Source organism: Buchnera aphidicola (Muscaphis stroyani) (assembly GCF_005080865.1).
GTDB classification, from domain to species: Bacteria; Pseudomonadota; Gammaproteobacteria; order Enterobacterales; family Enterobacteriaceae; genus Buchnera; species Buchnera aphidicola_AG.
Window position 1 is genome coordinate 57,672 of sequence record NZ_CP034861.1, and the last position, 115,343, is coordinate 173,014.

The 115,343-nt window shown below is 25.7% G+C and carries 103 protein-coding genes, 4 tRNA genes, 1 other RNA gene and 2 pseudogenes (2 of these 110 cut by a window edge); 76 read left to right on the forward strand and 34 right to left on the reverse strand.

Features of this window, described 5'->3' with window-relative positions; translation table 11 throughout:
* A protein-coding gene (gene tsaD / locus D9V75_RS00260; RefSeq protein ID WP_158343143.1) for a tRNA (adenosine(37)-N6)-threonylcarbamoyltransferase complex transferase subunit TsaD crosses the window boundary here: on the forward strand, window positions 1-517 show its 3' portion. It extends 497 nt beyond the left edge of the window; only the last 517 of its 1,014 coding nucleotides appear in the window; its start codon lies off the left edge, out of view; its stop codon occupies window positions 515-517.
* A 40-nt stretch (window positions 518-557) separates the two neighbouring features.
* On the opposite strand, the gene ribB is transcribed toward tsaD, so the two are convergent.
* Window positions 558-1,193, reverse strand: coding sequence for a 3,4-dihydroxy-2-butanone-4-phosphate synthase (gene ribB, locus D9V75_RS00265; RefSeq protein WP_158343145.1), 636 nt, complete (start codon window positions 1,191-1,193; stop codon window positions 558-560).
* Between the two features lie 279 nt (window positions 1,194-1,472).
* Window positions 1,473-2,435, reverse strand: coding sequence for a D-glycero-beta-D-manno-heptose-7-phosphate kinase (gene rfaE1, locus D9V75_RS00270; RefSeq protein ID WP_158343147.1), 963 nt, complete (start codon window positions 2,433-2,435; stop codon window positions 1,473-1,475).
* 194 nt (window positions 2,436-2,629) lie between these two features.
* On the opposite strand from rfaE1, the gene D9V75_RS00275 reads away from it, so the two are divergent.
* Window positions 2,630-3,877, forward strand: a complete 1,248-nt coding sequence (locus D9V75_RS00275; RefSeq protein ID WP_158343149.1) for a tRNA CCA-pyrophosphorylase — start codon at window positions 2,630-2,632, stop codon at window positions 3,875-3,877.
* 52 nt (window positions 3,878-3,929) lie between these two features.
* On the opposite strand, the pseudogene D9V75_RS03065 reads toward D9V75_RS00275, so the two are convergent.
* From D9V75_RS03065 to cysK, 5 genes and pseudogenes are all read right to left on the reverse strand, one after another.
* Window positions 3,930-4,705: pseudogene (locus D9V75_RS03065) on the reverse strand (undecaprenyl-diphosphate phosphatase).
* Between the two features lie 71 nt (window positions 4,706-4,776).
* Window positions 4,777-5,280 (reverse strand): PTS glucose transporter subunit IIA, encoded by a 504-nt coding sequence (gene crr, locus D9V75_RS00285; RefSeq protein ID WP_158343151.1) that lies wholly within the window; start codon window positions 5,278-5,280, stop codon window positions 4,777-4,779.
* 26 nt (window positions 5,281-5,306) lie between these two features.
* Window positions 5,307-7,040 (reverse strand): phosphoenolpyruvate-protein phosphotransferase PtsI, encoded by a 1,734-nt coding sequence (ptsI, locus tag D9V75_RS00290; protein ID WP_158343154.1) that lies wholly within the window; start codon window positions 7,038-7,040, stop codon window positions 5,307-5,309.
* A gap of 141 nt (window positions 7,041-7,181) precedes the next feature.
* Complete coding sequence (locus D9V75_RS00295) at window positions 7,182-7,439, reverse strand: HPr family phosphocarrier protein (protein WP_158343156.1); 258 nt, start codon at window positions 7,437-7,439, stop codon at window positions 7,182-7,184.
* 169 nt (window positions 7,440-7,608) lie between these two features.
* A complete protein-coding gene (cysK, locus tag D9V75_RS00300; protein ID WP_158343158.1) occupies window positions 7,609-8,550 on the reverse strand; it encodes a cysteine synthase A in 942 nt (313 codons plus the stop codon).
* 237 nt (window positions 8,551-8,787) lie between these two features.
* Between cysK and ligA the strand changes: the two genes are divergently transcribed.
* Window positions 8,788-10,800, forward strand: coding sequence for an NAD-dependent DNA ligase LigA (gene ligA / locus D9V75_RS00305; protein WP_158343160.1), 2,013 nt, complete (start codon window positions 8,788-8,790; stop codon window positions 10,798-10,800).
* A 20-nt stretch (window positions 10,801-10,820) separates the two neighbouring features.
* Here ligA and D9V75_RS00310 read toward each other — a convergent pair.
* Together D9V75_RS00310 and D9V75_RS00315 are read right to left on the reverse strand one after the other, a co-directional pair.
* A tRNA-Lys gene (locus D9V75_RS00310) sits at window positions 10,821-10,893 on the reverse strand.
* A 9-nt stretch (window positions 10,894-10,902) separates the two neighbouring features.
* Window positions 10,903-10,978 (reverse strand) — tRNA-Val (locus tag D9V75_RS00315).
* Between the two features lie 195 nt (window positions 10,979-11,173).
* Here D9V75_RS00315 and gltX point away from each other — a divergent pair.
* Both gltX and D9V75_RS00325 read left to right on the forward strand, forming a co-directional pair.
* A complete protein-coding gene (gene gltX, locus D9V75_RS00320; RefSeq protein ID WP_158343161.1) occupies window positions 11,174-12,583 on the forward strand; it encodes a glutamate--tRNA ligase in 1,410 nt (469 codons plus the stop codon).
* Between the two features lie 167 nt (window positions 12,584-12,750).
* Window positions 12,751-12,823: transfer RNA gene (locus tag D9V75_RS00325), tRNA-Ala, on the forward strand.
* Window positions 12,824-12,999: 176 nt separating this feature from the next.
* Here D9V75_RS00325 and fliE read toward each other — a convergent pair.
* Window positions 13,000-13,305, reverse strand: coding sequence for a flagellar hook-basal body complex protein FliE (fliE, locus tag D9V75_RS00330; RefSeq protein ID WP_158343163.1), 306 nt, complete (start codon window positions 13,303-13,305; stop codon window positions 13,000-13,002).
* 207 nt (window positions 13,306-13,512) lie between these two features.
* Here fliE and fliF point away from each other — a divergent pair, with 207 nt between their 5' ends.
* From fliF to fliR, 10 genes are all read left to right on the forward strand, one after another.
* Window positions 13,513-15,177: a flagellar basal-body MS-ring/collar protein FliF gene (gene fliF / locus D9V75_RS00335; protein WP_158343165.1), complete on the forward strand. Its 1,665-nt coding sequence runs from the start codon at window positions 13,513-13,515 to the stop codon at window positions 15,175-15,177.
* On the forward strand, window positions 15,174-16,166 hold the full coding sequence (fliG, locus tag D9V75_RS00340; protein ID WP_158343167.1) for a flagellar motor switch protein FliG: 993 nt from the start codon (window positions 15,174-15,176) through the stop codon (window positions 16,164-16,166). Before fliF ends, fliG begins: the two co-directional genes overlap by 4 nt.
* A complete protein-coding gene (locus tag D9V75_RS00345; protein ID WP_158343170.1) occupies window positions 16,159-16,794 on the forward strand; it encodes a flagellar assembly protein FliH in 636 nt (211 codons plus the stop codon). Before fliG ends, D9V75_RS00345 begins: the two co-directional genes overlap by 8 nt.
* Entirely contained in the window at window positions 16,749-18,155 is a 1,407-nt protein-coding gene (locus D9V75_RS00350; RefSeq protein ID WP_187306303.1) for a FliI/YscN family ATPase, read from the forward strand. Before D9V75_RS00345 ends, D9V75_RS00350 begins: the two co-directional genes overlap by 46 nt.
* Window positions 18,156-18,186: 31 nt before the next feature.
* Window positions 18,187-18,639, forward strand: a complete 453-nt coding sequence (locus tag D9V75_RS00355) for a flagellar export protein FliJ (protein WP_158343172.1) — start codon at window positions 18,187-18,189, stop codon at window positions 18,637-18,639.
* Complete coding sequence (locus D9V75_RS00360) at window positions 18,639-19,796, forward strand: flagellar hook-length control protein FliK (protein ID WP_158343174.1); 1,158 nt, start codon at window positions 18,639-18,641, stop codon at window positions 19,794-19,796. Before D9V75_RS00355 ends, D9V75_RS00360 begins: the two co-directional genes overlap by 1 nt.
* A gap of 107 nt (window positions 19,797-19,903) precedes the next feature.
* Window positions 19,904-21,253 (forward strand): FliM/FliN family flagellar motor switch protein, encoded by a 1,350-nt coding sequence (locus tag D9V75_RS00365; RefSeq protein ID WP_158343176.1) that lies wholly within the window; start codon window positions 19,904-19,906, stop codon window positions 21,251-21,253.
* Window positions 21,254-21,264: 11 nt separating this feature from the next.
* A complete protein-coding gene (gene fliP, locus D9V75_RS00370) occupies window positions 21,265-22,407 on the forward strand; it encodes a flagellar type III secretion system pore protein FliP (protein WP_158343178.1) in 1,143 nt (380 codons plus the stop codon).
* 67 nt (window positions 22,408-22,474) lie between these two features.
* Window positions 22,475-22,744: a flagellar biosynthesis protein FliQ gene (gene fliQ, locus D9V75_RS00375; RefSeq protein ID WP_158343179.1), complete on the forward strand. Its 270-nt coding sequence runs from the start codon at window positions 22,475-22,477 to the stop codon at window positions 22,742-22,744.
* Window positions 22,744-23,529 (forward strand): flagellar biosynthetic protein FliR, encoded by a 786-nt coding sequence (gene fliR / locus D9V75_RS00380; protein WP_158343181.1) that lies wholly within the window; start codon window positions 22,744-22,746, stop codon window positions 23,527-23,529. The genes fliQ and fliR overlap by 1 nt, the downstream gene beginning before the upstream one ends.
* Window positions 23,530-23,625: 96 nt before the next feature.
* Here fliR and rpmG read toward each other — a convergent pair whose 3' ends face one another.
* Window positions 23,626-23,793 (reverse strand): 50S ribosomal protein L33, encoded by a 168-nt coding sequence (gene rpmG / locus D9V75_RS00385; RefSeq protein WP_158343183.1) that lies wholly within the window; start codon window positions 23,791-23,793, stop codon window positions 23,626-23,628.
* Window positions 23,794-23,797: 4 nt separating this feature from the next.
* Window positions 23,798-24,034 (reverse strand): 50S ribosomal protein L28, encoded by a 237-nt coding sequence (rpmB, locus tag D9V75_RS00390; RefSeq protein ID WP_158343185.1) that lies wholly within the window; start codon window positions 24,032-24,034, stop codon window positions 23,798-23,800.
* A 227-nt stretch (window positions 24,035-24,261) separates the two neighbouring features.
* Between rpmB and D9V75_RS00395 the strand changes: the two genes are divergently transcribed.
* Window positions 24,262-27,189 carry a translocation/assembly module TamB gene (locus D9V75_RS00395; RefSeq protein ID WP_158343187.1) on the forward strand — a complete coding sequence of 976 codons (2,928 nt, stop codon included), beginning with the start codon at window positions 24,262-24,264 and terminating at the stop codon, window positions 27,187-27,189.
* Window positions 27,190-27,209: 20 nt separating this feature from the next.
* On the opposite strand, the gene ppa is transcribed toward D9V75_RS00395, so the two are convergent.
* Window positions 27,210-27,737: an inorganic diphosphatase gene (gene ppa, locus D9V75_RS00400; protein ID WP_158343189.1), complete on the reverse strand. Its 528-nt coding sequence runs from the start codon at window positions 27,735-27,737 to the stop codon at window positions 27,210-27,212.
* A gap of 234 nt (window positions 27,738-27,971) precedes the next feature.
* Between ppa and pmbA the strand changes: the two genes are divergently transcribed.
* Window positions 27,972-29,309 carry a metalloprotease PmbA gene (gene pmbA / locus D9V75_RS00405; RefSeq protein WP_158343190.1) on the forward strand — a complete coding sequence of 446 codons (1,338 nt, stop codon included), beginning with the start codon at window positions 27,972-27,974 and terminating at the stop codon, window positions 29,307-29,309.
* Between the two features lie 122 nt (window positions 29,310-29,431).
* On the opposite strand, the gene rnpB is transcribed toward pmbA, so the two are convergent.
* Window positions 29,432-29,809: RNase P RNA component class A (rnpB, locus tag D9V75_RS00410), an RNA gene on the reverse strand.
* 32 nt (window positions 29,810-29,841) lie between these two features.
* The gene (rsmI, locus tag D9V75_RS00415) at window positions 29,842-30,690 is read right to left on the reverse strand and encodes a 16S rRNA (cytidine(1402)-2'-O)-methyltransferase (protein WP_158343193.1); all 849 of its coding nucleotides are present in this window, start codon (window positions 30,688-30,690) and stop codon (window positions 29,842-29,844) included.
* 153 nt (window positions 30,691-30,843) lie between these two features.
* Between rsmI and D9V75_RS00420 the strand changes: the two genes are divergently transcribed.
* The 4 genes from D9V75_RS00420 (at window position 30,844) to dapE (ending at window position 36,415) form a co-directional block, all read left to right on the forward strand.
* The gene (locus D9V75_RS00420; RefSeq protein ID WP_158343195.1) at window positions 30,844-32,067 is read left to right on the forward strand and encodes a beta-ketoacyl synthase N-terminal-like domain-containing protein; all 1,224 of its coding nucleotides are present in this window, start codon (window positions 30,844-30,846) and stop codon (window positions 32,065-32,067) included.
* Between the two features lie 120 nt (window positions 32,068-32,187).
* Window positions 32,188-33,138 (forward strand): transaldolase, encoded by a 951-nt coding sequence (tal, locus tag D9V75_RS00425; protein WP_158343197.1) that lies wholly within the window; start codon window positions 32,188-32,190, stop codon window positions 33,136-33,138.
* Window positions 33,139-33,192: 54 nt separating this feature from the next.
* Window positions 33,193-35,190, forward strand: coding sequence for a transketolase (gene tkt, locus D9V75_RS00430; RefSeq protein WP_158343200.1), 1,998 nt, complete (start codon window positions 33,193-33,195; stop codon window positions 35,188-35,190).
* 97 nt (window positions 35,191-35,287) lie between these two features.
* Window positions 35,288-36,415, forward strand: a complete 1,128-nt coding sequence (dapE, locus tag D9V75_RS00435) for a succinyl-diaminopimelate desuccinylase (RefSeq protein ID WP_158343203.1) — start codon at window positions 35,288-35,290, stop codon at window positions 36,413-36,415.
* A gap of 351 nt (window positions 36,416-36,766) precedes the next feature.
* On the opposite strand, the gene dapA is transcribed toward dapE, so the two are convergent.
* Together dapA and aroC are read right to left on the reverse strand one after the other, a co-directional pair.
* On the reverse strand, window positions 36,767-37,651 hold the full coding sequence (gene dapA / locus D9V75_RS00440; protein ID WP_158343205.1) for a 4-hydroxy-tetrahydrodipicolinate synthase: 885 nt from the start codon (window positions 37,649-37,651) through the stop codon (window positions 36,767-36,769).
* A 209-nt stretch (window positions 37,652-37,860) separates the two neighbouring features.
* A complete protein-coding gene (aroC, locus tag D9V75_RS00445; protein WP_158343208.1) occupies window positions 37,861-38,931 on the reverse strand; it encodes a chorismate synthase in 1,071 nt (356 codons plus the stop codon).
* A 257-nt stretch (window positions 38,932-39,188) separates the two neighbouring features.
* Here aroC and smrB point away from each other — a divergent pair, with 257 nt between their 5' ends.
* The 12 genes from smrB to metG all read left to right on the forward strand — a co-directional run bounded on the left by smrB (window position 39,189) and on the right by metG (window position 51,118).
* Window positions 39,189-39,722, forward strand: a complete 534-nt coding sequence (gene smrB / locus D9V75_RS00450) for an endonuclease SmrB (RefSeq protein WP_158343210.1) — start codon at window positions 39,189-39,191, stop codon at window positions 39,720-39,722.
* Between the two features lie 232 nt (window positions 39,723-39,954).
* The gene (gene hisG, locus D9V75_RS00455; RefSeq protein ID WP_158343212.1) at window positions 39,955-40,854 is read left to right on the forward strand and encodes an ATP phosphoribosyltransferase; all 900 of its coding nucleotides are present in this window, start codon (window positions 39,955-39,957) and stop codon (window positions 40,852-40,854) included.
* A 9-nt stretch (window positions 40,855-40,863) separates the two neighbouring features.
* A complete protein-coding gene (gene hisD / locus D9V75_RS00460; RefSeq protein WP_261979443.1) occupies window positions 40,864-42,168 on the forward strand; it encodes a histidinol dehydrogenase in 1,305 nt (434 codons plus the stop codon).
* Window positions 42,168-43,232, forward strand: a complete 1,065-nt coding sequence (hisC, locus tag D9V75_RS00465) for a histidinol-phosphate transaminase (RefSeq protein ID WP_410051786.1) — start codon at window positions 42,168-42,170, stop codon at window positions 43,230-43,232. Before hisD ends, hisC begins: the two co-directional genes overlap by 1 nt.
* Window positions 43,233-43,262: 30 nt before the next feature.
* Window positions 43,263-44,330, forward strand: coding sequence for a bifunctional histidinol-phosphatase/imidazoleglycerol-phosphate dehydratase HisB (gene hisB, locus D9V75_RS00470; protein WP_158343218.1), 1,068 nt, complete (start codon window positions 43,263-43,265; stop codon window positions 44,328-44,330).
* The gene (hisH, locus tag D9V75_RS00475; protein ID WP_158343220.1) at window positions 44,330-44,920 is read left to right on the forward strand and encodes an imidazole glycerol phosphate synthase subunit HisH; all 591 of its coding nucleotides are present in this window, start codon (window positions 44,330-44,332) and stop codon (window positions 44,918-44,920) included. Before hisB ends, hisH begins: the two co-directional genes overlap by 1 nt.
* A 4-nt stretch (window positions 44,921-44,924) precedes the next feature.
* The gene (hisA, locus tag D9V75_RS00480; protein ID WP_158343222.1) at window positions 44,925-45,662 is read left to right on the forward strand and encodes a 1-(5-phosphoribosyl)-5-[(5-phosphoribosylamino)methylideneamino]imidazole-4-carboxamide isomerase; all 738 of its coding nucleotides are present in this window, start codon (window positions 44,925-44,927) and stop codon (window positions 45,660-45,662) included.
* Complete coding sequence (gene hisF / locus D9V75_RS00485; protein ID WP_158343224.1) at window positions 45,644-46,420, forward strand: imidazole glycerol phosphate synthase subunit HisF; 777 nt, start codon at window positions 45,644-45,646, stop codon at window positions 46,418-46,420. The genes hisA and hisF overlap by 19 nt, the downstream gene beginning before the upstream one ends.
* Window positions 46,414-47,028: a bifunctional phosphoribosyl-AMP cyclohydrolase/phosphoribosyl-ATP diphosphatase HisIE gene (gene hisIE / locus D9V75_RS00490; RefSeq protein WP_158343226.1), complete on the forward strand. Its 615-nt coding sequence runs from the start codon at window positions 46,414-46,416 to the stop codon at window positions 47,026-47,028. Before hisF ends, hisIE begins: the two co-directional genes overlap by 7 nt.
* A gap of 148 nt (window positions 47,029-47,176) precedes the next feature.
* Window positions 47,177-48,604, forward strand: coding sequence for an NADP-dependent phosphogluconate dehydrogenase (gene gndA, locus D9V75_RS00495; RefSeq protein WP_158343228.1), 1,428 nt, complete (start codon window positions 47,177-47,179; stop codon window positions 48,602-48,604).
* A 160-nt stretch (window positions 48,605-48,764) separates the two neighbouring features.
* Window positions 48,765-49,346 carry a dCTP deaminase gene (dcd, locus tag D9V75_RS00500; protein ID WP_158343229.1) on the forward strand — a complete coding sequence of 194 codons (582 nt, stop codon included), beginning with the start codon at window positions 48,765-48,767 and terminating at the stop codon, window positions 49,344-49,346.
* 125 nt (window positions 49,347-49,471) lie between these two features.
* Entirely contained in the window at window positions 49,472-51,118 is a 1,647-nt protein-coding gene (gene metG, locus D9V75_RS00505) for a methionine--tRNA ligase (protein WP_158343231.1), read from the forward strand.
* Window positions 51,119-51,183: 65 nt separating this feature from the next.
* Here metG and tilS read toward each other — a convergent pair whose 3' ends face one another.
* Together tilS and D9V75_RS00515 are read right to left on the reverse strand one after the other, a co-directional pair.
* Window positions 51,184-52,479, reverse strand: a complete 1,296-nt coding sequence (tilS, locus tag D9V75_RS00510; RefSeq protein ID WP_158343233.1) for a tRNA lysidine(34) synthetase TilS — start codon at window positions 52,477-52,479, stop codon at window positions 51,184-51,186.
* A gap of 81 nt (window positions 52,480-52,560) precedes the next feature.
* Window positions 52,561-52,634: transfer RNA gene (locus D9V75_RS00515), tRNA-Val, on the reverse strand.
* 111 nt (window positions 52,635-52,745) lie between these two features.
* Here D9V75_RS00515 and D9V75_RS00520 point away from each other — a divergent pair.
* The 11 genes and pseudogenes from D9V75_RS00520 to tyrS all read left to right on the forward strand — a co-directional run bounded on the left by D9V75_RS00520 (window position 52,746) and on the right by tyrS (window position 62,934).
* The gene (locus D9V75_RS00520) at window positions 52,746-53,363 is read left to right on the forward strand and encodes a riboflavin synthase subunit alpha (RefSeq protein WP_158343235.1); all 618 of its coding nucleotides are present in this window, start codon (window positions 52,746-52,748) and stop codon (window positions 53,361-53,363) included.
* Window positions 53,364-53,440: 77 nt separating this feature from the next.
* Window positions 53,441-54,021: pseudogene (gene rsxA, locus D9V75_RS00525) on the forward strand (electron transport complex subunit RsxA).
* 11 nt (window positions 54,022-54,032) lie between these two features.
* Complete coding sequence (locus tag D9V75_RS00530) at window positions 54,033-54,527, forward strand: RnfABCDGE type electron transport complex subunit B (RefSeq protein ID WP_158344038.1); 495 nt, start codon at window positions 54,033-54,035, stop codon at window positions 54,525-54,527.
* Between the two features lie 81 nt (window positions 54,528-54,608).
* Window positions 54,609-56,180: an electron transport complex subunit RsxC gene (rsxC, locus tag D9V75_RS00535; protein WP_222836967.1), complete on the forward strand. Its 1,572-nt coding sequence runs from the start codon at window positions 54,609-54,611 to the stop codon at window positions 56,178-56,180.
* A gap of 28 nt (window positions 56,181-56,208) precedes the next feature.
* On the forward strand, window positions 56,209-57,249 hold the full coding sequence (rsxD, locus tag D9V75_RS00540; RefSeq protein ID WP_158343239.1) for an electron transport complex subunit RsxD: 1,041 nt from the start codon (window positions 56,209-56,211) through the stop codon (window positions 57,247-57,249).
* Window positions 57,230-57,847, forward strand: a complete 618-nt coding sequence (gene rsxG / locus D9V75_RS00545) for an electron transport complex subunit RsxG (protein ID WP_158343241.1) — start codon at window positions 57,230-57,232, stop codon at window positions 57,845-57,847. Before rsxD ends, rsxG begins: the two co-directional genes overlap by 20 nt.
* A gap of 31 nt (window positions 57,848-57,878) precedes the next feature.
* Window positions 57,879-58,562 (forward strand): electron transport complex subunit E, encoded by a 684-nt coding sequence (locus D9V75_RS00550; protein ID WP_158343243.1) that lies wholly within the window; start codon window positions 57,879-57,881, stop codon window positions 58,560-58,562.
* Window positions 58,563-58,569: 7 nt separating this feature from the next.
* Window positions 58,570-59,211 (forward strand): endonuclease III, encoded by a 642-nt coding sequence (gene nth / locus D9V75_RS00555; RefSeq protein ID WP_158343245.1) that lies wholly within the window; start codon window positions 58,570-58,572, stop codon window positions 59,209-59,211.
* A gap of 46 nt (window positions 59,212-59,257) precedes the next feature.
* Complete coding sequence (locus tag D9V75_RS00560; RefSeq protein WP_261979431.1) at window positions 59,258-60,958, forward strand: DEAD/DEAH box helicase; 1,701 nt, start codon at window positions 59,258-59,260, stop codon at window positions 60,956-60,958.
* 173 nt (window positions 60,959-61,131) lie between these two features.
* On the forward strand, window positions 61,132-61,440 hold the full coding sequence (locus tag D9V75_RS03025; protein ID WP_261979432.1) for a hypothetical protein: 309 nt from the start codon (window positions 61,132-61,134) through the stop codon (window positions 61,438-61,440).
* A gap of 210 nt (window positions 61,441-61,650) precedes the next feature.
* Complete coding sequence (tyrS, locus tag D9V75_RS00565) at window positions 61,651-62,934, forward strand: tyrosine--tRNA ligase (RefSeq protein ID WP_158343247.1); 1,284 nt, start codon at window positions 61,651-61,653, stop codon at window positions 62,932-62,934.
* Here tyrS and D9V75_RS00570 read toward each other — a convergent pair.
* Window positions 62,921-63,316 carry a HesB/IscA family protein gene (locus D9V75_RS00570; RefSeq protein WP_158343249.1) on the reverse strand — a complete coding sequence of 132 codons (396 nt, stop codon included), beginning with the start codon at window positions 63,314-63,316 and terminating at the stop codon, window positions 62,921-62,923. The two genes, tyrS and D9V75_RS00570, sit on opposite strands and share 14 nt — an antisense overlap.
* 233 nt (window positions 63,317-63,549) lie before the next feature.
* Between D9V75_RS00570 and ydiK the strand changes: the two genes are divergently transcribed.
* From ydiK to yajC, 12 genes are all read left to right on the forward strand, one after another.
* Complete coding sequence (gene ydiK, locus D9V75_RS00575) at window positions 63,550-64,626, forward strand: AI-2E family transporter YdiK (RefSeq protein ID WP_158343250.1); 1,077 nt, start codon at window positions 63,550-63,552, stop codon at window positions 64,624-64,626.
* 376 nt (window positions 64,627-65,002) lie between these two features.
* Window positions 65,003-66,049 carry a 3-deoxy-7-phosphoheptulonate synthase gene (locus D9V75_RS00580; protein WP_158343253.1) on the forward strand — a complete coding sequence of 349 codons (1,047 nt, stop codon included), beginning with the start codon at window positions 65,003-65,005 and terminating at the stop codon, window positions 66,047-66,049.
* A gap of 177 nt (window positions 66,050-66,226) precedes the next feature.
* Window positions 66,227-68,152 (forward strand): threonine--tRNA ligase, encoded by a 1,926-nt coding sequence (gene thrS / locus D9V75_RS00585; protein WP_158343255.1) that lies wholly within the window; start codon window positions 66,227-66,229, stop codon window positions 68,150-68,152.
* A gap of 3 nt (window positions 68,153-68,155) precedes the next feature.
* Entirely contained in the window at window positions 68,156-68,695 is a 540-nt protein-coding gene (infC, locus tag D9V75_RS00590; protein WP_158343257.1) for a translation initiation factor IF-3, read from the forward strand.
* 72 nt (window positions 68,696-68,767) lie between these two features.
* Window positions 68,768-68,965: a 50S ribosomal protein L35 gene (gene rpmI, locus D9V75_RS00595; RefSeq protein ID WP_158343259.1), complete on the forward strand. Its 198-nt coding sequence runs from the start codon at window positions 68,768-68,770 to the stop codon at window positions 68,963-68,965.
* Between the two features lie 41 nt (window positions 68,966-69,006).
* Window positions 69,007-69,363 carry a 50S ribosomal protein L20 gene (rplT, locus tag D9V75_RS00600; protein ID WP_158343261.1) on the forward strand — a complete coding sequence of 119 codons (357 nt, stop codon included), beginning with the start codon at window positions 69,007-69,009 and terminating at the stop codon, window positions 69,361-69,363.
* A 184-nt stretch (window positions 69,364-69,547) separates the two neighbouring features.
* Window positions 69,548-70,537 (forward strand): phenylalanine--tRNA ligase subunit alpha, encoded by a 990-nt coding sequence (gene pheS / locus D9V75_RS00605; protein WP_158343263.1) that lies wholly within the window; start codon window positions 69,548-69,550, stop codon window positions 70,535-70,537.
* 9 nt (window positions 70,538-70,546) lie between these two features.
* Window positions 70,547-72,937, forward strand: coding sequence for a phenylalanine--tRNA ligase subunit beta (gene pheT / locus D9V75_RS00610; protein ID WP_158343265.1), 2,391 nt, complete (start codon window positions 70,547-70,549; stop codon window positions 72,935-72,937).
* A 4-nt stretch (window positions 72,938-72,941) separates the two neighbouring features.
* Window positions 72,942-73,244 (forward strand): integration host factor subunit alpha, encoded by a 303-nt coding sequence (locus tag D9V75_RS00615; RefSeq protein WP_158343267.1) that lies wholly within the window; start codon window positions 72,942-72,944, stop codon window positions 73,242-73,244.
* 602 nt (window positions 73,245-73,846) lie between these two features.
* Window positions 73,847-73,978: an S-adenosylmethionine:tRNA ribosyltransferase-isomerase gene (locus D9V75_RS03075; protein WP_158344040.1), complete on the forward strand. Its 132-nt coding sequence runs from the start codon at window positions 73,847-73,849 to the stop codon at window positions 73,976-73,978.
* Window positions 73,979-74,113: 135 nt separating this feature from the next.
* Window positions 74,114-75,220 carry a tRNA guanosine(34) transglycosylase Tgt gene (gene tgt, locus D9V75_RS00625; protein WP_158343269.1) on the forward strand — a complete coding sequence of 369 codons (1,107 nt, stop codon included), beginning with the start codon at window positions 74,114-74,116 and terminating at the stop codon, window positions 75,218-75,220.
* A gap of 26 nt (window positions 75,221-75,246) precedes the next feature.
* The gene (gene yajC, locus D9V75_RS00630; RefSeq protein WP_158343271.1) at window positions 75,247-75,582 is read left to right on the forward strand and encodes a preprotein translocase subunit YajC; all 336 of its coding nucleotides are present in this window, start codon (window positions 75,247-75,249) and stop codon (window positions 75,580-75,582) included.
* A gap of 129 nt (window positions 75,583-75,711) precedes the next feature.
* On the opposite strand, the gene glyS is transcribed toward yajC, so the two are convergent.
* Together glyS and glyQ are read right to left on the reverse strand one after the other, a co-directional pair.
* Window positions 75,712-77,805, reverse strand: coding sequence for a glycine--tRNA ligase subunit beta (glyS, locus tag D9V75_RS00635; protein WP_158343273.1), 2,094 nt, complete (start codon window positions 77,803-77,805; stop codon window positions 75,712-75,714).
* Window positions 77,799-78,695: a glycine--tRNA ligase subunit alpha gene (gene glyQ / locus D9V75_RS00640; RefSeq protein ID WP_158343274.1), complete on the reverse strand. Its 897-nt coding sequence runs from the start codon at window positions 78,693-78,695 to the stop codon at window positions 77,799-77,801. The genes glyS and glyQ overlap by 7 nt, the downstream gene beginning before the upstream one ends.
* A gap of 820 nt (window positions 78,696-79,515) precedes the next feature.
* On the opposite strand from glyQ, the gene nfo reads away from it, so the two are divergent.
* Together nfo and rplY are read left to right on the forward strand one after the other, a co-directional pair.
* Complete coding sequence (nfo, locus tag D9V75_RS00645; protein ID WP_158343276.1) at window positions 79,516-80,355, forward strand: deoxyribonuclease IV; 840 nt, start codon at window positions 79,516-79,518, stop codon at window positions 80,353-80,355.
* 46 nt (window positions 80,356-80,401) lie between these two features.
* Window positions 80,402-80,686, forward strand: a complete 285-nt coding sequence (rplY, locus tag D9V75_RS00650; protein ID WP_158343278.1) for a 50S ribosomal protein L25 — start codon at window positions 80,402-80,404, stop codon at window positions 80,684-80,686.
* On the opposite strand, the gene D9V75_RS00655 is transcribed toward rplY, so the two are convergent.
* A complete protein-coding gene (locus D9V75_RS00655; protein ID WP_158343280.1) occupies window positions 80,675-81,442 on the reverse strand; it encodes a DedA family protein in 768 nt (255 codons plus the stop codon). The two genes, rplY and D9V75_RS00655, sit on opposite strands and share 12 nt — an antisense overlap.
* A gap of 244 nt (window positions 81,443-81,686) precedes the next feature.
* On the opposite strand from D9V75_RS00655, the gene D9V75_RS00660 reads away from it, so the two are divergent.
* From D9V75_RS00660 to D9V75_RS00670, 3 genes are read left to right on the forward strand one after another with little or no spacing between them, the layout of a single operon-like run.
* Window positions 81,687-82,970, forward strand: a complete 1,284-nt coding sequence (locus D9V75_RS00660; protein ID WP_158343282.1) for a peptidylprolyl isomerase — start codon at window positions 81,687-81,689, stop codon at window positions 82,968-82,970.
* Between the two features lie 53 nt (window positions 82,971-83,023).
* Window positions 83,024-83,836 (forward strand): 16S rRNA (adenine(1518)-N(6)/adenine(1519)-N(6))-dimethyltransferase RsmA, encoded by an 813-nt coding sequence (gene rsmA, locus D9V75_RS00665; RefSeq protein WP_158343284.1) that lies wholly within the window; start codon window positions 83,024-83,026, stop codon window positions 83,834-83,836.
* A 54-nt stretch (window positions 83,837-83,890) separates the two neighbouring features.
* Entirely contained in the window at window positions 83,891-84,718 is an 828-nt protein-coding gene (locus D9V75_RS00670; protein ID WP_158343286.1) for a symmetrical bis(5'-nucleosyl)-tetraphosphatase, read from the forward strand.
* 28 nt (window positions 84,719-84,746) lie between these two features.
* Here D9V75_RS00670 and folA read toward each other — a convergent pair whose 3' ends face one another.
* From folA to ribF, 9 genes are all read right to left on the reverse strand, one after another.
* On the reverse strand, window positions 84,747-85,229 hold the full coding sequence (gene folA / locus D9V75_RS00675) for a type 3 dihydrofolate reductase (RefSeq protein ID WP_158343287.1): 483 nt from the start codon (window positions 85,227-85,229) through the stop codon (window positions 84,747-84,749).
* A 65-nt stretch (window positions 85,230-85,294) separates the two neighbouring features.
* On the reverse strand, window positions 85,295-88,534 hold the full coding sequence (carB, locus tag D9V75_RS00680) for a carbamoyl-phosphate synthase large subunit (RefSeq protein WP_158343289.1): 3,240 nt from the start codon (window positions 88,532-88,534) through the stop codon (window positions 85,295-85,297).
* Window positions 88,535-88,550: 16 nt separating this feature from the next.
* Window positions 88,551-89,699: a glutamine-hydrolyzing carbamoyl-phosphate synthase small subunit gene (carA, locus tag D9V75_RS00685; RefSeq protein ID WP_158343291.1), complete on the reverse strand. Its 1,149-nt coding sequence runs from the start codon at window positions 89,697-89,699 to the stop codon at window positions 88,551-88,553.
* Window positions 89,659-89,784 (reverse strand): hypothetical protein, encoded by a 126-nt coding sequence (locus D9V75_RS03030; RefSeq protein ID WP_261979433.1) that lies wholly within the window; start codon window positions 89,782-89,784, stop codon window positions 89,659-89,661. Before D9V75_RS03030 ends, carA begins: the two co-directional genes overlap by 41 nt.
* 127 nt (window positions 89,785-89,911) lie before the next feature.
* Window positions 89,912-90,721 carry a 4-hydroxy-tetrahydrodipicolinate reductase gene (gene dapB / locus D9V75_RS00690; RefSeq protein WP_158343293.1) on the reverse strand — a complete coding sequence of 270 codons (810 nt, stop codon included), beginning with the start codon at window positions 90,719-90,721 and terminating at the stop codon, window positions 89,912-89,914.
* Window positions 90,722-90,740: 19 nt separating this feature from the next.
* On the reverse strand, window positions 90,741-91,682 hold the full coding sequence (gene ispH / locus D9V75_RS00695; RefSeq protein WP_158343295.1) for a 4-hydroxy-3-methylbut-2-enyl diphosphate reductase: 942 nt from the start codon (window positions 91,680-91,682) through the stop codon (window positions 90,741-90,743).
* A gap of 80 nt (window positions 91,683-91,762) precedes the next feature.
* Complete coding sequence (gene lspA / locus D9V75_RS00700; RefSeq protein ID WP_158343296.1) at window positions 91,763-92,236, reverse strand: signal peptidase II; 474 nt, start codon at window positions 92,234-92,236, stop codon at window positions 91,763-91,765.
* Entirely contained in the window at window positions 92,236-95,064 is a 2,829-nt protein-coding gene (ileS, locus tag D9V75_RS00705) for an isoleucine--tRNA ligase (RefSeq protein ID WP_158343298.1), read from the reverse strand. The genes lspA and ileS overlap by 1 nt, the downstream gene beginning before the upstream one ends.
* A gap of 11 nt (window positions 95,065-95,075) precedes the next feature.
* Window positions 95,076-96,020 (reverse strand): bifunctional riboflavin kinase/FAD synthetase, encoded by a 945-nt coding sequence (gene ribF, locus D9V75_RS00710; protein ID WP_158343301.1) that lies wholly within the window; start codon window positions 96,018-96,020, stop codon window positions 95,076-95,078.
* Between the two features lie 197 nt (window positions 96,021-96,217).
* On the opposite strand from ribF, the gene rpsT reads away from it, so the two are divergent.
* Window positions 96,218-96,487 (forward strand): 30S ribosomal protein S20, encoded by a 270-nt coding sequence (rpsT, locus tag D9V75_RS00715; RefSeq protein ID WP_158343303.1) that lies wholly within the window; start codon window positions 96,218-96,220, stop codon window positions 96,485-96,487.
* A 67-nt stretch (window positions 96,488-96,554) separates the two neighbouring features.
* Here rpsT and dnaJ read toward each other — a convergent pair whose 3' ends face one another.
* Window positions 96,555-97,691, reverse strand: a complete 1,137-nt coding sequence (dnaJ, locus tag D9V75_RS00720; protein ID WP_158343305.1) for a molecular chaperone DnaJ — start codon at window positions 97,689-97,691, stop codon at window positions 96,555-96,557.
* Window positions 97,692-97,807: 116 nt separating this feature from the next.
* Entirely contained in the window at window positions 97,808-99,721 is a 1,914-nt protein-coding gene (gene dnaK, locus D9V75_RS00725; RefSeq protein ID WP_158343307.1) for a molecular chaperone DnaK, read from the reverse strand.
* Between the two features lie 450 nt (window positions 99,722-100,171).
* Between dnaK and ndhC the strand changes: the two genes are divergently transcribed.
* From ndhC to folC, 14 genes are all read left to right on the forward strand, one after another.
* Complete coding sequence (ndhC, locus tag D9V75_RS00730; RefSeq protein ID WP_158343310.1) at window positions 100,172-100,540, forward strand: NADH-quinone oxidoreductase subunit A; 369 nt, start codon at window positions 100,172-100,174, stop codon at window positions 100,538-100,540.
* Window positions 100,541-100,610: 70 nt separating this feature from the next.
* Complete coding sequence (locus D9V75_RS00735; RefSeq protein WP_158343312.1) at window positions 100,611-101,273, forward strand: NuoB/complex I 20 kDa subunit family protein; 663 nt, start codon at window positions 100,611-100,613, stop codon at window positions 101,271-101,273.
* A gap of 128 nt (window positions 101,274-101,401) precedes the next feature.
* Window positions 101,402-103,201 (forward strand): NADH-quinone oxidoreductase subunit C/D, encoded by a 1,800-nt coding sequence (gene nuoC / locus D9V75_RS00740; RefSeq protein ID WP_158343314.1) that lies wholly within the window; start codon window positions 101,402-101,404, stop codon window positions 103,199-103,201.
* Window positions 103,202-103,203: 2 nt separating this feature from the next.
* Window positions 103,204-103,707, forward strand: a complete 504-nt coding sequence (nuoE, locus tag D9V75_RS00745) for an NADH-quinone oxidoreductase subunit NuoE (RefSeq protein ID WP_261979434.1) — start codon at window positions 103,204-103,206, stop codon at window positions 103,705-103,707.
* Entirely contained in the window at window positions 103,704-105,041 is a 1,338-nt protein-coding gene (gene nuoF, locus D9V75_RS00750; protein WP_158343315.1) for an NADH-quinone oxidoreductase subunit NuoF, read from the forward strand. The genes nuoE and nuoF overlap by 4 nt, the downstream gene beginning before the upstream one ends.
* A gap of 86 nt (window positions 105,042-105,127) precedes the next feature.
* Window positions 105,128-107,860, forward strand: a complete 2,733-nt coding sequence (gene nuoG, locus D9V75_RS00755; protein ID WP_158343317.1) for an NADH-quinone oxidoreductase subunit NuoG — start codon at window positions 105,128-105,130, stop codon at window positions 107,858-107,860.
* Window positions 107,857-108,834, forward strand: a complete 978-nt coding sequence (gene nuoH, locus D9V75_RS00760; protein ID WP_158343319.1) for an NADH-quinone oxidoreductase subunit NuoH — start codon at window positions 107,857-107,859, stop codon at window positions 108,832-108,834. Before nuoG ends, nuoH begins: the two co-directional genes overlap by 4 nt.
* A gap of 12 nt (window positions 108,835-108,846) precedes the next feature.
* On the forward strand, window positions 108,847-109,392 hold the full coding sequence (gene nuoI, locus D9V75_RS00765; RefSeq protein ID WP_158343321.1) for an NADH-quinone oxidoreductase subunit NuoI: 546 nt from the start codon (window positions 108,847-108,849) through the stop codon (window positions 109,390-109,392).
* A 9-nt stretch (window positions 109,393-109,401) separates the two neighbouring features.
* A complete protein-coding gene (gene nuoJ, locus D9V75_RS00770) occupies window positions 109,402-109,887 on the forward strand; it encodes an NADH-quinone oxidoreductase subunit J (RefSeq protein WP_158343323.1) in 486 nt (161 codons plus the stop codon).
* A 48-nt stretch (window positions 109,888-109,935) separates the two neighbouring features.
* Complete coding sequence (gene nuoK, locus D9V75_RS00775) at window positions 109,936-110,238, forward strand: NADH-quinone oxidoreductase subunit NuoK (RefSeq protein WP_158343325.1); 303 nt, start codon at window positions 109,936-109,938, stop codon at window positions 110,236-110,238.
* On the forward strand, window positions 110,235-112,076 hold the full coding sequence (gene nuoL / locus D9V75_RS00780; protein WP_158343327.1) for an NADH-quinone oxidoreductase subunit L: 1,842 nt from the start codon (window positions 110,235-110,237) through the stop codon (window positions 112,074-112,076). The genes nuoK and nuoL overlap by 4 nt, the downstream gene beginning before the upstream one ends.
* A 79-nt stretch (window positions 112,077-112,155) precedes the next feature.
* Entirely contained in the window at window positions 112,156-113,670 is a 1,515-nt protein-coding gene (nuoM, locus tag D9V75_RS00785) for an NADH-quinone oxidoreductase subunit M (protein ID WP_158343329.1), read from the forward strand.
* Between the two features lie 6 nt (window positions 113,671-113,676).
* Window positions 113,677-115,146 carry an NADH-quinone oxidoreductase subunit N gene (locus D9V75_RS00790; RefSeq protein ID WP_158343331.1) on the forward strand — a complete coding sequence of 490 codons (1,470 nt, stop codon included), beginning with the start codon at window positions 113,677-113,679 and terminating at the stop codon, window positions 115,144-115,146.
* A 109-nt stretch (window positions 115,147-115,255) separates the two neighbouring features.
* Window positions 115,256-115,343, forward strand: the 5' portion of a protein-coding gene (gene folC, locus D9V75_RS00795; RefSeq protein ID WP_261979435.1) for a bifunctional tetrahydrofolate synthase/dihydrofolate synthase. 1,127 nt of this gene lie beyond the right edge of the window; 88 of the gene's 1,215 nt are visible here — the first part of the coding sequence; its start codon is at window positions 115,256-115,258; its stop codon lies off the right edge, out of view.

Here is a 115,343-nt window from a genome sequence, read left to right on the forward strand (position 1 = left end):
TAAGACCGCAAAATTATTAGGATTAAAATACCCAGGAGGACCTAATCTTTCTCGTTTAGCTTGTAGAGGATTGAGAAACAAATTTCATTTTCCTCGACCTATGATAAACCATGCAAGCTTAAATTTTAGCTTTTCAGGATTGAAAACTCATGCTGCAAAAATTATTAATAATAATTTTTTAAATATCCAAGATAAAGCAAACATTGCTAGAGCTTTTGAAGATGCAGTGATTGATATTTTACTAATTAAAACTAAAAAAGCATTGCAGAAAAAAAAATGGAAACGTTTAGTGATAGCGGGTGGAGTGAGTGCTAACATGGTTTTAAGAAAAAATGCAGAAATAATGATGAAAAATTTTTTTAATGGAGAAGTATTTTATGCTCATCCAAAATTTTGCACTGATAATGGAGCAATGATTGCATATTTAGGTTTGTTACGCAATAAAGAATCCAAAATATGTCAATCAGAAATATTAGTTAAACCAAATTGGTCTATTACTAAAGTAAGTCAAATATAATTAATTATTTTTTTTATTAAACATAGTTTAATTATTTATTTTATTGATTTTTAATATATAAGATAAGATCTTTAACAGTCACAACTGTCATTTGATAATGTTTGGAAAATTCTATGATTTCAGGTGTTCGAGACATAGATCCATCTCTATTAGTTAATTCACAAATTATTCCTAATGGCTTAAATCCAGCAAGGGAAACAATTTCAATAGCAGCTTCAGTATGTCCTGCTCTAGATAAAATGCCTCCTGTATGAGCTCTTAGAGGAAATACATGTCCTGGTCTGTTTAAATCACTTGGCTTAGCATGATCTGATGCTGCTGCTTGGATAGTAGTTAATCTATCTTGAGCTGAAACTCCAGTAGAAATTCCACTAGAAGCCTCTATAGTTACCGTAAATCCTGTTCGATACGCGCTAGTATTTTTTTTGACCATCATAGGCAAATCTAATTGTTTTCTTTTTGATTCAGTTATACAAAGACAGACAATACCGCTTCCATAACGAATAGTTAAAGCCATTTGTTTGACTGTCATGTTGCATGAAAAAACAAGATCACCTTCGTTTTCACGTTTTTCGTCATCTAAAATAATAATTCCTTTTCCAGACTGCAAGGCTGATATTGCTTTTTCAATTCTTTCTCTAGAAGTTCCAAATTGAGATAGTAGTTTTTGATTCATTCTGAAAACCTCAAAAAAAATAAATTAATTAAATCGAAAATTTATAAGTTTAATATTTTAAAAAATTGTTCAAAATAATATCTGTTTTTAATTACATCTTAAAAAAAATAAAAGACTGAATTTTAGCGTAAAAAGATTTTTAGATAAAAAATTTTTATATCTAAATATTAATTTTTATATTTAGATATAAAACTATTTATCATAAATTTTTTTTAAAAGAAATTAATATTATAAAATTATTAAAGTATATTAATTTACATCATGTAAAAAATAAATATTTTAAATTTTTTTTCGAGATTGATAATATAAGGCTTCGTTTAGTTCATTTATAGAAAGCGTTTTAGTCCCTATTTTTTGAACAACTATAGAAGCTCCTACATTTGCATAAAAACACGACTCCTCTAAAGAAAGTCCTTGAGCTAAAGAAGCTGCTATTACTGAAATCACAGTGTCTCCTGCGCCAGTAACGTCATGTGCTATATTTGATGTAGCTGGAAAATGTATCGGTTTTTTGTTTGGTTGAAATAAATTCATTCCGTGTTCTGATCGAGTGACTAATAATGCAGATAAATTCAACTGAAGCATTAACTCTGTTCCTTTTTTTAACAGTTGCTTTTCTTCTTTACACGTTCCTACTATTTTTTCAAATTCGGATAAATTAGGGGTAATTAAACTCGCTCCAGAGTATTTTGTAAAATCCATTCCTTTAGGATCTATGAGTATAGGAACTGACATTTTCTTTGCCAATGAGATAATTTTTTTAATATCAACTAAAGTTCCTTTGTCATAATCAGAAAGTATTAAAACTTTAAAAAATGATAATGAGCGTAATATTTTTTCATATAATATGTTATTGCATTGAAAAAAGTACTTTTCTTGAAAATCTAAACGCATTAGTGGTTTTTTTTTTGATAAAACTCTAATTTTTGTAATAGTTTTATTATTTTTAACAATAATTAAGTCAGAAAAAATATTTGAATGATTTAATAGTTTTTTTAACATTAATCCTTCATAATCCATTCCAATACATCCAATAATTTTAGAAAAAGCACCTATATCCGCTATATTTTTAGCAACATTTGCAGCTCCTCCGGGTTGTTCTTTTGTTTTTTTAATAGGCATAATAGGTTCAGATTTTTTAGATAAAATATGATAATTTTTGCCATACCAATAGCAATCTAAAATAACGTCACCAACAACAAGAACTGATGCGTTTTTAAAATTAATTATTTTTTTTTTCATAAATCTCTCTATTAAACTTAAATTATTTTGATTATTTTAATAATTATACTATTTATTCGAAAATTAAAAAATGATCTTTTTATATTAAAAATATTATAATTTTTATATTATATAAAACATTATTACAGGATTTTACTATTAAACAATATAAATTACTTTTATTTAACAAAATTTATTTTTTATGAGAATATTTAATGAAAATATATCTAGTAGGAGGAGCTGTACGAGATTCTTTGCTTAATTTACCATTTCAAGATAAAGACTGGGTAGTAGTTGGAGGGACAAAAAAAATGTTATTAGACAAAAATTTTCAACAAGTAGGAAAAGATTTTCCAGTTTTTTTGCATCCAAAAACGCACGAAGAATACGCACTAGCAAGAACGGACAGAAAGAATGGAGTAGGTTATTTTGGTTTTAATACGATTTCTAACAAAGATATCACCTTAGAAGAAGATTTAATTAGAAGAGATTTAACAATTAACGCAATTGCTCAAGACGAAAATGGTAATTATATTGATCCTTTTCAAGGAATAAAAGATATTAAATATCGTTTATTACGACATGTTTCAGAGTCTTTTATAGAGGATCCGCTTCGTATTTTAAGAACAGCGAGATTTGCTGCTTCTTTAGCTCATTTAGGTTTTTGTGTTGCTAAAGAAACAATAGAGCTGATGAAAATCATGGTAAAAAAAAAGGAATTATCATATTTAACTTCAAATAGAATATGGAATGAAACAAAGAAAGCTTTAAAAACTTTTCATCCTCATGTTTATTTTCAAATTTTGAATGACTGTAAAGCTTTAAAGTTTATATTTCCAGAAATACATTATTTTTGTAAAAAAAATTTTTTTTTGAATTTCAACAGTTTACATCGAAAGAATAGAAAAAACCCTATAATGGGATTATCTAAAATTTCTTCATTAAATAAAGACGTAAGTATACGTTTTTCTTATTTATGTCAATTTGTGTCTAGCTCTTATATTGACAAAAATTTTTTTAATTCCATGACAATATTTCATGATTCTCACTCAGCTTATATTGTAAAAAAATTATGTCAACGTCTTAATGTACCTTCTAACATAAGAGATATAGCAGTTTTGAGCGCTGGATTTTATAATTTTTTAAGTACTATACATTATCAATCTTCTAAAAATATTGTTATTTTATTATTGCGAATCGATGCTTGGAGAAAACCAGATCGTGTAAATGTTTTATCGTTTTTAAGTAATTTTAATTCAAAAAGTTTATTTCAATCTCATAAGTTGTATTTAAATTCTCATTCTTTTTTAAAAATAGCTTTTTCCATTATTCAAAATATTTCTATTCAATCAATTCTAAATAAAGGATTTAAAGGATATGAAATCAAAAAAGAACTTAATCGTTTAAGAGTTAAAAAATTAGATTTATGGCGTTCTAAATACACTGTAAAATATAATTTTTAATTAAATTAGACAAATATTTTTTTTAAAAAATAATATTATAAATCATTAAATTCTAATTTAACAATTTAAAATAAATTAATCCAGATATAAGAAAACGATAAAATCCAAACCATATTAGTGAAATTTTCTCAGTTACATTTAATATTTTATTTATAAAAAAAATAGAAATAAGCAACGACATAAAAAAGCCAATAAACAAAGTTGAAAAATTAAGTATTTCTAAATTTTTAGTGTTATTAAAAATTTCAAAAAAAGACGCTCCCATTAATAACGGAACGGAACTGATAAATGAAAATTCTATTGCAACTTTGCGTGTAAATCCTAATAGCACTCCAGTAGCAATAGTCACTCCAGATCTTGAGCAACCAGGGTATAAAGATAAAGCTTGAACACATCCAATAATTATTGATTGAATAAAATTTATATCATATATTTTGAATATTTTATGTTTTTTTGGTTTAAATATTTCAGCAATAATTAAAAATAAACCGCCTAATATTAATGAGTACATAATGTTGACAGGATGATAAAAAGACTTGATTTTTCTGTAAAAAAAAAACCTAAAAGTATTGTAGGAAAAATAGTAATTAAAACATATCCATGTTGGATATATGTCATTTTTTTAAATTTTTTATAAAAAAATAGAAATATTCCTATAGAAGATCCGAGTTGAACAAAAATTTCTATTATATTCGTATATTTATTTTCGATATTTAACCAATTATTAATGATAATCATATGTGCTGTAGATGAAATTGGAAAAAATTCTATGATTCCTCCCACTAATCCAATAAATGCAATATAAATACTACTAATTGGATAATACATTTTTTCTCCTTTTTTATTAATTTGTTTTCTTAGAAAAACGGTACTAAAATAGCACCGTTTTCAATTAACAATTAATTGTACAAAGACATAATAATTGTTTTTCCTTCAGTAATTATGCCCGATGATTTTTTAATTTTCTTAAAATTTTCTATATTAGAAATTATTACTGGAGTTAATATAGATGGAGCATTTTTTTTTATAAAATTCAAATCAAAGCTAATAATATCTTCTCCTATTTTAACTTTTTGTTTATTTTTTGCTATTTTTTTAAATCCTTTTCCTTTTAGTTTGACTGTATCAATTCCAAAGTGTACGAATAATTCCACTTCATCTTCTGAAATAATTGAAAAAGCATGCATGCTATCTAATATTTTATTAATAGTTCCATTAACTGGTGAAACTATTTTATTTCCTGACGGTTGAATAGCTATTCCATCACCTACAATTTTTTGAGAAAAAACAACATCTGGTACATCTTCTAAATTTACTATACAACCTGATATAGGGGCAAATATTTCTATCTTTTTAGAAAAATTAGATGTTTTTTCCTTAAAAAAATTAGAAAAGATGCTCATTTTTTTCTCCTAAATGATATTTTTATTTAACTTCTGTTAATTGCCTGACTTTTCATGAATTTCTCTATTAAATTTAGTATTTCTTTTTCAGTAGGTAAAGTTAAAGCTTCTTTAGCTAATTCTTGAGCATCTTTGAATGATATGCTTCGAATAATTTTTTTAATTTTAGGTATACTAATAGAACTCATACTAAACTCGTCTAATCCCATCCCCAGCAATAAAACGGTAGCTCGTTCGTCTGCCGCAAGTTCTCCGCACATTCCAGTCCATTTTTTATGTACATGGGAAACATTGATAACTTTCTGAATTAGATTTAAAACAGACGGATGCATTGGTTTGTATAATTTTGAAATTAAATCATTTCCCCTGTCTACAGCTAAAGTATATTGTGTTAAATCATTGGTTCCGATGCTAAAAAAATCAACTTCTTTTATTAAATAGTGAGATATAATTGCTGAAGAAGGTGTTTCTATCATTATTCCAATTTTAATTTTTTCATCAAATTTTATATTGTTATGATTTAATTGTGATTTGAGATGTTCAATTTCAATTTTTAATAGTCTGATTTCTTCAACTGATATAATCATTGGAAATAAAATACATATTTTACCAAAAGCAGATGCTCTAAGAATCGCTTTTAATTGTGTATGCAGCATTTCCTTTCTGTCCATTAAAATTCTTATAGCTCGCCATCCAAGAAAAGGATTTTCTTCTTTTGGCAAATTCATATATGGGAGATCTTTATCTCCTCCAATATCCATCGTTCTTATAATGACTTTTTTATTTTTCATTAATTCAGCAATTTTTTTATAGGCTTGAAACTGTTCGTTTTCAGTAGGAAAGTTTTTTCGACCCATAAACAAAAATTCAGTTCTATAAAGACCTATGCATTCGGCGCCATTTTTTTTTGCAGAATAAATATCTTGAACATTACCAATATTGGAACCAATTTTAATTTTTTTTCCATCAATTGTTGTAGCTTTTAAATTTTTTAAAATTTTTAATTGATTTATTTTTGATGTATATAATGTTTTTATTTTTTTCTTTTTATAGATAAGCTCTTCGGATGGATTCACTAAAATTTGATTGTTTATGCAGTCTAATATGATGAAATCATTATTTTTTACTATATTCGTAATATTTCCAGTTCCTACAATTGCTGGTATCTCCAATGATTTTGCCATGATAGAGGTATGAGATGTTTGACTTCCTAGATCTGTGATAAATCCTAAAACATTCTTAAAATTAATTTGAGCCGTTTCTGATGGAGTTAAGTCTTTTGCAATCAAAATTACTTTATGCTGAATAGAATTCAAATCGACAACATTTATTTTGAGTATATTTTTTAATAAACGACGACCAATGTCTCTTACGTCAATAGCTCTGTTTTTTAAATATTCGTCTTTTATCTTTTCTAATGCTTTAGCTTGTGATTCAATAACAAATTCCGCGGCAGCTGCTGCAGATTTATTTTTTTTTGTGATTAAAGAAACAATTTCTTGCTCTAACTCTTCATCTTCTAAAAGCATAATATGACCTTCAAAAATGCTTTCTTGTTTTTTACCAAATTTTTCTCCTGTTTTAATTTTGATTTCTGTTAGTTGTTGTATTGATTGATTTCGACTGTCAAAAAATTTTTTTATTTCTGATTCAATTTGTTCAACAGTGATTGTTTTTTTTTGAATAATAATTTTTTCTTCTTTTAATAAAAAAGCGGGACCAAAAACTATACCCGGTGATGCTAAAATACCTGAAATCATTGCATTGCCTTTAATATAAAGTTTATTTATTCAGACAAAGAAAAACATAAAATGTTAGAAAAACATTTTTTTATTTTTATATAAAAATCCGGAAGTATTATATAACCTCCGGTATTATGAAATTTATAAAAATTTTATCAATCACTCTAATTCTGTCATTATTTTTGATAAATGTTCAATTGCTTGTTTTTCGTCTTCACCTTCTGCGGATAATACGACAAGACTTCCTTTAACTAAACCCAATGTTTGGATCTTAAAAAGACTTTTTGCGTTTGCGGATTTTCCTTTATAAAGAATGGAAATTTCAGAGTTAAATTTTTTAGCTTCTTTAACAAATTGAGCTGCAGGACGAGTATGTAAACCGTGTGGAGCTGTAATTGTAATTTGATTTTGAAACATTTTAATTCCCCTAATTATTGAGAGCATGAGATATAATATATTTATATTTTATAAAAAATTTTTATAAAGTATTAAAACGTTAATAATTATTATCTTTAGATATTATTTTTTAATAAAAATACTCTTTTAAGAGCGTTTAAGCGATTAAATTTATATTTTTTCGGTTTTTTCATTCAAAAAGCTCTGTACTTAAATAGCGCTCTCCTGAAGAAGGCAGTATTACTACTATTTTTTTGTTTCTATAATTTCTGTTTTTTTGCATTTTTAATGCAGCAGCTAAAGCTGCTCCGGAAGAAATTCCGGATAATATTCCTTCTTTTTTCATTAATTGTTGAGCTGCAAATATAGATTCTTCAATAGACACTGTAACCACTAAATCAATTAATTTTAATTCTAAGTTTTTTGGAATAAAACCAGCTCCAATACCTTGAATTTTATGAGATCCTGGAACTATTTTTTTTCCTGATAACGTCTGTGTAATTACAGGTGATTCGCAAGGTTCAACAGCAACACTAATAAAATTTTTTTTATTTTTAATATTTTTAATATATCTTGTAATGCCAGTAATAGTACCGCCTGTTCCAACTCCAGATACTAATACATCTATCATTCCATTGGAATCTTTCCAGATTTCTGGTCCAGTTGTTTTTTCATGAATTTCAGGATTAGAAGGATTTTCAAATTGTTTTAATAAAAAATATTTTTTTGGATTGTGAGACACTATTTCTTCAGATTTTAGAATAGCGCCTTTCATACCACATTGACCATCTGTCAAAACTAGATTAGCCCCTAAAGCTTTTAATATTTTTTGTCTTTCAATAGACATTGTGTCAGGCATGGTAAGAGTTAATTTATAATTTCTAGCTGCTGCAACATAAGCAAGTGCAATTCCAGTATTTCCACTAGTAGCTTCTATTAATTCAATATTTTTTCTTAAATATCCTTTTTTTTCTGCATTCCATATCATGTTAGCACCAATACGACATTTTACACTAAAACTTGGATTTCTAGATTCTACTTTTACTAAAATATTTTTATTTCCTATTCTGTTTAAACAAATTAAAGGTGTATTTCCAATAGTTAGAGAATTATCTTTATATATTTTAATCATTTTTTCCTGTTTTTATTTAAAAATTTATTTGTTAAGAAACAACTGTATAGATGATTACAATTTTATTAATTACTAATAAATTATTTCTATATTGCATATTAAATTAAAAACTTTAGTTCGAAAATTATACATAAAATTATATAATACAAAATATTAATAAATACTAATATTATTAGTTCTGAAAGTTTGAGATAATTGAATTTTAATTTTTTTATTTTTTGAATGTGTAACATATTTATGAAATCTATTAAAAATAAGATAAAAAAACTACGTAAAAATATTTTAAAATACGAATATTCTTATCATACATTAAACAAATCAATTGTTTCTGATGCAGAATATGATTATCTGTTTGATAAGTTGTATAATTTAGAACGTCAAAATAAAGAACTTATTACTTCAGATTCACCTACTCAAAAAGTAGGTTCTAATTTGCTTATTCAATCAAAAAAATCAATGCATTTTTTTCCTATGTTATCTTTAGATAACGTTTTCGACTTAAATGGATATTTGAATTTTGAAAAAAGAGTTAAAAAAAATCTTAATAATATGAATCAGTCATTAGTTTTTTGTTGTGAGCTGAAAATAGACGGTATAGCGATCAGCATTATTTATGAAAATGGAGTTTTATCAAGGGCAAGCACTAGAGGAGATGGTTGCTATGGTGAAAATATTACTGATAATGCTAGAATGATTAAATCTATTCCAAAGAAATTAAAAGGATCAGATGTACCTAAAAGGTTAGAAGTTCGTGGAGAAATATTTATTTTAAAATCTAATTTTTATAATTTAAAAAAAACAAATAATTTTTCCAATCCTCGAAATGCAGCTGCAGGTATATTGCGTAAAATTAATATCAATATAAATGATCAAAGAAATTTAATGTTTTTATGTCATGGATATGGTTTTTTTGATGGATTAGAACAATTTACAAGTCATTATGAAAGATTAATGAAATGTAAATCTTGGGGTTTTCCGGTTGATGAAAATACTAAAATATGTCTAAATTATAAAGAAGTGTTTAAATTTTATCAAAAAATTGAAAGCAATCGTCATTTTTTAGATTTTCATATAGATGGAATTGTAATAAAAGTAGATTCCATTGAATTTCAAAATAAATTAGGGTCAAGCTCCAAAGCTCCCAAATGGGCTATTGCTTTTAAATTTCAGACCAAGGAGCAAATTACAATATTAAAAGATGTTAAATTTCAAGTAGGTAGAACAGGTATCATTACTCCGGTAGCATGCTTTGAACCGATTATTATTTCTGGAGTTAAAATTCAAAGATCTTCATTACATAACAAAAAAGAAATACAAAGACTTGATTTGCACATCGGGGATTCTATATTAGTTCGTAGGTCAGGTGATGTAATTCCAAAAATTATAAGTGTAATAGCAAGTAAAAGGTTAAAAAATTCAAAAAAAATTTTATTCCCTCATTTTTGCCCTATATGTAATTCAGAATTATTGGAGAATAAAAATGATAAAATCATACGTTGTCATGCAGGTTTAACATGTGACGCTCAGAAAAAAAAAGCATTGCATCATTTTTTTTCGAAACAAGCTTTGAATGCAAAAAATTTAGGATATAAGGTTATTAACCAATTAATTGCAAAGAAATATGTAGAAAATCCAGTAGATTTTTTTAACTTGACTCGTTCTAGTTTGATGAATGTAGATAAATTAGGGGAAAAAACTAGTGTCAGAATCATTGATGCTATCGAAAAATGTAAAAAAACTTCTTTTAAACGTTTTGTTTATGCTTTAGGTATACCTTGCATAGGCGAGACTATGTCTAAAAAAATTGCCGTTTCGTTTCAAACAATAGAGAGACTAATGAATTCTAATCTAAATGAATTAAGTTCAATAAATGGAATAGGAAAGATTGTTTCGAACAATATATTCAACTATTTTTCTATTCCTTCCAATCGTAAATTAATTTTAAATTTGATAAAAAAAGGGATAGTTTTTAGAAGAAGAGAAGATGCACTTTTTAAGCATAAAAATAACACGTTTTTTTTAGGAAAAAAGATTGTTTTAACTGGTATTTTTAGATTTTATTCTAGAACTGATTTAAAGCATATTCTAACAGAATTAGGAGCTAAAATCTTAAATACTATTTCTAAAAATACAGATTTATTAATTTATGGGAAAAATTTTGGATCTAAATTTTTGAAAGCAAAAAAAATGAAAATTAAAATGTTTAATGAGACAAAACTTGTTTCTTTAATAAATAAATCTAATATATAAAAGTATTTTATGAATATTTTTGGGTCGTGCAGGATTCGAACCTGCGACCAATTGATTAAAAGTCAACTGCTCTACCAACTGAGCTAACGACCCTAAATTTTTTGGTAGGTGATGACGGACTCGAACCGCCGACCTCCTCCGTGTAAAGGAGGAGCTCTACCAACTGAGCTAATCACCTTTTTATCATTGACTATATTAGTTTAAAGACAGACAAAACAGAGTCAATCTTTTTTTATTAAAAAACATTTGTTTGTTGTAATTTTAATCATTACGATCAAAGTATAATCTTTTTCGTATTAATTTTATGAAAAATTAATTCTATATATATAACTTTTTATCACATTAATAACTATGTTCATGATTTGAGGGAAAAATGACAGTAATAACTCGTTTTGCACCAAGTCCCACTGGAAATTTGCATATTGGAAGTATTCGTACTGCCTTGTATTCTTGGTTATTTGCGCGTCATTATAATGGAAAATTTCTACTGCGCATAGAAGACTCAGATGTTGAACGTTCTACATTAGAGTCTGTTCAATCCATCTTGAGTGGATTAAAATGGCTTGGACTGAATTGGGATAAGGGTCCGTACTTTCAATCTGAAAGATTAGATCGATATAAAAATGTTATTCGATTAATGTTAAATGAAGGAAAAGCTTATAAATGTTATTGCTCGTTTGAAAAAATAAAAAAAGAGCGTGAATTCCAAATTTCTAAAAATAAAAAGCCACGTTACAGTGGTACTTGTAGAAATTTAAAAAATGAAATAAGATTTAATCAAGATTATGTAGTTAGATTTAAAAATCCACTTTCAGGGAAAGTTATTTTTAGTGATCAAATTAGAGGTAGGATTAGTTTTGATAATTCTGAATTAGACGATTTAATTATCCAACGTTCAAATGGAATGCCTACTTATAATTTTTGTGTTGTAGTAGATGACTTAGACATGAATGTTACTCATGTTATTCGAGGCGAAGATCATATTAATAATACTCCTCGTCAAATTAACATTTTAAAATCTTTAGAAGCTAACATACCTATTTATGCACATGTATCTATGATACTTGACGAAACAGGAAAAAAAATTTCTAAGAGAAAAGATTCGATGAATATAATTGAATATCGTGAGAATGGATTTTTACCAGAAGCATTATTAAATTATATCCTCAGATTAGGATGGTCTTATGGAGACAAAGAAATTTTTGATTTAGTAGAGATGAAAAAATTATTTAATTTGAAATTTATTAGTAAATCTCCAAGTATCATAAACGAAAAAAAACTTTTATGGCTCAATAGGCATTATATTAACAATTTACCATTTCATTATGTATCTGAATGTTTAAAGTTTTATTTTAAAAAAAGAAATATTGATATCAAGAATGGACCTAATGTGGAGTGTATAATAGAATTATTTAAAAATAGATGCTACACATTTCAGCAAATAGTAGATTCATCTCATTATTTTTATAAAGATTTTAGTTATTTTGATAAAATAGCTGCTCACAAATATTTAGTATGCCATAACTTTTTAGTTTTAAAAGAATTGTATAAAAAAATATTTTTTCTATATCTTTGGGAAACAAAAGGACTATCTAAAGTAATTGATAAAATATCAATTAAATTTAAAATGAAAAAAAAAGAAATAAGTATGATTTTACGAGTTTCGGTTACAGGAAATGTACATTCTCCTGGGATAAGTACTGTTATGTACTTGATTGGTAGAGAAAAAACATTAATCAGAATTAATAAAGCTATCAATTATATTAAAAATGTTAATTTTTAAATTTGAATTCAAATTCAAGATCACATTTTTATTTTTAAAGTGTTTGACATAAATTAGATTTGTTAGTGTAAAATTTTTAAAAATTTAGAGGTGTTTATATTTTCATTTAAAAAATCAAAAAAAATAATATTGACAGATTTACTGCGTTTTTATATTGTAATCTTTCAGGGGCTGTAACTCAGAAGGAAGAGTGCTTGCATGGCATGCAAGATGTCGGCGGTTCGATTCCGCCCAGCTCCAAAAATTTTTATAATTTATTGATAAATAATGTTTCAAAATAATTAATTTTTAAATTTTTTTTGTATATAGATGTGATTAATAATATTAATATTTTTATATTTATTAAAAAGCTTAAAATTAATTTAATGTGCCATTTCAAATACAATCTGAAAATAGCACATTAGTAGTTATAAAAATTATACTTGTTGATTCATAATTTCTTGGTAAGCAGCAACTATTTTATTTCTTATTTGTATAGCCATTTGAATGGAAATAGAAGATTTTTGTAGATCTATCATTACATCATTAAGAGATACATTAGATTGATTTAATTCAAATTTTTGAGAATTCAATTTTGCATGATTTTGAGTGTTGCTTATGTCTTTTAATGCTTTGTTTATAAAGCTAGAAAAACTATTATTTTTTAAATTGTTTTTTTCTTTTTTATCTAAAAAATCAATGTTTGTATTATTGTTTTGATAGTTAATGCTGTTAATAAACATATCTTCCTCTGTGTAAAACAGTTGTATTTTATATTAAGATACTATCACATATTAAAAAAAGACACATGCTTTGTTAAGAATTTTTTGTATTTTTTTAAAATATCGAATAAAAATAATTCAATAATTATATTTTATTGAATAAATCAGTAAAACTACTTAATTACTGTTACTTTATAGTGAAAATTAATTTTTGGATAGGAAGATTTCATGAATATTAGTACTGAAGAAGAATTAGCAGTAAAAGAAAAGAAAAATTTTATTCATTTTCTATCTCATTTTTTTAAAAATTCGCGCATTCTAATTATTTTATTCGCGGCAGCAATTATTACTGCTATTCCTGTTTCTTTATGGATTAAATCTCCTAGTTACCAGGTTTTGTATAGTCAGTTATCTAGTGAGGATAGAAAGTCTATCATTGATCAGTTAAATCAAATGAAGGTTCCATATCATTTTTCTAAAAGTACAGATCAATTGCTAGTGCCAAAAAATAATGTTTATGATTTAAGATTACGTTTAGCAGAAAATAATCTTCCCAGAGGTGAAGGAGTCGGGTTTGAATTATTAGATAAGCAAAAATTTGGAATTAGTCAATTTAACGAACAAATAAATTATCAAAGAGCTTTAGAAGGTGAGTTGGCTCGTACTATTCAAAGAATTAAATCCATAAAAAGCGCGAGGGTGCATATAGCTTTTCAAAAAGAATCGTTATTTTTAAAAGATAAAAAACAACCATCAGCTTCTGTTGTTTTAGATTTAAAGCCAGGTACAATTTTAGATTCTAATCAAATTAATGCTATTTTGCATTTAATTTCAAGTAGCATATCTGATTTGTCAGTCAATAATATTACGATTTTAGATCAATTTGGAGAACTGCTCAATCATCCATCTCTTTCATATAATCAAGTTAATAATGCTCAATTCCAGTATTCAGAACAAATTGAATCTCTTTATAGACATAGAATTCGAAACATTTTAGAACCATTAGTAGGTGTTGGTAATGTTTATGCGCAAGTGACAGCTCAAATAGATTTTAATGATCAAGAAAAGACACAGGAAAAATATTTACCTAATTCAAATCATGAAAATCAAGCAGTAAGATCTCATCAAACTAGTGTTCATAATCAAGTTTATAAAAAAAACCAGAAAGAAAATGCATCAATTTCTGATTCTAACAAAGTTCGTAATAATCAAATTAATCAAAAAAATAGTGAAACGAATAAAAATAGTCTTGTTTTAGAAAAAAACCTACCAAAAAACAAATTTATATCTTCTAATTCTAATATTAATCAAGAAAATGTAGTGAATTACGAGTTAAATCACACTGTTTCGCATACCAAAATGAACATAGGAGAAATTAAAAGATTATCAGCAGCAGTCGTTGTGAATTTTATTAAAGACAAAAATGGAAAATTGGTTTCTTTAACAGATCAAGAAATAAATAATATTATACATTTAACTCAAGAAGCCATTGGTTATTCTAAATTTAGAGGTGATAGCGTGCATGTAGTCAATGCATCTTTTGTAAAACCTGAAGAGAAAGCTTTAGTTGCACTAGACAATAAAAATGAAAATGATTCTTTATATCATGTTTTTTTTGCTTTATCACCGTGGTTTTTGTTAATTTTATTTATCTTTTTTATTATTAAAAAATATGTTTGTTCTTCTTCAAAAAAAAATTTGTTGGACAATAATTCTATTAAAGAGATGAAATTTTCTTCTGAAGAAGATAATTTTGAAAAAAATTCATCTCAAAAAAATATTCAGAATGACTTAAATATAGATAAATTAATTCATCAAATTTGTAATATCTCTAATAAAAATCCCCGCACTATAGCGTTGATTATTCGTCAATGGATGAGTGATAAAACATGATTTTAAACGGTATTGAAAAAAGCGCATTATTATTAATGTCAATAGGATCTGATCAATCAGCAGAAATATTAAAAAATTTAACTCCTTTTGAAGTTCAAGAATTAACAAATGCAATGGTAAATATAAAACAATGTTCTTCTAAAACGTTAACAACAGTACTTCATGAATGTTATGACCTTGCTGAAAAATATAATACAATTAGTTGCAATAGCGAAGATTATCTAAATGAAATGCTCACTAAAGCACTGGGAGGTCAACAAGGACATTTGTTACTAAAAGAAACAATAGAATCTAGAAATATCCAGATATATATTGAATCTCTAAACATTATGAATTCGGAAAAAATAGCTTTTTTATTACGTGAAGAGCATTCTCAAATTATAGCTACCATACTTATTCATTTAAAAAAAAGCAAATCAGCAAGTATTTTGTCTTTATTAAGTAGACAAAAAAGAGCTGAAATTATATTAAAAATTTCAGAATTTAAAGGGATTGAAGAATCTAGTTTAATCAAGCTAACTCAAGTTATTGAAAATTTATTAAAAAGAAAAAAATTGATTTTTTCTGAAAAAGGAGGAATGAAAATTGCAGCCGGAATTTTAAACTCTATGAAAATTGAACATGAAAAAAATACTCTTCAAGAAATTAGAGTAAAAAATCAAGAGCTAGCTAATGCAATTGTTAAAGAAATGTTTTCTTTTGAAAATATAATAAATTTAGAAGATAAATATATTCAATATATTGTCAAAAATGTTGAAAAAGAAAAATTATGTATTGCATTATATAATTCTAGTCAAGTTGTTAAAAATAAATTTTTAGATAATATGTCAAAAGAAGAATCTAATAAATTTAAATTGAATTTAGAAAAAAAATCCTATGTTTCTGATGAATCTATAAAAAACGAGCAAAAATTAATATTTATAGTAATCAAACATATTTTAGATAATGGAAATACTTCATTAGAAAAATTAGGAAAATATTATGCCTGATAAAAATTTAGAAAAAAATTGGACTCGATGGCATCCAGAAAAAATAAATTTCACAGAAAAAGAAATTAAAAATAAAAATATAAAACTTAAATGCGCAGAAAAAAAAGATCATCAATTTAATAAATTAAATGATATTGATATAAATTTACTGAAAGAAGAATCTTATAATATTGGTTTTCAAAAAGGATTATTAACATGTAAAGAACAAAATAATTTATTGAATAATAAGATACACGATTTATTCATAGATTTTGAAAGTTCTTTATCTATTTTCGAAGATGCTTTAATTTCTCGTGTGTTTAAAATAATATTTAAAGTTTCAGCTTATGTTATTGGTAAAGAACCTGATATCAGAGAGTCAGTTTTATTGAAATACTTAAAAAAAGTCATTGAAAAAGAAGGAATTTTTCTCAAAAAACCACAATTGTTTATTCATCCAGATAACAAAGAATTAGTAGAAAAAATATTTAAAAAATCGTTAAATATTTATAAATGGAACTTATTTTATGATAAAAATATTGATTTAAATGGGTGTCAAGTAAGATCAGAAAGCGGTTATATAGATGCTACTATTGATTCTAGATGGAAAGAATTATGTCGTCTTATTTATTCAGAGGAATATCAATGAACTTAAGATGTTCTAGATGGCTAAAAAAATTTTCTTATTTTGAAAAACGAGTAGATGAACTTTCTAATGTTATTTTTTACGGTAGGATTGTAAGTGTTAATGGATTGATTTTAAAAGCAGTAGGTTTAAAGATTCCAATAGGCGCACGATGTTTTATTGAAAGAATTATAAATGGTCATGATATAAACATTGAAGCTGAAGTAATAGGTCTTTTGAAAAAAGAAATCATTTTATTATCTTTTGAAGATACAAATGGAGTTGTTTCAGGTGCTCGTGTATTTTCTAAGTTAGGAAGTAACACTCAATATGTTTTAAACAAAATTCCATTAGGAATGAAATTGTTAGGAAGAGTTTTAGATGGGATAGGTCATCCTTTAGATGGACGTCCTATACCTCATTTAAAATATTATTCTAAAATTTATAATCACAGTATTAATCCATTAAAAAGAAGACCTATTACTAATGTATTAGATACAGGAATAAGGTCTATTAATGGGCTTTTAACTATAGGGATAGGACAGAGAATTGGTTTGTTTTCTAGTTCTGGTGTTGGAAAAAGTATCTTACTTGGAATGATAGCAAAATATACAAAATCTGATGTCGTTGTTATAGCGTTAATTGGAGAAAGAGGAAGAGAAGTTAAGGATTTTATAGAAAATATACTAGGTTCTGAAGGAAGCTCTCGGTCTGTAATTATTGCTGCTCCAGCTGACGCTTCTCCTTTAAAGCGAGTGGAAGGAGCTTCTTATGCTACTAGCATAGCAGAATATTTTCGTTCTAAAAACAAACATGTTTTGCTTATTATGGATTCTTTAACTCGTTATGCGATGGCTCAAAGAGAAATTTCATTGGCTTTAAATGAGTTTCCAGTATCTAAAGGTTATCCTCCTTCTATATTTTCTAAAATTCCTGATTTATTAGAGCGTACGGGTAATACTTATCATGAAAACGGCTCTATTACTGCTTTTTATACCATCTTAACTGAAAGTGAAGAGGATCATCAAGATCCAGTTTCTTATCTTGCTCGTTCTATATTAGATGGTCATATTATTTTATCACGTCAATATTCGGATGCAGGTCATTATCCTGCTATCGATATAGAATCTTCTATCAGTCGAATTATGCCGGATATTGTAAACGTAAAACAATACTCACAGGCTTGTCATTTTAAAAAATTAGTCTCTGCTTATCAAAGAAATAAAGATTTAATACATGTTGGAGCTTATATTAATGGAACAAATCCCATTTTAGATCAAGCTATACGAATTTGGCCCAAAATAGAAAAGTTTTTACAGCAAGAAAAATCAGAAAAAAGTGATTATTCAACTGCTTGTAAGGAGCTGAATGAAATATTTATTTAAACATTTTTATTAAAATAATTTGAGTATAATAATGAATTATAAAAAAATTCCATTTTTAATTTTAGAAAAAATAGAAAAAAAAAATGCAGAAAAAAAAATGATTGATATGAAAAATGTAAGTTTAAATAACAAACAATGTTATCAACAATTAGAACTTTTAATAAATTATCAAAACGAATACATAAAAAAATTATTTAATAAAACTTTAGTAGGTATTTTATCTTATGAATGGAATAATTATAAAGATTTTATTTATCTATTAAATTGCATTATACAAGATCATAAAACTCAAATAAAAAAAAATGAAAAAAAAATGAAAAAAAAAATAAATAATTATTTAAAAAATCAATCTAAATTAAAAGTTTGGAGTTTGTTAAATTTTAAAAATAAACAAGTTATATTAAAACATAAAGAATTGATGGATCAAAAATTAAATAATGAATTGTCTCAGTTAAACGCTTTTCAAAAAGGGTTGTTATCCTGATGTTAAAAATTATTGGTGATTTGAGTTTTCAAAAAAAAATGTTTTCTTCTATCAAAAAGAATAATTTTTGTAATTTGTCAAGCGAAGATAACAAATCTAAATTATTTTTTAATCAATTAAAAACGTTTTTAATGAAAAAAGAGATTAAATTTAATAATATTTTTACTAAATCTAAAAAAAATAAAGATGAAGATGTTACATATTCAAATTTTTCGATTAACAATTTAATAAATATTTTAAATAAAAAAAATTTTATTTCAAATAAAAATCAAATAAATCATTTTATGTTTTCAAAAATAGAAAAAAAAAAAATAAATACTTCTAAAAAAGATGCATACAATAATATGTTAGATAATTTTAACAAGAATTTAAACAAAAAACCTAAAATAAAAAAAATAATTTTGAAAAAAAAATTATTATCTAACAAAAATAAATTTTTTCTATATAATGAATTAAAAAAAAATAAAACAATGAAAAATATAAATTTTAAAAATTTACATAATAAAATTACTATTAATAAAAAAGATACTGTAAATTTTGAAAAAAAGCACATCCAATTTAAAGAAAATAGTAAACAATTAGTTCTTTTTACTCATAATAAAAGTAAAAACAATAATTGTATTTTTTTAAAAAATTTTCATAAGTCAAATCAATTAACGCGTTATCTTAATCCATTGAATAGAGTTGAGGAACAAAGTTACAAAAGATTACACACAGATAAGTTAAATTCTTGTTTTTTTGAAAATGTCTTAGAATGGCAAAAAAAAATTACTGAAAAAATACTGCTATCGATTTCCAATAAAGATCATAAAGCAGAAATTTCTTTGAAACCAGAATCTCTTGGTTTTATACATGTTCAAATTAAAATGAAAAAAAATCAAGCAATATTAAACTTAATTTCTGATCATAATGATGTTAGAGCCATTTTAGAAAGCTCTCTTCCTTTTTTACGTGATTCTTTGAGGCAAAACGGAATTAAATTAAAAAAAGCAAATGTTTATAGTACTTTTTTAGATATGAATGAAATGTTAGAAAAAAAATATAAAAAAACAGTATATAATGATGTTCACCAAAATTTTCAATTAAATAAATTTTTTATTTTAGTAAAGAATCAAAAAAATCTTAAAAATTATGAATCAATTGATGTACATGTTTGATTTAAAAAATGAGTAAATTAACAAAAATAATTATTTTTATAATAAAAAACAAACTTTTAGATTTGTTTTCAACAACTTTTACCTGTGAAGTTTTGTGAGGTATATAAGTGGGAAAAAGCAATAATTTTCACAATAAACTAAAAAAAGTTTATTCTCGAGAAGAAAATTTAAAAAATTTTATTACACAAGAAGAAATTAACGAATTAGAAGAAATTAATTATAATTTTATCCATGAGATCATAAAAAATTTGTCTGATTTTTCTAAAGGTTTTGTAAAATTAACTTCTTATAGCATAAACATAGAATCTAATTTTTTTATAGAAAAACCACAATTCAAAATATATTCAAATTTAATAGAAACTTTTCATTTTCAAAAAAAATCTTTTATATTTTTATCTTCAAATTTTTTACCCACTTTAATAGATGTTCTATTTGGTGGAAATGGTTGCTTTCAAGAAGATGAAAAAAAAACAAAAATTACTTATACTGAATATTTAATTAATACAAAATTAATAAAAATTATATTAGAATCTTTTACTAATGCTTGCAAAAAGTTTTTTTTAATTAAAATGAAATTTATTAACACAAAGATACTCTTTCATTTAAAAGATTTTAATCACAATTCAACAAAAACAATAATTAGTCGTTTTAATTTGTATATTAATAATGTTAAAGTTTATTTTATTTTTTTAATTCCATTGTCGATAGTAAAAAAATTAAAAAATTCTACTTTTATCTCATCAAAAAAAGTTTTAAATTTAGAGGGAAATGATTTAAAAACTATATCTATTGATGATTTAGATGATGTAAAATTAGAGATTATAGTTAAATTAAATGGAATTTCTGTGTCTGAATCTCAATTATCTAACTTATCAGTTGGAAATATATTTTCAATTCAAAATCCTAATAAAATTATTGCCTTAATAGAAAAAAAACAAATATTGTTAGGATATTATAAGTCATATAATGATAAATCTGCTTTTCTTGTAAAAGAATTTATTAACGATAATTTAAATTCTATTACGACAAGGAATATTTCAATGAGTAATTTAAAAAAAAATATTGCGAAAAAAAACTTTGACAATTCTAAAAAATTGATTAATTCTAAAAAAAATATTAATCATGAAAGTTGTTATTTTAATGAAGCTTCAGTATCTGATCATAATATAAAAAACAATACTTTGTATGATTCTAAAAAAGAAATAAGTCATAAAAATATTATAGAAAATTTACCAGTAAACATTACTGTGCAATTAGGAAAATTAAAAATAAAAATTAAAGATTTCCTTAATTTATCAAAAGATAATGTATTAATTTTAGACAAATCTATACAAGAACCATTAGATGTTTTTATGAATGATTGCTTAATTGCTTCAGGTGAAATTGTATTTTTAGAAAATAAGTATGGTTTACGAATTACTGAAGTAAAAAATAATTTTAAAAAAAAATTAGTTTGAATTTAAATTTTATGAAAAATAATTTTTTTTCTCATTTAGTATTTAGCGATTTTCAAACTATATTTAATGGTACAAAATTATTTGAAATAACAAGCGCATTGTCTCAAATAATACTTTTAATACTTTTTTTAAGTTGGATATTAAAAAAAATATCTATTTTTAAAATTAAAAATATAAATTCTTCTATGAAAATTATAGACAAAATAGTGGTTGGATCAAATGAATCTATTATTATACTAAAAGTTAAAGATAAACAATTAGTTTTAGGTATTACAACTAAAAAAATTACCCATTTATGTACAATATCATCTGTTCAATCAAGAGATGAATTAGATGCAGAAAAAAAAAGTAATATTTTAGAAAAACATGCTTTTCATCATTCTTTAAAAAATTTTGATAAACTCCCCCGGAAAAAAAAAATGTTTTATCGAATTGTTTCAATTTTATTTCTATTATTATTTTGTCCGCTGGTTTATGCAGAAACGCCTCAAATAACTAGTCATATTTTAGAAGATGGAGGGCAAACTTGGTCTATTCCAGTTCAAACGTTAGTGCTTCTTACATCACTTACTTTTTTACCAGCGTTTATTTTGATGATGACTAGTTTTACAAGAATTATTATTGTTTTTGGTTTGTTACGAAATGCATTAGGAACTCCGTACGCACCTCCAAATCAAATATTAATAGGTTTAGCTCTTTTTTTAACTTTTTTTATTATGTCCCCTACTTTTGATGAAGCGTATAAAAATGCTTATATTCCATTTAGTAAAGAAAAAATAAGCATGGAAGAAGCTATAAGCAAAGGATCTGTTCCATTCAGAGAATTTATGTTGCATCAAACTCGAACATCTGATATAGAATTATTTTCAAAATTAGCAAATATTACTTCTTATTCTAATCTTCAAGAAATACCGATGAGAGTTATACTACCATCGTTTGTTACTAGTGAATTGAAAACAGCATTTCAGATTGGATTTACTATTTTTATACCCTTTTTGATTATTGACTTAGTAGTTGCTAGTGTATTAATGGCTTTAGGTATGATGATGGTCCCTCCTACAACAATTTCTTTACCTTTTAAATTAATGTTATTTGTGTTAGTTGATGGATGGCAGTTACTGATTACTTCATTAGCTCAAAGTTTTAATTCATAATGTTTTTTAAAAATTTATTTTTTTTGAATGATAGATTTTAAATTCACTGCTAAAAATAGAGATTTTTATGACTCCTGAATATGTAATGGCATTATTTTATGAGGCCATAAAAGTTACATTAATGCTTGCATCTCCGCTTCTGCTATCAGCTTTAATTAGTGGTTTAATTATTAGTATATTGCAAGCGGCAACACAAATTAATGAACAAACTCTTTCGTTTATTCCTAAATTTATTTCAGTTTTAAGTGTGATTATAATACTTGGACCTTGGATGCTAGGTACCATGATGGATTATATGCATAATTTGTTTCACAACATACCATTAATTGTAAAATAATGATAAAATTTAATACTTTACATACAATAGAATTAATTAGTTATTTTTTATGGTCTTTAACTCGAATTTTATCTTTTTTATCTACAGCTCCTATTTTTAGTGATAAATTAATAAGTAAAAAAAATAAAATAATGTTATCTATTTTCATTAGTATTTTAATAGCTCCTATGATACCTGAAATACATGTAACGTTATTATCATCTGTGGGCCTTTTAATATTAATTCACCAAATACTAATTGGTACCGCATTGGGTTTTATTACTCGATTATTGTTTGCAGCAGCTAACATGGCAGGAGAAATAATTAGTATGCAGATAGGTTTATCATTTTCAAATTTTTATAATTCTAGTAACCACATTGGAAATACGACAATTTCTCGTTTATTAAATATTTTTTTATTATTTTTTTTTCTCACTATTAATGCTCATCTTTATTTAATTTCCGTTTTGGTAGATAGTTTTTATAAAATTCCTATTGATATTCATTTTTTACATTCTAATATTTTTTTTATTTTGTCAAAATTTTCTAGTTTTATTTTTATTAATGGTGTCATGTTTGTTTTACCAATTATAATATTTTTATTATCCATCAGCATTATAATGAGTTTTTTAAATAGATTATCTCCACAAATGTCTATATTTTCTATTGGTTTTTCTTTAAGTTTGTTAATAGGAATATTCATGCTATATGCTATGATATCTATTATTTTTCCTTTATTTCAAAGTTTTTTAAATGAATTAAAAATTTTTACATCTTATTTTTTTTATCAATTTCAAATTTTGTAAACATTTTTTAAGTAAAGTATAATTTTTTAAAAAATTATACTTTAGTTTTTGATTAATAATATAAAAAATTAAAAATTAATATTTATTTTTTTAATGTTATTTAATTTTTCCTTCGTGATATAAAACGTGTTTTCGAACGACAGGATCATATTTTTTAAAAACTAATTTGTCTGGTGTATTTCGTTTGTTTTTAGTTGTAGTATAATAATGACCAGTTCCTGCAGAAGATATGAGTTTAATTTTTTCTCTATTTTTTTTAGCCATTAAATTAATTACCTTTATTTTTAGAATTTATTGAATTCAAAAATGACTCAATGCCTTTTTTATCAATACAACGCATTCCATGTACTGAAACTCTTAATTTAATAAATCTTTTTTGTGAAGGAATCCAAAAACGATGATATTGAATATTTGCTAGAAATTGTCTTTTTGTTGCATTCATTGCATGGGAACGATTATTTCCAATCATTCTCTTTTTGCTAGTTATTTGACATATACGTGACATTTTTTTTCCTGTAATTAAGATTCAATATAATATTTTTTTAAAATTATACTAAATTTTATATTTTTTAAACAATGTTTTTTGTTATTAAAAAATTTTAAAATTATTAATAATATAAAAATATCGTTTTCATTATAAACTTTAATTCAAAATGTACTATACACTATAGTTTATAATTAATTGATTTATTTTCTATTATTAATGTGCTGGTATGTAATAAGGATATTTTTATGAAAACATATCAGAGATACTTATCTAGATCTTTGATTTTATTTTTTAGCTTATTGCTTATGTTTTTGTTACTTATAGAGAGTAATATAGGATTTAAGTGGTTCTTTAATTTTACAAATTACTTTTTTTTAGGGTCAAAAGTTGAAAAAATATCAGGTAATTGGAGAGACTTTACACTACAAAATATTTATTGTAATATTTTAGGAATGTCTGTAAAAGCAAAGAAAATAAGATGCATAATAGACTATGCTTCTTTTTTTAAGATGTCTTTAATTATTAAAGAAATAGAAACAAAAGATATGCAAATTAAAATCAACGATAATCAAAACGCATATTTAAAAAAAAATATTTCTAAAGATAATTTTAAAAAATCTATTTTTTTAGGACATTCTTTAACTATTAATAAAATACATTTTGATAAAATTTTTTTTAAAACTGCAAAAAAAAATATTTTTCTGTCTGATATTTTTACTGGAATTCAATGGACAGGAAGTAATCTTGTTATTTTCCCTTCTTATATCAGTGATATTAATATAGAAAAATCTAATATTCAATCAAAAATTTTTATTCAAAATCAAAAAATTTTTAAAAAAAAAGATTTTAATTCACAAAAAATATCTAATTTTTTTCGATTTTTTTCAGAAAAAATAAAAAATTTAATTTTGTTAAATACAGATTTAAAAAATTTAATATGCGCTAATTTTAGTTTTGTTGATGATTTTAATAATAAACAAAATATTTCTGAAATAGAGATAAAAGCTCAAATAAAAAATAATACTATCAAAATAAAAAAATTTAATTCTCGTTTTCATTCAATTAAGATAAAATCTTACGGTCAAATTGTTTTAAAAAATAATTGTTCAATTTTTTCTACAATACATAGTGAAATATCAACATTAGAGCTTCATGATAAAATTTTAAATCTGTCGATTAAATCAAAATTAAATAATAAATTTAAGTTTATATTAAATGTTAATAATTTAATGCGTACAAACGTACAAGGAGTAATTTTTTTAAATCGTTTAAATTGTCCTTTTCAAGTAAAATTAAGTAGTACTCATTTTTTTCTTCCTATAGAAAAAAAAATTGGATTAAGATCAAACTCTTTTTCTGCAATTTTAAAAGGTAATATTAATAATTATTTTTTATCTTTGCAAAATATTTTATATATAAAAAATTTTCCTTCGATACTATTTAAATTAAATAGTCATGGTAATTTAAAAAATATTTTTTTAGATAAACTTATTTTTTTACCAATAAAGAATATACATTCTTCAGAAGAAAAGAATAAATTGATTTTTAATAAAAAAGAAATAAATTCTAATGATACTAAATATAATCAGATTTTAGCTAATTTAATTGGAAAATTAGATATATCAGTCACTTCAAGTGAAAAATCACATAATTTGTCTGTTCCACAAATTCGTTTTAATGGAAATATAATGAATAAAAAATTTTCTATATTAAGTTCTTTATTTTATAAAAATTTTAGTTTTTTAGACATTCCAAAAATGAACATATCTTTAGGAAAAAATAAAGCGTGGTTAAAAGGCATGTTTAATAAAAATATTTATGTTAATTCTGCCTTTTGTTTCGATCATTTGGATTATTTTTCTCCTTTTTTGAAAGGAGTGATTAAAGGAAAATTCCATTTATCAGGTTCTCGTTCTAACCCAAGACTCTATAGTTCGTTTTCAGCAAATCATGTTATTTGGAACGATTTTAACTTAAATAAGATGGAAATTTCCTCCAGAATACATAGTCATAATAAAATTTCAGGAAATTTTTTATTTGATATAAAAAAAATGAATTCTTCTTTTTTAAATATTGATTTTTTAAAAATTAGATCTTTTTGGAATGATAAAAATCAAAAATTTTATTTTTCATTGAAAAACAAAGATTGTTTTATTAATTTTGTTTTTTATGGAATTTTAAATAAAAAAACAAAATTTTGGAATGGTTTTTTTAAAAAAATTGATATTCAAACCTCTAATTTTAAATGGATTATCAAAAAAAACATTGTAATACGTAATTACAACATTAAAAAGAAAACAAATGATTATATTCAAAAAAAATTAAAAAATTCTATCAAATTATCTAATTTTTTATTAATTTTAAAAAATTTTTTTAAAAATTCTTCTCATGGTTCTATTTTAAAGTTTCATGGTCAGACATTAATTAATGCTGAATTAAAATGGTTATCAGATGTCAATTTTATTAATGGAACGTTTATTTTAGAAAGCAAAAAGTTAATATTAGAAAAAATAACAAAAGAAAAAAGTCTTATTAAAAAAATTAACTTTTTAAATTTTTCTATAAATTTAAAAGGAAATAATTTAACATCACATTGGATTTTAAAAAATTCAAATCATTTATTAGAAGAAAGTAGTTTATTGGGTTTTTTAAATATTAATGATGTTTATAATACAAAAATAATTCATGGAAAATGTTTTATCTTAAACTTTCCTGTTTCTATTATTGATTTTTTTACAGTTTATTTTCAAAACACACAAGGTGTTTTAATAGGTAATATGAATTTTTCTGGTTCTTTATATAATCCAAAGATAGTAGCTGATATTAATTTAAAAAATATTTTTATTAAAGGGCGTAACTTATTAACATATATTAGTATGTTTTTTTGTTCTTTTTTTAATTATTCAAATTATATAGATATTAATCAAGAAATCATAATAAAAAAAGGAAGTTTGTTTTTTCAATTAAGTTTAAATAGAAAAAAACAAAACGGTTTAGAATGGAGTATTTTGTTTAATAGCGATAATTTTAAAATTGAAATTTTTCCAAGAATCCAATTCACAGTCTCCTCTCAGCTTAATTTTCATTATTTTTTATCAAAATGTAGTATGAATGGGTATTTAAAATTTTTACTATTTTATTTTTATATACATGAAAATAATATAATAATTTAATTTTTAATAAATTTGTTTTCTTATTTTATCGCTCTTTTGTATGCTGAAACAATTTCTAATTTAGCATCTTTGCAATTTCCCCATCCGATTATTTTAACCCATTTTGAGTTGTCTAGTTTTTTATAGTATTTAAAAAAATGAAAGATTTGATTTTTAAGAAGTTCAGGCATATCTGATATGTCATTTATATTTTTATATTCCTGGCAAATATTTTCAACTGGAACTGCTATTATTTTTGCATCATTTCCTGATTCGTCGTTCATGTTTAATACGCCAATAGGTTTACAATTAATAATAGAGTTAGATTGTATTGGGTAAGGAGAGGGCACTAAAACATCTAATGGATCTCCATCAAGAGATAAAGTATTATTAATATATCCATAATTACATGGGTAAAACATAGGTGTAGATATAAATCTATCAACGAATAACATACCAGATTTTTTGTCTATTTCATATTTAACCGGAGATGAATTAGATGGGATTTCAATAATTACATATATATCATGTGGTATGTTTTTTCCTGCAGCAATATTTTTAAGATTCATTTTTTTTCTCTTTTATAGTTTTAGATGTTTTTATTTAATAAATTTAATCTTCTTATATTAGTAAAAATATTTTTTATAAGATAAAAAAATCAAGGTATACTAGTTTCTATTAACTGTATCATTCAAAAACAATTATAGCTAGAATTTATAAACATTAACTTATTAAAAATAAAAATTTTTAGATATTAAAAAGATTTTATGTTAAAAATATCATTAATTTAAAAAGGAGTATTTATGAAATCGAATCAAGAAATAGAAAAAGAAGAAAAGTTACTTGTTGATACTATTCAAAAAATATTAAATTTGTCTAGAGAAAAAATTTCTATTGAAGTATCGGCAAAAAAAACTATAGGTCTTAGTGTAAATATAAGAAATAGTATAATTGAAAATATAGAATTTAACAGTGATAGTTTATTATTAATGACTGTATATAATAAATTTTCTAAAGGAACTGTATCATCTAAAGATTTTAGTGAAAACGGCATTAAAAATATGTTAGATATGGCAATTAAAATTTCTAGATACTCTTCTTCTGATTATTTCTCAGGACTTCCTGAAAAAGAATTATTATGTTTAAATTCTATTGATTTAGATTTATTTCATCCTTGCGACTTTAGCGTTAAAAACGCTGTTCAGCTTTCTACTATGACAGAACGAGCAGCTTTTAAATATGATAAAAGAATTGTTAATAGCGAAGGTAGTTTTTTTGATAGCTGTGCAACTATACATATTTTTGGAAACAGCTTAGGAATTTTACAAAAATATAAATCTACTCGTTATTCAATATACAACTGTGTAATTTCCAAAGATAATCACTGTATGCAAAGAGATTTTGATTACTCAATATCTCGTAAAATAAACGATTTAAAAAAACCAGATGATGTTGGAAAAAACGCAGCTCAAAAAGCCATATCCCGAATAGGATCTAAGAAGATACGTACTATGAAAACTGCAGTTATTTTTTCTAAAGAAGTGTCTTCTTCATTTTTTTCTCATCTTGTTCATGCAATAAGTGGCGATAATATATGTCAAAGATCTACTTTTTTAATAAATGATTTAAATAAAAAAATTTTTCCTGAATGGTTAAATATTAAAGAATATCCTCATATAAAACAAGGATTAGGAAGCAGATTCTTTGATAGTGAAGGTGTGGCTACTAAAACGAAAAACATTATTAAAAATGGAGAATTAAAAACGTGGTTGTTAAACAGCTACAATGCTCGAAAAATTGGATTATTGAGCACAGGTAATTCTGGAGGTATTTCTAATTGGATTATTTCACATCGAAATGTGTCTTTTCAAGAACTTTTAAAAAATATGAATCAAGGAATTTTAGTAACAGAATTAATAGGTCAAGGAGTTGATATCATCAGTGGGCACTATTCAAGAGGAGTTTTCGGTTTTTGGGTTGATAATGGAAAAATTGAGCACCCAGTTCATGAGATTACTATATCTGGAAATTTGAGGAATATGTGGAGAAATATTGTGAGCATCAGTAATGATATTGAAAAAAGAAATAAAATTCAGTGTGGATCAATACTAATATCAGAAATGCAAATTTCTGGTAATTAATAATTAAATACTATTATATTTTTTATATCTAAATATAAAAAATAAAGGCAATAAATTTGTTATTTTTACACTATAAAATGTGATAAATTGAAATAATTTTAATAAAATTATAATTTCTTGATTTCGGAAGTTGACCTATAAGCCGGGTTCTGTTTTGAACAGTCATTTATCTAGGATAGTAATTGCTTACTAACTCAAGCAGCCTACCCAGGTTTTTTTGGTACGAGCAATACCAATTTATAACCTCTATTTGGCTTTGCTCCAGGTGGAGTTTACCGTGCCATAATTGTTACCAATTATGCGGTGCGCTTTTACCGCACCTTTTCACCCTTTCCAATATGTTTTTATTACAATAAAAAATATATTTGGTGGTTTTCTTTCTGTTGCACTAGTCATAAGCTCACGCTCTCCAGGAGTTACCTGGCACCTTGCTCTAAGGAGCCCGGACTTTCCTCTTTTTAGTTTTATAAAAACTAAACAGCGACTGTTTGGTCAACTTCAAAGTACATTATATATTTTTTTTAAAGAATTGTCATTTTTCTTGTTTTAATGCATATTGATATAAAATATTTTTTCTAATTTTATAAATTTTTGAGGTTGCTACAACCGATATTTTTAATGGAAATAGATTTCTTAAAATCTTAAAACAATTCAATATTTCTTCGGATAAAATTTCATTTTTTAGTTTTTTAAAACCATTGATAATAATTACTATTTCTCCTTTATAACGGTATTCATCTTCTCTCATCCATTTTAAAATTTTTTTGGCTTCTCCTCCGCGAATTGATTCCCATTTTTTAGTAATTTCTTTAGCTATAACTATGTGTCTATTTTGATCAATTTGATCTATTATATCTTGAATACTTTCGAGTATTCTGTGTTTTGATTCATAAAAAATTATTGTTCGAGTTTCTTTTTTTAAAGAGCGAAGTAAATCACACCTCATTTTTTTTTTTGAAGGAAGAAATCCTTCATAGCAAAAACGATTAGTTGATATTCCTGATGCACTTAGCGCTGTAATTGCAGCACAAGGGCCAGGAAGAGGTACAACTTTTATATTATAAGAATGGCATATTTTGACTAAAATATAACCAGGATCGTTAATTAACGGAGTGCCAGCATTTGAAACCAGAGCAATATTTTGACCTTTTTTTAATTTTTCAATTAAATAATTACTTTTTTTTTGTTCATTATGTTTGTTAATTAATGTTAAACTTTTTTTTATTTTAAAATTTTTTAATAAAATGCCAGTATGTTGAATACTTTCAGCAGCAATAATATCAGCATTTTTTAATGTATTTAAAGCTCGTTGGGTAATATCTGATAAGTTTCCAATTGGTGTTGGTACAATATAAAGAATGCCTGTATACAATAAATTCATCATTTATCCATTTGATTATGATTAAAGTTCAACATTTATTAGAAAAATTATTAATTTAATACTTTTTTAATTTATTTTTGATATGTTAAGTTAATATTAATATATTCGATTTTTAAAATATATAATTTTATAAATATTTTAGAGGTTTTTAAATTGAAAAGAGTAGTGATTACAGGATTTGGAATCGTTTCAAGTATAGGAAATAATAAAAAAGAAGTACTCAAATCTTTATATAACGGAATTTCTGGTATTACATTTTCTGAAGAAATGAAAAATGCAGGCATGAGAAGTCAAGTTTGGGGGAATATTTTGTTAAAAAATAAGTTTCATATTACAAATAAAGTATTTCGATTTATGAATAATGCTGCTATTTATGCGTTTTTGTCTATGAAAGAAGCAATAAAAGATTCAAATTTAAAAAATTGTCAATATCAAAAAAATTCTCGTGTTGGTTTAATTGTTGGCTCTGGATGTAGCTCTTCTAAGTCTTTTTCAAATAATTACAATTCAATAAAAAATAAAAAAAATATCTTAAAATCTACGAGTCCTTATGTTGCAATTAAATCAATGAATTCAGTAATTTCTGCATGTTTATCTACTTTATTTCAGATTTATGGAGTAAATTATTCCATTAGTTCAGCTTGCTCAACTTCTTCAAATTGCATTGGAAATGCATTTGAATTAATTAAATCAGGTGTACAAGATATTGTCTTTGCTGGTGGAGCTGAGGATATTAGTTTGGAATTAGCTTCTGAGTTTGACGCTATGAGAGCTCTTTCATCTAAATTTAACAAAACTCCTATTAAATCATCAAGAGTGTACGATGTAAACCGTGATGGTTTTGTAATATCAGGCGGCGCTGGAATATTAGTTTTAGAAGATCTAGATTGTGCTTTATCTCGATCTGCTTGCATTTATGCTGAAATAATTGGATATGCTACTACATCAGATGGTTCAGATATGATTTTACCTTCTGGAATTGGAGCAGAAAGATGCATGAAATTAGCAAAAAAAGAACAAAATGCATCAATTGATTATATAAACGTCCATGGTTCATCTACTCAAGTTGGTGATTTAGTTGAGTTAAAAGCAATTAAAAAAGTATTTTTAAATGATCTAAAACAACTAAAAATTTCAGCTACGAAGTCCATGACTGGTCATTCTTTAGGAGCTTCTGGAGTACATGAAATAATTTATACGTTGCTAATGATGAAATATAATTTTATAGCTCCAACTATTAATATTAAAAATTTAGAGCCTTATGCAAAAAAAATGAATATTATTCAAAAAACAGTTAATGTGATTATTAACACGGCTATGTCGAATAGTTTTGGTTTTGGTGGAACAAATGTTTCATTAATCATTAAAAAATATTAATATATTTATTAACATATTTAATTTTTCTAAATTTTATTTTAATTAAAATATATTTTCATGTAATAAGACATAAGCATTTTTTAATATAAATTAATGAATTGAAAAATTATGAGGATAAAAATGAATCAATTAAATGCGTTAAAAAAATTTACAACTATTGTTGCAGATACAAGTGATATAGAATCTATTCGTAAATACAAACCAGAAGATGCAACAACTAATCCATCCTTAATATTAAAAGCCGTGAATATAAAAAGTAATCAACATTTTATTGATAAAGCTGTAAAATATGCAAAACAGAAAGGAGGTTCGTATAGAAAAAAAATTATTAATGCGAGCGATAAGATTTTAGTAGATCTCGGAACAGAAATTTTAAAATATGTTCCAGGTTATATTTCTAGCGAAGTTGATGCGAGATTATCTTTTGATAAAGAAAAGTGTATTTTAAGAGCAAAAAAAATTATTAATATGTATGAAGAACAAGGTATTTCTCGTAAAAGAGTATTAATTAAATTAGCGTCTACATGGGAATCAATTAAAGCAGCAGAAGAACTTAAAAAAGAAAATATTTTTTGTAATTTAACACTTTTATTTTCTTTTGCACAGGCGCGTGCTTGTGCAGAAGCAAAAATATTTTTAATTTCTCCTTTTGTTGGAAGAATTTATGATTGGTATTTTTCTCAAAAAGAACTTTTTTCGTCTTTTTTAAAAGAAGATCCAGGAGTTTTATCTGTATCTAAAATTTTTCATTATTATAAAAAACATAATTATAAAACAATAATTATGGGAGCAAGTTTTAGAAATATTAAACAGATCTTAGATTTGGCAGGATGTGATCGACTAACTATTTCTCCTATTTTTTTAGAAGAGCTGGAATCAAGTACTGAAATAGTAGAAAGAAAACTTATTCCTTCTAATATTTTTTTTCAAACTCCAGTATCGTTTTCTGAAGAAGAATTTCGATGGGAACATAATCAAGATGCGATGGCTGTTCAGAAATTATCAGAAGGAATACGAGATTTTGGAAAAGATCAGTTATCTTTAGAAAAAATATTTTATAAAAAAATATAAATTTCTTAAATAAGTTTAATCATTTAAATTTTTTATTCATTAATTGGAAAAAATATGTGTTCACGAAAAGAATTAGCCAATGCAGTTCGTATGTTAAGTGTAGATGCAGTAGAAAAAGCACAATCAGGACATCCTGGAATGCCTATGGGTATGGCAGACATATCTGAAGTATTATGGAGAGATTTTTTAAAACACAACCCTAAAAATCCTAATTGGAGTGATCGTGATCGATTTGTTCTTTCTAATGGTCACGGATCCATGTTGTTATATAGTTTATTACATCTTACTGGATACGATTTATCAATACAAGAACTAATGAATTTTAGACAAATTAATTCTAAAACTCCAGGTCATCCAGAAGTAGGTGAAACTCCTGGTATAGAAACCACTACTGGTCCTTTAGGGCAAGGATTAGCCAATGCAGTCGGTATGGCTATTGCTGAAAAAAATTTAAGTTTTTATTTTAACAGAAAAAATTTTAAAATAGTTAATCATTATACATGGGCATTTGTTGGTGATGGTTGTTTAATGGAAGGAATCTCTCATGAGGTTTGTTCTTTAGCAGGGACTTTAAAATTAGGAAAATTAATTGTTTTTTACGACAATAACGGCATTTCGATAGATGGAGAAATTGCTAATTGGTTTACAGATGATACACCTCAACGTTTTAAATCATATCATTGGCATGTGGTAAAAGATGTTGATGGTCATGACTCTAAATCTATTATAAAAAGTATTGAAGAAGCGAAATCAATTAAAGATAAGCCTTCTATCATTATTTGTAATACTGTTATTGGTTTTGGTTCTCCTAATAAATCCGGAAGTTCTGAAGCGCATGGATCCCCTTTGGGAGAAAAAGAAATTATTTTAACACGAGAAAAATTAAAATGGAAGTATCCACCTTTTTATATACCAAGCAAGATTTATAGAAAATGGAATGCAATAGAAAAAGGTTCAAAATTTGAAGAATCTTGGAATAAAAAATTTGATTTATACCAATCTATGTATCCTAAATTAGCTTCTGAATATATTAGAAGAATGAACAATGAATTATCTCTAGATTGGTATGAAAAAAATATAAACATTATTTCAAATGCTCAAAAAAACCCAAAAAAAATTGCAAGTCGAAAAGCGTCACAAGACGCTTTAGAAAAATTTGGTCCATTGCTACCAGAATTAATAGGAGGATCGGCTGACTTGTCTCCTAGCAATTTAACTATGTGGTCAGGTAGTAATGCAATTAAAAGTAATTCGTTTGGTAACTATATTCACTATGGAGTTCGAGAATTTGGAATGAGCGCCATTGCAAACGGAATATCTAATCATGGTGGATTTATTCCATACACATCCACTTTTTTAATATTTGTTGAATATGCAAGAAATGCAGTTCGAATGGCTGCTTTAATGAATAGTAAACATATTTTTATATACACTCATGATTCTATTGGTTTAGGTGAAGATGGCCCAACTCATCAACCAGTAGAACAATTAGCTAGTTTACGAATGACTCCAAATATAGATGTTTGGAGACCTAGTGATCAAGTTGAAACACTAGTGGCTTGGAAAAATGCTATTGAGAAAAAAAATGGACCAACAGCAATTATTTTGTCACGTCAAAATTTATCTCAATTTCATAGAGAAAATTTAAAATTAAGTGATATTTCTTATGGAGCATATATATTATATGATTCAAAATCTCCGATTGATATTATTTTTATTTCTACCGGATCTGAATTAGAAGTTGCTTTTCTTGCTGCAAAAAAAATAGCTTCTTTAGGATATTCTATTCGAGTAGTTTCGATGCCTTCGACTAATGTGTTTGATAGGCAGGATGATAATTATAAAGAATTAATTTTACCATCTAGTGTTACTAAAAGAGTAGCAATTGAAGCTAGTGTAAAAGATTTTTGGTATAAATATGTAGGAATTAATGGTTTAATAATTGGAATGGAAGAATTTGGAAAATCTGCACCAGCAGATGTATTATTCAAAGAATTTGGGTTTACTGTAGAAAACATAGTAAATAAATCAAAGATTTTATTAGAATCGTAATTCTAAAAATATTTTCAAGGGGCTTTTAAAAGCCCCATTTTTTCATTAAAACGTTTATATTATGTTTAAAAATAAAGATAAAATAGGATAACCGAACATGGTTTGTGAAATTACTGAGCTAGCTAAAAAATTAATTTGCATTCCTTCCATTAGCCCAAGAGATTTAGGTTGTCAAAAAATTTTGATAAAGCGATTAAAATCCATTGGATTTCAAATCCAAGAAATTAATATATGTGATACAAAAAATTTTTGGGCTTTTAGAGGAACTGGAAAAACATTGACATTTGCAGGTCATACAGATGTAGTTTCACCAGGAGAAGAAAAAATTTGGAAGACAAGTCCTTTTGATCCTGTAATTCGAAATGGTATTCTCTTTGGAAGAGGGTCTTCAGATATGAAAGGAGCTCTAGCAGCTATGATTATTGCAGCTGAGAGATTTGTTAGTAAATTTCCAAATCATCAAGGACGTTTGTCTTTTTTAATTACTTCTGATGAAGAATCAAGCGCTGTTAATGGTACTTTAAAAGTAGTAGAGTATTTAATAAATAAAAAAGATACTATTGATTATTGTATTGTAGGAGAACCATCTAGTAGTCAAATTGTTGGTGATGTAATAAAAAATGGAAGACGTGGATCTATAACAGCTAATGTTAAAATTTACGGTGTACAAGGGCATATTGCTTATCCTAATTTAGCAGAAAATCCAATCCATAAAGGATTACCTGTTATTTTAAAAATATTATCTTTAAAATTAGATAATGGAAATTCTTTTTTTTCACCAACTAGCGTAAATTTTTCAAATATTCATGCAGGAAGTGGAAGTAGTAATATTATTCCAAGTTCTTTATTTTTTCAATTTAATTTTCGTTTTAGCACAGAAACTTCTGACAAAGAAATTAAGTTAAAAATTAAAGATATTTTAGATAAAAGCAATTTAAAGTATTCCATAGAATGGTTTCTATCAGGACAACCTTTTTTAACTAAATCTGGTTTGTTGTTAGATACTGTAATACAATCTGTTGTATATATAAATCATATTAATCCAATTATATCTACTAATGGGGGAACCTCTGATGGCAGATTTATTTCACTAATGAATGCTCAAATAGTTGAATTAGGACTACTTAATAATACCATCCATAAAGTCAATGAATGTGTCAAAATATCTGATTTAAAAGCATTAAGCCTGATTTACGAAGATGTTATGAAAAAATTACTTGTTTAAAAAATAAACATTTTTTGATGCAGAATATCATAAAGACACTCTGCATTTTAAGTGAAACATGATACAGTTTTAAACAATGATATTCTTGTGTTTCATTTTTAAATTACTTATATTTACATCAACAAATTTTTAAAATTTTTTTTATTTAATCGGCAGAATACTGTGATTTGATTGATTTAATTTTTTATTTTGGAGAGGCGTATTTATTTCATTTAGTATAATTAACATTTTTAATTCCTGATATTCATAATTTAAAACTCAATCGTTTTTTGTATTGACAACATTCAAATAAGAACCAGATGCTATTAATAAAAAAGTACACAATTAAATCAGTATTTTTAAAAAATATCTTTATATCTTTTGAAGATTGGCATATTTCATTGCTTTTTCAAGTTTTAAACAAGTAGAATTTGAAATTGGAGTTAAAGGTAATCTTAATGTATCATTTTTTATTAATCCTATTTTTTTCGCTAACCATTTTACTGGAATGGGATTAGGTTCTATAAATAAAGCTTCGTGCAATAATACAAGACGTTCATTAATAAATCTTGCTTTAATAAAATCTCCCTTTAATGCATATGAACACATTTTCGCCATTTCTTTTGCTGCTATATTCGCTGTAACTGATATAATACCTTGTCCTCCAAGTTGCATAAAATCTAATGCTGTTGCGTCATCTCCACTTATAAGTAAAAAGTTTTTTTTTGCTAATTTTTTAATTTTACTAATTCTTGATAGATCACCAGTTGCTTCTTTGATCCCTATTATATTTTCAAATTCAGATAATCTAGCTACAGTTTGAGGAAGTAAATCACAACCGGTTCGACTAGGAACGTTATAAAGAATTTGAGGCAATTTAGTGTTTTCTGAAATGGCTTTAAAATGTTGATATAATCCTTCTTGAGTAGGTTTATTATAATAAGGAGTTACAGTAAGACATCCTGAAACTCCAGATTTTTCAAATCTTTTAGTTAAGGAAATTGCTTCAGTTGTAGCATTTGCTCCTGTTCCTGCAATAACTGGAATTTTTGAGTCTGCTAACTCTAAAGTTAGCATAACAATATTTATATGTTCTTTTTGACTTAGAGTTGCTGATTCCCCAGTAGTTCCAATAGAAACAATTGCTTTTGTTTTATTTAGTATGTGATAATTAACTAGTTTTTTTAAACTAGAATGACAAATTTGACCTTTTTCATTCATTGGAGTTATTAATGCAACAATACTTCCTGTAAACATTTGTTTTCGCCTCTATAAAAAATTTATTTTATTTTTACATATATCTAAAATTAAGATAATAAATAAAAATTATAAATACTGTATTACTTTTTTATTTTTATAAAAATTTGATTTTTTGAAATTTATTTTAATAAAAATTATTTTTATTTATAAATATTTTAAGAAGTTACTGATTTTTTAGTAAAAGTAAATTTGTTAAAAATATTTTTTTAAAGATTAATTTGTCCACATTGAGCTCGAAATCTTAATATGTGATCCATTATTACAATTGCAACCATAGCTTCAGTAATTGGAACAGCACGAATTCCTACACATGGATCATGTCTTCCTTTAGTAACAATTTTTTTTATTTTGTGATTTTTGTCAATTGTATTTCCTATTTTTTTTATACTTGATGTAGGCTTAAAAGCAGCTTTTAAAACAATGTTTTCACCGTTACTAATACCTCCTAAAATTCCACCAGCATGATTAGTTAAAAATCCATTTGGAGTAATTTCATCTCGATGCTCGCTTCCCTTTTGCTTTATAGAAGAAAATCCATCTCCAATTTCTACTCCTTTTACTGCATTTATACTCATTAGTGCATGAGCTAAATCAGCATCTAGACGATCAAAAACTGGTTCTCCTAGTCCTATTGGTACGTTTTCAGCAACAATTGTAATTTCTGCTCCGATGGAATCTCCTGTTTTTTTTAAGTTTTTAATGAGATTTTCCAGATGTATAATTTTTTCTGAATCAGAGCAGAAAAAAGGATTTTTTTCTACTTCTATCCAAGATTTAAACGAACAATTAATATCTCCCATAGCTGATAAGTATGCTCGAATGATAATTTTATATTTTTCTTTTAGATATTTTTTAGCAAATCCTCCTGCTGCAACTCTCATTGCAGTTTCTCTAGCTGAGGATCTTCCTCCTCCTCGATAGTCTCTAATTCCATATTTTTTTTCATAAGTAAAATCAGCATGACCAGGTCTAAATAAGTCTTTTATATTATTATAATCTGATGAGCGCTGATCTTTGTTATTAATTATTAATCCGATACTAGTCCCTGTTGTGATACCATTAAACATTCCAGAAAGTATATGAATTTGGTCTGATTCACGACGTTGAGTAGTATATCGAGAAGCTCCAGGTCGTCTTCGATTTAAATCAAATTGCAAATCTTTGGAGCATATACTAATACCTGGAGGCATTCCGTCAATAATGCATCCTAATGATGCTCCATGTGATTCTCCAAACGTTGTTACACGAAATATATCTCCAATTGTATTTCCAGCCATTTTGTACCTTTTTTTAGAATAAATGTATAAAATTATAAAGAATAAAAAATAGAAATATTAGAATATATATGAATAAAAAAAATTTTTTAGTTTCATTTTTCAATTTTTTATTATTTTTGTATATTGAATAATGATAAATGTTTTATTTGTTGTTTTTCTAAAAACTAAATTATATAATTAATTAAAATCATCATACAAATTAAAAAATAATATTTTTAAAATATCAGATTATATTAATATTTTGGTAATAAATAATTATGAATAAAAATAGGCAATGCACTAATAATAGTGATATTTTATTCCGTAAATGGTTAGATAATACTCGTGAAATAGTACAAGATACAATATTTCATTCTAGAATTCATAAAGTTAATTCTAATACATCATTGAAACGTACTTTCTTAGAACAAGATTCTCATAGTCATTATTTTTCTAACAAAAAAAATAAGAATTTATTTAGATACGATCCTGTGTCTTACGTATGCAATAAAACTTTTATTCATGTACTAAATCGTTTAAAACAAGGAAAATATAACCCAGAAATTTTTTTAGATTTACATGGATTAACGCAGTATCAGTCACAAAAAGAACTTGCAAAACTAATGGTAGCGTGTCAGAAAGAAAGAGTTTTTTGCGTACATATTATGCATGGATATGGTGAGCATATTTTAAAAAAACAAATTCCTTTTTGGTTATCTCAACACCCAGATGTTATAGCTTTTCATCAAGCTCCTAAAATTCTTGGAAGTGGCGCTGCAATTGTAGTGATAATTAAGATTAGATCTTGTTAAAATAAGAATGAAATTGAAAATAATGTTTGTTTATTCAATAACATAAAACGTTTTTATTTTTTCATTTTTTTAAAAATTTTATAAGATTTATTTTAATAAAAATAATATCTTTATATGTTTAAAGTGTATAAAAATATTTTTTTGAAAACCCTTATTTTTGGGTTTTTTTATTTTTAAAATATATAAAATTTATAAATATATTATTTCCAGCATAAAATGTTAAGGAATAGTTATGTTTAATAGTAATCACGTTCGTATTGCAATGCAAAAAACAGGTCGATTAAGCAACGATTCTATAAAGTTACTTAAATCTTGTGGTATTAAAATAAATTTGAAACAACAAAAATTAATAGCTTTTGCCGAAAATATGCCGATTGATGTTATGCTTGTTCGTGATGATGACATCCCCGGATTAATAATGGACGGAGTAGTAGATTTAGGAATAGTTGGAGAAAATGTTCTTGAAGAAGAATTGTTAAATAGGATGTCACAAAAATCTGATAGTGACTATATTACTCTGAAACGTCTTGATTTTGGAATTTGTAAATTATCTTTAGCTGTACCTTATGATGCTAATTATTTTGGTATCACATATTTTAAAAATCTTAGAATTGCTACTTCTTATCCTTATTTGTTAAAAAAATATTTAGATAAAAAAAATATTTCTTTTAAAACATGCATGTTAAATGGTTCAGTAGAAGTTGCTCCCCGAGCTGGTTTGTCCGATGCAATTTGCGATTTAGTTTCAACAGGTGCTACATTAGAAGCTAATAGTTTGAGAGAAGTGCAAGTTATTTTTCGATCTCAAGCATGTTTAATTTCCAGAACAGGAAGAATTAATAGTGAAAAAAAAGAAGTAATTAATAAATTAATGACTCGTATTCAGGGTGTAATTAAAGCTAGAGAATCAAAATATATTATGCTTCATGCTCCTGTTAATAAATTAAAAGAAGTTGTATCTTTATTAAGAGGAGCAGAGAGGCCGACTATTCTAAAACTAGCTGGTGATAATAATCGAGTAGCAATGCATATGGTGAGCAGTGAAACATTATTTTGGGAAACTATGGAAAAATTAAAATCTTTAGGAGCTAGTTCAATTTTAGTTTTACCAATAGAAAAAATGATGGAGTAAAATTATATGATTTATTTTAATAAGATTGTTCATTGGAATGAATTAAATTTAGATGAGAAGAAAAAAATCTTATCTAGACCTAGCGTTCAAAAAAGTTTTTTAGTGAAAGAGACAGTTCAAAAAATTATCAAAAAAGTTAAAATTTTAGGCGATCAAGCTCTAAAAGAGTATACTTTATTATTTGATAAATGTCATATAAATGAGTTTAAATTGACAAAAGAGCAGATTAACGCATCTTTTTTAAAGATAAATAAAGATTTAAAACAATCAATTTTAATTGCTAAAAAAAATATTACATGTTTTCATCAAGCTCAAATTTCATCGGAAGTAGACATTGAAACTCAATTTGGAGTGCGTTGTCAGCAAATTAATTTACCTTTAAATTCTATAGGAATTTATATTCCAAGCGGAACAGCTCCTTTATTTTCTACTGTTTTAATGTTAGGAATACCTGCGGTAATTGCTGGTTGTAAGAAAATAATTCTCTGCTCTCCTCCTCCAATCAGTGAAGAAGTTCTGTATGCATCATATATATGCGGCATTAATGAAATATTTCAAGTAGGAGGGGCTCAAGCTATTGCAGCTCTTGCTTTTGGCACTCAAACTATCCCTAAAGTTGACAAAATTTTTGGACCAGGAAACAGTTATGTTACAGAAGCAAAATTACAAGTAAGTTCAATTTACAATGGACCTGCTATAGACATGTTGGCTGGTCCTTCCGAATTATTAATTATTGCTGATAATAAGTCTAATCCAGATTTCATTGCTGCAGATTTATTATCTCAAGCAGAGCACGGATTGTCTTCTCAAGTAATATTATTAACTCCTTATATTAATTTAGCTAAAAAAGTTATAATTTCTATTAATAATCAATTAATTAATTTATCTAGATTGAAAGAAATTACCAGTTCTTTAAAGAATAGCATAATCATTGTTACTGACAACATTACTGAATGTATAAATATATCTAATATTTATGCACCTGAACATTTGAGTATTCAAACAGAGCAGCCAAGAAAAATATTAGACAGTATATTAAATGCCAGTTCAGTTTTTTTAGGTTCTTGGTCTCCAGAAACAGCAGGTGATTACGCATCTGGAACAAATCATGTTTTACCTACATATGGGAAATCCGTTTCAAGCTCTTGTTTGGGATTAGCCGATTTTCAAAAACGTGTTTTAGTTCAGGAATTAACGTCTCAAGGTTTAATTAATTTATCTCATACTCTTCAGATTTTGTCTGAAGCAGAGAAATTAGAAGGACATAAAAATGCTGTAAAAATTAGAGTTGATTCTGTTAAAAGGAATATATAATGAACGATATAACTAAACTATTAAGAAAAAATGTTCAAAAATTAGTACCTTACCAATCCGCTAGACGAATTGGAGGTCATGGAGATGTATGGTTAAATGCAAATGAATCGCCTTTATCAACAATTTTTGAAACAGAAAAAAAAATGTTTAATCGTTATCCAGAATGTCAACCTAAAAATTTAATAAAATCATATGCTCGTTACGTTAATTTATCACCTGATCAAATTTTATCAACTAGAGGAGCTGATGAAGGGATTGAATTATTAATAAAGGCTTTTTGCGAACCTGGAATAGATAAAATTATTTACTGTCCACCTACTTATGATATGTATCAAATTAATGCAAAAATTGCAGGAGTAAAAATAGAAGAAATTCCTACTATAAAAAATACATGGAAAATAGATGTATCTAGTATTAAATTAAAATTAAATCAGGTAAAATTAATATATATCTGCAATCCTAACAATCCAACTGGTAACATTATATCGCAAGATACTCTCATAAATTTGCTGAAAATAACTTCTGGTAAATGCTTAGTGGTAATTGATGAAGCTTATATCGAATTTTCTCCAAACAATAGTATGATTAATTTTTTAAAAGAATATTCAAATTTAGTTATTTTAAGAACTTTATCAAAAGCTTTTGCTTTAGCAGGAATAAGATGTGGTTTTACTTTATCAACAAAAGAAGTTATAAATGCTTTACATAAGGTAATTAGCCCTTATCCAATACCTTCTCCTGTTTCAGATATAGCCGCTCAAGCTTTAACTGTAGATTCTATTAAATTAATGAAAAATAGAGTTTCAATTTTAAATTTAAATCGTTTTTGGTTAGTTAAAAAATTAAAAAATATGCCCTGTGTTAAAAAAGTATTTAATAGTCATGCTAACTATGTATTAGTTCAATTTTTTATGTTTGACAAAATTTTTAAAACTTTATGGAATAATGGTATCATTTTAAGAAATCAGAATCACAAAATAAATCTACGAGAATGCTTGAGAATTTCTATTGGATCTCGTCAAGAATGTATGCGTGTAATTGAAGAGCTAAAAAAGTTTGTTTAATCTCAACAATAAAAGTTTTGGAGATTTTTAATGAAGCATAAAATATTATTTGTTGATAGAGATGGAACTTTAATTGATGAACCATCTATAGATTTTCAAGTAGATAGTATAAGTAAATTAGTTTTTAAAAGAAATGTTATTTCTTCATTATCTAATTTAATTAAATTAAATTACAAACTTGTTATGGTGACTAATCAAGACGGTTTAGGAAGTAACAATTTTAAATGGGAAGATTTTAATCTTCCTCATAATTTTATGTTAAGTATATTTCGTTCAGAAAAAATTATTTTTGAAGATATATTAATTTGTTCTCATTTTGAAAAAGAAAAGTGTAAATGCAGAAAACCTCAAATTAAAATGTTAAAACCTTGGATAAAAGATGATTTGATAGATCGAAAACATAGCTATGTTATTGGAGATCGAATTGTAGATATGGAATTAGCTAAAAATATTGGAGTTTTAGGGATTCAGTATCAAGACGATATTTGTAATTGGAGTAAAATCGAAAAAATAATTACCAAAAGAAATAGATATGCGGAAACTATTAGAGAAACAAAAGAAACTAAAGTTCATGTGAAAATTTGGATGGATTTAGAAGAAGTTAGTACAATTGATACAGGTGTAAATTTCTTTAATCACATGTTGGATCAATTATCAATACATAGTGGAATTTGCATGAATATTAAAACAATTGGAGATCTTAAAATTGACGATCATCATACAGTTGAAGATACAGGTATCGTATTAGGGAAAACGTTGTTAAAAGCGTTAGGGGATAAAAAAGGATTAAATAGATTTGGTTTTTCTTTGCCTATGGACGAAAGTAGATCGGATTGTATCATAGATATTTCAGGTCGTCCGTATTTTAAGTTTAACGCTCATTTCAATCATAAAATGATTGGTGATCTCAGTACAGAAATGATTGAACATTTTTTTTATTCTCTTTGTTATTCTATGAATATTACATTGCATTTATCGAGTAAAGGTAAAAATGATCATCATTGTGCTGAAAGTTTGTTTAAAGCATTTGGACGAGCATTACGTCAATCTATTCAAATAATAGGACAGGTTTTGCCAACATCAAAAGGTATTTTATAGTGAGTATAGTAATATTAGACACCGGTTGTTCTAATTTGCATTCAATTAAAGTTGCGATTGAAAGATTGGGATATTTCCCTACAATTACTTCTGAATCTTCTATAGTTAAAAAATCTAAAAAAATATTTTTACCAGGAGTAGGTACAGCTGCTACAGTAATGAAAATGCTATTCGAAAAAAATTTAATTAATCTAATAAAAATCAATAAACAACCTATTTTAGGTATATGTCTGGGGATGCAGATTTTTTACGATTTCAGTGAAGAATGTCATGGAGTAAAAACTCTTGGAATTATTCCAGGATCTGTTTCTCTTTTGAAATCTAAAAATTTACCATTACCTCATATTGGATGGAATACAATTAATTTTGATAGCACGCATTTTTTGTTTAATAAAATTGATGCTAAATCAAGATTTTATTTTGTCCACAGCTATTGCGTTCCAATTGATAAATATACATTGGCAAAAACTAATTATAGTGTATCTTTTAGTTCTGTAATACAAAAACAGAATTTTTTTGGAGTTCAGTTTCATCCAGAAAAATCTGGTGATGCTGGATCGCAGTTATTAAAAAATTTTTTAGAGATTTAAAATTATGATTATTCCCTCATTTGATTTAATTAACGGTCAGTTAGTTCGCTTGTATCAAGGAAATTATTCCAAAAAAAAATATTATTCTATGAATTTGTATGATTGTTTAAAAGATTATAAATTTAATGAAGTAAAATATGTTCATTTAGTAGATTTAGATGGTGCTCAAAATAGAAAAAAAAGGCAAATAAAATTATTTAAAAAAATTCTTTCTTATAGCCCTATTTCTATACAAATCGGTGGTGGAATTCAAACAGAAGAAGATATTAATGATTTTCTTGAAGCAGGCGCCAAAAGAGTAGTAATTGGTTCTGCTGCTGTCAAAAACAAAAAGGAGGTTGCTCGATGGTTAAAAAATTATGGACCTGATTCTATCATATTGGCTTTAGATATTTATATTAACGATAAAAATGAAAAAAAAATATTAATAAATGGATGGCAACAGAAAACTTCAGTTTCTTTAGAAGAGATGATTAAATATTTTTTGTCAAATGGATTAAAACACGTATTGTGTACAGACATATCAAAAGATGGAACGCTTTCTGGTCCTAATATTAATTTATATTCAGAAATTACTAATACTTTTAAAAATATAAAATTCCAAGCTTCTGGAGGTGTAGGATCTTTAAATGATATTATTAATTTAAAATTAAGCGGAGTAGAAAGTGTCATTATTGGCCGTAGTTTATTAGAAAAAAAATTTACGATACAAGAGGCTTTAAAATGTTGGCAAAAAGAATAATAGCATGTTTAGATGTCAGCAATGGAGTAGTAGTGAAAGGTATTCAATTCAAAAATCACGAAATTATAGGTGATATTTTAAATTTAGCTAAACGATATACGCAAGAAGGAATAGATGAATTAGTATTTTATGATATAACAGCTGCTACAAGTAACAAATTAGTAGATAGAAGTTGGATAGAAAAAATTGCAGATTTAATAAATATTCCTTTTTGCGTTGCTGGAGGAATTAAAAGTGTAAAAGATGCAAATAATGTTTTGTCATTTGGAGCAGATAAAATATCTATTAACTCTTCAGCTCTGACAGATCCAAATTTAATCACAAGAATAGCAGATCGATTTGGTGTGCAATGCGTAGTAGTAGGCGTTGATTCTTGGTTTGATAAAACTAAAAACTGTTATATGGTGCATCAGTTTACAGGAGATGTTAATTTAACGTATCAAACCGACAAAAAAACTTTAGATTGGGTTCATGAAGTTCAAAAGTATGGGGCAGGAGAAATTGTTTTAAATATGATGAATCAAGATGGGCTTCAAAATGGTTATGATTTGAATCAGCTTAAAATAATGAAAAAAGCATGTAAAGTTCCATTAATTGCGTCTGGAGGAGCAGGACAAATTAAACATTTTTATGACGCATTTCATTATGCAAATGTAGATGGTGTACTTGCTGCATCTGTTTTTCACAAAAATGTAGTTAATATAAAAGAATTAAAAAATTTTTTAATTAACAAAGGTATGGAGATCAGAGAATGCTAAATTCAAAAGAGTTATTACAAAAATTAAATTGGATAAAAACTAATGGTTTGATTCCTGTAATAATTCAAGAAAATTTATCTCATGAAGTTTTGATGCATGGGTATATGAATCAAGATGCTTTTTTAAAAACTCAAAAAGACGGTGTAGTAACTTTTTATTCTAGAACTAAAAAACGTTTATGGACTAAAGGAGAAACGTCAGGTAACTTTTTAAAAGTTCAAAAGATTACTACTGATTGCGATTATGATGCATTATTAATACTAGTTAAACCTTTAGATGAAACATGTCATTTAAGAAAAAAAAGCTGTTTTTTCTTAGAAGAAACACCTACAGCATTTTTGTTTAATTTAGAAAAAATTATAGAAAATAGAAAAATAATAGATATAAATAATTCATATACATCTAAATTATACAAGTCTGGGACTCATCGAATTGCTCAAAAAGTAGGAGAAGAAGCTATAGAGACAATACTAGCGGCAATGAAAAAAGATAAAAATGAGTTAATTAATGAATCTTCAGATTTAATTTATCACTTAATTGTTTTATTGCATGATCAAGATTTAGATTTTAATACAGTTATACAGAATTTAAAGATGAGAAAAAATTGATATTATAAGTAAAATTTAAATATTTTAATAATCTTTTAATTATTACTTATTTTAAATTTATATTAAAATTGTTAAATTTTAAGTTTAAAAACGTATTTTCATAAAAAATAATAAAATGTATCTATTCTTATATAATCAGGAAAATATAATGTTAAAAAACCAAATTGGTGTTGTTGGAATGGCAGTTATGGGAAGAAATTTAGCATTGAATATTGCAAATAATAATTATACTGTGTCTATATTTAATAGAACTCGCTTAACTACAGAGAAAGTAATAAAAGATAATTCAGAAAAAAAAATATTTCCATACTTTTCTATTAAAGATTTTGTCAATTCACTTTCATTACCTAGATGTATTATATTAATGGTCAAATCAGGTCAAGCTACAGATGATACAATTAAAAACATTATACCTTATCTTAAAAAAGGAGATATATTAATTGATGGAGGCAATACTTTTTATAAAGACACCATTCGAAGAAATCATGAATTATCTAAAAATGGAATTAACTTTATTGGAATGGGCGTATCTGGAGGAGAATTAGGAGCGCTTAATGGTCCTTCAATAATGCCCGGAGGTCAAAAAGAAGCATATAACCTTGTTTCTTCTGTATTTAAAAAAATATCTGCTAAATTTAAAAATCAACCATGCGTAAGTTACATAGGTCCTAACGGATCAGGTCACTATGTTAAGATGATTCACAATGGCATTGAATATGGTGACATGCAATTAATATCAGAGTCATATTTTATATTAAAAAATTTGTTAAATATGACAAATCAAGAATTAGCCACGGTATTTTCTAATTGGAACAAAGGAGAACTCAACAGTTACTTAATTGACATTACAAAAAATATTTTTAAGTATAAAGATGAAAACAGTAATTATTTAATTGATTATATTTTAGACGAAGCAGAAGATAAAGGCACAGGAAAATGGATAAGCAAAAATGCTTTAGAGCTTCGAGAACCTTTATCATTAATTACTGAGTCTGTTTTTTCACGTTATCTTTCCTCTTTGAAAAATCAACGAATTGTTGCTTCAAAAATTTTAAAAGGACCTAGAATCAGTATTAATTTTACAGAATCAGAAAAAACTAATTTTATTGAATCTTTAAGACAGGCTTTATATTTAGGAAAAATAATTTCTTATGCTCAAGGGTTTTCACAGTTAAAAAAAGCATCAGAAAAATACTCTTGGAATTTGAAATATGGAAAAATTGCTCAAATTTTTAGACAAGGCTGTATTATTAGAGCAAGTTTTTTAGAAAAAATAACCGATGCATATGATACTAATAAAAATGTTACTAATTTATTATTAACACCTTATTTTTCAAAAATAGCTAGTGTATATGAAAGTTCGTTGCGAAAAGTTTTAATTTATTCTATAAAATATGGAATTCCTGTACCATGTTTTTCTTCGGCAATATCTTATTATGACAGTTACAGATCAATGAATCTACCAGCTAATTTAATTCAAGCTCAAAGAGATTATTTCGGAGCACATACTTATAAAAGAATTGATGATAATAGTTATTTTCATACGAATTGGTCAGAGAAAAAAAATAAAAAATAATGAGCACTATATTTTTAATTATCTATGAATAAGATTAATACTTAATTCTAGTTTTACATCAAAAAATTGTTATAGTAAATAATATATAACTATATACTTAATATAAAATAATGTAATTTTTTATATTTAATTAAATGTATTGATTATATGTGGTAAAAAAATGCGTTTATGTGATAGAGATATTCAGGAATGGTTAGATAAAAAAAAATTAATAATTACTCCTTACCCTAAAAAAAATTTGATTAATGGGATTACTGTTGATATCCATTTAGGATACACTTTTAGAATCTTTCAAAATTATAGTGTTCCCTGTATTAATTTAAGTAACTCTAAAAAAAATATGAATTCAGTGTTGTCTAAAATCATGAGTAAAGAAATCAAATTTTCAAAAAGAAATCCATTTTTTTTACAACCAGGTGTGCTAGCTCTTTTTTCGACTTTAGAAAGCGTGAGTATTCCATCTAATCTAGTGGGTTGGTTAGATGGAAGGTCTTCTTTTGCAAGACTTGGATTAATGATTCATGCTACATCGCATAGAATTGATCCAGGATGGAAAGGAAATATTGTATTAGAAATGTTTAATGCTGGAAAAATAACATTAGTATTGCATCCTAAAATAAAAATTGCAGCACTTAGTTTTGAATTTCTTTCTAATTCAGTTTTAAGGCCTTATAATTCTCGAAATGAATCAAAATACAAAGAACAGAAAGGAGTAGTTCCTAGTCGAATTGATAAAGAATAAAAGAATATTTTGTTTTAATGATACAATTAATTATTTATGTTTTTTAACTAATAAATCTATTACTCTCAAAGAGTATATGATTTTATCTTAAATTCTTTATATTTTCATTTAAAAATAAAACAATTATGTCCAGTAAATTTAGAAAAATCTTGGTTACTTGTGCTTTTCCTTATTCAAATGGTTCCATTCATATAGGTCATATGCTTGAACATATTCAAGCAGATTTTTGGGTTCGTTATCATAGAATGCTTAAAAATGAAGTTTGGTTTATCTCTTCAGAAGACGCACATGGTACTGCTATAATGTTAAAATCCAAAAAATTAGGAGTTTCTCCAAAAAAACTCATAGATGATGTTAAAAATTGTCATAAAAAAGATTTTTTACATTTTAACATTTCACACGATAATTATTGTTCAACTCATAGTTCAGAAAATTTACGATTATTAAGAGAAATATTTACGTGCTTAAATAAAAAAAAATTAATTCAAGAAAAAACTATTTCTCAGTTTTATGATAATTCAGAAAATATTTTTCTTCCTGATAGATTTGTAAAAGGAATTTGCCCTATTTGTAAATCAAACGATCAATATGGAGATAATTGCGAATTGTGTGGTGCAACTTATGAACCTATTGATTTAATTAATCCAATATCTTCAATTTCAGGAAAAAAACCTATTTTAAAGAAAACTAAACATTTGTATTTAAACTTGCCAATGTTTAATAAAATGTTAAAAAAATGGATAAATTCAGGTATTTTGCAAGATTCCGTGATCAAAAAAACAGAAGAATGGCTAAAGATTGGTTTAAAAAAATGGGGTATTTCTCGAGATGCTCCGTATTTTGGTTTTAAAATTCCCAATTTTATAAATAAATATTTTTATGTTTGGATGGATGCACCTGTAGGTTATATTAGTGCGTTTAAAAATCTTTGCAAAAATAATAATTTATTAAATTTTGATGATATGTGGCGCAATTCATCAACTTATGAATTGTACCATTTTATTGGAAAAGACATTATTTATTTCCATACTTTATTTTGGCCTGTAATTCTGGAATCTTCTTCTTTTCGAAAACCAAATGGAATATTTGTGCATGGTCACTTAACTATGAATGGATTAAAGTTATCGAAATCTCGTGGCATTTTAATTAAAGCGAGTCATTGGATCAGATGCTTTGATTCCGATAGCTTGCGTTATTACTATGCAAGTAAATTATCTAATAATATTGAAGATATAGAAATGAACTTGGAAGATTTTGTTTATAAAATTAATGGAGATATAGTTAATAAATTAGTTAACTTAGCCTCTAGAAATGCTAGTTTTATTAACAAATATTTTAATGGATATTTATCAGACAAGTTAATCGACGAAGATTTATATCAGAATTTTGTTAATTCAAGATATCAAATTGAAAAATTTTTTGAAAATCGTGAATTTAGTTCAGTAGTTCGAGAGTCTATGAAGCTATTAGATACAGCTAATAAATATATTAATGAAAAAAAACCATGGAAATTAAAAATAAATAAAAAAAATGTTGTTAAATTACAAATGATTTGTACTATGGGAATTAATTTTTTTAGAGTAGTAATGATTTTTTTAAAACCTATATTACCAGATCTATCAAAAAAATCTGAATCTTTTTTGATGGAAAAATTAAGTTGGTATAATATAAAAAAACCTTTACTTTCACATAAAATAAAAAATTTTGAAACGTTATACACAAGAATTACACGTGATCAGATATTAAAATTAATAAATTTATGTGAAGAGTAATTCTTTAATCTATGAAACGAAATTAAAAAATTTTAAAAATATAAACATATTTTAATTATTTTATGTTAAATTTTACATTTCCAAGATATTTTCCAAGTATTTCGGGCATGATAATCGTTAATAATAAATACACCTAAAGCGCTGATTAGTTGATTATTATAAAATAAAAGTGGTGTATTTTTTCGAAGCCAGGGAGGAATTTTTTTTTCTTGCCATATTTTTTTTATTTTTCTTTTTTTTTCTCTTCCTAATATTAAAATACTTCCTTCAAATTGAAATCGAATATTAATTAATTCATTTTTTCTCGGAGATGGTAAAGTAATGCCTTTTTTATCTTGCATTAATTGACCTAAATCATTCGGAAGATAAAGTTCAATATCTTTGTTGTGCCAAAATATTATTGTATGATATATACTTGGTTTAATTTTGATAAAATAAAGTCGTTTTTTGTAACGTCTAATTTCATTTTTTTTTTGTAAAATAATTTTAGAATTTGAATCTGTTTTGCTCAAAACAATGATATTATAAATATATTCAATATTTTTATATGAAGGCATTTGAATTTGATTTAAAGAAATCCAATATCTTATCAGTGCTTTGCTCATAATTTTTGTTATATTTTTAAAACTATCTATACTTAGAGATCCGTCAATTTGATGGATTTTATGGATTTTTTCTTTTAAAAAAGAATTTAGCAAAATAGTTTCTTCATGACATATTTTTGAGGTACGAGCACAATTTTTTAGAAAATAAGGCCATCTTTTTTCAAAAACAGGGATGACTTTACTTCTTATAAAATTACGATCATAATTAATATCCAAATTACTAAAATCTTCAATCCATTTTATTTTGTTGTTAACAGCCCATGACTTTAGTTCTCTCTTAGAGTAAGTTAAAAAAGGACGAACTATTTTTTTGTTTTTGTTAAACGTAGTTTCATAAAGCATACTTGAAAGTCCATTTGGACCGCTTCCTCTTTTTAAAGCAAGCATTAATGTTTCACATTGATCATTCATATGATGACCTGTAAGTAATATTTCGTCTGTTAACAAATTGTTGAAAATTGAATGATATCTCTTTTTTCTTAGAGTTTCTTCAACATTTTTGTTTTTTAAATCTAAATTAATATTTTCTACAATAAATGGTATTTTATAAAGAACACAATTTTTTTTACAGTGATTTTCCCATTTTTTTGAATAATCATGAAGATTATGATTAATGTGAATAGCACGTATTTTTATGTGGGAATATTGATTTTTTATTTTGATCATCTGATGTAAAAGAACTGTAGAATCTAATCCACCACTATAAGCTATTAAAAAATTTTTTTTTTGATATTTATCAATAATTTTTTTAATCAAAATACAAAGTACCTGAAAAAATAATATTTTAAATACAGAAATTGAAATTGTATAAAATTAAAATTTGAGATTAATGTTTTATACGTTCGATCGGACTTGAACCGATAACCTCCACCATGTCATGATGGCGCTCTAACCAGTTGAGCTACGAACGTAAACAAATTGTTTTTTATGAAGTATTAAATTATATATTTGTTTTTAAAAAAAACAAATATTTTTTATTTTAATATACAAATATAATCTTAAAAATTTTTTGAGGAGAATTTATGTTTACAGGTATTATTCATGGTACTGCCAAAATTGTTTTTATAGAAAAAAAGAAAAACATGAACACTTACGAAATCAATTTATCTCGAAATTTATCTAAAAACTTAAAAATAGGAGATTCGGTTTCTCATAATGGATGTTGTTTAACTGTAAAATTAATTCGTAATTTTAATGCTATTTTTGATATTATTCAAGAAACTTTGAATAATACAAATTTAGGAACGTTAAAGATTGGAGATTATGTTAATATTGAACGATCAGTAAAATATGGAGATGAAATTGGTGGTCATATAATATCTGGTCACATAATGAGTACTGCGCAAGTATCTAAAGTAGAAATTTTAGACAACAGTCGAATCCTATGGTTAAAGATTAAAAAAAAATTTTTAATGAAATACATTTTTTATAAAGGATTTATTTGCGTTGATGGAATAAGCCTTACTATCGGATCAATCATTAATAATAAATTTTCTATTCATTTAATACCAGAAACTTTATTTCGAACTACAATATCTCATAAAAAAAGGGGAGATATTATGAATGTTGAAATTGATTTAAATACTCAAATAATAGTTGACACTGCGGAACGCATAATAACTCAAATAAGTAAAAATTAGTAAGCTTATGTGCAATATTTTTTAATATTTTTTAAATTTTTTATATTAAATCAATATATTTTATAAAGGAGTTATGCGTGAAAAATTATTTTTTTTTCTTTCTTTCTAATATGTTAATTGATAATTTTATTTTAGTAAAGTTTCTTGGTTTATGTCCCTTTATTGGCGCTTCTAATAAAATTCAAACAGCTATTGGAATTAGTCTTTCAACTACTTTTGTTGTTTTTATTTCATCGTTTTTTTTATCTTTTATTAACTTTTTTTTTTAGTTCCATTAAATTTAGTTTATTTAAGAGTTATAGCTTATATGTTAATTATTTCATCAAGTGTTCAATTTTTAGAATTGGTGTTGCGCCATATAAGTCCTGTATTATACCGTCTAATTGGAATTTTTTTACCTTTAATAACCACAAATTGCGCCGTTTTAGCAATTCCTTTATTTAGTCTCTATTCAAAGCACACATTTATAGATGCAATATTATATGGATTAAGTGCGTCATTTGGATGTTCATTAGTAATGATTTTATTTTCCAGTATGCGTGAACGAATAGCATCATCTGACGTACCTGTTCCTTTTCAAGGTGCTCCTATTGCTTTGATTACAGCGGGCTTAATGTCAATCACCTTTATGGGTTTCAAAGGTTTAATAAAATTTTGATTATGTCTAATATTTTAGCTATTTTATTTTTTGGCACTCTTTCTTTTGTTTTAGGAGTGATATTAAGTTATACTGCTAATAAATTTCGAACAGAAATAGATCCAATAGTAGAAAAAATTAACAGATTGCTACCTCAAAGTCAATGCGGTCAATGCAACTACCCTGGATGTTACTCTTATGCGAAAGCAATTATTAAGAAAAATGAAAAAATTAATAAATGTACTCCTGGAGGAAGTGAATTAGAACTAAAAATTTCCAAATTACTTAATTTTAAGACTTCTTTAAAAACAACTGTGATAAATGAAAAAAAAATATTTTATACTGTTTGGATTGATGAAAAAAACTGTGTTGGATGTTCTAAATGTGCTTCTTTTTGTCCAGTTGATGCAATAGTAGGAACTCCTGGTTTTGTGCATACTGTGTTACAAAAATTTTGTAATGGTTGTAATATTTGCTTATCTCATTGTCCAACTGATTGTATTAAAAAAAAAATATTCTATGAATAATAAAAAATACTCATGTATTATAAAAATTTTAAAACAAATATTTTCCATAAATTTCTGGAGAAATATTATTTTTAATCATATATACATAAAAAAAAATATAATTTTAAAGGAGGAATAGATTATTCTTCTTTAAAAAAAGAACAATCAAATGAAACTGTTAAAAATTTTTTATCATTTCCTAAAAAATTTATAATTTTTATAAAACACAGTCTTCTTCAAAAAAATCAATTACGCGTTCGAATAAATCAAAAAGTATTAAGAGGGCAGCCCTTAAGTTTTGGAAGTGAAACTATTGTTCCCGTTCATTCACCTGCTTCAGGTTATATAAAAAATATTTCTTTTTTTTCTTTTTCAGAAAATAAGAGCAATGAATATATTAAAATTGTAATTATTTCTGACGGGGAAGATAAGTGGATCAAATTACATCCTATTAAAAACTATAAAAAACACACTCCTGAAAAACTCATTAGAATTATTCATAAATCAGGCATAATTGGGCTTGGAGGAGGTAAATTTCCATCTTCTCAAAAATTGAAATTGAGTATAAATAAAGTACATACTTTAGTTATTAATGCAGTAGAAAGTGAACCTTTCGTAACATCTGATGATTGTTTGTTTAATAATTATTTAAATGAAATTTTGGTGGGATGTAAGATAATATCTTGGATATCTAAAATAAAACTTGTTTTAATTGTTGTTCAAGAAAATAAAACTGAAATTATTTCAAAGATTAGTTCTTTAATTCATAATCAATTATTATTTAAATTGTGTCTTATTTCAAATAAATACCCTGGCGGAAGCAGTAAAATATTAATTAAAGCGCTAACAGACAAAGAAATTCCCTATAAAAAACATGCAATAGACATTGGATTTCTCGTTTTTAATGTCGCTACAGTGTATTCAATAAAAAGAGCGGTGTTCAATGGTGAACCGTTAACTGAAAGAATAGTTACTTTTTTAGGAGATAAAAATTTTTTTCATGGAAATTTTTGGGTCAAAATCGGTACTCCAATTAGTTATTTTTTAATGCACTTCAAAATACAAGCATATTCTGACATAAACATATATTTAGGAGGAATGTTGATGGGAAATAAGGTTTTTGATTTAAACAATTCCACACTTCAAGGTCAAAACTGTATTTTTATCACATCCAATAAACTTATAAACAAAAAATATACAGAATATGCTTGTATCAGATGCGGATTTTGTTCGAAAGCATGCCCAATCAACTTACTTCCTCAGCAATTGTATTGGTATATTCAATCAAAAGAACATGATCAAACAAATAAACATCATATTTTAGATTGCATTGAATGTAAAGTATGTGAACAATTGTGTCCAAGTAACATTCCATTAGTAAAATATTTTAAATATGAAAAAAAAATACAACACAATATTAACATCGAGAATAATAGAAGAAATTTATCGTTAGTTCGTTTTGAAAAAAAACAAAAAAGATTGTTTTTTAATAAAAAAATATTCAGTAAAGATGATTTATTTTTAAAGTCAAATCCTATTTTGAGAATAAATGATTTTAATTCTAAGAAAATAGAAAAAACTTTAAATTCTTTTGAAATTGAAGAAAATAAAAAAAACAAAAGAAAAGAAATTATTCAACAAGCAATAAATCGTATGAAATTAAAAAATAAGTAATGATTATAATACATTGGTAGATTAAAAAATGAATGTTCTTCATATTTACAACGTTTATAGTACTAGACAAATAATGTTTTTAGTTGTCATAGCTTGTATTCCAGGTATTTGTTCAAAGTGTTATTTTTTTGGATGTGGAACTTTAATACAGGTGCTGTCTTTTATAGCGCTTTCTTTTTTATCTGAAACAATTCTTGTTAAAGTGCGTGCTAAAAGTTTTAGCAAAAATGTAAAAGATAATTCAGGAATAGTAACTGCATTGCTTCTTGGTGTAAGCGTTCCGCCTTTGATTCCTTGGTGGATGATTGTAATCGGCGTTTTTTTTTCTATTGTTGTTGCTAAACATTTATATGGTGGACTCGGTCAAAATATATTTAATCCTGCTATGATTGGATATGCAGTATTATTGATTTCATTTCCATTGCATATGAGTAATTGGATTGAAAAAAATGATAATTTTTTGCGTTTTAAAGACATCCAAAACGCTGTAAATATTATTTTTACAAAAAATACAAATATTAATAATACAGTAAATGTTCAATTTTTTCCTGATTGCGTTACACAAGCAACTCCTTTAAATCATTTTAAAAATCAAACTCATTTAAATTATGATAATGTCATTCAAAATACTATTAATTCAAATCAACAAGAAATAATAAAAGTAAGTTGGATATGCATTAATATTAGTTTTTTAATTGGCGGATTATTCTTAATATATAAGAAGGTAATTTGTTGGCGAATCCCGTTTAGTATTTTATTAACTTTATGTTTATGTTCAAGTATTAATTATTTTTTTTTAAAAAATATATCATCATCTCCTTTAGTACATTTGTTTTCAGGAGGAACTATGATATGTGCTTTTTTCATTGCTACTGATCCTGTGACTACTGCTTGTACTAACATTGGAAGAATAATTTTTGGTATTCTAGTAGGCTTTTTAGTTTATTTTATTCGTAATTATAGCGATTATCCAGATTCAATTGCGTTTGCAGTTTTGTTTTCCAATATGATTACTCCATTAATTGATTACTACATTAGGTATTCTGGGTATGGCCACAAACGTATATAAGACTTATAAAAGTACATTTAAAAATGCAATTTTAATTAGTATAATTTCTACTTTTTTAGTGTCTAGTACAATATTTATACACAATTCAACAAAAAATAAAATTTTATATCAAACGGAAAAAGAAAACAAAAAATTAATGGATCAAGTGATTCCTAAAAAATTGTTCAATACTGTTAATAAAAAGCTATATTGGGTTAAAAATACGCTTTTAGGAGACCATGAATATCATGATTTATGGTTATTTTTTGATAAAAAATGTCCAAAATTTGCAGTTATTAAAAGTATTGCTCCCGATGGTTATTCTGGGTCTATACATATGTTAATTTCTTCAGATTTTAATGGAAAAATTATTAGAGTTAGAATTTTATCTCACAAAGAAACTCCAGGTATTGGTGATAAGATTGAATTATCAGTATCTGATTGGATTAATTGTTTTTCTGGATTAACAATTAAAAGTTTAAAAGATAAACAATTGTCATTAAGAAAATATGGAGGTAAAATTGACCAATTTACAGGTGCAACCATAACTCCTCAAGCTGTTACAAATGCTGTTAAAAGAACCGTTTTTTTTGTAAAAAAAATTCCTTTTATGTTTTAATGATAAATCTTTTTATTCAGAGAAGAGATTAATGAACGTTAAACAATTTTTAAATGAAAAATTATGGAAAAATAATTCTTCTTTAGTTCAATTATTAGGTTTATGTCCTGTTTTATCAATCACTACAAGCGCTATCGATTCTATAGCACTTGGAATAGCGACAACTTTAGTACTTATGATAACTAATACCACTGTTTCTATTTTCAAATTTTTTATACCAAAAGATATTAGAATTCCTATTTACATGATGATTATATCTTCAGTTGTAACATGCATTGAAATGTTGTTACATGCTTATGCATTTGAACTGTACAAATCTTTAGGAATTTTTATTCCTTTGATTGTTACCAATTGTGTTATTGTTGGACGTGCTGACATGTTTGCTTATCAAAGTTCTGTATTAATTTCTTTTTTAGACGGTTTATTTATAGGATTAGGATCTACTTTTTTTATGTTTTTAATAGGATCTATACGAGAAATTTTAGGTCAAGGAACCTGGTTTTTTGGAATTTATAAAATATTTTCCGCATTAAATGATACAAATTATTTTACTTTAATTGAAAAGAATTCAACTATTATTTTAGCGATTTTACCACCAGGTGGTTTTATTATATTAGGATTTGTAATCGCTTTAAAAAATTTTATAGATTATAAAATACTAAAAAACAACACTTCTAGTGACATTAAATGTCCTTGCAAAAATAAAATTAATTGATAAAAATATGAATAAAGATAAACGATACAAAATTTTACTATTATTTTTTAGAAAAAACCCTAATCCTACTACAGAATTAATATTTAATTCTAATTTTGAGTGCTTAATATCTGTCATACTTTCATCAAAATCCACCGATATTGCAGTTAACAACACCACTAAATTGCTTTTTAAAATCGCTAATACTCCTAAAAAAATTTTAAATTTAGGAATTTATAATTTAAAACTTTATATCAGGAACATTGGATTGCATAATATTAAAGCATTAAACATAATCAACACTTCTTTTTTGTTAATCACTAAACATAATGGAAATGTTCCAAATAATCGTTTTGAATTGGAATCGTTACCAGGTGTTGGAAGAAAAACAGCAGGTGTAATTTTAAATTTGCTATTCAATGAAAAAACAATCCCTGTAGATACGCATGTTTTTAGAGTTTCTAATCGAACTAATTTTGCTTCAGGAAGAAACATACAAGAGGTAGAAAAAAAATTAAATAAAGTTGCACCAAAAGCTTTTAAAATACATGTTCACCATTGGTTTGTTTTACATGGTCGATATATTTGCACTGCACGTAATATAAAATGCAGTACATGTTTTATAAATAAATATTGTGAATTTAGAGAAAAAATTTTTAAATCAATGTAAAAATCTATTTTTAAAAAATTAACTTATATTTTTATAGGATGTTTAAGTGATTATTGCAAACGTTGTTATGCCTTTTTTAATCAGACAATCTTTTAAATATTTTGTTCCAGATTCTATAATTCCAGTTATTGGAGCTCGTGTAGTAGTACCATTTCATTCAAAAGACAAAATAGGTGTTATCGTTTCATTCAATTGTCAACATAAAACAAGTAAATTAAATTTTAAGTTTATTAAGTTATTGATTGATAATAAACCATTATATACAAAAATTTTATTTGATCTTTTAACATGGTTAAGCAATTATTATTTTTGCCCTAAAGGAATCATATTTTTTTATGTTTTACCTAAAAGATTAAAGACTGATTACATTATTAAAAAAAAATATTGTTTAAAATGGTCTATTACAAAGAAAGGACAAGAAATAGATATTCAAAATTTTAATTTGTCTCAGAAACAACGATATAATTTATTTTTTCTAAAAAAAAGTGATGTATTTTACAATGAATTAAAAAAATATAATTTATCTAAATTTGTTTTAAAAAAATTAGAGTTAAAACATTTGTGCGAGTCTAATTTATTTTATACAGATTATTTAAAAGTTCAATCTGTTCCAAAAATTAAAAAAAAGATTTTTTTAAACAAAAAAGCTATTTTTTGTGTAGATAAGATTTTATCAGTCAAAAAATTTTCATCTTGGTTAATAACAAAAACAAGTTTATTTTCGAAAGTAAAATTTTATATTAGTTTAATTCAAAAAATATTAGATAAAAAGATGCAAATTTTAATTTTAGTTCCTTATGAAAAAAATATAAAAAAAATTATCTCTTTTTTAAAAATGTACTTTGACATTTCTATTGGAACTATCCACTGTCAATTAACTGATTCTGAGCATTTAAAAAATTGGATAAAAATCAAAGATGGAGAATATTCTATAGTCATAGGCACAAAAAAAAATATTTTTTCACCATTTTTAAAATTAGGACTCATCATTGTCTATGAAGAACATAATTTATATTATAAAAATTTACATCAATTTAGGTACAATGCTAGAGATGTAGCAGTTTTAAGGGCTTATAAAGAAAATATACCAATTATTCTTGATTCTGATACTCCATCTTTAAAAACTTTACATAATGTTTTTTTTAAAAAATGCATTTTTCTTAAAATTAGCAATCATACGCCAATAGTTAATTATAATTGTGATAATGTAATTAATTTAAAATCTGAAAAAATTAAAAGCGGTTTATCTTTAACTTTAATTAATAAAATTTATGAAAATTTAAAAAAAAATCATCCAGTTTTATTAATTTTTAATAAAATAAATCTTGTTTTTTTTGGCATTATTTGTAAAAATTGCGGATGGGTAGCTAAATGTAGTGTTTGTTGTGATTATCTAGAAACAAAACCAGATAATAACAATCTATTTTGTCAATATTGTTTAATTAAGATTAAAAAACCAAAATTTTGTTGTAGTTGTGGATTTTATTCTCTTCATGCGTTTAATTTTAGTATTGATCAAATTAAAAATAGAATAAAAAGTATTTTTCCACATGTTTCGTTGTTTTTTTTATTAAATAAAAAAATGAGTAAAAAGACTCAATCGAAATATTTAAAAATTTATGATTCTAAATCATATGTAATTTGTGTTATGGAAGATTTAGTTAAATATTATTATTTTCCTTACGTAAAACTGATTGGTTTGATTGGTATTGATCATTTTTTTTTTCTTTTAATTTCCATTCAATAGAATATTTTACACAATTTTATTTAAATTTAAATACATTAACCAAACATAATTCTTCATCTTGCCCAGTTTTAGTACAAACATCACATTTTGATAATTTACATTTAAAAAATTTTTTTCATAGCGGATATTTTGAAACTGCTAAAAATATTATAAAAATTCGTAAAAAATTTTTTTTGCCTCCTTGGAGTTTTCATCTTATTATTTATTCTTCAAGTTTTTATTTAAATAACAATGATTATTTTTTAGAATTTATAAAAGATTTATTCAAAAAAAAATTGAGAAAAAATAATGTTACTTTATGGTTTTTAGGTCCAAATCCTTCTTTTACTTTAAAAAATTTATATAAATATCATTCTCAATTACTCATTCAATCCTCTTCTAAAGAATATCTTATAAATTTTTTAAATGGTGTTATAGATGAAATTCAATCTTTTTCTATTTTAAAAAAAGTGAAATGGTTTATTGACGTTGATCCTATTTAATTCATAATTTTGGATTATATTTTTTAAATTTTTTCATATAATTATATATTTTACTGATTAAAACTTTAAAAAAATAATTCTATATAATATATTTTAAATAAACTATTTCAGTTAGTAATGTTAAAAGTTTTAAAAATATACTTATATTTTTTTAATTATTTTATAAGTTTAATACAACTAATTTTAAAACATATTAAAATGGTATATCTAATGATTAAATCAAATTTAATTAATGAACTACAAAATAGAGGATTAATATCTTATATAACACATAAAGATGAAATAAAAAAAATTATTCAAAATAATTCTATATCCCTCTATTGTGGTTTCGATCCTACTGCTGATAGTTTACATATAGGTCATCTTTTGCCTTTAATTACTTTGAAAAGATTTCAATTATCTGGACATAAACCCATAGTGTTAATAGGCGGGGCTACAGGTTTAATTGGTGATCCTAGCTTTAAAAAAAAAGAAAGATTACTGAATTCTAACAATGATATTGATGTTTGGACTCAGAAAATTATTATTCAAATTTCTTATTTTTTAGATTTTCATTCTCAAAAAAATAATGCACTTGTTCTAAATAATAAAGATTGGTTTAATAAGATTAATATCTTATCTTTTTTGAGAAATATTGGAAAACATTTTTCGATTAATACTATGATTAGTCGTGAATCAGTAAAGCAAAGAATAAAGAGACGTGATCAAGGAATTTCTTTTACTGAATTTTCTTATAATTTGTTACAGGCATATGATTTTTTTATTTTAAACAAAAAGTACAAAGTTTCTTTACAAGTTGGAGGATCTGATCAATGGGGAAATATTTCTTCAGGAATGCACTTAATACATCGAGTTTCTAAAAAACAAGTATATGGTTTAACTGTACCTCTTTTAACGAATTCCAATGGTGTTAAATTTGGAAAAACAGAATCAGGTACTATTTGGTTAGATGCAAAAAAAACAAGTCCGTATAAATTTTATCAATTTTGGATGAATATAGAAGATTCAAATGTTTATTATTTTTTAAAATTGTTTACTTTTATAGATACTAATGAAATTGATATTAAAGAGAAAAAGAAACACATAAATGATCAAATTATAAAAGACAAATCTTTACTTGCTAAAAATGTAACTCGTTTTGTTCATGGGGAAGAAAAATTATTAGCAGCAGAAAGAATAACAGAAGCTTTATTTTTAAAAAATATTAATCACATGAAAGAATCAGATTTTCAACAATTAGAACAAGATGGCATACCTTGTGTCAAATTAAATCAAACGAAAGATTTAAAAGAAGCTCTGGTGCTATCTAAATTATCAAAATCTCGAAGTCAATCTAATAATATGATAGTTTCAAATTCTATATCAATTAATGCTCATAAAAATACAGATCAAAATTATGTTTTTAGAGAAGTTGACAAATTATTTGGTCGATTCACTTTATTGTCTAAAGGAAAAAAAAATCATTGTTTAATTTGTTGGATTAAGAATGATTGAAATCATTTTCGTTAAGTGAAAAGCTTTCACCACAACCGCAAAAATGATTTAATTTTTTATTGTAAAACTTAAAAATTTTATTAATATTGCTATTTATAAAATCAATTTCAATTCCGTTTAAAAAATTTGCCTCTTGAGCGTTAACATATATTGAAATATTTTTATATGTAATGACTATTTCTTTTTCATGTTTTTTTTTAGCTAATGTCATAGTATATTTGAATCCGGCACATCCTGATTTTTTTATACTTAATCGTATGCTTTTTTTATCATCGCTTAAATTTGTTAAAAAAGTTATTTGTTTTATTGCAGATTCAGTGATTTTAATATTATAAGATTTATCATTTTTTTTATAATTAGAATTTATTTTTTTTTCTTTCATAAATTTTTCTCTTTTTAAAATAATTTTTTATAAAATAATGAGAATTCTTATATTTCTTATTAAATATTATCTGAAAAATTCATTATATTTTTTAAGTAATATTATTTTATTTATTATTTTTATAAATTTTAATGTTACAATTATACAATATTTTAAAAATTTTTATTATATTTTATAATAAGTTTATTTTAAATAAAAAATTATTTATAAAGATATTGAGGTGAAATAATTATATGCAAAATCCAAAAGAAAATATGGATTTATCGCAGTCTATTTTATCACTAATATTTGTCATTTCCATGAGCATTGTAAGTTTTTTAGTTATTTATCCATTTATATTAAGTTTTTCCTGGGCTAGCATGATTGTGATTGCTACATGGCCTCTTATGTTAAAATTACAAAGATTATTTGGAGGAGATCGTTTTTTTGCAGTCTTATTAATGATTTTAATTTTAATATTATTGTTTATCATTCCAATTGTATTTCTAGTGCATAGCTTGATTCAGAGCAGTATACCTTTAGTGCATTGGTTAAGTTCAAATACTTTGGAATTTCCAGAATTATCTTGGCTTCAGGATATTCCGCTTGTTGGAAAAAAAATATTTTCTAGTTATCATAAATTACTTGAAGGAGATGGTGGTGAGTTAATAAGAGAAGTAAAGCCTTACATGGGACGTACGACTGAATTTGTAGTTGTTCAGGCAAAAAAATGTGGATTATTTATTGTTCATTTAGGATTAATGTTATTTTTTAGTATAATATTATATTGGAATGGAGAAAAAATAAGTAATTCTATTCGTCATTTTGCTTTTCGGCTAAGTAATAAAAATGGAGATGCCATTGTTTTACTTGCTGCTCAAGCAGTAAGAGCTGTTGCGTTAGGAGTAGTAGTTACTGCTTTAATTCAAGCGATATTATCTGGAATAGGGTTGTTTATTTCTGGCATGCCATATTGGACATTATTAATGATTGTAATTGTTTTTTCATGTTTAATACAACTAGGACCTTTACCTATTTTAATACCATGTATTTTATGGCTTTACTGGAATAAAGACACTAATTTAGGAACAGTACTTTTAGTGTGGAGTTTGTTTTTATTTATATTAGATAACGTGCTAAGACCATTTTTAATACGGATGGGTGCAGATTTTCCTATTATCTTAATTCTATCTGGAGTTATAGGTGGTTTAATTGAATTTGGAATAATTGGATTATTTATTGGACCTGTAGTATTAGTTATTTTTTATCGATTAATAATATCATGGTTATATGGCATTTCGATATCTTCTTTTTTAGAAAAGAGTCAGTAAAAATATCTAAAAATATATTAATAAAAAATACTGTTTTAAAAATAGGTAATATAATTAATTACATTCATAATTAATATTGTTTTCAGAATAAAAAACCAAATCTAGATTATGATAGTTTAAAAATTTTATTATATTAATTTATAGAAAAAATTAAGAAACTTCTTTCTTAAAATTTATCTTCATTTTATATCCTTGTTAGAACTTCTATCACTTTATTTATAGTATACTATCAACATTTTTTTTCCTAATATTATAAAAATTTTTCTATTAGATATTTTTTAAAATTTATAGGAATGAGCTTATGAATAGTTAGTTTGTCATGATTTTTATCATATCTTTCTGTTCTTTCTAAAATAAAATTTATTTAGAGAAAAAAATGAAAAAAACAGATGAATTGCGTACAATAAGAATTGATCCATTAATAACCCCAGCTGAGTTAGCAAAAAAATATGCTATTACCTCAAAAATTATGGATAATGTTATTAAAACAAGACATAATATTGCTCGTATTATGACTGGAAAAGATTTACGATTATTAGTGGTAATAGGTCCATGTTCAGTTCATGATCCTGTTGCGGCAGTAGAATATGCCCATCGATTATATGAATTGCGTATAAAATATCAAGAACGTCTTGAAATTATAATGCGAACATATTTTGAAAAACCAAGAACAGTAGTAGGCTGGAAAGGACTAATTTCAGATCCAGATTTAAATGGAAGTTTTCGAGTAAATCATGGATTAGAAGTAGCAAGAAAGTTATTATTAGACATTAATGCATTAGGTATGCCTGCAGCAACAGAATTTTTAGATATAGTCATAGGTCAATTCATTGCGGACTTAATTAGTTGGGGAGCAATTGGAGCAAGAACCACAGAAAGTCAAATTCATAGAGAAATGGCTTCAGCTTTATCTTGTCCTGTAGGATTTAAAAATGGTACTGATGGAAATATAAAGATTGCAATTGATGCGATTCGTGCAGCACAAGCGCGACATTTATTTTTTGCTCCTGATAAAAATGGACAAATGACAATTAACCATACGAGCGGTAATCCGTATGGACATATAATTATGAGAGGGGGAAATTCTCCTAATTATCACTCTTGTAATATAAACTCAGCAATTAAAAATTTACGTGAATTTAATTTATTAGAAAATTTGATGGTTGATTTTAGTCATGGGAATTGCTTAAAACAACATCTGCGTCAAAAAAATGTATCTGAATCTGTTTCAAAACAAATTTATCACGGATCTAAATCAATTTTTGGAGTAATGATTGAAAGTTTTTTAGAAGAAGGTTTCCAACAAGTAGTTGATAATCATCCTTTAATTTATGGAAAATCTATTACAGATGCTTGTTTAAATTGGAAAGATAGCATTCAAATTATTAAACAATTAGCAGACGCTGTAGATGTTCGTTTTTAATTTTAATGCTAGTCTAATTATTGACTAGCATTTAATTATTAATATTTTTAGATTTTTAACAGAATTTATTATTTAATTCGATATTAATTTAAATAGTGACATAATTAACATATATTTCACATGTTCTTGTATAAAGAATTAAAGATAAGTTAATATTTTACTTAAGGATTTTATAGAATGCCTGTAATAAGATTTTGCGATGGAAGTCAGCAGGTGTATAAACATTCTGTTTCATTAAGAAATATTATAAAAAATATAAAACCAAGTATAATAAAGTCCATTATTTCTATTTCTGTAAATAATAATTTTGCAAATTTAGATCATTTAATAACACAAGATTCGTTTATATTGTTTTTTGATAAAAAAGATAAGAACTCATTGAAAATAATTCGACGTTCTTGTGCTCAATTATTAAGCTATGCTATTAAAATTATATGGCCTCTTTCTAAAATAGGTGAAAGTAACATTACAGAAAATGGTTTTTATTGTGATGTAGAATTAGATAATTCAATAATAGAAAAAGATCTTATCTTATTAGAAAAACAAATGCATGTGCTAATAAAAAAAGAATATACTATTTTTAATAAAACAATTTCTTTTAAAAAAGCATGTCAGATTTTTAAAAATAATTCTGAAATGTATAAAGTTTATTTAATAAATAAATTATCTGATCAAACAAAAATTTCTTTGTATTATCATGAAGATTATATAGACATTGATACAGGAATGCAGGTATTTAATATACAATTTTGTAACAATTTTAAGTTACAAAAAATAGGAGGAGTTTATTGGGATAACAATCATGAAAATAAAATGTTACAAAGAATTTATGGTACTGCTTGGGGGTCCAAAAAAGATCTAGAAGAACATTTAAAATATTTAATTGAAATAGAAAAAAGAGATCATAGAAAAATAGGAAAATCTCTCAATTTATATCATATGCAAGAAGAATCTCCAGGAATGATTTTTTGGCATAATTATGGATGGATAATTTTCAATGAATTAAAAATGTTTGTTCGAGAAAAATTAAAAGAATATCAATATCAAGAGGTTAAAACACCGTTATTATTAGATAAGTCTATATGGAAACAAAGTGGTCATTGGGACAATTATAAAGATGCTATTTTTACTACTTTATCAGAGCATCGTGAATATTGTATTAAACCAATGAATTGCCCTGCTCATATTCAAATTTTTAATTATGGATTAAAATCGTATCGAGATTTACCTATTCGAATATCAGAGTTTGGTAGTTGTCATCGCAATGAATCTTCAGGTTCTTTACATGGTTTAATGAGAGTTCGCAATTTTACTCAAGATGATGCTCATATATTTTGCACTGTAAATCAAGTTAGAAGTGAAATTAAAAATTGCATTAAAATGGTATACGATTTGTATAGTATATTTAATTTTAAAAAGATATTAGTAAAATTTTCTACTCGACCAAAAAACCGAATTGGTAGTGATGAAATATGGGATCGGGCAGAAAAAGATTTGTCAGATTTGTTGATAGAAAATAATCTTTTATTTGAGTATCAAACAGGAGAAGGAGCATTTTATGGACCTAAAATTGAATTTGTTTTACAAGATTCTTTAAACAGGAACTGGCAGTGTGGCACTATTCAGCTTGATTTTTATTCTCCAATTCGTTTAAACGCATTCTATATTGATGAATATAATAAAAGAAAAACACCTGTAATGATTCATCGTGCAATATTAGGTTCAATAGAACGATTTATAGGAATATTAATTGAGGAATGCTCTGGAAATTTGCCTACATGGTTATCTCCCATACAAGTAGTTGTTATTAGCATTTCTAAAAAATACGCAGATTATGTGAAAAATTTAGAAAAAAAATTATCTAATCATAATATTCGCGTTAAATCAGATGTAAGAAATGAGAAAATAGGGTTTAAAATTCGAGAGCATACGTTACATCGAATTCCATATATTTTAGTGTGTGGTGAAAAAGAAATAAATTTACAAAAAGTTTCAGTTCGTAATCGAAACGGTTACGATTTTGGAATGTTAAATATTGATTGTTTTATTAAAAAACTAAAAAAAGAAATTTTTATTAAAAGTTTTTATCAAATGGAGGAATAAAGTATTAAAGGCGGAAAACGAATTCAATTTATACGTCCTAATCGTATTAATGGTGAAATACGAGCTATTAAAGTTCGACTAACAGGTGTTGACGGCGATAAAAATGGCATAGTTAATTTACGTGAAGCTTTGGAAAAAGCCGAAGAATTAGGGCTAGATTTAGTTGAAATTAGTCCAAATGCTGAACCTCCAGTTTGCCGTATTATGGACTATGGAAAATTTCTTTATGAAAAAAGCAAATCTTCTAAAGAACAGAAAAAAAAACAAAAAGTAATTCAAGTTAAAGAAATTAAATTTCGGCCTGGAACAGACGAAGGAGATTATCAAGTTAAACTTAGAAATTTAATTCGTTTTTTAGAAGATGGAGATAAAGTAAAAATTACTTTGCGATTTAGAGGTCGTGAAATGGCACATCAAAAAATTGGAGTAAACGTATTAAACAGATTAAAAAATGATTTAATTAAGATTGCTATCGTTGAATCATTTCCATCTAAAATTGAAGGTCGTCAAATGATTATGGTTTTAGCACCAAAGAAAAAATAATATTTTAATCAGATGTTTTTAGAAACAAATTTGTTATATTTTCCCATTTTTATAATTAAAATGAAATATTTTATGCCAAAAATTAAAACCTTAAAAAGTGCAGTAAAAAGATTCAAAAAAACTGCATCTGGTAAATTTAAACGAAAACAAGCGAATTTACGTCATATTTTAACTAAAAAAACTACAACTAAAAAACGTCATCTTCGTTTTAAAACTATGGTGTCTAAAGGAGATACAGATAGAGTAAAATCTTTTTTACCATATGCATAAATTTTTATAAAGATTTTTAAGAATAGGAGAGCACATATAAAATGGCTCGTGTAAAACGTGGCGTAATGGCGCACGCTCGTCACAAGAAAATCTTAAAACAAGCAAAGGGTTATTATGGAGCCCGTTCTCGTGTATATAGAGTCGCATGCCAAGCAGTTATTAAAGCCGGTCAGTATGCTTATCGTGATAGACGTCAAAGAAAAAGACAATTTCGTCGCTTGTGGATTACTCGTATTAATGCTGTAGTTCGTCAAAGCCGAATGTCTTATAGTAATTTTATTTTTGGCTTAAAGAAATTATCAATAAATATCAATCGAAAAGTACTATCTGATATAGCTGTTCATGATGAATTTGCATTTAGTTCTTTAATACAAAAAGTAAAAGAAGCTTTATTATAAATAGCATTTTTGAAATTTAAAGAGGGGGATTCAATCTCCCCTTCCTCTTTATATGCATTTAATGGAATGAAATGTTTTAACATCAATTAAAAATACAAGATTTTATCAATATTTGGTTAAACAGATCAATAAGTTTTAAAAAATTTTATTTTATTAAAATTAAACGATAAAAAAGAATATAATAATGTTAATATTAAAAAAAATACTAAAATCTATAAAATCAGATATAAAAAAATCAAATACTATAGAAAATTTAGAAGTAATACGGTTAAAATACTTAGGAAAGAAAGGAATTATAAATGCTTTTTTTAAAAAAATAAAAAATTTTTCATTAAAACAAAAAAAAGAATATAGTTATGTAATTAATAATATTAAGCTAGAAACAGTAGAAAAAATTAATCAAAAAAAAATACAATTAAATACAATTCTTTTTGATCAAAAAATTAAAAAAGAAAACATTGATGTGTCTTTACCAGGTCGTCGTATTAGAAATGGATCTCGACACCCTATAGCTACTACTATTAATTATATTCAAGATTTTTTTTTAAAAATTGGGTTTCAGATAGTAAAAGGACCTGAAATAGAAGATGAATATCATAATTTTGATGCATTAAATATTTCTAAGACTCATCCTTCACGGGACAGTCATGATACGTTTTGGTTTGATAGTAATAAATTGCTAAGAACTCAAACTTCCAGTATGCAAATTCGAGTTATGGAAAAAGAAAAACCACCAATTAGATTCATTGTTCCTGGCAAAGTCTATCGAAATGACTGCGATTCTACACATACGCCTATGTTTCATCAAATTGAAGGATTAATTGTTGATACTAAAGTAAATTTTTCTAATTTAAAGTGGATAATATATAATTTTTTATATAATTTTTTTGGTAAATACGTTTCAATTAAATTTCGTCCATCTTATTTTCCTTTTACAGTTCCTTCTGCAGAAGTAGATATTTCTATTAATAATAGAGATTCATTAGAAATATTAGGATGCGGAATGGTTCACCCTCAAGTTTTAAAAAATGTAAATATTGATTCTCATATGTATTCCGCTTGTGCATTTGGAATTGGTGTAGAGCGAATGGCTATGTTGCGTTATGGAATTGCTGATATTCGATATTTTTTTGAAAATGATTTAAGATTTTTGAGTCAATTTAAATATAAATAGCGAGATAAAATGAAATTTAGTGAAGAATGGCTGCATCAATGGGTAAACCCACCAATTAACATTGATCAATTATGCGACCAAATGACTGATTTTGGATTGGAAATAGAACATAGATATAAATTTAGACCCTTGTTTCAAGATGTTGTAGTTGGAAAAATAGTCCATTGTGTGCCTCACTTTAAATCAGATAAATTAAAAGTTACAAAAGTAGATGTTGGAAGTAAAGATTTGTTAAACATTGTATGTGGAGCTACTAATTGCCGAAGTGGAATTAAAGTAGCAGTAGCAAGTGTTGGTGCTATTTTACCTAATAATTTAAAAATTAAAATAAAAAAGATACAAAATGAATTATCAGAAGGTATGATTTGTTCCTTTTTTGAATTAGGAATATTTAATCGAAGTAATACCATTATTGAGTTAAATGAAAAAGCCATTGTAGGATCTAATGTCAATGATTATTTTAGATTGAAAGACAATATCATTAAAATTTCTATTTTACCTAATCAATCTGATAATTTAAGTATTTTAGGAATAGCTCGAAACGTAGCAGCGATAAATGAGTTATCTAAACCAGTTTTAAAAACTAAAAATATTGTTAATGATATTAAAAATATATTTTGTATTAATATTAAAGATACACAAGAATGTTTAAATTACATGGGAAGAATTATTAAAAATGTTAACATTAAAATTGAAACTCCATTTTGGATGAAAAAAAAACTATTTCTTTGTGATTCTTTATCTGATAATGTTATTAAAAATATTATAAGCTATGTATTAATTGAAATAGGACAGCCATTAAATGTTTTAAATTCAGATAAAATTTCTCAGTCGATCACTATAAGAATGTCCAAAAATAAAGAAGAATTTTTTTATAAAAAAAATGAAACATTTATCTTAAATAAAAATATAATAGTTATATCTGATAATAAAAAAATACTTTCAATTCCTGGAAATACTAATTCTTATCTTTGTGATTTTGATAATAATTGTAAAAATATATTTTTAAGTTCATATTTAATCAGTAAACAATCAATTTTTGATATTATTGAAACTACTAAGATAAATAAGATATTAGAATATTACAAGCATGGAATTGATTCTGAAATGCAATATTATGCTTTAGAATATGCTACTGATTTGATTTTAAAAATATGCGGCGGAAATTCTGGACCTATTGTAATAGATAAAACAAATGATGCACGTTTTAAAAATAAAAAAATTAAAATGTATTTAATTAAGTTAAATAAAATATCTGGAATTTTTATTGATAATAAAACCATTTCTAATATTTTAAAGCGTCTTGATTATATATTTACTTTTAAACAAACATACTGGGAAGTTATCGCTCCTAGTTGGAGATTTGATATATTAATTGAAGAAGATGTAATAAACGATATTCTTCGAATATATGGTTATAATAATATTCCTTCTTTTCCATTAAAAGAAAATTTAAATATTAAACCAGTAAATAGTAAGATAAAAGATAATTTTTCTGAAATATCATCTTCTTTATTAATTAATAAAGGTTATTATGAAGCTATAACTTATGGGTTTGTAGATCCTCATGTTCAAAATTTAATTTTTCCCAATCAAGAAAAATTATTAATATCTAATCCTATATCTAAAGACACATCATCCATGCGTTTATCTTTATGGCCTGGTTTGATAAAAACAGTATCTTATAATCAAAATCGTAATCAAGATAGCATTCGTTTTTTTGAGATCGGACTGTGTTTTTCTTTAAATTCTCAAAAAAATCTTGAAATCAATCAAGATCTTTTTTTAGGAGCCGCAATAAGTGGAAAATATTCTAAAGATCATTGGGATTATACTTCAAAAAAAGTAGATTTTTATGATTTAAAAGGAGATTTAGAATGTGTGTTTGAATTAATATGTGGCTTAAAAAATATAGAATTTAGAAAAAATAATATAACAGGATTACATCCTGAACAGTGCGCTTCTATTTATTTTCAAAACAATTTTATTGGAAATATTGGAGCAATTGATCCAAGATTAGAAAATCAATTAAATTTAAATGATTCGGTTTTTGTATTTGAAATTTGTTTAGATAAAATCACATTTTTTAAATTAGATACAATAGAAAAAATTTCAAAATTTCCCATTAGTCGTCGTGATATTTCAATATTAATATCAGATAATATTATTATTTCAGATATTTTACGAGCATGCGAAAAGTTTTTTATTGATAAAAAAGTAGAAATTAATCTTTTTGACGTGTATTCTTGTACAAAATTTTTGAATACACAAAAAAGTATAGGAATCAGTTTTACTTTTCAAGATCAAAAAAAAACGCTAAAAGAAAATGAAATTAATTTAATGATTGACTCTTGTTTAAAAGAATTAAATAAAAAATTTCAAGTGATTTTAAGGAAATAAATACATGGTTTTGACAAAATCCGAAATTTCGGATCATTTATTTGAAAAATTAAATTTAACTAAAAGAGATTCAAAAGAATTTGTTGAATTTTTTTTCGAAGAAGTAAGGAAATCATTAGAAAATGGAGAGGATGTAAAGTTATCTGGATTTGGAAATTTTCGACTTAAAAATAAAAAAGAACGTCCTGGTCGAAATCCAAAAACAGGAAAAAAAGTATCTATTTCATCTAGACGTGTAGTAACTTTTAAAGCTGGTCAAAAATTAAAAAATAGAATTGATAACTATTTAATAAAAGTAAAGCAGTGATGTTTTTTAATTGAATCAGATGCGGATTAATAATCATAAATAAAAAATTTTGAAACATTAATCATGTTTTTTAATATTGTCAATTTAATTAATGATTATGAAATTCATGTTTAGAAGTGTTTTTTAACAATAATCTTTATTCATACAGTAATATTATAAATGATATTAGTCACATGCTTCTCCCTCCTTAGTATTAATTGATCAATTGATAAATTAGACTTAGAATCGTTAAACTATATACCAGGATCTATTTCTTCTTTTTTAACTGCTAGTACATTTTGATGACTTTTTGTTAAAAGCTCCACATGAAAAAGAAGTGCATCTAAGTGATTTAACATTATATATTAGATTTGGTAAATTTTAATCAATTACAGATGAGAAGATAGAAGATTATATTATTCATACTAAAGTAATTAAAGCTCTTTTCAAACTAATCAATTAGATTATTAAATTATGTAAAAAAGAAGTGGTCGTATAATAGAAGCATGGGCTATTACTCTTTAAGTGTTAGAGAGTGCCTATCATCTTTCTGAATGGAGAACGATATGAAAAGTTTTTCAAGCAATAAAATATTTTTTATACATCTTATCTATTAGACTAGTATAGTTAATGTATTAATTACCAACTTTTATTTTCCAAAAAAAAGATTAATTATGTTAGTAGATTCTTTCGTTAGTTGCAAAAATAAAATAAATGCATATCGTGAAGCCATTAAAAACAAATATTGTTTTTAGCTATGAAAACGAAATGTGTATGACATATAATTCCTTTTCTTATTGTAAAAATATTATTAATTAATATACTTTCCTGAGAAATTATGTTTTTAGTAGATTGTTGAGTTAATTTTTATAAATTTTTATGGAGAAAAAATGAATTTTACACTTATCTCTCAAGATAGTAATGCTAGATTGGGTTTTTTTTCTTACAACAATCAAATAATTGAAACTCCTATTTTTATGCCTGTTGGAACTTATGGCGCGGTAAGAAGTATTACGACCAAGGAAATTGAAAAAATTGGTGCTCAAATTATTTTGAGTAATTCTTTTCATTTGTATTTTAAACCTGGAATGAATACTATAAAATTACATGGTGGTTTACATAATTTTATGAATTGGTCAGGCCCTATTCTTACTGATTCTGGAGGATTTCAGTTTTTTAGTTTATCGAAATTTTGCATGTCCAGAGAAGATGGTGTAATGATTACAAACCATCTTAATGGAAGTAAATTTTTTATGACTCCAGAAATTTCAATGAAAATTCAATTAGATTTAGGATCAAATATTGTAATGATTTTTGATGAATGCATTTCATATACAAGAGACTGGATTAAAACTAAAAATTCCATGGAAAAATCATTAAATTGGGCAAAAAAAAGCCGTATTTTTTTTGATGCACAAAACAATAAAAATTTGTTATTTGGTATTATTCATGGAGGAATATATCCTTCTCTACGAGATATATCTTTAAATGAATTAGTAAAAATAAATTTTGATGGCTATGCCATCGGGGGCTTGGCAGTTGGAGAATCAAAATCGGAAATGAACGAATTATTAGATCATATTTGTCCTAAAATGCCAAAAAATAAACCAAGATATTTAATGGGAGTTGGAAAACCAGAAGATTTGATAGAAGGCGTTTCTCGTGGAATAGATATGTTCGATTGTGTAATTCCTACAAGAAATGCTAGAAATGGATATTTATTTGTTACTGATGGAATTATTAAAATTAGAAATAAAAAATATAAAAATGATATTTCTGTTTTAGATAAACAATGTAATTGCTATACTTGCCTTAATTATACTCGATCTTATTTGCATCATTTAGATTCTTGTAACGAAATATTAGGTGCTCGATTAAATACAATACACAACTTACACTATTATAATACTTTAATGTTGAATATAAGAAATGCAATAAAACAAAAAAAATTTAATCAATTTAAATCAAATTTTTACTCTCAAAGAAAATTTTTATAATGATATATATCTATTAAGGATACTATATGAGCTTTTTTATTCAAAATGCAATGGCTTCTGAAAATACATCCTCTGAAGGTAATTCTTATTCTTTAATTTTTATGTTAGTTATTTTTTTGTTGTTTTTTTATTTTGTGCTTTTTCGTCCTCAACAAAAAAAAGCTCAAGAACATAAAAATCTTATGAATTCTATTACTAAAGATGATGAAGTCATAACGACTAGCGGTTTAGTTGGTCGAGTAAATAAAGTTACAAAAAATGGATACGTTTTACTTTCGTTAAATAATGAAACAGAAGTATGCATAAAAAAAAATTTTATAGCATCTGTGATTCCAAAAGGAACTTTAAATTCTTTACTATAAATTAAATATATATTTAGATGTAAAATTTTTTATTTTTGATTAAGCAAGTATAAGTCTATATACTTTAAGTGTTAATCTAAAATATCTGACATTTTTAATTTAATAAAAATGCATTTTTATTAAAAAATTTTAGAATAAATATTTAAAATTTGTAATTTTTAAAAAAGTTTTTTTTATTAATCTTAATATCGCTAACCTGTTTGCTTTTATTTCAGAATTAGAATGATATATTTTGACCTTTTCAAAAAAATTATTTATAGGATTTTTAAATTCATGCATCTTTATTAAGATATCTTTATATTTTTGATTTAAAAAAAGATTTTTGGTTTCATCAATAAACTTATTAATTTTGTTGAGTAAAATTTTTTCTTCTTTTTCTTGAATTAAATGAACGTTAATATTTTTTAAATTTTCTTGGTTATGATTTTCTATTATATTATGTATTCTTTTAATTGATGTTATAATTGATTTTGACGAACTTAAAGTCCGGAAATAAGATATTGCTTTAATTCTTTTATGAATATCTATCAGTTGTGTTAATTTACATGATAATACTGATTGTATAATTTTAATATTATATCCTTTTTTTTCATATAAATAAAACAATCGCGACATAAAAAATTTAATTATTTGATTGTAAATTTTTGAACAATTAACTTCTTTTTGATGTAAAAAAATACTTTTTTTTATTAATTTTTTAAAATCTAAAATTATTTTTTTTTCTATTATAATACGAAGTATTCCTATTGATAAGCGCCTTAATGCAAACGGATCTTTATTTGAAGTAGGAATTCTATTAATACAAAACATACCAGTTATAGTGTCCATCTTGTCTGCAATAGATAATGATGCACCTATAACGCTTAATGGTAATTTATCACCTGAAAAAGATGGCAAATATTGCTCTTTAATAGCAATAGAAACTTCTTCATTGATTTCTGGATCCATACAGGTGTAATACATACCTATAATACCTTGTAATTCTGGAAATTCATATACCATGTCGCTTATTAAATCACATTTAGAAAGAAGCGCTGCTTGAATTGCGTTTTTTATATTATTATTTGTATTCTGAGAAATCCACTCCATGAGAAATTTTAAACGAAATGTTTTTTCATATAAAGATCCAAGATCTTGATAAAATAAAATATTTTTAAGATATGGTAGATAATTTTTTAATTTAATTTTTTTATCTTTTTTTAAAAAAAACTCAGTATCTGATAATCTTGCATGCATAACTTTTTCATATCCTATAATATTTTGATCCGGTTTTTTTGAACTAATGTTTGAAATAAATATAAAATATGGAAGAACTTCTTCTTTATGATTGCATATTGTAAAACATTTTTGAAGTTTTTCTATGGTATAAATTAATATTTCTTTTGGAATTTTTAAAAATTTTTTTTTAAAATTCGCTAAAAATGCAATTGGAGATTCTACTGAAGAAGTGGCTTCTTCAATTAAAGGGTTGTTAAGATTTATAGTTCCATTAACTTTTTGAACCGTTTCTTCAAGAATTTTTTTAATTTTTTGTTTTCTATCATTATAATTTGCTATTATTTTTTCTTTTTGTAACAGGATTAAAGGGTATTCTTTAGCGTTTTTAATTATTATTTTTTTTTCTTTTGAGGATAAATGATTATGTAAAATATTATTGGAAGGAATATTAAATATCTTTGATGAAATTACATCATCATTTAATAACATAACAATGTTACGAATAGGACGACAAAATTTTTGATTAGTTCTTTCCCATCTCATTGTTTTTTCAATGCAAATTTTTTTTAGAGAAAATTCAATACATTTCGGAAGTAAGGACACAGCTGATTCTTGTTTTATTTTTTTTTGATAAAAAAGCCATTCTCCTTTATTATTTTTTAAACGTTTGGCTTCATTAATATTAATTCCACAGTATCGAGCCCAAAGTTGAGCTGAATTTGTAGGTCTTCCATCTTTATCAAAAGCATTTACAATAGATGGACCTTTTTTATTTTTGATTATAATTTTTTCAGAAATATCAATACCTTGGATTTTTAAAGCTAATCTTCTAGGAGTAGCAAACCAATGAATTGATTCATAAAAAATATTATATAATTTTAATTCTTTTATAAAATTTATGTAAAAAGAATGAGCTATGTTGTAAAGAAGTGCAGCTGGAATTTCTTCAGTTCCTATTTCTATTAAAAAAATATTTTTTGTTAAATTTTCTTTTTTTGTTAGCATAAAGGAAATCCTAATTTTTTTCTTTCTAAAAAATAATGTTGAGCTACTTTTTTAGTGAGCGCTCTAATGCGCAAAATATAATTTTGACGTTCATTATGAGAAACTGCTCTTCTGGCATCTAGCAGATTAAATATGTGATTAGCTTGTATTATTTTTTCATATGAAACTAATAATAAAGGTGATTTTAGAGAAAGTAATTGTTCAGCTTCTTTTATATATTGCTCAAAAGAATTGAATAACAAATTAATATCAGAATATTGAAAATTATATTGAGATTGTTCTATTTCATTTTTTTTAAAAATATGACCGTAAGTAATATGATTATTGTTTTTTGTATTCCAAACAAGTTTATATACATCAGATACATTTTGAATATGCATTGCAATTCGTTCTAATCCATAAGTTATTTCTACTGTAACCGGATCGCATTCTAAACTACCTACTTGTTGAAAATACGTAAATTGCGTAATTTCCATTCCATTTAACCATACCTCCCAACCAATCCCCCAAGCTCCTAAAGTAGGATTTTCCCAATTATCTTCAGAAAAACGTATGTCATGCATTTTTTCGTTTATCTGTAATAAATTTAATGATTGTAGATACATTTTTTGAATATTTTCAGGTGGAGGTTTCATGATAACTTGAAATTGATAATAGTGTTGTAATCGATTAGGATTCTTGCTATATCTTCCATCAGCAGGTCGTCTGCAAGCTTGAGTGTATGCTGCTTTAATTGGCTCAGGTCCTATTGCTCCTAAAAACGTTACTGGATGAAATGTTCCCGCTCCAACAGGAAGGTCTAATGGTTGAAAAATAGTACATTCTTGTTTAGACCAATATTTTTGTAATATTAAAATTAAATCATAAAAATTATTTTTATAGTTTTTCATTTTTGTCTGAAATGATCGCATGAATAAATATTTTTTGTATCTCTAAATTATACGCAACATTTAATTTTTGTGTAGAAAATGATATTTTTATATTGCTTAATATTTTTATTCTTTATCAAAAAATAATTTTAATTTAATTTTTAGATTTCAATGAATTAAAAAGTTATTAATTTTTTAGATAAATTTAATAAAAATAATTTAAGAAATCAGTGAAGAATTAAATTTATTATATAACGTATTTTATAAAAAGAGATAGAAAATCTTATTTTAAAAGAATACAACGATATAAAAGAAAAAGAAAGAGAATTGTTGATTTCTAAATACATCTTTAAAATTATTTAATTAATAAATTTAGATTTCACAATCGATAATTTTCATTTACTTCAATAAAAATATCTAGAATTCTTTTTTAAGAAATGCTTTAAAGTTTAAATTACAGTAATTTTTTTTAAAATTATGTTGATAAAAAATAATGTTAATAATAATGAAACAATTATAGTTATAAATATAGTGATTTATGAAATTTGTAAATGTTAATTAGTGCTGAAGACGCTTCTATTGCTTCAAAAATGCATAATTTATGTGAAATTTATCAGAATTAGTGATGAAAATATTTTTATTTTTTTTGATTCTTGTTAAAAACAAGATTATTTGAATTTAACAAAAACGTTAGATTTGATTGTTTAAAAGAAAACAATCACAAATATTCTTCTTGTATTATTGATTAAAATATTGTTTCTGAGTATTATATTGTTTGAATCTAATTTTTATATGATTTTTTTTGAAATAAAAATTATAAATAATTTCTAAAGGAAAAAAAATGAAGTATATTGGGGCTCATGTTAGCGCCTCTGGTGGTGTAGAAAAAGCAATTCTTCGAGCATATGAAATTAAAGCAACAGCTTTTTCTTTTTTTACTAAAAATCAACGTCAATGGAATTCAAACTCATTAACAAATAACAAAATAAATGATTTTAAGAAACATTGCAAAAAATATCAATTTTCACCAATTCAAATTCTACCTCATAGTAGTTATTTGATTAATTTAGGTCATCCTTTAGACATTCTATTAGAAAAATCACGTTCTGCTTTTATTGATGATGTTATTCGTTGCGATCAACTAGGTTTAATGTTTTTAAATGTTCATCCAGGCAGTCATTTAAATAAAATTACTGAAAATATGTGTCTGTTAAGAATCGCTGAGTCAATAAATATTACTTTAGAGCAAACAAAAAATATAATTATAGTGATAGAAAATACTGCGGGACAAGGTACTAATATGGGATATTGTTTTGAACATTTGCATCAAATTATTCATAACGTTAATAATAAATCAAGAATTGGAGTATGCATAGATACCTGTCATTTATTTGCATCAGGATATGATTTACGTTCAGAAAAAAATTGTGAGAAAACTTTTCGAGAATTTGATAAAATCATAGGATTTAAATATTTAAAAGGTATTCATTTAAACGACTCTAAAAAAAATTTTAATAGTCATATTGATCGTCATGAAAGTTTAGGATTAGGAAAAATTGGAACTACTGCTTTTAAATGGATTATGAAGAATAACATTTTCAACAATATTCCTATTATATTAGAAACAATTAATCCCAAAATATGGAAATCAGAAATTTCTTGGCTTAAATCTTGCATCTAAATTTTTTGAATTAAAAAAGTTTTTTTAAAATATATAGGATTATATTATGTTAAAAATAAACGCTATAAAAAGAATAAAAAAGGGTAAAAGTTACAGCAGAAAGTTACGCATGCAAAAAAAATTTCCAGGAATATTATACGGAATGAATAAAATTCCTGTTTTTCTTGAATTAGACCATAATCTTATTTTTAATTTACAAAAAAAAATAGAATTTTATAAAGAAAATATATGTTTAATAATTGAAGAAAAAAAACATATAGTTAAAGTTCAATCCATTCAAAGACATGCCTTTAAACTAAAATTATTACATATTGATTTCTTATATAATTAAAATTTTAGATAAAATTTCTCTAAAAATTAACATTTTTGGATGAAATTGTATGGCAATTAAACTTAAAAATCCTAATAATAATGTTATTATAGATAACCATCCAATTTTTTTTTGATTAAAAAGTGAATTGTCTATATAGTTATTTTTTTTCTTTTTCCACCATTTGGATGCTAACCATATTCCAGTCCATATAAAAATAGAAATAAGCAATAAGTACCATTTAAAATAATCATTTTCAGTGTTATTTTCAGGTATTTTTATAGCTATTCCTGTAACAATACCAGGAAAAAAATATACTGGAGGCCACAATATGCATCCTATTATACTAGGTAAAACAAATTTTTTTAAAGGAAGCTTTAACATTCCAGCAACCATAGGTATAAGAGGTCTAGTTGGTCCTATAAATCTCCCAGCTATTATAGTGATAAGGCTATGTTTATGTAATATTTTTTTTGTTTTGTCAAGAAGTGTATAGTTTTTTTTCAAAAATTTAAGGTTGTATAGCCAGTTTTTAAAACGTAAACCGATATAATATGAAGTCCAATCTCCAATTAGACATCCTATTATTCCAGATATCCAAGCAGGGTAAAATAATAATTTTCCATCTCCTATTAATGCTCCTAACGTTGTCATCAAGACAATTCCAGGAAGCAATAAACCTATTAAAGCAAGAGATTCTAAAAAAGACACTGTTCCTACTACTATTAATGAGTAGGTTAAAGATTGAGTTGTGAAAGATGTTAACCAAGATTCCATAAAGTCTCATTTTTTAAATTTTTAGTTTTAAAATTAATATATTGTTGAATAAATTAGAAACAATACAATTTACATTTTTAATGTATTACATCTTTGAATAAAATACTATAAAATTTTTTTATTTTTTTTATTCTTAAAATGTTTGTGTCAGCATGTTTTTATATTAAATATTTTTTAAAAATGTTATTAAAATTTAAATTTTATAAACATTAGTAATCTCAATATACATTGAAAGAGAAAAATAATGAAAATATGGATTATACTATTTTTATATATCTGTACGAGCACAGTTTCAGCTTTATCTAATGAATTAGAAATTGATAAAATTATTGCTATTGTTGATGATAAGATCATATTGAAAAGCGATATAGAGCAATTTATTTTTTTTATAAAACAAAAAGAAAAGCATAATAAATTATCTGTACAAAATGATTTCATAAAAAACAAAATACTAAATAAATTAATATTAGATACAATGATTTTGAATGAAGCAGATAAACTAAATTTTTTTGTAACTGATGAACAAGTAAATCATACCATTAAAAATATTGCTTACAAACATAATATTAGTGTTGAGCAATTAAAAAATAATATTTTATTTAATGAAAATAATAATGATTTTACTTATTTTGATTATTTTAATCAAATTAAAAAATTATTAAAAATTCAAATGATACAAGATTATAAAATTTTAAGTCATATTAAAATCAAGAAAATAGAATTACAAAAATTGTTTCATGAATTTGATAAAAGAAAAAAATTTGATAAAATTAATATAAGCTATATTTTGTTATCTCTTCCTAAAAACAAAAAACAAAAAATAGTAAAAGATCAAAAAACATTAGCTTTTTATATACTTAAAAAAATTAAAAATGGGTGCTCTTTTGAGGAATTGAACAAAAAATATAAAATAAATAAAAATTTCTTTTTTTTGTCGAATTCTTGGATGAATTTTAATGATGTACAGAATATGCTTTCACATCATTTAAAATTTTCTAAAAAAGGAGAGACATTAGGTCCTTTTTTGGGGAGTAAAGGATTCTATATTATTAAAGTTAATGATGCTAAAAATTATCCAGAAAAATACATTAAAGAATTTCATATACAACATTGTTTAATAAAATTTTCTCCCATTTTACATGAGGAAGAAGTAAAAAAAAGTATTTTTAACATATACAACAATATAATAAAAAAAGTTTATAATTTTGATTTTGCAGTAAAAAACTTTTCTCATGATTTTTATTCTTCTCGTAAAAAAGGTGATTTAGGTTGGATATCAAGTTTATCATTAAATCCAGAATTCAATAATATATTATTAAATTTAAAAATTAATGAAACAAGTAAGCCCATTAAATCTGAATTAGGATGGCATATTGTTAAAGTTCTAGACAAAAGGGATATTAATTATTCTTTAAAAATAAAAAAAGATAAAATTTATCAAATGTTATTAACTAAAAAAATTAAATTTTTAAGAGATAAATGGATACAAGAATTAAAAAAATTAGCTTTTATAGAAGTAATAAAATAGATAAAAAATTTTAAAATTAACTAATTTTTATATAAAAAACTGAATTTAAAATAATGATTTTAAAAAAAGCAAAATATTTTCCTAAAAAAAAATTAGGTCAAAATTTTTTAATAAATAAAAAAATTGTCCAAGATATTGTTAATATAATTAATCCAAAAATAACACAGATATTAGTAGAAATTGGTCCTGGTTTCGCTGCACTAACAAAACCAATATGTAAATTAGTAAACAATTTAATTGTTATTGAAATTGATGCAACTTTATTAAAATTTCTAGAAAAACAATCATTTTATTCAAAATTAATAATATTTTGTCAGGATGCTTTAAGATTTGATTATTTAAATTTATACCATCAAAAAAAAAATATTCGAATTTTTGGAAATTTGCCATATAATATTTCTACTTCTTTAATTATTCATTTGTTAAATCAAATCCACATTGTTGAAGATATGCATTTTATGTTACAAAAGGAAGTAGCTGATCGTTTAACTGCTACTCCTGGTAATAAATCATATGGACGTTTAAGTATCATTACTCAGTATTATTGCAAAGTTAAAACATTGTTGAAAGTATCTGCTAAAAATTTTTTACCAATCCCTAAAGTAGATTCTGCATTTGTAAGTTTAATTCCTCATACTAATCATCCTTATTTTTTGTACAACATTAATACATTAAGCTATATTACGAATATAGCTTTTCAAAAGAGAAGAAAAATGATACGTCATAGCTTATCGAATGTATTTACAGAACAACTTTTAATTAGACTAGGGATTAATCCAGAATTAAGAGCAGAAAACATTACTATTAATCAGTATTGTCAGTTATCTAACTATTTTTTTAATCATATAAAACGTTTAAAAATATGAATTAATAAAAAATATAATTAAAAATTTTGAGTTTTATATAATTGGAAATACAAAATGAGCATTTATTTAGTTGGTGACATTCATGGTTGCTACGAAGAATTTCAATTGCTTTTAAAGAAGTCATCTTTTAACATTGAAAAAGATTTTCTATGGGTTTCTGGAGACTTAGTCTCAAGAGGTCCAGATTCTATAAAAGTTATAAAATATCTTTTTTCAGTTAGAAAACGGGTGAAAATAGTACTTGGCAATCATGATTTAAATTTAATCTTGATACATTCAGGAATCAAAAAAAATAAAAAAGAAAATTTTTTTGATGAATTTTTAACATCAAAAGATAATTTAAAATTAATTTATTGGTTAAGAAGTCAACCCTTTGTTCAAATTGATCATAAAAATAAAATTATCATGTCTCATGCAGGAATTAGTCCCCAATGGGACATATGTACTGCAGAAAAATATTCTAAAAAAATTTCAGAATTTTTGTTAAGTGATAATTATGCTTTGTTTTTAGAATCTATGTTTGATAATAATATAAATTATTGGAGTTCAAATCTCAATCGATTAGATCGATTGAGATACAGTATTAATGTTTTTACACGTATGCGTTATTGTTATTTTGACGGTCGGTTAAATTTATCTAATAAACTCTCTCCTCTTTATGTTAAACATCCTCTTAAGCCATGGTTTATGTTTAAAACTAAAATTCCTTCAGATTATTCTATTTTTTTTGGTCATTGGTCTAATTTAAAAGGATTTGATGTACCTCTACCATTTTTTTCATTAGATACTGGTTGTTGCTGGGGAGGAAGCTTGAGTATGATACGATTAGAAGATAAAAAATGGTTTTCTCAATCATTCATAAAAAAATCTGTTTTGAAATAAAATTAAAAAAAAATTTTTTCATAAAGATTTATCTCGATAGAATTTCAAAATAATAGTTATAAGGATTTTTTTTATTTTTTAAAAAATGCTGTTTAAATAATGTTTTCCAGTATGGATATAATTTATATTGAGGAAAATAAGAATCTCCATTAATGTTAATATCAATATGAGTTAAATACAATTTATTGGCATAAAACAGCATTTGTTCATATATTTTAGATCCTCCAATTACCATAATCTCTTTGTTAGATTCAGTTAAATTGATGGCATGAGAAATTGAGTTAGCCCAAATAATTCCTTTTTTTTTAATTTTATAACGACTAATTACTATATTTGTTCTCATTAATAGTGGTTTTTTAATCGATTCCCAAGTCAAACGTCCCATAATAACATTTTTATTTATGGTATGTTTTTTAAACCATTTTAAATCTTCTGGAAGATGCCAAGGAATTGAGTTGTTATTGCCAATGATTAAATTATTAGAAATAGCAGCAATTAAACTGATGTTCATAATTAAATTGATACTTTTAAAAAAGTTATAAATATGTTTTTCAACATATTTATAAGCATAATGAATTATAAATTTTTGTATTTTATTTTTTTATGTATTTCTTGTAAACATTTTATGTTTTTTATTGGGTTTTGATTTAATGAAGAGACAGTAGCAAACGCGCCATTTAATGTAGTGTCATAGTGCACTCTATATTGCAAAGCGCTACGACATATTAATTTTGAGTCTTTAATTCCTTGATTACAAGAAGTTGTATTCACTATATAAGAATATTCACTATTTTTTAGTCTGTCTTGTATATGTGGACGACCTTCATAAACTTTGTTTACTAATCGAGATGAAATTCCTGCTTTTTTTAAAGCTATAGAGGTTCCTTTTGTAGCATCTATTTTAAATCCTATTTTTTTTAGTTCAATGGCTAAATTAGCAATTCTTTTTTTATCGTCATCTCTAACTGATAAAAGAACACGACCTGATTTTTTTATATTATTATTTGGAGTACTGAAAATCGCTTTAGAAAACGCTTCTGAAAAATTTTTTCCGATTCCCATAACTTCCCCTGTCGAACGCATTTCAGGTCCTAATATAGGATCTACTCCTTGAAATTTATCAAAAGGAAGCACTGCTTCTTTAACAGAAAAGTACGGAGGAATAATTTCTTTAGAAAATCCTTGTTCTAATAGCGTTTTTCCATACATAACTCTTGCAGAAATTTTAGCTAATGCCAAACCTATTGCTTTTGAAACAAAGGGAACTGTACGAGCTGCTCTTGGATTTACTTCAATAATGTATACTTGATTATCTTTAATAGCAAATTGAACATTCATTAATCCTCTGACAGATAATTCAAAAGCTAGTTTTTTTACTTGATTTTTAATGTCATTTTGAATTTTTTTGGTTAAGGTGTAAGCTGGCAAAGAACATGCGGAATCTCCAGAATGAATCCCTGCTTGTTCAATATGCTCCATTATCCCACCGATAAAAACGGTTTTTCCATCACAAATAGCATCAACATCAACTTCTATAGCATAATTTAAATATTGATCTAACAAAATAGGCTTTATGTTTTTTTCTTTTATAACGTTACTGAAATAGTCATCCAGATCGCATGGTTCATATACAATTTCCATGGCTCTTCCACCTAAAACATAAGATGGTCTAACCATTATAGGGTAACCAATTTCTATTGCTTTTTCATGAGCTTCTTTCAAATTAAATACAGTAGCGTTTAATGGTTGTTTTAATTTTAACTTAGTAACAATTTTTTGAAAACGATGACGATCTTCCGCTTGATCAATTGAATCTGGACTTGTTCCTATAATTGGAATTCCTTCTTTTTGAAATTTTCGAGCTAATTTTAATGGTGTTTGACCTCCATATTGAATAATAATACCTTTTGGTTTTTCTATTCTGACTATTTCTAAAATATTCTCTAATGTAATAGGTTCAAAATAAAGGCGATCTGAAATATCATAATCAGTGGAAACAGTTTCTGGATTACAATTAATCATAATTGATTCAAAACCATCTTCTCTCAACGCTTGAGAAGCATGCACACAACAATAGTCGAATTCTATACCTTGCCCTATTCTATTAGGTCCTCCGCCTAATATAATAATTTTTTTAGAATTGTTAGTTGGATGAGATTCACATTCTTCTTCCCATGTTGAGTACATATATGCTGTTTCGGTTGAAAACTCAGCGGAGCATGTATCAATTCTTTTATATACTGGATGTAAATTTAATTTAAAACGAAGTTGACGTATTTCAGATTCTTTATTCTTTGTTAAAAATGCTATTCTTGAATCAGAAAAACCTTTTCTTTTAATAAAATATAGAAAATTTTTGTTGAGTCCAAAAAATCCTTTTTTAGAAATTTTTTTTTCTAGAATAATGATTTCTTGAATTTGAACTAGAAACCAAGGATCAATAAATGTTAATTCAAATACATCATTAATTGACATTCCTAATCGAAAAGCATCTCCTATGTACCAAAGTCGTTCAGAACCAGCTTCTTTTAATTCATGTCTAATTTTCATTAAATTTTGTGGATTTTTGATATTAGATATTTTAGAATTAAAACCATTCGATCCAACTTCTAGTCCATGAATAGCTTTTTGTATTGATTCTTGAAAAGTACGCCCTATAGCCATTACTTCTCCAACAGATTTCATTTGAGTAGTTAATCTATCATTACATCCTAAAAATTTTTCAAAATTAAATCTTGGAATTTTAGTAACTATGTAATCTATCGACGGCTCAAATGATGCTGTAGTATTCATTCCTGTAATGTCATTTGAAAGTTCGTCTAATGTATATCCAATAGATAATTTAGCTGCTATTTTTGCAATTGGAAATCCGGTTGCTTTAGAAGCTAAAGCTGATGAACGAGAAACTCTAGGATTCATTTCAATAACAATCATTCTTCCATCTTTTGGATTTACTGCAAATTGAACATTAGCTCCTCCAGTTTCAACTCCAATTTCTTTTAAAATAGATATAGAAGCATTTCTCATTACTTGATATTCTTTATCAGTAAGAGTTTGTGCAGGAGCTACAGTGATAGAATCACCGGTATGAATCCCCATAGGATCAAGATTTTCAATTGAACAAACAATAATGCAATTATCATTTTTATCTCTTACAACTTCCATTTCATACTCTTTCCATCCTATCAGAGATTCATCTATCAAAAGCTCTGTACTTGGAGATAATGAAAGTCCTCTTTCACAAATTTCTTTAAATTCTTCATGATTATACGCAATTCCGCCTCCGTGACCGCCCATGGTAAAAGAAGGTCGAATAATGCATGGAAAACCTACATTATTTGATACTAATAAAGCTTCTTTGATATTGTGAGCAATGCCACATTTCGCAGTATTTAATTTTATCTTTCTCATCGAATGTTCAAATAATTTTCTATCTTCGGCTTTTTTAATAGCATTAACTGTAGCACCTATCATATGAACATTAAATTTTTTTAGCACTCCTTTTTGATCTAATTCTAAAGCACAATTAAGAGCAGTTTGACCTCCCATTGTTGGCAGTAATGCATCGGGTTTTTCCTTTTTAATAATATTTTGCACTGTTTTCCAATGTATTGATTCAATATATGTAGCATCTGCCATGCATGGATCTGTCATAATAGTAGCCGGGTTTGAATTGACTAAAATGATTCTATAACCTTCCTCTTTTAAAGCTTTGCATGCTTGTGCGCCTGAATAATCAAACTCACACGCTTGTCCGATTACTATCGGTCCTGCTCCAAGAATCAAAATGGATTTGATATCAGTAGATTTAGGCATTTTTTTTCCTAATTAATTACTGAGTTTTAGTTCGTTGATTAATAATTAATCGAATAAAATGATCAAATAAAGATGAAGCGTCATGTGGCCCAGGACTTGCTTCTGGATGTCCTTGAAAACTAAAAGCGTTTTTATCTTTTAAGGAAAGTCCTTGCAAGGTACCATCAAAAAGAGAGCTATGTGTAATTTCTATGTTATTTGGTAAATTTTTTATATCAACGGTAAAACTATGGTTTTGAGATGTGATAATGACTCGATTTGTTTTAATTTCTTTTACAGGATGATTTGCACCGTGATGGCCAAATTTCATTTTAGTGATATTTGCTCCGATAGATAAAGCTAATAGTTGATGTCCTAAGCATATTCCAAAAATTGGTATATTTTTTTTTAAAAAATATTGAATTGAATTAATAGCATATTGACAAGGTCTAGGATCTCCTGGTCCATTAGATAAAAATATTCCGTCAGGATTCATGCTTAACACTTTTTTTGGATCAGTTTGAGCAGGAACAACAGTTAAATAGCAACCTCTATCAACAAGCATGCGCAGTATATTTCGTTTAACTCCATAATCGTATACAATTACATGACATAAATATGTTTTTTTTTGAATAGAAGATACGTTTTTTTTTCTATTACAAATTGTTCCTGTTTTCCAATTATATATGAATTTAGTAGTAACTTCTTTAGCTAAATCTAAACCCTGTAAACTTATAAAATTTTTGGCGTATTCATGTGCTATGGGATAATTTTCTTTTTTATCTTCTATGATACATCCATTTTGAGATCCTTTAGTTCTCAAAATACGGGTTAATTTTCTAGTATCAATGTCTGATATTGCAACAATATTGTTTTTTTTTAAATAAAAAGATAATTCTTTTTTATTACGATAATTACTTGCTATAGGCGACATGTCGCGAATAACAAGTCCCTTAGCATAGATTTGAGATGATTCTTCATCATTTTCGTTAGTCCCAACATTTCCAATATGAGGATGAGTTAATGTAATTATTTGGTGCGAATAAGAAGGATCAGTAATTATTTCTTGGTAGCCAGTTATAGATGTGTTAAATACAACTTCACCTACGGTCGTTCCAATGGATCCAACAAATTTTCCGTGAAATTTAGTTCCATCTTCTAAAACCAACACTGCTAATCGAATCAAAACATCCTCCGTTAGAAATACTTTTTAAATGAACATTTATATGAATCAATAAAAATATCGATGCAATTATATTATATATCCGCATTTTTATATGTGTCATGTTAACTAAAATTAATATTTTTGTCTATTGAGTAAAATATATTTATTTTTTTGGAAAATAAAATAAAATTATGATGAAAAATGTTTTTTATTTATTTTATACTAAAATATTTTTAAAATTTTAATACATCCATCATGTTAAATAAACCCCTATTTTTTTGATGAATCCATATTGCCGCTTGAATTGCACCTTGAGCAAAAGATATACGATTAGAAGCTATATGAGTAATTTTAATTTGTTCATTAGAGTTAGAAAACATAGTAGTATGTTTTCCAATAGTATTTCCTGATCGTATACTAGAAAAGCTAATTTTTTTTTCTTCTCTTATTCCATTAATACCTTTTTTTAGATATAAAGAATGTTCGTCTAAATTCCAATTCATAGCATTTGATATTACTTTCCCTATAGCCAAAGCCGTTCCTGAAGGAGAATCTATTTTATTGCGATGATGAAATTCAATGATATCGATATCTGAATTATTTCCTATAATGTGAGTTGCTTTTTCAATTAAGTTCAGAACTATGTTAATTCCTATGCTAAAATTAGCTGAAATCATGATACTGATTTTTTTAGAATATGATTTGATCACTTCCATTTCTTGATTTGAAAATCCAGTTGTACCGATGACAATATTTTTTTTTAATTTAGAGCAGTATTTAAGATATTTCAGTGTTCCATTGGGTTTTGTAAAATCTATTAAAACATCAAAATCATTTATATTAGAGTTTATTTTATCACTTGCAAAAACTCCTATTTTCCCAATCCCAATGCTTTCTCCTATATCTTTTCCAATTAACAAATGATTCTTTTCAACTAATACTGTGGTTAATTGCACACTTTTATTTTTTTGTGATTCCTTTACAAGCATTTTACCCATGCGACCCATAGGTCCAGAAATAGCAATACGAGTTTTTTTTTTCATATTTTATCTTTTAAAGTTATTAACGATTTAAACAAATTAAATTTTTAGGAATTGGAAAGATTTTATTATCTGCTATTCCTTTCATTTCAAACAGTCGTTTGGCTCCTAATTTTTTTAAATACTGAATCACTTCTATAACTAATATATTAGGGGCAGAAGCGCCTGCTGTAACTCCAATGTATTTTACGTTATGCAACCATTCTTTTTTAATATCAACAAATGAATCAATGAGTTTTGAAAATACTCCAGTTTCTCGACCTAATTCGACTAATCTGTTAGAATTAGACGAATTTTTAGATCCAATAACTAACAACATATCAGTAATTTTTGAAATTTTAAAAACTGCTTTTTGACGATCAGTTGTTGCATAACATATATCATCTTTATCGGGACCTTTAATATGTGGAAATTTTTTTTTTAAAGAAGAAACAATGAATTTTGTTTCATTAACCGAAAGAGTAGTTTGAGTAAAAAAATTTAATTTTTTTCCATTTTTAATGGATAGTTTTTGTACATCTTTTACTGACTGAACAAGATGTATTTTTTCTTTATTGTTGTCATATTGACCAATAGTTCCATTTACTTCTGGGTGTCCTTTATGTCCAACAAAAATTGTCTCTATTCCTTTTTGACTAGATTTTGATACCTCTCTGTGCACTTTTGTAACTAGCGGACAAGTTGCGTTTAAGATAGTTAGTTTTTTTTTTATAGCTTCTTTTTCAACTTTTTTTGACACACCATGAGCAGAAAAAACAACTATTGATTTATTTGGAATTTGTGAGATTTTTTTAACAAAGATTACTCCTTTGATCCGAAAGTAATTTACTATACTCTTATTATGTACAATTTCATGATTAACATATATTTTTTTTTTATAAATTTTTAAAGCATTTTCGACTATTAAAATAGCTCTTTTAACTCCTGCACAAAAACCTCTTGGATTAGCTAGTATGATGTCCATTAATCACCTTTAGAATGTGCATATTTTTAAAATTGTGTGTTACTAGAAAATTTTTAAAGGTTGCAAAAAAAATTTTATTTTTAATCAAAATTTGTAAAAAAATAATGTCGTATTCCTATAACAATTGCCCCAATGAAAATACTAAAATCAGCTATGTTGAATGTAGGAAAATGAAAATTTTTAATATGTAAATCGATAAAGTCAATTACAAATCCACGGAATATTCGGTCTGATAAATTTCCTATTGCTCCTGAGATAATTAAAGTATACGGAATTATTTGATTTTTATATTCATTTTTCGTATTAACAACGATTTTGATTATTATCAATATAGAAATTATGCTGACGAATGATAAAAACCATATTTGCCATCCTCCTTGATTTGATAGCATATTAAATGCAGCCCCGTAATTTTTTACATAAAAAATATTTAATATTGAAGATATTATTTTTTTTTCATGTATTTTAAGGTGATTTATAATCCAATTTTTACTAAATAAATCAATAGAAAAGATTAAAATTATTATATATATTGAATTGATTTTATTTTTCATTATAAAAATATACGCTGTTCACCAATTCCCGTTGTATTTAAAATGCATCTAGTACAAATATTTTGATTAATGGATTTGTTCATTAAATTGTCAAGATTTGGAATATAGTGCCAGCAACGAGGACATTTGATTCCTTTAATTTTTTCTAGTTTAATTTTTAAAAAAGAAATAACTTTACTTTTTTTTGTATTTTTAGGTGCTGTATCATATAGTTTAATTTTAGCTTGAGAAGTTAAAAAAATAAATTTTAGCTCTTTTCCTAAAATTTCAAGTGTTTTAGCTAATTTATATTCAACATATAAAGTTATAGAAAATTCTAGTGAACTGCTTATTTTTGTATCTTTTTTTTCTTCTTCCAAAAATTTGTTTACTTCATTTTTAATTTGTATTAATTTATTCCAAAATTTATGATCTAAACAATCTGATTTTTCTAAATAAAATAATTTATTGTACCATTCTTCTGTAAATACATATTTGGATTTATTTTTTGGTAATTCATTCCATATTTCGTGGGCAGTGAAAGATAATATAGGAGCTATCCATCTTACTAAAGCGTTAATAATATGATAAATAGCTGTTTGACAGCTTCTTCTCTCCAAACTGTGTTTTTTTAAAGTATACTGTCTATCTTTAATGATGTCGAGATAAAAAGATCCCATTTCAATTGAGCAAAAATACATTAAACGCTGTACTACAGAGTGAAAATTATATTTTTCATAAAACGAAATGATTTCGTCTTGTACTATTTTTGATTGGCTAATAGCCCATTGGTCTATTGAAATCATATTATTTTTGGAAATCATATCTTTTTCTGGTTTAAAGTCATTAATATTTGCCAGCATAAATCGTGCTGTATTTCTGATTCTACGATATGTATCCGATGATCTTTTTAAAATTTCATTAGATATAGAAAGATCATTTGAATAATTTGAAGAAGCTACCCAAAGCCTCAAAACATCAGCTCCTAATGTATCTACTATACTATTAGGACTTATAGCATTACCAATGGATTTAGACATTTTTCTTCCTTTTGTATCTACTACAAATCCATGAGTCAATACTTTATGATATGGTGCTTTTCCTTTTACTATCATTGAAATTATTAATGAAGACATAAACCAACCTCTGTGTTGATCAGATCCTTCTAAATACATGTCAGCATTATTTTTTTGATATTTTTTATTTTTGTACTGTATTGAAGTATGAGTATTTCCAGATTCAAACCAAACGTCTAATATATCTAATATTTGATTGTAATTATTAGATTCTGTTCCCAATATTTTTTGAAGATTGGTTTTTCTATAAGATTGAATTCCTTCCAATTCTATTTTTTGTGCTATTTTTTCCATAATTTTAGAGATGTTGGGATGAATTTTATCCGTTTTTTTATGCGAGAAAATAGACATTGGAACTCCCCATTGTCTTTGTCTTGAAATACACCAATGAGGTCTTTTTTTAATCATTTCTCGAATTCTAGATTCTCCCCAAGAAGGTATCCAAAGTACTTTTTTAATTTCTTTTAAAGTTTTAGATCTTAGTTCATTTTTATCTATATTTATAAACCATTGTGGAGTCGCTCGAAATATGATTGGACTTTTATGTCTCCAACAGTGTGGATATTGATGTAATATAATTTCTTTATTTAACAAACATTTTTTTTCTTTTAACAATTTTATAATTATTGGATTAGCATTAAATACATTTATATTATTCAGTTCTGGATGTATGTTATGAATATAATTTCCTTGAAAATCTACCAAATTAATTGTTTTTATACCATATCTTTGACTTATTAGATAATCATCTAAACCATGATCGGGAGCAGTATGAACAGCTCCTGTTCCAGAATCACAAGTTACATGTTTACCTAAAATAATAGGCAATAAAATGTCTTTAAGAAATGGATGTATAAATTTTACATTTTCTAAATTTTTACCTTCGATAGTATTTAATGTTTTCCAATGAGTTATGTTTAAAATATTAAATATATTATTTACTCGATTTTTTAATAAAATAAAATAAAATTTATTAGTTTCTATTAACTGATATAGAAAATCTGGATGGATAGAAATGGCTTGACTGGATGGAAGGGTCCATGGTGTAGTTGTCCAAACAGGAAGAATAAGTTCTTTATTATCAGATAAACGAGTTTTAAACAATTTTTCTAGCGCAGAATTTTGAGCACTTTTTAATGAAAATATAATTGATTCTGATTTTTTTGTATAATGTTCGACTTCTGCTTCAGACAAAGATGAACAGCATTGAAGGCACCATGAAACAGGTTTAAAGTCTTTGTATAAATATTTTTTTTCAATTATTTTAGATAATGTTCGGATTATATTTGCTTCATTTTTAAAATCCATGGTGAGATGAGCATTGTCCCAATCACCTATTATGCCCAGTCTGATAAAATCTTTTTTTTGTTTTTGCACTTGATAATTAGCATATTTTCTGCATTTTTCTAAAAATTCTTCATGCGATATTTTATCGTTAAAACCAATTTTTTCTTCAACTTTTTGTTCAATTGGTAATCCATGACAATCCCAAGATGGAATATAGGGTGCATCAAATCCTGACAAATTTTTTGATTTTATAATGATATCTTTTAGGATTTTATTTACCGCATGGCCGATATGTATATTTCCATTTGCATATGGAGGTCCATCATGAAGAAAAAATATTTTTTTTTCTATTTTTTTTTCTCGAATTAATTTGTATATATTTTTTTTATACCAATTTTTTAGTATTTCTGGCTCTTTTTTAGATAAATTTCCTCTCATGGAAAATGTGGTTTTAGGTAAATTCAAAGTGTTTTTATAATCATTCATTATTTTCTCATTTATGTTAAAATTTTTTGATTGATTTTAAAGTAGTTTTTAACTATTTCTACATCTTTTGAAATTTGATTTTTTAATTCATCTTTTGAGTGAAAAATAAATTCATTTCTTATTTTTTTATATATAAAAACTTCAATTTTTTCACCGTATAAATTAATGTTTTGATTAAATAAATGAACTTCAAGTAATCTTTTTTTATGAACGTAATTATTTTTATTTTTAATATTAGAAATTCCTAAAAATTTTTTATTAAAAAAACAGCGAATTTTTACTGCATAAACTCCATTAGTTATAGATAAGTTATTGTTTAATAAAATATTTGCTGTTGGGTAACCAATTGTTCGTCCTATAGCATTTCCGTGAATTACTTTACCAGATATGCTGAATGGATGACCTAAAAATGAATTAGACAATTCAATTTTATCTTCAGATAATAATTTTCTAATGTTAGTACTACTAATTTTGATATTATTTTGATAATATGTTTGAATTAGAATTACTTTAAAGTTATGTTTTTTTCCTAGTTTCTTTAAAAATTTTACATTTCCATTTCGCTGAAATCCAAATCTAAAATCATTACCAATAACTATAAATTTTATATGGAGTTTATTTATTAAAATTTTTATGATAAAATCTTTTGCACTTAAAGATGAAAAGTAATCATTAAATTTAATACATAAAATTTGATCAATTTTCCATAATGAAATATATTTTATTTTATCATGAAAGCTTGTAAGACGAGATGGAATATTTTCTTTTCTTAAAAATTCTAATGGTTGTGGTTCAAATAAAATAATAGTAGTTAATATTTTGTACTTTTCCCCTACTTTGCAAACATAAGACAATAGTTTTTGATGTCCTAAATGTATTCCATCAAAATTTCCAATACTGACAACAGAATTAGAATTAGTGTTTTTAAGATGATTAATTCCTCTTATAATCTTCATTTATTAAGTTAACCTGATTAAAATTTTTGAAAAATGATTGTTAATTTAAACATAAAGATTTATATTACTTTTGATTTTTTATAAAAATTTTTGTAAATTCTTTAAATTGTGCATAATTTATTTTTCATTTATATTATAATCAATTTTAATTAATTAATATTTTTTATATTTTACACTTTCTAAGTTAGGGGTAAAAATTGGCTAATATTAAATCTTCTAAAAAAGATTCTATAGCATCTGAAAAACGTCGTAAAAATAATGCTAGTCGACGCTCTATGATTCGCACTTTTGTAAAAAAAGTTCGAATTTCTATTTCTTCTGGTGATAAAAAAATAGCGGAAGAAGAATTTAAAAAAATGCAACCTATTGTTGACAAACATGTAGCAAAAGGCCTATTGCATAAAAATAAAGCTGCTCGATATAAATCTAATTTGTCTCTTAAAATTAAAAAAATGATCAGTGTATAAAAATGTTATTTCTTAATGTAGTATTGCTTCTTTTTTATAAAAATTAAGAAGCAATACCATTTATAATTTATCTAGTTAAATCATCAAAAAATCTTTTAACTCCATCAAAAAATCTTTTTGAACGAGGACTGTTTTTATCTCCTCGGAAACCTATAAAACTATTTTTTAGTTCTTGTAAAAGGTCTTTTTGCCTTGAATTAAGATTCACAGGTGTTTCGACCATAACTCGACATAAAAGATCACCTTGATTTCTATTTTGAACGGATTTTACTCCTCTTCCTCGGATACGAAATAATTTTCCAGATTGTGTTTCTGGTGGTATTTTTAGCTTAACTCGTCCATCTAATGTAGGAACTTCTATTTCTCCTCCTAGCGCAGCCATTGGAAAATTTATAGGAACTTCGCAATAAAGATTATTTTCTTTACGTTCAAATATATGATGTTTTTTAACTGAAATTTGAACGTAAAGATCTCCAGATGGCGCACTGTTAGATCCAGCTTCTCCTTCATTATTTATTCGAATACGATCATTGGTATCAATTCCAGGAGGTATTTTAACTGATAATAATTTGTTTGTTTTGATTCGTCCTTGCCCTCGACATGAAGTGCATGGATTTTTAATTATTAAACCTTTTCCATAACATATAGGACACGATTGTTGTACAGTAAAAAAACCTTTTCTGATTTGTATCTGACCTCTTCCATGACAGGTAGAGCAAGTTATTGGTTGAGTCCCTTCAAAAGATCCGCTGCCATAACATTTTTTACACTTTTTTAAAGTGGGGATTCGAATTTCTTTAACTGTTCCTTTCACAGCTTCTTCTAAAGACAATTCCATACTATAGCATAAATCAGCTCCTTTTTTAGCTCTTTGTTTTCTACTTCCTCCAAAAATGTCACCAAACACATCTCCAAAAATATCACTAAAATCCGAAGAGCTGGTAAAAGTACTATAGGTGTTATTTCCGGAATTATTATTTTCGAAAGCAGAATGACCATACTGATCATATGAAGCTCTTTTTTCTTGATTTATTAGAATTTCATACGCTTCTTTTACTTCTTTAAATTTATTTTCTGCATTTTTATCTCCCTGATTCCTATCAGGATGATATTTCATTGCAAGTTTTTTGTATGCTTTTTTAATATCACGCTCTTCAGCTGATTTTGAAACTCCTAAAATTTCGTAGTAATCTTTTTTTGACATTCTCACTCTTCCTGCTTTTAAAATAATTGCACGGGCGTAGATTAAGATTCTACGCCCGTGCTAGTTTAAAGGCGATTATAATATTATTATTTCCGCATATCTTTTGTAAAAGTCAATTATTTTTTAGGATCTTTAACTTCCTCGAATTCTGCATCTACAACATTTTCTTCTTGTTTGAAATCAGATTTATTTTTGTTTTTTAAATTATCTTCTGATTTTTTTTGATTAATTTCAGTTAGTTTAGAAGATACTTGTAAAAGAGTTTGTATATTTTTTTGAATTTCAGATTTATCTTCTCCTTTTAACGCTTTTTCTAATGCATCTAAAGCTAACTGAATTTCTATTTTATCTTTTTCTTCGATCAAATTTTTATTTTTATTTAATTGTTTTTTAGTGTTATGAACTAATTGATCGCCTTGGTTTCGTGTTTGAATTAATTCTTCAAATTTTCGATCTGATTCTAAATTAGCTTCAGCATCACTCACCATTTTTTTAATTTCTTCTTCATTTAGTCCAGAAGATGCTTTAATAGTGATTTTTTGTTCTTTTCCTGTTTTTTTATCTTTTGCGGATACGTGTAATATTCCATCAGAATCAATATCGAATGTCACTTCTATTTGAGCAGTTCCTCTAGGAGCAGGTTCAATACCATCCAGGTTAAATTGTCCTAAAGATTTATTATCTGAAGCTTTTTTTCTTTCCCCTTGAAGTATGTGTATAGTAACTGCTGACTGATTATCTTCTGCGGTCGAAAAAACCTGACTGTGTTTAGTGGGAATAGTTGTATTTTTGGTTATGAGTGAAGTCATAATACCTCCCATAGTTTCTATTCCTAGTGACAGTGGAGTTACATCAAGCAACAGTACATCTTTAACATCTCCAGCAAGAACCCCCCCTTGAACAGCAGCGCCTACTGCTACTGCTTCGTCTGGATTAACGTCCTTTCTGGGTTCTTTTCCAAAAAAGTTAGCTACTTTTGATTGAACCATAGGCATTCTTGTTTGCCCGCCTACTAAAATAACATCGTTAATATCTGAAATTGATAATCCTGCATCTTTTAATGCAACTTTTAAAGGCTCGATGGAACGAGTTATCAAATCTTCTACTAAGGATTCTAATTTTGATCGAGTAACTTTTATGTTAAGATGTTTAGGACCATTAGAATCTGCTGTAATGTAAGGAAGATTAACATCTGTTTGTTGTGCAGATGAAAGTTCTATTTTAGCTTTTTCAGATGATTCTTTTAATCGTTGCATAGCTAGTGAATCATTTCTTAAATCTATTCCTTGTTCTTTTTTAAATTCAGTAACTAAATAATTAATTAATCGACTGTCAAAGTCTTCTCCTCCAAGATGAGTATCACCATTAGTAGCTAGAACTTCAAACGTTTTTTCTTTGTCTACATCATCAATTTCTATTATAGAAATGTCAAAAGTTCCACCACCAAGATCATAAACAGCAATGGTTCTATTTCCTTGCCCTTTGTCTAAACCATAAGCAAGAGCAGCTGCTGTTGGTTCATTAATAATTCTTTTAACTTCAAGACCAGCAATTCTTCCAGCATCTTTAGTTGCTTGTCTTTGTGCGTCATTAAAATAAGCTGGTACTGTAATGACAGCTTCCTTAATAGTTTCTCCTAAGTAATCTTCAGCAGTTTTTTTCATTTTTTTTAAAACTTCAGCCGAAATTTGAGGAGGAGCCATTTTTTGTTTTTTTATATCAATCCATGCATCACCGTTTTCAGAGTTTACAATTTGGTAAGGCATAATTTTTATGTCACGCTGAACTTCATTGTCTTTGAATTTACGACCAATTAGTCTTTTTATAGCAAATAATGTATTTTTTGGATTAGTAATAGCTTGACGTTTAGCTGGTTGTCCAACCAAAACTTCTCCTTCTTGTGTGTATGCTATAATTGAAGGTGTTGTACGGTCACCTTCTGCGTTTTCTAGAACTCGAGGTTTATTGCCATCCATAATGGCAACACAAGAGTTGGTTGTTCCCAGATCAATACCAATAATTTTACTCATTTAAATTTCTCCTATTTTAATATCTTGATAAATTAGGGGGGGTTCAACTTTTATGCGGCCATTTTTTTGGCTTTTTATTTAGCTACATAGGATTGTATTGTAATTATCTACAATGTTGAATGATTATTAAATGGGGTCTCTTTTTTCAGTCATCAAGGGCTGAGTGCAAAAAAAATAAAATTTTTTACAAAAGAAAAGGTAATTAAAACGTTTTTTAATTCAAATAATTTTTTATAAATATCTTAATATTTTATTTGAAAATAATTTTTAAAAAAATTTTAATTATATTAAAATGTTATTTTTCTTAAAAAACATGTCTAAATTTTAGATAATAGTATATTTTAAATAATGTATTTTTTATAAATTTTAAAATTTATTAACTTTTTATATAAGTTCTTTTAAATAAAAAATTATTAATTTTAATGAATTAACTTTATTAATGGATTATAAATGTTTAAATATACAAAAGATCTAAACGAATATTTATCTTTTTTTTCTTATATTATTGTTTCTTTAGCATTTTGTTTTTTTATTTTATTTTTGAGTTGGTTTCTAGGAGGAAGGTCTTCATCAAGAAATAAAAATACGCCTTTTGAATCTGGAATTTCATCAGTTGGAGATACATATCTTAACTTTTCTGTAAAATTTTACTTAATTGTAATGTTTTTTGTAATCTTCGATGTTGAAGCATTATATTTATACGCGTGGTCTGTTAGCATTGTTGAATCAGGATGGATTGGTTTCATTGAAGCCTCTATGTTTATAATGTCTCTTTTATGCGCTTTGTTTTACTTATCTCGTGTGAAAGCTTTAGACTGACATTGTTAACACATTTTAATGTTAACCAAAGTTATAAAAATTTTTATTTTCGAAAAGAGAACTAAAAAATATGAATTATACCTTAACAAAAGTAGATCAAAAAAAAAATAATAAAAAATATCCGAAAAATAAAACTGTTTCTCTTGTAGATCCTATTAATCAACATATTAAAAATAATGTCTTTACAGGAAAATTAACTCAGTTATTGCATAAAATTGTAAATTGGGGTCGTAAAAATTCACTTTGGCCTTATAATTTTGGATTATCTTGTTGTTACGTAGAAATGGTAACTGCTTTTACTTCTATTCATGATGTTGCAAGATTTGGATCTGAGGTATTGAGAGCCTCTCCTAGACAAGCTGATGTGATGGTAATAGCTGGAACTCCTTTTATAAAAATGGCCCCAGTTATTCAAAGGTTATACGATCAAATGCTGGAGCCTAAGTGGGTTATTTCTATGGGTTCATGTGCTAATTCTGGAGGTATGTATGATATTTATTCTGTTGTTCAAGGAGTAGATAAATTTTTACCAGTAGATATTTATATTCCAGGATGTCCACCTAGGCCTGAATCATACATTCAAGCTTTAATATTGCTACAAAAGCTTATTAAAGAAGAAAGAAGACCATTGTCTTGGATTGTTGGAGAACAAGGAATATATCATAAGAAAATGCCATCAGAAAAAAATATAAAGAGAAAAAATAGAATTTCAGTTGTTAATCTTCCAATGTAAAATAAATCTTAATTATAAATAGAAAAATTTGTTAATTAATCATAGAAATGTTGAAATGACTTTTATATACCATGATCAATTTTTTAAATCTTTAAAATTAGGTATGCTGATCAATAAATGAGAAATATATGATTAAGTTAAAAAAAGAAGCAGACACTGTTACTAAAAAAAATCAAGATAAACATTTGAAAGATTTTGTAATTGAAAAATTGTTTTGTTTTTTTGGTGAACAAAACTTTACACTTCAATCGACTTGCACTGGTTTCCCAGTAGTATGGATTGATAAGATCTTATTATTAGAGGTTGGAAGATTTTTATACAATTTGTCTAAACCTTATAATGTTCTTTTTGATTTACATGGCGTTGATGAAAGAGTTCGTTTTTATCGAGACAATTTACCAAAAGCAGATTTTTCAGTATTTTATCATTTAATATCAACTGATCGTAATTCTGACATTATGATAAAAGTACCATTGTTAGAAAAAAATTTACATGTTTCGACTTTAGTTAATTTATTTCCAAATGCTAATTGGTACGAACGTGAAACTTGGGAAATGTTTGGGATTATATTTGATGAACATCCTAATTTAATACGAATCATCATGCCCAGTAACTGGAAAGGGCATCCATTAAGAAAAAATTATCTAGCTCGAGCAACTGAATATCAGCCTTTTTTTTTAGATGAAAAAAAAGAAGATATAGAAATGAACGCATTAAAGTTTAAACCTGAGTTATGGGGCATGAAACGTCATAGTGAAAATGTTGATTTCATGTTTTTAAATTTAGGTCCCAATCATCCTTCAGCTCATGGTGCTTTTAGAATTATACTTCAATTAGACGGTGAAAATATTGTCGATTGTGTTCCTGACATTGGATATCATCATCGAGGCGCTGAAAAAATGGCAGAACGTCAATCATGGCACAGTTATATTCCTTATACTGATCGTATTGAATATCTCGGTGGTTGCGTTAATGAAATGCCTTATATATTGGCAGTTGAAAAATTAGCTAAAATTTCTGTTCCAGAAAAAGTAGAAGTGATTCGAGTTATGCTTTCAGAACTTTTTCGAATAAATAGTCATTTGCTATATATTTCTACTTTTATTCAAGATATTGGTTGTATGACACCGGTGTTTTTTGCTTTTACTGATCGTCAAAAAATTTACGATTTAATTGAATCTATTACTGGTGCTCGAATGCATCCTGCTTGGTTTCGAATCGGAGGTTTGGCTCATGATTTACCAAAAAATTGGAATTTTTTGTTAGAAGAATTTTTAAATTGGATGCCGAATAGATTAAAATATTACATAAAATTATCTTTAAAGAATAGTATTTTGATTGGAAGATCCAAAGGTGTTGCTCAATACGATAGAAAAGAAGCATTGCGATGGGGAATTACAGGAGCTGGTCTTCGGGCAACTGGTCTTGATTTTGATGTAAGAAAATGGAGACCTTATTCTGGATATGAAAATTATGATTTTGAAGTTCCAACTGGAACTGGAATAAGCGATTGTTACTCAAGAGTGATGATAAAAGTTGAAGAAATTTATCAAAGTCTTAAAATTTTACATCAGTGTCTTAAAAATATGCCATCGGGTCCTTTTAAAGCTGATCATCCATTGACTACTCCTCCTCCAAAAGAATGCGTTTTACAAGATATTGAAACTATGATTACGCATTTTTTGCAAGTTTCTTGGGGTCCAGTTATGCCTGTTAATGAAAGTTTTCAAATGATTGAAGCTACTAAAGGAATCAATAGTTATTACTTAATTAGCGACGGTGGGACAATGAGCTATCGCACAAGAATACGAACCCCTAGTTTTCCTCATTTACAACAAATACCTGCTGTGATCAGAGGCAGTTCAATATCAGATTTAATTGTATACTTAGGTAGTATTGACTTTGTTATGTCAGACGTGGATAGATAAATATGTTCCAAAAAAAAATCAAAGAAATTTGTACAAAATTTCAATTAACTGATACAGAGATAGTAGAAATAGAAAATCAAAAAAAATACTATGAACACCCTCGAGCAATTGCAATAGAAGCGTTAAAAATCGTTCAAAAAAAACGAGGATGGATTTCTGATCCAGTAATTTACGCTATTTCAAAAATCATTAATATTAATCCAAGCGAACTAGACGGAATAGCAACTTTTTATAGTCAAATTTTTAGGAAACCTGTTGGACGAAATGTTATTCGTTATTGTGATAGCTCAGTATGTTATGTAAATGGATATAAATTAATAAAAATAGCTTTAGAAAAATGCTTAAAGATTAAAATAGGTCAGACAACTAAGGATTATAAATTTACTTTACTTCCCGTTTGTTGTTTAGGAAATTGTGATCAAGGACCTACTATGATGATAAATGAAAAAACGTATTCTAAATTAACTCCAGAATCAATACCTTATTTGCTGGAATTGTATAAATGAATAAAAAATTAAGAACAAATGAAACTCACCCTTTAACCTGGTGGCTAGAAGAAAGTAAAGAAAAGACTATTTGGATTCAAGAATACCTTAATAAAAATGGATATTTAGCTTTTCAAAAAGTGTTAAAGAATATGATTCCATCTGATGTTATTAAAATAATCAAGGAATCAGGTTTAAAAGGAAGAGGAGGAGCTGGCTTTTCTACTGGTTTAAAATGGAGTTTAATGTTTGAAAATAGTAAAAATTTTAAAATTTGTTATTTAATTTGTAATGCAGATGAAATGGAGCCTGGTACTTATAAAGATAAATTACTGATGGAAAAAATTCCTCATCAATTAATTGAAGGAATTTTGATAAGTGCTTTTGCTATGAACATTTCTCGTGGATATATTTTCTTAAGAGGTGAGTACATTCAAGCTGATCAAATTTTAAAAAAATCGATAAAAGAAGCTAAGCATTATGGATATCTTGGTTCTAATATTTTGGGAAGTGCTTTCAATTTTGAATTAATATTACATACTGGAGCTGGTCGTTATATTTGTGGAGAAGAAACGGCTCTAATTAATTCTCTAGAAGGTCGAAGAGCTAATCCTAGATCTAAACCTCCATTTCCATCAACATTTGGTTTATGGGGGAAGCCTACTTGTGTAAATAATGTTGAAACATTATCGAATGTACCAGCTATTTTATTGAATGGAGTGAATTGGTATAAACAATTATCTAAAAATTATGATGCTGGTACAAAATTAATGGGTTTTTCTGGTAAAGTAAACAAACCTGGACTGTGGGAGTTACCTTTTGGTACAAGTGCGCGTGAAGTTTTAGAAAAATATGCCGGTGGCATGCAGTCAGGTTTATCTATAAAAGCTTGGCAACCAGGTGGCGCAGGTACAGATTTTATGACAAAAGAACAATTAGATTTGCCTATGGATTTTACTAGTTTTATAAAAATAGGGAGTCGATTAGGAACCGCTCTTGCTATGGCTGTCGATAGCAAAACTAGTATGATCTCACTTGTTTATAATTTAGAAAAATTTTTTGCTCGTGAATCATGCGGATTGTGTACTCCATGTCGAGATGGACTACCATGGATTTTGAAAATATTAAAATCGCTAAAAAGAAATGAAGGAGCAAAAAATGACATCCCTCTTTTAGAGGATTTATGTGTTCATTTGGGACCAGGAAAAACATTTTGTGCACACGCACCTGGAGCAATAGCTCCATTAAAAAGCGCTTTAAAACATTTCAGATCTGAATTCGAATCTGGAGTTAATATTCAAAAAATAGATCATGAAAAAAAAGTCACGGGCATTCAAAGTAATAATAAAAATTAGCGTTTTTAAAATTATAGATAACGTTCATTTACATCAATTTTTAAATACAATTATTTTAATAAGATCCTTTTTGGAACTGTTTGATTATGGCTAGAATTTACGTAGATAGCAAAGTATACCATGTTAATGAATCAGATAATTTATTACAAGCTTGTTTGTCAGTAGGATTAAATATTCCTTATTTTTGCTGGCACCCTTTGTTGGGCAGTTTAGGAGCATGCAGGCAATGCGCTGTTACTCAATACAATAATGTTGAGGATCAACAAGGTCGATTAATTATGTCTTGCATGACTCCAGTAACGGATGGAAGTATAATTTCGATTCATAGTAACGAGTCTAAATTATTTCGACGCTCTATTATTGAGCTCATGATGACAAATCATCCACATGATTGCCCTATATGTGAAGAAGGCGGGCATTGCCATCTTCAAGATATGACCGTTATGACGCAGCATACAAAACGGAATTATAGATTTAAAAAAAGAATACATAAAAGTCAATATCTAGGTTCTTTTATTAAACATGAAATGAATCGTTGCATCAGCTGTTATCGATGCGTTAGATATTATAAAGATTACTCAGATGGTACAGATTTTGATGTTTATGGAACTAGTAATAATATTTATTTTGGAAGGTTAGAAGACGGCTCTTTAGAGAGCGAGCATTCAGGAAATTTAATTGAAATATGCCCTACTGGAGTTTTTACTGATAAAACCCATTCTGAAAGATACAATAGAAAATGGGACATGCAATATGCACCGAGCGTATGTCAAAATTGTAGTGTTGGTTGCAATTTAAGCATTGGAGAGCGTTATGGTGAAATTAGAAAAGTCGAAAATAGATATCATAAAAATATAAATCATTATTTAATTTGTGATCTTGGTCGATTCGGATATTCTCATACTAATTTAAATATTCGTCCTACTAATCCATTTAAAAAAATTAAAAACCAACTAATCTTACTTAAAATGAATGAAGCGATTGAACTTGGTTCAAATTTTTTTAAAATTCATAAACGTGTTATTGGGATTGGATCTACTAGGTCTAGTATAGAAAATAATTTTTCTTTGCAAGAATTAGTAGGAGAAAATAATTTTTCTAATGGAATGCTTAATAAAGAAAAAAAATGTGTTAAATTAATTTTAGATGCTATTCAATACAGCGGATTATATATTCCGTCTCTTAAAGAAATTGAAAGTTATGATGCAATACTGGTGATTGGTGAAGATTTAACGGAAACATCTGCTCGTATTGCGTTAGCAGTTCGTCAAGCAGTTAAAAGTAAAGCTCAAAATATAGCGGAAGATAAAGGAATACCTAAATGGCATTCTGTTCCCATTTCAAACATTTGTGAACATTTTCGAAATTCTTTGTATCTTTTAAATACTCATGAAACTAAACTAGATAATATTGCTACATGGTGTTATTTTGCTCCAGTTCATGAACAAGTGCGACTGGCATGTGCTATTGCTCATGAATTAGATAAAAAATTACCGAGTGTATTAAATTTAGAAAATTCTTTAAAAATCAAAGCTGTTGAAATTGCTAAAAAATTAATGATTTCAAAAAAATCATTAATAATTTCAGGATCACATTCTTTTAGCTCTTCTATTATAAAAGCATCTATTAATATTGCTATAGCAATTAAAAAAAATCATATAAATCATGTTGGTTTAACTTTATTAACTTCATCTTCTAACGCTTTAGGAGCAGAGTTAATTGGTGGAATGTCTATAGAATCTGCACTAGAAAAATTTAAAAAAAGAGAAGCAGATGGAATAATTATTATGGAAAACGATATATATCGTTCTTTACCAAAGAATTTATGTGATAATCTTTTTAAATATAAAAATGATATTCTATCTATAGATAGTCAATGTACTGAGACATATAAGAAGTCTAGTTTATTTTTTTCAGCTACTAGTTTTGTGGAAAGCTCAGGAACTTTAATAAATTTTGAAGGAAGAGCACAGCGTTTTTTTCAAGTTTATAATCCTTCTTTTTATGATGATCAAAACTGTCTTTTAGACAGTTGGAAATGGCTACATGCTCTAAAATGCAAAATTAATAATTCTTCCATTAATTGGGTTAAACTAGATGACGTAATTAGTGCTTATTCTAAAAAATATCCAATTTTAAAAAAGATAAAAGAAGAAAAATCAGATTCTTTTTTAAGAATTAATGGTCAAAAAATATCTAGATCTCCTAATAGATTAAGCGGGAGAACAGCTTCATATGCCAATATTAGTGTTCATGAACCTTGTCAACCTGAAGATATAAATACTATGTTTTCTTTTTCTATGGAAGGTTACAGCCAACCTAATAAATCTATAAAACATATTCCTTTTACTTGGTTTCCTGAATGGAATTCTCCTCAATCATTAAATAAATTTCAAAAAGAAGTTGGAAGAGATCTAATTTCAGGAGATTCCGGAGTGCATTTATTTAAAAAAAATAATCTGCATGAGAAAAATACTTACTATCATATAATTCCAAAAAATTTTATATTAAAAAAATATTGGTATATAATTCCATATTACCATCTTTTTGGTAATGAAGAAATGACTCAATATTCATCTATTATAAGAGAAAATTCATCTTTAAAATACGCATTAATAAGTAACAAAGATAGAATAAAATTAGGTTTAAAAAGAGATTCTATAGTACATTTTAATTGCTTGAACAAAGATTATTTTTTATCTGTTTGTTTTTCTAAAAATCTAGACGAAAACCAAATAGGTCTTCCTATTGGTCGAAAAGGCTTTCCTTTAATTCTTGCTGGTAAAGAGATTAAATTTTTAAAGGAATATGTAAAATGATTGTTTCTAAAATAAATGAATGTGTAACAGAATTTCATTTTATTAAAACCATATTTATTTTGTTTTTTATTATATTTTTTAGTGCCATCTTAAGTGTAATTGAGCGAAGATTGTTGGCTTTTTTTCAAAATAGACATGGTCCCAATCGAGTTGGTTATTTTGGCAGTTTACAGATATGTGCTGATATGATTAAAATTTTATTTAAAGAAGATTGGGTTCCCTCATTTAGTAAAAAATTTATTTTTGTTTTATCTCCTATTATTGCGTTTATTTCTCTTTTATTTGTAATACCCACTGTTCCTTTTACATCTAAATTTTATATCATTAATTTAAATATAGGGGTATTATTTTTTTTAATGATGGCTGGATTGTCTGTTTATTCTGTCTTATTCGCTGGTTGGTCAAGTAATAATAAATATGCTTTGTTAGGAGCTATTCGAGCTGTTGCTCAAACATTAAGCTATGAAGTATTTTTAGGTTTATCAATTATGGGGGCAGTAGCTAAATCCGGATCGTTTAATATAATAGATATTGTTAACAATCAAAAAGAAATATGGAATATATTTCCTCAATTTTTTGGATTTTTAACATTTTTTATAGCTGGTTTAGCCATTTGTCACAGACATCCTTTTGATCAACCTGAATCTGAGCAGGAATTAGCAGATGGTTATCACATTGAGTATTCCGGTATGAAATTTGGATTTTTTTTTATTGGAGAATACATTTCTATTATCACTGTTTCATTTTTAATTACTTCAATTTTTCTTGGTGGATGGTTAGGCCCTTGGTTGCCTGGGTTTATTTGGTTTAGTATAAAAGCAATATTATGTATTTTTATTTTTATTTTAATTCGAGCATCTCTTCCTAGACCAAAATACAATCAGATGCTATCGTTTGGATGGAAAGTATGTTTGCCGTTGACATTATTAAACTTGCTTTTAACTGCTTTTTTTTTACTACTATCAAAAGCCTAAGGAATATTATTTATGATCATAAAAGAGATAATAATTGGTTTTTGTACTCAAATCAGAAGCATGTGGATGGTTTTTTTAAATATATTTTATAAATCTGAAACTAAAATGTATCCAGAAGAAAAAGTTCATGTATCTTCTCGCTATAGAGGTCGAATTATATTAACTAAAAACGTAAATGGAGATGAGCGCTGTGTAGCTTGTAATTTATGCGCAGCAGTCTGCCCTGTTGATTGTATTGCATTACAAAAATCTGAAAGTAAAAATGGTCGTTGGTATCCAGAATTTTTTAGAATTAATTTTTCTCGTTGTATTTTTTGCGGTTTATGCGAAGAAGCATGCCCAACGGCTGCAATTCAATTAACATCTGATTTTGAGTTATCAGAATTTAAAAGAGAAGATTTGATTTATGAAAAAGAAGATTTGTTAATTTCTGGTCCAGGAAAATATCCTGATTATGATTTTTACAACCATTCTGGAGTTGTAATTCAAAATAAAAAAGAGTCAATTTATTTAGATGCTAAAAATAAACCTATTGACGTTAAGGACTTGTTACCATAAGGAGTTTTTATGGAATTTTGTTTTTACACATTCGGAATTTTGTCGATAATTTCCACTATTTTTGTAGTTTTTCAAAAAAATATAGTACCTGCATTGGTGTATTTAATTATTTCATTTTTGTCAATATCAGCAGTTTTTTTTACGATTGGTGCTTTTTTTGCTGGAGCGCTTCAAATTATTATTTATGCTGGAGCTATTATGGTTTTATTTGTTTTCTTTATTATGATGCTTAATCTTAGTGATAAAGATGCATCAAAAGAAAAAAAATATTTAAACTCTACGTTTTGGATTGGTCCAAGCATTTTGTCAATAATCTTGCTTTGTTCAATGACATACGCATTATCTTTTTTCCAAAATAAAAATATAGATGCGTGTTTAATTACTGCAAAATCAGTTGGAAAAAATTTGTTTGGTCCTTATGCGCTTTTAGTTGAGCTTTTTTCTATGCTTTTATTATCATCTTTAATCGTAGTGTTTCACATTGGAAAAAAATAAATTTTTAAAAAATTTTTTAGTACATAGTCATGTTAAAAAGGGTAATAAATGATTTCTCTATTTCATGGTTTATTTTTATCATTAATACTTTTTCTGATAGGTTTAACGTCTTTCATATTAAGACGTAACATATTGTTTATATTGATTAGTTTAGAAATAATGATGAATGCTGTTGGTTTATCTTTTATAGTTGTTGGTAGTTACTGGAAAGAAGCAGATGGTCAAATAATGTATATATTTACTATTACTCTTGCAGCAGCAGAAGCGAGTATAGCTCTGGCTTTATTAATTCAATTTTATAAACGTTATAAAAAATTAAATATTGATAATTTAAGAGAGATGAATGGATGAACATTATTTTTCTTTTAGTATTATCTCCATTAATTAGTTTTTTGTTTTTATCTTTTAAAAACAATATAATATCCAAAAAAAACACATCAATTGTGGGCTGCGTCTCTATTTTTATTTCACTAATAATCACTATTTTTTATTGTTTTCAATCTATATGCAATCCTAATCAGATATCTATACAGAAATTATGGAATTTAGTATCTATAGATAATATAAATATTAGTGTTGGTTTTATCATAGATGATTTATCTTTAATAATGTTGAGTTTAATTACAGGTGTTGGATTTTTTATACACATCTTTTCTATTTGGTATATGAGACATAAAGATGGCTATTCTCGATTTTTTGCGTGTACGAATTTATTTATAGCAAGTATGTTAGTTCTTGTTCTTTCAGATAATTTTTTATTAATGTATGTCGGATGGGAAGGAATTAGCATATGTTCTTATCTATTAATCAACTTTTATTACGACGAAATTAAAAATAACAATTGCGCATTTAAGGCTTTTGTTTTAACTCGTATTTCTGATATATTTTTGATGATTTCATTTTTTTTAATATACCAAAAATATGGGACTTTTAATTTCCAAGAAATTCATGCTTTTACAAACATTGTAAATATAAAAAATTTTTATGATTTAAATTTATTAACTTTACTTTTGTTTATAGGGGTAATTGGTAAATCAGCTCAGTTTCCTTTACAAAGTTGGCTTTCTGATGCCATGGTTGGCCCAACTCCAATATCAGCGCTTATACATGCAGCAACTATGGTTATTGCAGGTGTTTATTTAATAGAAAGAACTTATTTTTTATTTTTACTAACTCCGGATGTGCTATATTTAATAAGTGTAATTGGGACATTAACAATATTGATTTCTAGTTTGTCTGCTTTAGTTCAATCAGATGTGAAGCGTATTTTAGCATATTCCACTATGAGTCAGATTGGTTATATGTTTTTGGCACTAGGAGTAGAAGCTTGGATTCCTGCAATTATGCACTTAATTACACATGCGATTTTTAAAGCTCTTTTGTTTTTATCTGCCGGTTCTTTAATTTCATCTTGTCACGGTGAAAAAAATATCTTTAAGATGGGTGGTTTACGTAAAAAGTTACCTTTTCTATATGTTAACTTTTTAGTAGGCGGAGGGTCTTTAATCTCTTTCCCTTTAATTACATCAGGTTTTTACAGTAAAGGTAGTATTTTATTTAGCGTTTTTAAAAGCGGTCATATCAATCTTTTTTTAATAGGTTTATTTTGTTCTTTTTTAACAGTTATATATACATTAAGAATGATTTTTTTAATCTTTCATGGTAAAAGAAATATTCAAGATCCGATTACTTTTAAAGCATTAACACATCATTTACCCATGTGTATTTTTTTATTTTTTTCCACTGCGATTGGATTTTTTTTACTTCCTTCTTTGTCCTCTATTTTCCCAGTATCAAAATTTTTAATGAATGGAAAACTTGCATTTGAAATAATGTCTAGTTTGTTAACTATTTTAGGAGTATTTATTTCTTATCACTTATGGGTTCAAAAACCTTACTGGAGTAAAAAAATAATTAATTTGAAATTAATTAAAAAAATATCTTTTTTTTGGATGAAAGGATGGGGTTTTGATTATTTTTATAATTTGTTTTTTGTGAATTTTTATTTAAAATGTTCTAAATTATTATATCATGATCCTTTAAATTTAGTTGTTGATTACAATAAAAAAATAACACAATTAATCAATTATTATTTATTAAAGTTAATTAATGGCTATGTCCGATGGTATGCGGCATCGATGGTTTTGGGTATTAATTTAATTTTTGTATTAATTTTGTTTTTTTATTAGTTGTTATAGATAATTTTGTATACCAATCAACTATTAATTATTTATTTAAAACGTATTAAATAATAGGAACAAACCTGTAATGTTGCTTTCTCTATTAATTATCATTCCATTTTTAAGTGGAGTTTTTTCTTTTTTTTCTTATAGATTTGGAGCTAATATACCTCGTTGGATATCTTTAATAGGAGTTGGATCAACTTTATTAATCATATTAAAAATGTGTTTAAAAAATAGAATTTTTCAAGCACAAAAATATCCTTTTTGGAATGATCAATTAATTATTCCTTGGATACCAAGATTCGGAATTGATTTTAATATTGCAATCGATGGTTTTTCTCTGGTTATGCTTGTTTTTTCTTTGTTTTTAGGATTTGTATCTATTTTATGCGCATGGAATGAAATCAAAAGAAATGAAGGTTTGTTTTATTTAAATCTCATGTTTCTTTTAACTGGTGCCGTTGGTGTTTTTATTGCTATTGATTTATTTTTATTTTTTTTCTTTTGGGAAATGATGCTAATTCCTACTTATTTTTTAATTATGCTATGGGGGAAAAAAAAAGATAATAAAAAAAATCATATTTATTCTGCTAATAAGTTTTTTTTATATTCTCAATTATCTGGTTTAATAATGTTAATTTCTATTTTAGGATTAGTTTTTTTGAATTATCAAAATACTAATATTTTAACTTTTAATTATAATTTCTTGTTAAATCAAACAATAGATGAAAAAACAGAGTATATTTTAATGTTAGGATTTTTTTTAGCATTCGCTATAAAAATGCCAATAGTTCCTTTTCATGGATGGTTACCAGATGCTCATTCTGCATCTCCAGTATGCGGATCAGTAGATTTAGCTGGTATTTTGTTAAAAACAGCTCCTTATTCTCTATTGCGTTATAATTTCACACTTTTTCCAAATTCTACATCTCATTTTGTTCCAGTAGCAATGTTTTTAGGGATTTTTAGTCTTTTTTATGGAGCTTGGCTTGCATTTTCTCAAACAAATATAAAACGTTTTATAGCTTATTCATCTATTTCTCATATGGGATTAACTTTAATTGCTATTTACAGTGCTAACAAAATTGCTCTTGGAGGAGCAGTGATTCAAATGCTTTCTAACAGTGTATCTGCTTCTGCTCTTTGTATTTTATCTGGTCAATTGTATAATAGATTAGAAACGCAAGATATGAGAAAAATGAGAGGTTTATGGACATATATGTATTGGATTCCAGGATTTATTTTGTTTTTTTCTTTATCAAATTTAGGAATACCTGGAACAGGAAATTTTATTGGTGAATTTTTAATTTTGTTTGGTGTGTTTCAATCATTTCCTGAAATATCAGTTTTGTCAACTTTAGTAATTATTTTTTCATCCATTTATTCATTAAAAATGATTCAAACAATTTGTTATGGTCAGTCGCAGAGAAAATTTTCGATGTTTTTTTTGAGTAAATACGAATTTTTTATAATTTTATTATTAGTTTTAATTTTAATTTTTTTTGGTATTAATTCAAATCAAATTTTAGAAATTTCATGTTTTTCTATAAATAATCTTTATAAAAAATTTACAGAATCTGTTTTAACGATGAGGTTGTAATTAGTAATGATAATGAATTTACAACAATTAACAGCATTTCTGCCTTTTTTGATTTTGATTCTGATGATAATGACAGTAATGTTGTCGATTTGTTATAATCGAAACCATACTTTAATTGCTTTATTAAGCATATCAGGTTTAATATTTTCATTTTTTTCGCTGTATTTTATGATGCTAATTGTTCCTATAGATATTTCTAATTTATTTCACATTGATAAATACTCTATTTTTTATGTTGGGATGATTATAATATCCAGTGTTTTTACTTGTATTTTTGCATATCCTTGGTTAACAAAATATTCGTTTAATAAAGAAGAGTTTTATTTATTAGTACTACTTGCTACTTTAGGATCAATAGGTTTAATTATTTCAAATCATATGGCATCAATGTTTGTAAACATGGAACTTATGTTTTTCCCATTTTTTGGATTAATTGCTTATTCTAACTATCAAAAATATTCTTTAGAAGCATCGTTCAAGTACATTATTTTATCCAGTGTTTCGTCTGTTTTTTTACTGCTTGGTATTTCATGGATTTATGCTATTTCTTCTGATCTAAATTTTTATTCTATAAATAGAATTTTAATGTTTTTATCAAATGATAATGAACAGTTAGTGATTTTATTTGGTGCCTTTATGGTATTATCAGCCCTCTGTTTTAAGCTATCTATCGTACCGTTTCATATATGGACAGCTGATATTTATCAAGGTACTCCTGTATCAGTTTTAGTTTTTTTTTCTAGTGTAGGAAAAATTTCAGTTTTTATTGCGCTTCTTCATTTTTTGTATTTTTTACCTATCCAAATTTACAATAAAATATATTTTATATTATTATTAATGACTTTTTTATCTATTTTATTTGGAAATATAATGTCTCTTTTCCAAAATAATATTAAAAGATTATTTGGATATTTATCAATATCTCAATTAGGGTATGTGTTTATAGTAGCATTGGCATTTCGAAACAATTATTTGTTCTCTTTAGAAACGTTAGGAATTTATTTATTTAGTTATTTATTAAGTAATATATCTTTTTTTGGTATTGTAAATATAATTTCTAGTTTAAATAAAAAAAATGATACTGATTTTATTTCTTCATATCAAGGGTTATTTTGGACTCAACCATTTTTATCAGTAATGATGACAATTTCGCTGCTTTCTTTAGCGGGAATTCCTATGACTCTTGGCTTTATCGGTAAATTTTATATATTTTTAATTATTATTCAAGAAAATTTATGGTTTTTAGGAGGGTCTTTTATAATTGGAACTATGTTAAGTCTTTATTGTTACTTAAGAGTAATTATTAATTTGTACATGAATCCATTAAATCTATCTGAAAAAAATAAAGATTTATTTGATTCGAAATTACATTATCCTTCTAAAATAGTTGTTTCTTTTTGTTCAATAACGTTGCTAATATTAGGTTTATATCCAACTTCATTAATCAATTCAGTGAGAGTATTTTTGTATTTTTGATTTTTATAGTATTTATGTTCATTTAAACAATAATTTAGATATTAAAAAATTAATAAAAAATAAAAATAGGTAAACAAAATATGAATAATAATGGTTATTCCTTGTCTATGTGGCTAAAATATTTAGAAAAATTAAAAAAAAAATTGTATTTGATCTTTCTGATTTAAAATTAGTTGCTAAAAGATTAGATTTATTAA

What these genes read in the sequence shown, in the direction of transcription:
- aroC (WP_158343208.1), bottom strand. Translation starts at nt 38,931, where the DNA reads ATGGCTGGAAATACAATTGGAGATATATTTCGTGTAACAACGTTTGGA.
- dnaK (WP_158343307.1), bottom strand. Translation starts at nt 99,721, where the DNA reads ATGAGTAAAATTATTGGTATTGATCTGGGAACAACCAACTCTTGTGTT.
- nuoC (WP_158343314.1), top strand. Translation starts at nt 101,402, where the DNA reads ATGATTAAGTTAAAAAAAGAAGCAGACACTGTTACTAAAAAAAATCAA.
- ptsI (WP_158343154.1), bottom strand. Translation starts at nt 7,040, where the DNA reads ATGATTTCAGGTATTTTAGCATCACCGGGTATAGTTTTTGGTCCCGCT.
- fliF (WP_158343165.1), top strand. Translation starts at nt 13,513, where the DNA reads ATGAATATTAGTACTGAAGAAGAATTAGCAGTAAAAGAAAAGAAAAAT.
- hisB (WP_158343218.1), top strand. Translation starts at nt 43,263, where the DNA reads ATGAAGCATAAAATATTATTTGTTGATAGAGATGGAACTTTAATTGAT.
- tyrS (WP_158343247.1), top strand. Translation starts at nt 61,651, where the DNA reads ATGATTAAATCAAATTTAATTAATGAACTACAAAATAGAGGATTAATA.
- ydiK (WP_158343250.1), top strand. Translation starts at nt 63,550, where the DNA reads ATGCAAAATCCAAAAGAAAATATGGATTTATCGCAGTCTATTTTATCA.
- yajC (WP_158343271.1), top strand. Translation starts at nt 75,247, where the DNA reads ATGAGCTTTTTTATTCAAAATGCAATGGCTTCTGAAAATACATCCTCT.
- carB (WP_158343289.1), bottom strand. Translation starts at nt 88,534, where the DNA reads ATGCCTAAATCTACTGATATCAAATCCATTTTGATTCTTGGAGCAGGA.
- rfaE1 (WP_158343147.1), bottom strand. Translation starts at nt 2,435, where the DNA reads ATGAAAAAAAAAATAATTAATTTTAAAAACGCATCAGTTCTTGTTGTT.
- fliQ (WP_158343179.1), top strand. Translation starts at nt 22,475, where the DNA reads ATGACTCCTGAATATGTAATGGCATTATTTTATGAGGCCATAAAAGTT.
- D9V75_RS00660 (WP_158343282.1), top strand. Translation starts at nt 81,687, where the DNA reads ATGAAAATATGGATTATACTATTTTTATATATCTGTACGAGCACAGTT.
- dnaJ (WP_158343305.1), bottom strand. Translation starts at nt 97,691, where the DNA reads ATGTCAAAAAAAGATTACTACGAAATTTTAGGAGTTTCAAAATCAGCT.
- thrS (WP_158343255.1), top strand. Translation starts at nt 66,227, where the DNA reads ATGCCTGTAATAAGATTTTGCGATGGAAGTCAGCAGGTGTATAAACAT.
- nuoG (WP_158343317.1), top strand. Translation starts at nt 105,128, where the DNA reads ATGGCTAGAATTTACGTAGATAGCAAAGTATACCATGTTAATGAATCA.
- ribB (WP_158343145.1), bottom strand. Translation starts at nt 1,193, where the DNA reads ATGAATCAAAAACTACTATCTCAATTTGGAACTTCTAGAGAAAGAATT.
- D9V75_RS00655 (WP_158343280.1), bottom strand. Translation starts at nt 81,442, where the DNA reads ATGGAATCTTGGTTAACATCTTTCACAACTCAATCTTTAACCTACTCA.
- D9V75_RS03030 (WP_261979433.1), bottom strand. Translation starts at nt 89,784, where the DNA reads ATGCGGATATATAATATAATTGCATCGATATTTTTATTGATTCATATA.
- hisIE (WP_158343226.1), top strand. Translation starts at nt 46,414, where the DNA reads ATGCTAAATTCAAAAGAGTTATTACAAAAATTAAATTGGATAAAAACT.
- nuoJ (WP_158343323.1), top strand. Translation starts at nt 109,402, where the DNA reads ATGGAATTTTGTTTTTACACATTCGGAATTTTGTCGATAATTTCCACT.
- rsmI (WP_158343193.1), bottom strand. Translation starts at nt 30,690, where the DNA reads ATGAATTTATTGTATACAGGCATTCTTTATATTGTACCAACACCAATT.
- fliE (WP_158343163.1), bottom strand. Translation starts at nt 13,305, where the DNA reads ATGTTTATTAACAGCATTAACTATCAAAACAATAATACAAACATTGAT.
- glyS (WP_158343273.1), bottom strand. Translation starts at nt 77,805, where the DNA reads ATGCTAACAAAAAAAGAAAATTTAACAAAAAATATTTTTTTAATAGAA.
- dapE (WP_158343203.1), top strand. Translation starts at nt 35,288, where the DNA reads ATGGTTTGTGAAATTACTGAGCTAGCTAAAAAATTAATTTGCATTCCT.
- ligA (WP_158343160.1), top strand. Translation starts at nt 8,788, where the DNA reads ATGAAATCTATTAAAAATAAGATAAAAAAACTACGTAAAAATATTTTA.
- ribF (WP_158343301.1), bottom strand. Translation starts at nt 96,020, where the DNA reads ATGAAGATTATAAGAGGAATTAATCATCTTAAAAACACTAATTCTAAT.
- pheS (WP_158343263.1), top strand. Translation starts at nt 69,548, where the DNA reads ATGTTAATATTAAAAAAAATACTAAAATCTATAAAATCAGATATAAAA.
- tal (WP_158343197.1), top strand. Translation starts at nt 32,188, where the DNA reads ATGAATCAATTAAATGCGTTAAAAAAATTTACAACTATTGTTGCAGAT.
- D9V75_RS00355 (WP_158343172.1), top strand. Translation starts at nt 18,187, where the DNA reads ATGAATTATAAAAAAATTCCATTTTTAATTTTAGAAAAAATAGAAAAA.
- ileS (WP_158343298.1), bottom strand. Translation starts at nt 95,064, where the DNA reads ATGAATGATTATAAAAACACTTTGAATTTACCTAAAACCACATTTTCC.
- nth (WP_158343245.1), top strand. Translation starts at nt 58,570, where the DNA reads ATGAATAAAGATAAACGATACAAAATTTTACTATTATTTTTTAGAAAA.
- nuoK (WP_158343325.1), top strand. Translation starts at nt 109,936, where the DNA reads ATGATTTCTCTATTTCATGGTTTATTTTTATCATTAATACTTTTTCTG.
- nuoI (WP_158343321.1), top strand. Translation starts at nt 108,847, where the DNA reads ATGATCATAAAAGAGATAATAATTGGTTTTTGTACTCAAATCAGAAGC.
- rpmI (WP_158343259.1), top strand. Translation starts at nt 68,768, where the DNA reads ATGCCAAAAATTAAAACCTTAAAAAGTGCAGTAAAAAGATTCAAAAAA.
- nuoM (WP_158343329.1), top strand. Translation starts at nt 112,156, where the DNA reads ATGTTGCTTTCTCTATTAATTATCATTCCATTTTTAAGTGGAGTTTTT.
- glyQ (WP_158343274.1), bottom strand. Translation starts at nt 78,695, where the DNA reads ATGAAAAACTATAAAAATAATTTTTATGATTTAATTTTAATATTACAA.
- D9V75_RS00520 (WP_158343235.1), top strand. Translation starts at nt 52,746, where the DNA reads ATGTTTACAGGTATTATTCATGGTACTGCCAAAATTGTTTTTATAGAA.
- rsxD (WP_158343239.1), top strand. Translation starts at nt 56,209, where the DNA reads ATGAATGTTCTTCATATTTACAACGTTTATAGTACTAGACAAATAATG.
- nuoE (WP_261979434.1), top strand. Translation starts at nt 103,204, where the DNA reads ATGTTCCAAAAAAAAATCAAAGAAATTTGTACAAAATTTCAATTAACT.
- folA (WP_158343287.1), bottom strand. Translation starts at nt 85,229, where the DNA reads ATGAACATCAGTTTAATTGCTGCTATTTCTAATAATTTAATCATTGGC.
- D9V75_RS00360 (WP_158343174.1), top strand. Translation starts at nt 18,639, where the DNA reads ATGTTAAAAATTATTGGTGATTTGAGTTTTCAAAAAAAAATGTTTTCT.
- smrB (WP_158343210.1), top strand. Translation starts at nt 39,189, where the DNA reads ATGAATAAAAATAGGCAATGCACTAATAATAGTGATATTTTATTCCGT.
- D9V75_RS00790 (WP_158343331.1), top strand. Translation starts at nt 113,677, where the DNA reads ATGATAATGAATTTACAACAATTAACAGCATTTCTGCCTTTTTTGATT.
- cysK (WP_158343158.1), bottom strand. Translation starts at nt 8,550, where the DNA reads ATGATTAAAATATATAAAGATAATTCTCTAACTATTGGAAATACACCT.
- rsxG (WP_158343241.1), top strand. Translation starts at nt 57,230, where the DNA reads ATGGCCACAAACGTATATAAGACTTATAAAAGTACATTTAAAAATGCA.
- D9V75_RS00295 (WP_158343156.1), bottom strand. Translation starts at nt 7,439, where the DNA reads ATGTTTCAAAATCAAATTACAATTACAGCTCCACACGGTTTACATACT.
- tgt (WP_158343269.1), top strand. Translation starts at nt 74,114, where the DNA reads ATGAATTTTACACTTATCTCTCAAGATAGTAATGCTAGATTGGGTTTT.
- fliP (WP_158343178.1), top strand. Translation starts at nt 21,265, where the DNA reads ATGAAAAATAATTTTTTTTCTCATTTAGTATTTAGCGATTTTCAAACT.
- ispH (WP_158343295.1), bottom strand. Translation starts at nt 91,682, where the DNA reads ATGGACATCATACTAGCTAATCCAAGAGGTTTTTGTGCAGGAGTTAAA.
- dcd (WP_158343229.1), top strand. Translation starts at nt 48,765, where the DNA reads ATGCGTTTATGTGATAGAGATATTCAGGAATGGTTAGATAAAAAAAAA.
- ndhC (WP_158343310.1), top strand. Translation starts at nt 100,172, where the DNA reads ATGTTTAAATATACAAAAGATCTAAACGAATATTTATCTTTTTTTTCT.
- fliG (WP_158343167.1), top strand. Translation starts at nt 15,174, where the DNA reads ATGATTTTAAACGGTATTGAAAAAAGCGCATTATTATTAATGTCAATA.
- rpmB (WP_158343185.1), bottom strand. Translation starts at nt 24,034, where the DNA reads ATGTCACGTATATGTCAAATAACTAGCAAAAAGAGAATGATTGGAAAT.
- dapB (WP_158343293.1), bottom strand. Translation starts at nt 90,721, where the DNA reads ATGAAAAAAAAAACTCGTATTGCTATTTCTGGACCTATGGGTCGCATG.
- hisF (WP_158343224.1), top strand. Translation starts at nt 45,644, where the DNA reads ATGTTGGCAAAAAGAATAATAGCATGTTTAGATGTCAGCAATGGAGTA.
- D9V75_RS00615 (WP_158343267.1), top strand. Translation starts at nt 72,942, where the DNA reads ATGGTTTTGACAAAATCCGAAATTTCGGATCATTTATTTGAAAAATTA.
- D9V75_RS00550 (WP_158343243.1), top strand. Translation starts at nt 57,879, where the DNA reads ATGAACGTTAAACAATTTTTAAATGAAAAATTATGGAAAAATAATTCT.
- D9V75_RS00275 (WP_158343149.1), top strand. Translation starts at nt 2,630, where the DNA reads ATGAAAATATATCTAGTAGGAGGAGCTGTACGAGATTCTTTGCTTAAT.
- D9V75_RS00670 (WP_158343286.1), top strand. Translation starts at nt 83,891, where the DNA reads ATGAGCATTTATTTAGTTGGTGACATTCATGGTTGCTACGAAGAATTT.
- metG (WP_158343231.1), top strand. Translation starts at nt 49,472, where the DNA reads ATGTCCAGTAAATTTAGAAAAATCTTGGTTACTTGTGCTTTTCCTTAT.
- lspA (WP_158343296.1), bottom strand. Translation starts at nt 92,236, where the DNA reads ATGAAAAATAAAATCAATTCAATATATATAATAATTTTAATCTTTTCT.
- D9V75_RS00580 (WP_158343253.1), top strand. Translation starts at nt 65,003, where the DNA reads ATGAAAAAAACAGATGAATTGCGTACAATAAGAATTGATCCATTAATA.
- rpmG (WP_158343183.1), bottom strand. Translation starts at nt 23,793, where the DNA reads ATGGCTAAAAAAAATAGAGAAAAAATTAAACTCATATCTTCTGCAGGA.
- gndA (WP_158343228.1), top strand. Translation starts at nt 47,177, where the DNA reads ATGTTAAAAAACCAAATTGGTGTTGTTGGAATGGCAGTTATGGGAAGA.
- crr (WP_158343151.1), bottom strand. Translation starts at nt 5,280, where the DNA reads ATGAGCATCTTTTCTAATTTTTTTAAGGAAAAAACATCTAATTTTTCT.
- nfo (WP_158343276.1), top strand. Translation starts at nt 79,516, where the DNA reads ATGAAGTATATTGGGGCTCATGTTAGCGCCTCTGGTGGTGTAGAAAAA.
- D9V75_RS00350 (WP_187306303.1), top strand. Translation starts at nt 16,749, where the DNA reads ATGGAAAGAATTATGTCGTCTTATTTATTCAGAGGAATATCAATGAAC.
- pheT (WP_158343265.1), top strand. Translation starts at nt 70,547, where the DNA reads ATGAAATTTAGTGAAGAATGGCTGCATCAATGGGTAAACCCACCAATT.
- D9V75_RS00345 (WP_158343170.1), top strand. Translation starts at nt 16,159, where the DNA reads ATGCCTGATAAAAATTTAGAAAAAAATTGGACTCGATGGCATCCAGAA.
- D9V75_RS00735 (WP_158343312.1), top strand. Translation starts at nt 100,611, where the DNA reads ATGAATTATACCTTAACAAAAGTAGATCAAAAAAAAAATAATAAAAAA.
- rsmA (WP_158343284.1), top strand. Translation starts at nt 83,024, where the DNA reads ATGATTTTAAAAAAAGCAAAATATTTTCCTAAAAAAAAATTAGGTCAA.
- rplY (WP_158343278.1), top strand. Translation starts at nt 80,402, where the DNA reads ATGTTAAAAATAAACGCTATAAAAAGAATAAAAAAGGGTAAAAGTTAC.
- dapA (WP_158343205.1), bottom strand. Translation starts at nt 37,651, where the DNA reads ATGTTTACAGGAAGTATTGTTGCATTAATAACTCCAATGAATGAAAAA.
- nuoL (WP_158343327.1), top strand. Translation starts at nt 110,235, where the DNA reads ATGAACATTATTTTTCTTTTAGTATTATCTCCATTAATTAGTTTTTTG.
- pmbA (WP_158343190.1), top strand. Translation starts at nt 27,972, where the DNA reads ATGAAATCGAATCAAGAAATAGAAAAAGAAGAAAAGTTACTTGTTGAT.
- tkt (WP_158343200.1), top strand. Translation starts at nt 33,193, where the DNA reads ATGTGTTCACGAAAAGAATTAGCCAATGCAGTTCGTATGTTAAGTGTA.
- D9V75_RS00570 (WP_158343249.1), bottom strand. Translation starts at nt 63,316, where the DNA reads ATGAAAGAAAAAAAAATAAATTCTAATTATAAAAAAAATGATAAATCT.
- fliR (WP_158343181.1), top strand. Translation starts at nt 22,744, where the DNA reads ATGATAAAATTTAATACTTTACATACAATAGAATTAATTAGTTATTTT.
- hisC (WP_410051786.1), top strand. Translation starts at nt 42,168, where the DNA reads ATGAACGATATAACTAAACTATTAAGAAAAAATGTTCAAAAATTAGTA.
- gltX (WP_158343161.1), top strand. Translation starts at nt 11,174, where the DNA reads ATGACAGTAATAACTCGTTTTGCACCAAGTCCCACTGGAAATTTGCAT.
- rplT (WP_158343261.1), top strand. Translation starts at nt 69,007, where the DNA reads ATGGCTCGTGTAAAACGTGGCGTAATGGCGCACGCTCGTCACAAGAAA.
- D9V75_RS00395 (WP_158343187.1), top strand. Translation starts at nt 24,262, where the DNA reads ATGAAAACATATCAGAGATACTTATCTAGATCTTTGATTTTATTTTTT.
- nuoH (WP_158343319.1), top strand. Translation starts at nt 107,857, where the DNA reads ATGATTGTTTCTAAAATAAATGAATGTGTAACAGAATTTCATTTTATT.
- nuoF (WP_158343315.1), top strand. Translation starts at nt 103,704, where the DNA reads ATGAATAAAAAATTAAGAACAAATGAAACTCACCCTTTAACCTGGTGG.
- ppa (WP_158343189.1), bottom strand. Translation starts at nt 27,737, where the DNA reads ATGAATCTTAAAAATATTGCTGCAGGAAAAAACATACCACATGATATA.
- hisA (WP_158343222.1), top strand. Translation starts at nt 44,925, where the DNA reads ATGATTATTCCCTCATTTGATTTAATTAACGGTCAGTTAGTTCGCTTG.
- hisG (WP_158343212.1), top strand. Translation starts at nt 39,955, where the DNA reads ATGTTTAATAGTAATCACGTTCGTATTGCAATGCAAAAAACAGGTCGA.